Here is a 115,343-nt window from a genome sequence, read left to right as displayed (position 1 = left end):
CAAGATGAAATAAAGGTGTGGGTACGGTACGACCGTAGTAATCGCGAATCGATAAATAACTTAGATGATATGCGCATTGTAACACCATCGGGCGAACGTGTTGCCTTGCGGGATATCGCAACATATACTATTGCTCGCGGTGATGTGGCAATAAACCATTTGGATGGTCAACGGGAAATTCAAGTTTCAGCAGATCTTAAGGATAGAAATACCAGTGCAACAGATATATTAGATGATATCAAAACCAATGTAGTTCCTAGAATTCAATCGCAATACCCTACTATTTCAGCATCGTTTGAAGGGCAAAACCGCGAAGCAGCTAAGCTGTCCAGATCATTACAGCGCACTGGAATAATTATACTATTGCTTATATATATTACCATTGCTTTTACATTTAGAAGCTACAGTCAGCCTGTTTTATTATTGTTGTTAGTACCTTTTAGTTTAACGGCGGTTGCTTGGGGACATTGGTTGCTTGGTTTCTCTGTTAATGTTTTATCGCTTTTGGGTATCATAGCTTTAATAGGTATTATGGTTAACGATGGTTTGGTGTTGATAGGTAAATTCAATTCCAACCTTAAAGAAGGGATGTCTTTTGACCATGCTTTGTTTAATGCAGGGAAGTCACGTTTTAGAGCTATCTTTTTAACATCCCTAACAACAATAGCAGGATTAGCACCACTGTTGTTGGAAAAGAGTAGGCAAGCACAGTTTTTAAAGCCTATGGCGATTTCTATTTCCTTTGGTATAGGTTATGCTACCATACTAACGCTGTTGGTATTGCCATTGTTTTTGGCTTTTAGTAATGGGATTAAGAAAAATGTTAAATGGCTCGTAACAGGGAACCACGTTACAAAGGAAGAGGTTGAACGCGCTATAAAAGAATTAAATGAAGAACATGAATATTAGGTACATTGCTATAGGGCTTCTTATGCTGACTGGAATGGTCAAGATAACAGCACAGCAAAATTTGCAAGTAATAACACCAGACCAAGCCGTTGCCCTTGCATTAGAAAATAATTATGGAGTAAAATTAGCGAATAATTATGTTGCTATAGCCGAGAACGAGGCAAGCGTATTAAATTCAGGGCATTTGCCAACAGTTACGGGGAACGCTGGAGCGGTTTACAATCTGGATAATACTGAAGCTGAATTTTCCAATGGGGAAAGTACAAAATTAAATGGTGCTGAAAGTTCTAGGTATAATGCTTCAGTAAATTTAAACTACACTTTATTTGATGGTTTGGGGAGAGCTTATAACTATAAGCAGCTTAAACAACGTTATCAGTTATCTGAATTGGAAGCTAGGGAAACTATTGAAAATACCATATTACAACTCTTTACAGTATATTATAATGTTGCCCAATTAACCGAGAATACCTCGGCTATTCGGCAAACACTAACCATTTCAAAAGATAGGCTAGCCAGAGCTAACTATCAGTTTGATTATGGGCAAAGTACAAAACTGGGTGTGTTAAATGCCGAAGTAGATATTAATAACGATAGTATCAATTACATTAATACATACCAGCAGTTAAAAAATGTTAAGCGTGATTTGAATGTGGTTACAGGTAATATGTTACCCCAGGATTTTGAAGTTGATACCAAGGTAAACTTTTTATTGCAACTAAGCAGGGAAGCGTTGTTAGAAAAGACATTATCTAACAATATTGCAGTTTTACAGGTTAACAAAGGTATTACAATTACCGAACTGGATGTAAGGAAGGGGCGGTCAGCCTATTTACCAAGTGTTGGATTGACCGGAACATATGGATGGAGTAAAAATAATAACAATGCTGCATCTTTTCTAGCAGTCTCTACAAATACAGGTTTATCTGGAGGTGTGAATTTACGTTGGAGTCTGTTCGATGGAGGAACTACTATAACCAGGGTCAAAAATGCTGAGATAGCATTGGAAAATCAGAAACTAATGAAGAAACAATTAGTTATGAATATTACTAGGGATTTCAACAATGCATGGGATGATTATCAAAATAAACTGGATATTTACAGGATACAGGAAGCGAATATTGTTACCTCTCAGAACAATTTTAATCGTACCCAGGAAAAGTTTAAGTTAGGTCAGGTGAACTCCATCGAATTTAGACAAGCGCAGTTAAATCTTTTAAACGCCGAGCTAAATAGGAATCAGGCAAAATACCAAGCAAAATTAGCCGAATTACAAGTGCTGCAATTAAGCGGAGAACTTTTAAATATTGATTTTTAGGTACTCTAATCTAAATTAAAGAAGGAAGAAGCTTAACCTAAAAGAGTGGCTTGTTTTATCTATATACCGATGATCGGTTGTTAAATGTTAAAATTTTATGCATTTCGTCGAATAAAATAGTTTTTAGTCTATATATGGGGTAATTTCGTAAGAGAATTAATCCCCAATTTATCAATTATGAAGACTTTAAAACTTATTGTTATATGCCTTTTTGTTTCAGTACATGCATTTGCAGGTATTTCGTTAACAGAAAAAGAAGCATTGTTAGCGTTGTATAAATCTACTAATGGTGCTGAATGGAATGCAACTTGGGATTTAAATGCCTCAATCGATTCGTGGTTTGGCGTAAAAGTACAAGACGATAAAGTTGTTGAAATTAACTTGCCTTTTAATAATTTACAAGGTGCATTGCCTCAGGAAATAGGAAGCTTAGTTCATTTGAAAAAAGTGAATTTAGGATTCAATAAATTAACAGGAACACTGCCATCTTCTCTAAAAAACTTAAAAGAGCTAACGTCTTTAGAATTGTTTATGAACGGATTGGAAGGTGATATTCCGTCTGAGTTAGGAGAATTAAAGAACCTAAAATCCTTGAAACTTTACAGTAATAAATTTACGGGAACCATTCCACAGTCTTTAATGGGTTTAACAAATTTAGAAGAGTTGTTGTTGGGAAGTAACTATCTTACTGGAACTATACCTACAGAGATATATGCCCTAACAAAATTAAAGAAGTTGAGTTTAATGGATAATAAATTACATGGTGAGATTCCTTCAGAAATAGCTCAATTAAGAGATCTAGAAGAATTAATATTGTCAAGTAATCAACTTACAGGTGAATTGCCTATGGAATTTATGAACCTAACAAAGTTGAATACCATGATGGTAAGTGATAACAACTTAAACAAAGAATATATTACAGTGTCTGGACGTAATCGTCCGCCAGGAATGATGTATCTGGAGCTTCAAAATGCAACAGCAACAATGGATATTGAAAAAGAATAATTTCGAGTAAATTTTTCATAAATTTTAGTTGGTTGGTTTAAATCGACAATATCAAAAAAGATGTTGTCGATTTTTATTTATTAACTTTAGGATTATGATAGAACATTACTTTACATGTCCTTACTGTTGGCAGAGCATTTCGATGATGATTGATAATTCCGTAAGTAGTCAAACATATATCGAGGATTGTGAAGTTTGTTGTAATCCAATTCAGGTGTCCATAAAAATAATTAATTCAGAATTGTCGGACTTTCAGTCAGATAGCATATAACAATAATTTTTTTTGTTTTTATGCTTGCATTACATAAAAAGGATTGTATATTTGCAGTCCAATATCGCGGGATAGAGCAGTAGGTAGCTCGTCGGGCTCATAACCCGAAGGTCACTGGTTCGAGTCCAGTTCCCGCTACTAGATAAACAAAGGCTTTCAAGAAATTGAGAGCCTTTTTATTTTTCTGTTGTAAAAACAATGTAAAAACAAATGTTAGTTTTGAAACTTAGATATTACCTCAATTTCCTTCTTCTAAATTAATATAATAACGCGTACTTTTTAGCTCTCCTGTTTTAAACAGAAGATTTTTATCTACTAAATCTTTTAAATCCCTAGTTGCTGTTGAAGCAGAAGTTTTTGCAATGCGCGTATAGTTTTCTGCACTTAAACCACCTTTAAAGCCATGATGTCCCTCTCTAAATATACGACGTAAAACAGTCGTTTGACGCTCATTTATCAGGGTAGCAAAACGATCAAAGAATTTTGCTTTTTGAATTAAACACTCAATAATCTGCAAGGTATTATTTTGAGCATCAATAACTGTCTGACCAAAACACAATAACCACTCTGTAAGATCTAACTTCATATTATGCTCGCCCAAAGATTCATAATAAGCTTTCTTGTTGGATTGAATCATTTGAGATAATGAAATCAGGGCAGGGCGACCCAAACTTATAGAAAGGGACTTTTCTAAAGTTGCCCGAGCTATCCTTCCATTTCCATCCTCAAAAGGGTGAATGGCTAAAAAATAAAAGTGAGCAATTCCTGATTTTGCCAATAACGAACTAGTGCTCATTCCATTTGCGTGTTGCTGATTAAACCAATCGTTAAAAGCTTTCATTTCATGTGTCATACTGTTGGAGGGAGGGGCTTCATAATGTACCGTTTTCTTATCCATCCTTGTGCCAGAAACAATTTGTATAGGGTCTTCATGCGTTCGGTAGCGACCAATATCAACCAAATCCCTTCTGCCATTGGTAAGCATTCTATGCCATTCAAATAAATATTCGTTTGTTAATGGTTCATCATTAGGTCTGATATAGATTGACCATCATTTCAGAAATTCCAAACTCAGCAGCAGGTAATTTTCTGTTTTCAACGGCTAATCCTAAATTTTTCTTGATGGACTCTTGAATGCTATCACGATTTAGATACTCACCTTCTATTTCTGCGGTTTTTATCGCTTCATCAGATAATACTTCCGCAATTAACAGATCTTTCTTATCGTTAGATACATGCTTTAAAGCACCCAATGCCATTGCGCTAAACTGAATAAACGCAAGTTCTAACCCTAGCAAAGTCTCCTCATCAAAGGTGAAGTTAGGCCATTTATCTTGTTGCCAATTCCATTTAAAAGCTGTCATGAGCTATAAATAAAGGTTTTTAGCTCAATTTAAATATGCCCTCTGATTTTTAAGGATGTGAGTGTTCAATTGTAAACCATGGAGTGCAGGAAGGTTGGGCAAGGAGTTAATAAATGTTGTCAGGGTTTTCGTGGGTCTGAATGGCTTTTGGGAAACATTTTTTGGTAATCATCTTCATGGAGCTAGCCATATCCAGGGTAATTTCCTTGACCTTGTTTCTTTTGGTTTTGGGTATTTTAAGGAGCTGTTCTATAATGGGCTCCCCTTTGGGTTTTTTACGGTCAACTTTGTAAGAATGCTCAGGTTGTTCTTAATAACTTCAATTTTAGCGGGATTACTTTAAAAATCAATTAAAATATTATATATTTGCAGCGTTGAAAAGGAAAATTAAGAAATGAGGGGACGGAAAGTCCCCTCTTTTTATACTGAAAATGTTTAAAAATACTGTTAAAGATTTATTGGATGCGGCGCTTAAAGAGCGATTGGATTTGTTTCTTATCGATTTTTCCATCCAAGGTGATAACCAAATAAGAATAATAATCGATGGCGATAATGGTGTTTTGGTTGAAGATTGTATGTTTGTAAGCAGAGCCATTGAGCATAATTTGGATAGGGAAGAACAAGATTTTTCCTTAGAGGTGATGTCGGCTGGAGCAACAGCTCCTTTGGTTTCCCCGCGACAGTACAAGAAGCATGTAAACAGGCAGCTAAAGGTTAAAACAGCATCCGAAAATATAGAAGGTGTGCTTACAGAAGCTACCGGTGCCAATATTACATTAGAGTGGAAGGTTAGAGAACCAAAACCGGTAGGTAAAGGTAAAATAACTGTAAATAAAAAAGCGCAAGTCGCTTATGAGGACATTGTAGAAGCAAAAGTTATGATTAAATTTTAATTTAAAAGAGTTATGGAGAATATCGCGTTAATTGAATCTTTTTCAGAATTCAAAGACGATAAGTTAATTGATCGTGTAACGTTAATGGCAATTTTAGAGGATGTATTTAGAAGTGCCCTGAAAAAGAAATATGGCGATGACGATAATTTTGATATTATTGTTAACCCAGATAAAGGGGATTTGGAGATATGGAGAAATAGAATTGTAGTAGCAGACGGTGAAGTAGAAGATCCAAATCAGGAAATATCTTTAAGTGAAGCGCGTAAAATCGAGCCCGATTTTGAAGTAGGTGAAGATGTGTCAGAAGAAGTTAAGTTGGTTGATTTGGGAAGAAGAGCTATTTTAGCATTGCGTCAAAACTTGATTTCAAAGATTCATGAGCACGATAATACTATCATCTATAAACAATTTAAAGACTTAGTAGGCGATATATACACCGCAGAAGTACATCACATTCGACATAGAGCGGTTATTTTATTGGATGATGAAGGAAATGAAATAGTATTGCCAAAAGATAGGCAAATACCTTCCGACTTTTTTAGAAAAGGAGATAATGTAAGAGGTGTTATTGATAGCGTTGAACTTAAAGGTAATAAACCAACGATTATCATGTCCAGAACATCGCCAGTATTTTTGGAAAAGCTGTTTGAGCAAGAAATTCCAGAAGTTTTTGATGGTTTAATAACCATTAAAAATGTAGTTAGAATTCCTGGTGAAAAGGCAAAAGTGGCGGTAGATTCTTATGATGACAGGATCGATCCCGTAGGTGCATGTGTGGGTATGAAGGGATCAAGGATTCACGGTATTGTTCGCGAATTGGGTAATGAAAACATAGATGTTATTAACTATACAAATAACTTACAATTATTTATTACCAGAGCATTAAGCCCCGCTCGCGTAACGTCAATAAAAATAGATGAAGAGGCTAAAAGGGCTGAGGTTATTTTAAAACCAGAAGAAGTTAGTAAAGCCATTGGTAGAGGAGGACATAACATTCGATTGGCAGGGCAATTGACTGGTTATGAAATTGATGTGTTTAGAGAAGGTGCTGAGGAAGATGTTGAGTTGACAGAGTTCTCAGATGAAATTGAAAGCTGGATTATTGACGAATTTAGTAAAGTTGGACTCGATACAGCGAAAAGTGTATTGGAGCTTGATGTAACTGATTTAGTGAAAAGAACAGACTTAGAAGAAGAAACAATTAATGACGTTATTAGAATTTTAAGGGAAGAATTCGAAGAATAACATATATTTGAGTATTTTAAAGGCAATTTATGGCTGAAACAATTAGATTAAATAAAGTATTACGCGAACTTAATATTTCTTTAGACCGTGCCGTGGAGTTTTTGGATTCCAAAGGTATCGAAATAGATAAGCGACCTACTACGAAAATTTCGGAAGATGTTTATAACATTCTTTCCAATGAGTTTGAAACAGATGCTAGTAAAAAAGTGGCATCCAAAGAGGTTAGTGAAGCTAAACTTAAGGAAAAAGAAGTATTGCGTGAACAACGTGAGCGTGAACTTGAAGAAAAACAAAAAGAATTAGCTAAAAAAGAAGAGGTTATAAAAGCTTCTAAAGTACTCTCTGGTCCTAAGCAAGTTGGAAAAATAGATTTAGACCCTAAGAAAAAAGAAGAAAAACCAATTCCGGAAAAGAAAGAAGAAGCTCCCGTAAAGGAGGAGGTAGAAGTTGCTAAGGTTGAAAAAGTCGAACCTAAGGTTGTTAAGGAACCAGTTGTTAAAGAAGAACCCTCTAAAACAGCACAAGAGACCGCACAACCTAAAGGGCAGGAAAAACCGGTAGAGAAGAAGCCGGAGGCAAAAACATCAGAGTCCCCTAAAAAAGAGGTTGTTTCAGAAACAGATGGAATAATTAAGGAGGAGCGTGTAGAAACAAAGTACCAAAAGCTTACTGGTCCAAAAATAGCAGGAGATAAAATTGATTTATCGCAGTTTAATAAGCCTAAAAAGAAGAAGGAAGATAAAAAAGCCGATCAGAAGTCTGGAGCTGATGCTAAAAACAAGAAAAAACGCCGCCGTATTAGTAAAGTAGGAGGAGCCCAACCAGGAGGAGGTGCTCAAGGTAAAGGCGGTAATAGAGGCGGTAACGATCGCTTTAAAGGAAATAAAGCAGGTGGTAGGAGACCTGTTATAAAAGAGGAGCCTAGCGAAGAAGATGTTAAAAAACAAGTAAGGGAGACTCTTGAAAAACTACAGGGTAAATCCAATAAAGGTAAAGGAGCTAAGTACCGTAGAGATAAACGTGAACATCATAGAGATCAAACCGAAAAGAGCTTACAGCAAGAAGCTGCGGAAAGTAAGATTCTTAAAGTAACCGAGTTTGTAACGGCAAGTGAAGTTGCTACTATGATGGATGTTCAGGTTACACAGATTATATCTGCCTGTATGTCGTTAGGTATGATGGTTACAATGAACCAGCGATTGGATGCAGAAACTTTATCGATCGTTGCAGAAGAATTTGGATACCAAGTAGAATTTGTGACAGCAGATATTGAAGAAGCTATCGAGGAAGTTAAAGATAAGCCAGAAGACCTAATAGCGCGAGCGCCTATCGTAACTGTAATGGGGCATGTAGATCATGGTAAAACATCATTACTCGATTACATACGTGAAGAGAATGTAATTGCAGGTGAGTCTGGAGGTATTACACAACATATTGGAGCTTACGGTGTGGAATTGGAGAATGGTCAAAAAATAGCATTTTTGGATACTCCAGGCCACGAAGCCTTTACGGCGATGCGTGCACGTGGTGCGCAGGTAACCGATTTGGCTATTATTGTGGTGGCTGCCGATGACGATATCATGCCGCAAACAAAAGAGGCAATTTCGCATGCACAAGCTGCAGGCGTGCCAATTGTGTTTGCCATCAATAAAATTGATAAACCAGATGCTAATCCAGATAGAATAAAAGAAGGTTTAGCCAATATGAATTTATTGGTAGAAGATTGGGGTGGAAAAATACAATCGCACGATATCTCGGCTAAAGTGGGAACTGGTGTAAAAGAACTTTTAGAAAAAGTATTGCTTGAGGCTGAATTGTTAGAATTAAAAGCTAATCCTAATAAACCAGCAACTGGAACTGTGGTCGAGGCTTATTTAGATAAAGGACGCGGTTATGTGTCTACCATTTTAGTGCAGGCAGGAACTTTACGTATTGGAGATTATGTATTAGCCGGTCAACATAGTGGTAAGGTAAAAGCGATGCATGACGAACGTGGTAACAATGTGCATGCAGCCGGTCCATCAACACCCGTATCAATTTTAGGGTTAGATGGTGCGCCACAGGCTGGTGATAAGTTTAATGTGTTTGAAGACGAACGTGAGGCAAAGCAAATAGCCGCCAAACGTGCTCAGCTACAACGAGAGCAATCTGTTCGTACACAACGTCACATCACATTAGATGAAATTGGTCGTCGTATCGCATTAGGAGACTTCCAGGAGCTAAACATTATACTTAAAGGAGACGTAGACGGTTCGGTTGAAGCATTAACAGACTCATTCCAAAAACTATCTACCGAAGAAATACAAGTAAATATCTTACATAAAGGTGTAGGAGCTATAACCGAAAGTGATGTGTTATTAGCTTCTGCTTCCGATGCTATTATAGTAGGATTTAATGTAAGACCTGTTGGAAATGCTAGAATGATTGCTGATAATGAAGAGATCGATATCAGAACATACTCTATTATCTATGACGCCATTAACGATCTGAAAGATGCAATGGAAGGTATGTTGTCGCCAGAGGTTAAAGAAGAAATGACTGGTACAGCAGAAATAAGAGAAGTGTTTAAGGTGTCTAAAATCGGTAGCATTGCCGGTTGTATGGTAACTAATGGCAAAATACTTCGTAATTCAGGTATCCGTTTAATACGTGACGGTGTGGTTGTGTATACAGGAGAGCTTGCGTCTTTAAAACGATTCAAGGATGATGTGAAGGAAGTGACAAAAGGTTACGATTGTGGTATGCAAATTAAAAACTATAACGACATTAAAGAGGGCGATATCATAGAAGCTTTCCATGAAGTAGAAGTTAAAAAGAAGCTTAAGTAGTTTTTAACTGTTAATCTTCCAAAGATAATATTGGCCTCATCATAAATTATGATGGGGCTTTTTTATTAAAGTTTGTTTAAGGTTTTCTATTTGTAGAATTCCAAGCTATAGCATTAATAAATAGATGATATGTTCATCCAAATTTTAGTTAATTTTAAAATAATTCTTGGAAAGCTCACGTGTGCTTTTTATATTTGTTTTGCAATTATGAGTGAAAATATAAAACCTGTCACGATTAAAGATGTGGCAAAAGAACTTGGGATCCATCATGTAACTGTTTCCAGAGCCTTAAGAAATACAGGCTCATTAAAGGCAGAGACAAGGGAATTAATAAAAAAAACAGCAAATGAGTTGGGGTATAAACCGAATCGTTTAGCTCGAAATTTTAGAAATAAGAAAAGCGATGTGCTGGCGGTTGTCGTTCCGGATTTGCGTCCCTATTTTTTCTCTAAATATATTTCGGATTTTATTGAAGTTGCCCAAAAAGAAGGGTATTCGGTGATGATATTCCAATCCAGTGAAAAGGCCGATTTAGAAAAAGAAATTATAGATTCCTTGATTGGATATCGGGTAATGGGAGTAGTGGCATCGGTGGCTAAGGATACAGTACATGAAAATCACTTTGATGTATTAAAGCAAGAACAGATTCCGTATGTGTTTTTTGATCGGGCTCCAGAGCAGACCAAAGCATCTCAAATATTGGTCAACAATTTTCAAGGAGCTTATGATGCAGTTACTGCAATGCTGAAATCAGGAAAAAAAAGGATAGCCTATATCTCTACCAATTATGAGCATAAAATATTTCAAGATCGATTGCTTGGGTATAAGCAGGCATTAAAAGATAATGGCTTGCCTTATCTGGAAGAATTGGTTGTAAAAGGAGGGTTTTTTATGAAAGATGGATTTGATGTAACGAAAACATTAATGGCGTTAAAAGAAAAACCAGATGGAATCCTGGCAGTAAGGGACGAAATAGGTATAGGAGCTATTAAATATTTGAAGGAAAATGGAATAAGGATTCCAGAGGATGTGGCTGTTATAGGATTTGATAATGATCCTATGGGTGTGGCTTGTGAACCAGAGTTAACCACGGTTGATCAATCTGTGCCTTCAATGGTAGAAGGTACTTTTGATTTATTATTAAGACAAATAAAAAATAACAGTCTAAATTTTGAAAAGAAATTAATAGAGCCTAAAATTATTTTTAGAGGATCAGTTTAGTTTTTAATATAATATATACTAAGGTTTTATAATTTAATGGAGAAGTTCACATTTATGGTTGTTGGTAGAGTATATAAAAATATGGGATCGTTAGTGGTGTTCAGTTTGATGTTGCTATCATGTAATAACGCTCATGAAGCCTATAAACCCCTTCCAAAAAAAGTAGATTTTAATTTTGATGTTCGTCCAATTTTAGTTCAAAATTGCTATTTATGTCATGGGCCGGATCCCAGCAGCAGAAAAGCTGATCTTAGATTAGATACTTATGAAGGAGCGACTGCAGCTTTAAAGGAAGGAGGGCATGCTATTGTACCCGGAAAACCGAAAAAAAGTGAATTAATGTATCGGATTACTCATGAGGATGACGATAAAATTATGCCTCCTCCTGAGATGAACAGTAAACTTAGCCAAAGAGATATAGATATTTTAGAAAAATGGATTGAGCAAGGCGCAAAATGGAAGCCACATTGGTCATTTATTAAGCCTAATCCGGAAGCAGCAAATAACAATATCGACTATTTCGTTAATAATTACTTAGACCAAAAAGCCTTATCCCAAGCCCCAATTGCGAATCAAAATACGCTTATTAGGAGGGTGTCTTATTTGTTGACGGGCTTACCCCCGCTTCCCGATGATGTGGAAAATTTTATTGCCGATTCCTCTGATGATGCTTATGAAAAGATGGTTGATAAATATTTGAATTCGACGGCTTATGGCGAACGATGGACCAGGCATTGGATGGATTTGGTGAGATATGCAGAAACCAAGGGTCATGAATTTGATTACACGATCACAGGTGCTTGGAAATATAGAGATTATTTAATTAGAGCATTTAATGATGATGTCCCATATGATCAGTTGTTAAAAGAACATTTAGCCGGCGATTTATTGCTAGAAAAGAGATATAATAAAGAAACAGAGTTATTAGAATCTCATATTGCTACTGCTTTTTATGCTATGGGAGAAGGGACGCATAGTCCAGTAGATGTTCGTCAGGATGAAGCCAATCGTATTGATAACATGATTGATGTTACTTCAAAAACATTTCAAGGGCTTACAGTATCATGTGCCAAATGCCACGATCACAAATTCGATCCAATTACCGCGGCAGATTATTACGCTTTTTATGGTATCATGGAAAGTACACGCTTTACTCCGCTAGATTCAGAAATATCTAAAGAAAAAGAAACAACCGCAAAAGAACTGCAAGAAATTCAAGATTATTTAAAAACCATAGTGGCTAAAGAAACTGATTCTCGAATTTCGATCAATGAGTTTGCAAGTAATAATGAGGATGATAAGAAATCTGCAAACTATAAAATTCTAGGAGATTTTAGAGGCCTTGATTTTGGTAAGTGGGAAACAAGTGGGATGGCGTTTGGAGATAAAACCACATTAGGACATCCAATAATTGATATGTCTTCTGGAAAATTAAAGGCTTTGGAGGAAGGGAAGGCTTCAAGTAGAAGTTTTGGAACAGGCATTTTAGGAACGTTAAGATCTCCAGATTTTGTTTTGGATTCAGATTATATTGGTGTACGTGCAAAGGGGGAAAGTAGTACAATTAGAATTATAATAGATAATTTTCAACTTATACGAGATCCTATTTATGGGGATTTGACAAAAAGTGCAAATGCTTCAGAGTGGACCAACTACACCTTTAATGTTGGTGCATGGAAAGGCCATAAGGCTTACATTGAAATTCTTACTGGCGAATATGAAGAACATGATTTTAGATTATCCGAAAAAGCATTTATTGAAGCGCAATACGCCATTTCCTATGATGATAAGTGGCCTTCAAGGGTTAAAAGCGAAAGCAACGAACCTGCTGTAAAGAAAATAGAAACGATTAATAAAAAAATTAGGAAGGGAACATTACAGGCATACTTACCTAAATTGGCCGCTAAAATTGATAGCTGTCAAAAGCTTGCGGAAAAGTTAAAGGGTAAATCGTTTTTTTATGGGGTTTCTGATGGCTTTGCAATTAATAGCCCGGTATTTATTAGAGGAAGATATCAGGATCTTTCTGAAGAGAACGTTCCGAGAAGATTTTTATCAGCATTACCTTTAGGTGATACACCATTTAAATCCAAAGGTAGTGGGCGGTTGGAATTGGCTGATGCTATGCTCAATAAAGAAAACCCCTTAACGGCCAGGGTAATGGTGAACCGTATTTGGCATCATCTGTTTGGAAGAGGAATTGTTGAAACAGTTGATAATTTTGGGCTTCAGGGAAAGTTACCTTCACATCCGGAACTTTTGGATCATTTGGCTATCAAATTTCAAGAAAATGGTTGGTCCATAAAAAAAATGATAAAATATATAGTGACTTCAGAAACATTTAAAAGAAGCACTATTGTAAACCAAGCCGTTTTAGAAAAAGACCCTAACAATATCTACCTAGCATCGTTTCCTGTGAGACGATTGGAATCTGAGGCTATTAGAGATGGAATCTTGTTGGCATCTGAAAGTTTGGATTCTACAATTTATGGACCTCCTGTACCTACATACTTAACAAAGTTTATGCAGGGAAGGGGAAGACCCGAAAAATCTGGTCCGTTAAATGGCAATGGAAGACGAAGCATCTATCAGGAAGTTAGACGAAATTTTCTAGAACCAATGATGACAACTTTTGACCGTCCGATACCATTTACCACTTTCGGTAAGCGTGATGTCACGAATGTACCCTCACAATCTTTAATTTTAATGAATGATCCTTTTGTGATCAGCCAGGCCGAAATCATGGCAAAAAAATTATTAAGTGAGAATGGACTATCATTTGAAGAAAGAATAGCGTGGATTTATATGCGTACATTTTCCAGAGAACCTTCTGAAGAAGAAGTTGCGCATGCATCTGAATTTATAAAGCAGTTGGCAGCTATGAAAAAGATAGATTACAATGCAACCGATATGGATGTAGAACTATGGAAAGAGTATTGTCATAGTGTATTTAACCTAAAAGAATTTTTATACTTAATATAATGAGCAAGTATCATAATTTTATGCAGAAACCGCTTTCGCGACGGGAAATGTTGAGTATTTGTAAAGGAGGATTCGGGTCCCTTGCATTTATGAGTTTGTTTGGGACATTACCATTGTCCTGTGGGCAATCTGAAAGGGCCATTTTAGATGCTGGTTCAAACCTTAACTTAGGGCCACACTATTTGCCAAAGGCCAAAAGCATCATATTTCTTTATATGGATGGAGGGGTGTCACAAGTAGATTCTTTTGATCCTAAACCAAGGCTAACTAAAGAGAACGGGCAAGACCCAAGAAAGAAGTTTAAAGTCGATGCCACACAATTTGATAATGTTGGAAAAATACTCAAAAGCCCGTGGGAGTTTAAACAATATGGTGAATGTGGAATGCCTGTAAGTGAGCTTTTTCCACATATTGCGACCTGTGTGGATGATATAGCACTAATTAGATCAATGACATCCCAATTTCCAGAACATACCAATGCAAATTATTTTTTACATACAGGTAGTGGGCTTCAAGGACGGCCAAGTATGGGATCATGGATAACTTATGGTTTAGGTAGTGAAAACAAGAATATTCCGGGTTATGTAGTGCTGGATGGCGGACTTATACCTCCTGGCGGACTTGATAATTTTAAAAATGGCTTTTTGCCGGCCTCCTATCAGGCTTCTATTTTAAGAGCCGGGCCACAGCCTGTTGCTAATATTAGGCCTCAAGAAAGTATTCCAAACTTACAGGAACAGAAGTTAGACTTTATAAAACAATTGGATAAAAAACAGCTTAATGAAATAGGGGAAGTAGATGCAGTTGAATCGGCAATTTCTAATTATGAGTTAGCCTATAAAATGCAATCTTCAATTCCGGAGTTAACGGAGTTTAAAGAGGAAACCAAGGCTACGAAAGAGTTATATGGTTTCAACTCAGATGATCCACACACAAGGGGATATGCAGCACAGTGCTTGTTGGCGCGTAGACTTGTTGAAAGAGGGGTGCGTTTTATTGAATTGACTTGTCCAAAAGTAAGCGCAGATCGTTGGGATCAGCATGGGAATTTAAAGGATGGCCATGAGAAAAACGCCCATGCCGTAGACCAACCCATTGCAGGATTGTTAAAAGACTTAAAGTCCAGAGGCTTACTGGAAGAAACCCTAGTTGTGTGGACAGGTGAGTTTGGAAGAACACCGTTCGCCCAAGGTACTAACGGTCGAGACCACAATCCGTCAGCTGGTAGTATGTGGATGGCGGGAGCAGGGATAAAAGGAGGTACTATTTATGGGCTAACAGATGAGTATGGCTATAGGGTCATAGAAAATGAAGTAACCGTTCATGACATTCATGCTACAATGCTGCATTTAATGGGAATTAATCATGAACATCTTACATTTAGATTTGGAGGACGGGATATACGACTTACGGATGTACATGGACATGTTATAAAGGGAATCTTAAGTTAAGTTAAAGTATAAAGGAAAATTAAAACTGAATGAAAATTAAAACTGTTTTTAAATTTATAATAGTTATAAGTTTAAGTATGCCCTCCGCTTTATGGGCGCAAAAAGGAACTCCAGAAATAGCACATTCATTTTTTATAGCCGGACCTCAATTTACAGGTATTATTGGTGAGTCCGGAGATATTGTTTGGGATTCCAAAAAAACTGGAGCAAGGGATGGTTATGTTTTAAAAAATGGACATGTTTTAATATGTTGGAGTGATGAGGTAAGGGAATATAATAAGAATAAAGAGATTATTTTTAGTTATAAAAAATCAGAACCTTCAATGGAGTTAGGAACGGCTTTGCGATTGCCAAATGGAAATACTATGATTACAGAGTCTGGTACAAAACCGCGTATTGTTGAAGTTGATAGAAAAGGAAAAGTAATAAAAAGCATTGCTTTGCAGCCTGAAACCGATAATATTCATATGCAGACCAGAATGGCCAGAAAACTGAAAAATGGCAATTACCTTGTTCCGCATTTGTTGGCATTCGCCGTTAAAGAGTATCAACCCGACGGTACCATAGTAAACACTTTTAGTACAGATTTTGAAGCGTTTGGTGGAAGAAAAGCAGAGACTTGGCCGTTTACGGCTATTCGATCTAAGAATGGAAACACATTGGTTACCCTTACCCATGGAAATAGTGTTGTGGAGTTAGATTCACAAGGAAACATAATTTGGGAAATAAATAATGCGTTGTATGATGAGAATCCTTTGGTAGATCCTTGTGGTGCTCAGCGATTGCCTAATGGCAATACGGTTATTGCAAGTTATGGAGCACAAGAAGGGATTAAAATTTTTGAAGTAGACCAGGATAAGAATATCGTATGGACCTATAATGGGTATAGAGCACACCACTTCCAAATATTAACAACAAACGGCAAACCAATAAAAGGAAAACCGCTCAAATAAGATTGATGGAATTATATAATTTAATAATCGGAAGTGTAGCAGAAGATCCTTCAGACATTTTAATCTTTTTTGGTAGAATCCATCCCTTGGTAGTCCATTTTCCAATCGGGTTTTTATTGCTTGCAGCATTAGTTGAACTATCTCTAAAAAAGCAACACTTTCAAATATTAAAGAATTATACGCATTACTTATGGGGATTAGGGGCACTAAGTAGCCTCGTCGCTATTTTGTTTGGTTATTTTCTTTCGCTTTCAGGAGATTATAATGAGAATACAGTTTTTTTACATAAATGGAGTGGAATAGCATTGTTTGTATTTTCAGCAATCTGTTATTATGCTTCCAAAAAGCAAGTACGACTCCCGTTTTATGGTAAAAAAGTACTCATAGCTGTTATTGTGTTAACCGTTTTTTACACAGGCCATTTAGGTGGCAACCTTACCCATGGGGCCACTTACTTATTGGAATATGCGCCCAATGCTATTCGGTCTCTCGCCGGGATGCCCAAGAAAGCAATTCCCAGAAAAAAAGTAACGGTTTTAGATTCAGCAGATGTGTATTTAGATCTAGTTTCACCTATTATGGTCAATAAATGTGTGAGCTGTCATAATAACGACAAGAAAAAAGGCGCTTTAGATTTAACGACTTTTGAAAAATTAATGCAGGGAGGTGAAAATGGTGATGTTATTGTGCCGGGAGATGTTGAAGCTAGTGATTTTTACAGAAGAATTACATTGTCCGAATCTCATGATGATTTTATGCCTGCGGAAGGGAAGCGTCCGTTGACCGAAAATGAAATTGCACTTATTGGTTGGTGGATAGAAAATAATGTACCTTCAAAAGGGTATTTTACACAAATGACCCCAGACGATGATATAGTTGGTAGGGCAAAGGCATATCTTGGGTTGGATGTTAACCTCCTTTTTAAGGAAAAAGTGAATCCTCCTAAGAAAAAAGTTATAGACTCCTTAAGCAATCAGGGTTTTGTTTTGACCAAGCTTATGAAGGATAACTATTATTTAGAAGCCAATTTTAGTTTAAGTGAAAAACCTATTTCCGAGGCAAGCCTTGAGACATTAATACAGTTGAAGGAGCAATTGATATGGCTAAATATGAGTCATTCGGGTATAAAAGATGAGCATCTTGAAAAAATAGGACAGTTGCATAAATTGATAAAACTAAACCTAAGTAGAAACCATATTACAGATCAGGGTCTAGTACAATTATCTAACTTACAAAATTTAGAGTCTCTTAATTTATATGCCACCAAGGTTTCTGATAGTTTACTTGTAGTTATCCCTAAATTTACAAAGCTCAATAGACTATATCTTTCAAGCTCTAATGCTAATAGCAAAATTATAGAACAGCTCCAAAAAGGAAATGAAAGCCTCACTATAGTATTTGATTAAAGAATTATTAAATCAGCAGTTTTATATGATTAAAATTGGAATTATTGGAATAGGCAGAATGGGTAAGATTCATCTAGAAAATCTATCCAGGAAGATAGAAGGTGTGAATCTAATAGCGGCAGTTAATCCAGGTGAGGATGGACAGAAATTTGCGTTACAGCATGGTGTTAAAAATGTCTCCAAAGATGTTGATAGTATTATTAATCACCCGGAGATTGATGCCGTAGTGATAAGTTCTCCTAGTAGTACCCATGCCGAATATGCGGTAAAGGCAGCTCGAAAAGGGAAAGCTGTATTTTGTGAAAAACCCATTGATGGATCTCTTGAAAAGGCTCATGAAACTATAGCCGAGATTTCAGCCCTAAACGTTCCATTTATGATTGGTTTTAACCAAAGATTTGATGTGAATTTCTCAAGAGTGAAAATGGCACTTTCTAATGGGGAAATAGGGCGTTTACGTAATTTACATATCATTAGTAGAGACCCGCAACCACCCCCTATCTCCTATATCAGAACATCGGGAGGTTTATTTCGTGACATGACTATTCATGATTTTGATATGGCAAGGTTCATCATGGGATGCGAGGTTGTTGAAGTTTTTGCATATGGTAATTGTTTGATCGATCCTGCCATTGGAGATGCGGGAGATATTGATAGTGCCACTGTTCTGTTGAAATTTGAGAATGGAGCTATGGCAACTATAGAAAACAGTAGAGAGGCTGTTTACGGATACGACCAGCGGTTAGAAGTGTTTGGGTCTAAAGGTGTAATAAAAGTAGATAACCCATTAAAGAGTCATATGAAAATAGTAGCAGATACAGGAACGTTATCGGACCGTCATTTGAATTTTTTTATGGACCGGTATCAATTGTCATATCTCGAAGAAATGAAGGCGTTTATTACTGCCCTTAATCAGAAAACACCAATGCCTGTTTCGGGAGAAGATGGCCTGAAAGCCATGATATTGGCAGAAGCAGCAAACAGGTCGCTTGTAGAAAATCGACCTGTACAAATAAACAGTATTAATTAAACTCCTAATCATGATGTTATTAAAAGGCACTTTTAGTATATGTTTTACAGTTATATGTCTTATTTCTTGTGTAGAACAGCAAAAGACGAGGTCAAAAACAAGGATGTTTCCAACAGTTGGAAAGATTGAAAGACTTGATGATGCGTTAGATAATGTTATTTCCTCCAAAGCTGTGATAGAAGTGTTATCTACTAATCATGGGTGGTCTGAGGGACCCATATGGTTAAAGGAGGAGCAAAAGTTGGTGTATACAGATGTGAAACATCAAAAATTGTATCAGTGGACAGAAAAAGATAGCGTCACACTGTACCTTGATATGAAAGATACAGATTCAAACAAACCTGGTCCAAGCGCCCTCTTAATTGATGATAATGACAATCTGGTTATTTTGAGATATGGTCATGGTCAAGTAGTGAAAATGAAAAGCCCTATTAGTAAGCCTACAGCTAACTTTAGTGTATTTGTTAATCAATATAATGGGAAGCAGTTTAATAATACCAATGATGCGGTATTTCACTCTAATGGGAATATGATTATGTCCGATCCGCCACCGGTTGTAGCTGATGGTTTAAAAGCAGCAGTATACAGTATAAAACCTGATGGGGCTATAGAGCTGGTTACCGATACACTTTCAAGTCCTAACGGTATTGCCTTTTCTCCAGATGAGAAAACGGTCTATATAGCCAATGCTGATTGGAAAAATGCTATTTGGGTCGCAGCCGATGTAGATGAAAATGGCCATATTTCTAATGGGAGAACGTTTTTTGATGCTACCGGAAATGCTCCAAAAGAAAAAGGACATCCAGACGGATTAAAGGTTAACAAAGAAGGCATTATTTTTGCAACTGGCCCAGGAGGTGTTTATATCTTAGATCCAAATGGGAAGCATTTAGGAACTATTTTAAATGATGAGTTTAACACCAATTGCGTGTTAGATGATAAGGAAGAAATCTTATATATAACATCTGGGCCTAAATTAATGCGAGTGATATTAAAACCTTAAAATAAGATATGTTAAACTTCTAAGGGTGTTGATTAGGTGAAAGCGAGTATGTAATCTAAAACTAATTAGAAAAATAGAAATCTAATTGTTTTTCTCCTTTCTAGGCTTAAAAATAAAAGCACTCGAAAATTTTTGTTTAATTTTTTTTAGAGCCCTGTCTGCCTCTAAACGTGTTCTAAAACTGCCAACCCAAATTTTGAAATTGACAGGTTTTTCAAAAATGTCACTTGCTTTCCAATCGGAAAAAGACTCTTCAAATTCCTTTTTAACCCTTAGGGCTTCTTCCCGGTTACCCGAATAAATTTGGATTTTATAGCGATCAACATCACTTTTGTTTATCTCTTTTTTTAAGTTTAGCAACCCAGGAATATGTCTGTCCTGATTTATACTAACAGTGCCTTGTTGAGAAAAGCCATAATGGCAGATAAGAGCAAAACAAAAAAAGCTAAACAATCGTGGTCGTAAATTTAATGCCTTCATTTATATTGTGTTTTATAGGTTAAGGGCTAACATCCATAAAATCATCAAAATACAATAAACGATTTGCTAAAGGGATGTTTTGTTTTTTTAATATATATGCAAATGTATATGTTATAAACTTAAATGTGGCACAATTTATTATTTAGAATCTCTCTAAATTAACAATTAACACTTCGCTAACATTTCTAAAATCGACTTTAAGTATTACTTTTGCGTGAGTTTTATAACCGTGTTTTTTTATACCGTTAAATGAAAAAATCGTACCAAAGTTTAGAAGTTAATTCAACCAATAATATGAAACAGGTGATTCACCGAAAATTAAGTAACAGTATTCTTCGTTTAGGCTTAATTATTTTATTAGTATTTAGTGCTTCTCTTTCGGCTCAAGAAGGAGACCCAGCAAAAGGAAAGACGTTGTTTAATGCAAATTGTGCAGCTTGTCATCAATTAGATAAGAAAATGACAGGTCCATCTTTGCGTCATGTAGAGCAGCGTTTAGCAGATGAGCAAGGTTTAGATAGAGACTGGATTTTTGCTTGGATTCGAAACAGTCCAGCTGTTATTAAGTCTGGCGATGCTTATGCTAATAAAATTTACAATGAGTATGGTGGAGCAGCCATGACACCATTTCCTCAGCTAACAGATGAGGATTTAAATAATATTCTGGCTTATACTGCTCAAGAAAAAGCAGCTCCTGCTCAAACTTCTGGGGGAGGTGAGGCCACTTCGCAGGTGCCAGCACAAACAGATGGTGTTTCAAATGAAATTATTCTTGGAGCTCTTGCCATATTATTTATATTGTTGGCAGCAGGTTTATTCTTAGTGAATAAGACGTTGCGTCGTTTTGCGGAAGCTCAGAATATTGAGTTGCCCGAAGCGTCTAAAAGAATGCCTTTATGGAAGGCTTTTGCTCAAAACCAGTTCTTGGTATTGGTTACGGCTATTTTCTTATTGTTGGCTAGTGGTTATTTCGTGTATGGTTACATGATGCAAATAGGTGTGGATCAAGGATATCAGCCTGTGCAGCCAATTCATTTTTCTCATAAAATCCATGCAGGTGACAATGGTATAGATTGTAAATATTGTCACTCTTCTGCCCGTGTTAGTAAAACATCAGGAATTCCGTCATTAAATGTTTGTATGAATTGCCATAAGTCGATTTATGAATACAACGGAGAAACCTCTGCAGAGTATACTAAAGAGTTTTACGATGGTGAGATTCAAAAATTATACAAAGCAGCTGGGTGGAGTGATGCCGATCAAAAATATACAGGAGAATCACAACCTGTAAAGTGGGTGCGTATCCATAACTTGCCTGATTTTGTTTATTTCAACCATTCACAGCACGTATCTGTAGCTGGTGTTGAATGTCAAACGTGTCACGGACCAATCGAAACTATGGAGATAGTGGAGCAACATGCGCCTTTAACAATGGGTTGGTGTATAGATTGTCATAGAAAGACCAATGTGAAAGTAGAAGATAATGCTTACTACGCTAAGATACATAAAGAGTTGTCTAAAAAATACGGTGTAGAGAAGTTAACTGCAGCTCAAATGGGCGGGTTAGAATGTGGTAAGTGTCACTATTAGAATAAGTATTAATATTAAATAGATTAATTTTTTAGAATTACGATTGACGAATTACAGTTGGAGAAATTTTGAAAATCTGTAAATAAGTTGACATCGTAAATCAAAAATCAAAAATCGTAAATCAATAATATGTCATCAAACAAGAAATACTGGAAAAGTGTTGAAGAGCTAAACGAGACTAGCTCTATTGTTGAGACGCTAAAACAAAACGAGTTTGTAGAGCAAATTCCAACAGATGCGTTTTTAGGAGATAAAGATGCGTTAGAGGCTAGTTCTACATCCCGTCGCGATTTCTTAAAATACGTAGGTTTTAGTACAGCAGCAGCTTCATTGGCTGCTTGTGAGGGGCCGGTTGTTAAATCGATTCCTTACGTTGTGCAACCTCAAGAAATTATTCCAGGTGTCGCCAATTATTATGCAACGACTATAGCTGATGGATTTGATTTTGCAAGTGTTTTAGTTAAAACTAGAGAAGGTCGTCCAATCAAAATTGAAAACAACACACTTGCGGCTACCAATGGTAGTGCCAATGCAAGAGTCAATGCTTCTGTTTTAGGATTGTATGATAGTTTAAGAGTGCAAGGTCCTAGAAAAGATGGTGAATCAATTTCTTGGAGTGATTTTAATACTGAAACCACAGCGAAATTAGAAGCTCTTAAAGGATCTGGAAAAGATATTGTGTTGTTAACACAAACATTTGCTAGTCCATCTACAACTAAGCTGGTTGCCGAATTTAAGGAAAAGTATGGCAACGTACGTCATGTAGTTTATGATGCCGTTTCAGAATCTGTTGCGTTAGATGCATACCAAGCTAAATATGGTGAACGCGGATTGGCAAATTATGATTTTGCAAAAGCGATGACAATCGTTTCTGTTGGAGCCGATTTCTTGGGTGATTGGCAAGGTGGTGGATTTGATACTGGATATTCTAAAAACAGAGTGCCAAATCATGGGAAGATGTCACGCCACATTCAGTTTGAATCAAACATGTCACTTTCTGGAGCCAATGCCGATAAACGAGTGCCTTTAACACCAAGCGAACAAAAATTAGCTTTAGCTAAATTATATGCTTATGTTGTTGGCGGATCCGTTTCAGGGAACTTGCCAGAAGCAGTTGAGGCAGCTGTGAAAAGTGCTGCAGATCAGCTTAAAAAAGCTGGGAATAAAGGAGTGGTTGTTACGGGTATTCAAGATGTGAATGCACAAACCGTAGCATTTGAAATCAATGAGTATTTAGGAAGTCAGGCTTTTGATCCTAAAACCCCTATAAAAACAAGACAAGGTAATGATAAGGCTGTAGCTAAGCTAATTAGCGATATGAAAGCTGGTACTGTTGGTGCCATCATCATGAGTGGTGTGAATCCTATGTATACATTACCAAATGCAGCAGACTTTGCTGAAGGTCTGGAGAAAACAGAATTATCTGTTGCTTTCTCGATGAAAGAAGACGAAACGTCATCCTTAACACAATATATAGCCGCCGCACCACACTATCTAGAATCTTGGGGTGATGTAGAGCTTAAAAAAGGACATTACGGGCTAACACAGCCAACTATCCGTCCGTTGTTTGATACAAGGCAATTACAAGATGTTTTATTAAAGTGGACAGGAAATGATAGTTCTTACCACGACTATATTAAAGAAACTTGGGGAACAACTATTTTAGGTGGAAGTTCTTTCAATAAGGCATTGCACGATGGAATGTTTGTTGGTACCCTTGCTACAGAAGAAGAAACAACTTCAACTTCAACAGAAGAGGAAATAGCCGACACACCTTCAGGAAATGCAGCCAAAGCACTAGCTGCTTCCGCTAAATCAAGTGGAGGATTAGAATTAACACTATATACCAAAACAGGTATGGGTGATGGTCAACAAGCCAATAACCCATGGTTACAAGAATTCCCAGACCCTATTACCAGAACATCTTGGGATAACTATTTAACCATTTCCAAAGCAGATGCAGAGGCATTGGGCTTAATGAACAAGCATGTAGCCAATGGGGCATTAAATGGTAGCTATGCAAATGTTACGGTAAATGGAGTTACTATAACTGCACCGGTAATGATCCAGCCAGGTCAAGCAAAAGGTTCTGTGGGATTGTCATTTGGTTATGGAAAGACAAAAGGCTTAAAGTCTGAAATGCAAACAGGTGTTAATGCCTATCCTTTATACCATAATTTTAGCAATGTACAAACAGTTACTGTTGAGGCAGTTGCAGGGGAACATGAATTTGCATCAGTACAGTTGCACAATACCCTAATGGGACGAGGAGATATCATTAAGGAAACAACCTTAGAGATATTCAATACGAAAGATAAAAAGCATTGGAACGCTGTTCCCGTGGTATCTTTAAACCATCAGGAAACACCAGTTACATCACCAGATGTAGATCTTTGGGATGAGTTTGATCGTTCTATTGGACATCATTTTAATTTATCGATCGATCTAAATGCTTGTACAGGTTGTGGTGCATGTGTTATTGCATGTCATTCAGAAAACAACGTACCTGTTGTAGGAAAGACTGAAGTAAGACGTAGCCGTGATATGCATTGGTTACGAATAGATAGATATTATTCATCCGAAGAATCTTTTGAAGGAGATGATGCCAAGAAAGATAATATTTCTGGTTTAGGTAGCTCATTAAGTGAGTTTGGTGAAATGGAAAAAGCTTCGGCTAATCCACAAGTAGCTTTCCAACCAGTAATGTGTCAGCACTGTAACCATGCTCCTTGTGAAACAGTTTGCCCAGTAGCGGCAACATCGCATGGTCGTCAAGGTCAAAACCATATGGCATACAACCGTTGTGTAGGTACAAGATACTGTGCTAACAACTGTCCGTATAAAGTACGTCGTTTCAACTGGTTCTTGTACAATGGTAATGATGAGTTCGATTACCATATGAACGACGATTTAGGTCGTATGGTATTGAATCCAGATGTTGTAGTACGTTCTCGTGGGGTTATGGAAAAATGTTCTATGTGTATTCAAATGACACAAAAGACAATCCTTGATGCGAAGCGTGACGGACGTGAGATTAAGGATGGTGAATTCCAAACAGCTTGTTCTGCTGCATGTAGCAATGGCGCAATGGTATTTGGAGATATCAACGATAAGCACAGTAAAGTTGCAGAACTTAAAGAAGATAAACGTATGTATCACTTGTTAGAACATGTTGGGACAAAGCCTAATGTGATGTATCAAACAAAAGTGAGAAATACAACCGAAGCATAATTAAGAAAAAAGTTAGAAGTTAAAAGTATAGCAACTTTAAAACTTTAAACAATAAACAATTAAACAATAAAATATGGCGTCTCATTACGAAGCACCTATTAGAAGACCTTTAGTTGCAGGTGAAAAATCATACCACGACGTTACTGTGGATGTAGCAAGACCTGTAGAAGGGAAAGCCAACAAAGCGTGGTGGATAGTATTCTCTATCTCTCTTGTCGCTTTTCTTTGGGGAATTGGATGTATAATTTATACCATATCCACAGGTATAGGAACTTGGGGTTTGAACAAAACCGTAGGTTGGGCCTGGGACATTACTAACTTCGTTTGGTGGGTAGGTATTGGTCACGCAGGAACACTTATTTCTGCCGTACTTTTGCTGTTCCGTCAAAAATGGAGAATGGCCATTAACCGTTCTGCCGAAGCAATGACGATATTCTCCGTTGTGCAAGCCGGATTGTTCCCTATTATACACATGGGACGTCCTTGGTTAGGTTATTGGGTATTGCCAATACCAAACCAGTTTGGATCATTATGGGTAAACTTTAATTCGCCATTACTTTGGGACGTATTTGCAATTTCAACCTATCTATCGGTATCATTAGTATTCTGGTGGACTGGGTTATTACCCGATTTTGCAATGCTTAGAGACCGTGCTATCAAACCGTTTCAAAAGAAAATATATGCTCTATTGAGTTTTGGTTGGTCTGGTCGCGCTAAGGACTGGCAACGATTTGAAGAAGTGTCATTGGTATTGGCAGGTTTGGCAACACCATTAGTACTTTCTGTACACACTATTGTATCGTTTGACTTTGCAACGTCGGTAATTCCAGGATGGCATACCACTATTTTCCCTCCTTACTTCGTTGCTGGTGCGGTATTCTCTGGATTTGCAATGGTAAACACCTTGCTTATCATTATGAGAAAGGTATGTAACTTAGAAGCTTATATTACAGTACAGCACATCGAATTAATGAACATTATCATTATGATTACAGGTTCTATTGTAGGTGTGGCTTATATAACAGAGCTGTTTATTGCATGGTATTCTGGTGTAGAATACGAACAATATGCATTCTTAAACAGAGCAACAGGACCTTACTGGTGGGCATATTGGGCGATGATGACTTGTAACGTATTTTCTCCACAGTTTATGTGGTTCAAAAAGTTACGTACAAGTATCATGTTCTCGTTCTTTATCTCTATTGTTGTAAACATAGGAATGTGGTTCGAACGTTTTGTAATCATTGTTACCTCATTGCACAGAGATTACCTGCCATCGTCTTGGACAATGTTCTCTCCAACCTTTGTAGATATAGGAATCTTTATTGGAACAATCGGATTCTTCTTTGTACTATTCTTATTATACTCACGAACATTCCCTGTAATAGCACAGGCAGAGGTAAAAACTATTTTGAAGTCTTCTGGTGAGAGCTATAAGAAAATAAGAGAAGCAGGAAACAGTTTGGTAGGAACTGGAGCAGATCCAAGAACCTCTGGAGATAATAATAAAGAAACAAAAAACTAAAAGTAGCATATGGAAGCTTCAAAAGTAATTCACGCTATTTATACAGATGATGATATTTTAATGTCGGCTGTTAAGAAAGTAAAAGCCGAAAGATATCATATAGAAGAGATATATACACCTTTTCCGGTTCATGGATTAGATAAAGCTATGGGCTTGGCCCCAACACGTATTGCAATTACAGCCTTTATCTATGGTTTAATTGGTTTAACAGTTGCCATCGTTATGATGAACTTTATCATGATTGAAGATTGGCCGCAAAACATAGGTGGTAAACCTAGTTTTAGCTATTTAGAGAATATGCCGGCCTTCGTGCCTATTATGTTCGAGTTAACCGTGTTTTTTGCAGCACACTTAATGGTTATTACATTTTACTTACGTAGTAGAATGTGGCCTTTTAAAAATGCTGAAAACCCAGATCCAAGAACAACGGACGATCATTTCTTAATGGAGATAGCCGTTAATGATAATGAAGACGCATTACAAGGTTTACTTAAAGAAACAGGAGCCGTAGAAATTAATTTAGTTGATAAAGCCCATTAATAACAGATATGAAAAGCTTAATTAAAACATTAGTATTAGCAGTCGTTTTAGTATCTGTATCATGTAAAAAAGATACAGCTCCTAACTACCAGTTTATGCCTAATATGTATGAGTCTGCAGGTTACGAAACTTACGGCGAAGCTGCTTTCCCAAATGGCGTAGAAGCACAATTACCGGCCGAAGGTACGGTGGCAAGGGGATTTATTCCTTTCGATATACCAAACACAACAGAAGGGTTTATGTTGGCTAAAGAGTCATTAAAATCACCTTTAGACGCTACACAAGTAGATCTAGTAAGAGGTAAAGAGTTATATGACATTTATTGTGGTATTTGTCATGGTAATAAAGGTAACGGTCAGGGAAATTTGGTAAAACGTGAAAAGATATTGGGTATCCCAAGTTATGATGATGCGGGTAGAGCTATTACAGAAGGAAGTACTTACCACACCATTTATTATGGAAAAAACGCGATGGGTTCTTATGCCAACCAGTTACAAGAAGAAGAGCGTTGGCAAGTGGTAGCATACGTGTTAAAGTTGAAAGCAGATTTAGAAAAGTAAGATAGATAAGATTATTATAGATATGTACACATTTTCAAGTAAGTTAAAGACATTTTCTATCATTCTAATGGTTTTAGGATTGTTAGGTGTTGGATATGGTTTTATGACATCTCAAAAATCTTTAGAAGAAGTTAAAACGATGCTTTCTGAAGAAGCTTCCCATCACGGTGGAGGTCATGGAGAAGCAACACATGCTACTTCAGGACATGATACACATGGAGCTGCAGATGCACATGTAGCAGATGAAGCACACCATGGTGATGAACATGCAGAACACGTGATGCACCAAATTCATAACAGGCCTTATGCTGCATTATACGTAGCGGCATTTTTCTTTATGATGATTGCTTTAGGTGTTTTGGCTTTTTACGCTATACAGTTTGCATCACAAGCTGGTTGGTCTCCCGTACTATTTAGGGTTATGGAAGGTATTACAGCTTATTTATTGCCAGGAGCATTAATCGTATTGGCGATAGCCATTGTAGCTGGCGACCATTTATTTGTTTGGATGAACCCAGATATGGTAAATCCAGAAAGTGAGCACTTCGATGCATTAGTAGCAGGAAAATCAGGTTGGTTAAACAAAACAGGTTTTATTATCAGAGCAATTATTTTTATAGCTGGATGGAGTTTATACCGTCATTTCGCTCGTAAATTTTCAATTGCACAAGATAATGCAGAAGATAATAGCAACTACAAAAAGTCATTCCGTATTGCGGCAGCCTTTTTAGTGTTCTTTATTTATACAGAATCAATGATGTCTTGGGATTGGATTATGAGTGTAGACCCTCACTGGTTCTCTACTTTGTTTGGATGGTACGTATTTGCTAGTATGTTCGTAAGTGGTATTACCGTTTTAGCACTTGTTACACTATACTTAAAATCTAAAGGACATTTAGAGTTTGTTAATGAAAACCACTTGCATGATGTTGCTAAGTTTATGTTTGCATTTAGTATTTTTTGGACCTATTTATGGTTCTCTCAATTCATGCTTATATGGTACTCAAATATACCAGAAGAGGTAACGTATTTTGTAACGCGCTTCCAAGATTATAAGTTACCGTTCTTAGGTATGGTTGCTATGAATTTTGTGTTCCCTATATTATTATTAATGAATGCAGATTATAAGCGTGTACCATGGTTTGTTGTTCTATCTGGTATAGTAATATTAGTAGGACATTATATTGATATCTTCAATATGATAATGCCAGCCACTGTAGGAGACAGATGGTTTATAGGCGTGCCAGAAATAGGAGCTGTTTTACTTTTTGCTGGGTTATTTATATTTGTTGTATTTACTGCGCTAACAAAAGCTCCGTTATTAGCAAAAGGTAACCCATTATTAAAAGAGAGTAAAGAATTTCATTATTAATTTAAGATATAAAGACGAACGATACCAATGACTGCTTTATTAACAATTATAGTTTTAGTATTTATTTTAGTTGCCATTTGGCAAATGGTAAAGATTTTCGATCTGGCTCAAGCCAGAAATGAAAATACACAGGTAGCCAATGACAAAGACAATACATTAAATGGATACTTAATGATAGGCTTTTTGGCTTTCATTTATATTATTACCATTGTATGCTTTGTTAAATGGGGTGATTTACCATTATTGTCGAACTCTGCTTCAGAGCATGGGCCAACAATAGATAACTTAATGATTATCTCATTGGTAATTATTTTTATAGTACAAACTATTACACAATTCCTATTACATTATTTTGCTTTTAAATACAAGGGTGAAAAAGGTAAAAAGGCGTTGTTTTTTGCAGATAATAACAAACTAGAGGCTATTTGGACTATTATCCCGGTAATTGTTTTGGCTGGTTTAATTATTTACGGATTGAATACATGGGTCAACATTATGGGAGTAGATGAAAGCGAAGACCCGTTAGTTGTAGAATTGTACGCCCAGCAGTTTAACTGGAAGGCCAGATATGCTGGATCCGATAACACATTAGGTAAAGCAAATGTACGTTTAATAGATATAGATCGTGCCAATATATTAGGTCTAGATGAATCCGATCCTAATGCTCAAGACGATATCATTACAACCGAATTGCATTTACCAGTAGGGAAACCAGTATTGTTTAAAATGCGTTCCCAAGACGTATTGCACTCAGCATATATGCCACACTTTAGAGCGCAAATGAACTGTGTGCCAGGTATGATTACACAATTTGGATTTACGCCTACAGTAACGACTTCCGAAATGCGTCAAAATCCTGATATTGTTGAAAAAGTAGCTAACATTAATAGAATAAGAGTTGAAAATAGTAAACCCCTTGTTGCTAAAGGTGAAGAACCCTTAGAACGTTATGAGTTCGATTATTTGTTAATATGTAATAAAATTTGTGGTAAATCCCACTACAACATGCAAATGAAGATAGTCGTTGAAACTCAAGAAGAATACGACGCTTGGATTAAGCAACAAAAGGAATTCAAAAACTCTTTAATTAACTAAAAAAGATAAAAACGATATAAGATTATGTCAGCACACGCAGATACTCACGCTCACGACGACCACGGACATCATCATAAAGAAACGTTTGTAACTAAATATATATTTAGTCAGGACCACAAAATGATTGCAAAGCAGTACCTTATAACAGGTACGATTATGGGAGTTATTGGTGTATTAATGTCAATGATGTTCCGTATGCAAATTGCTTGGCCGGAGGAACCTAATGTTTTATTTGAAGCTTTATTGGGCAAATGGGCGCCAGATGGAGTAATGGATGCCGATATTTATTTGGCATTGGTAACAATCCATGGTACCATTATGGTATTCTTTGTATTAACAGCGGGCTTAAGTGGTACATTTAGTAACCTGTTGATTCCATTACAAATTGGAGCAAGGGATATGGCATCTGGATTCTTAAATATGATATCTTATTGGTTATTCTTTTTATCAAGTGTAATCATGGTTATATCGTTGTTCGTTGAAGCTGGACCAGCGGCAGCTGGATGGACAATCTATCCACCTTTAAGTGCCTTGCCAATGGCTCAAGGAGGATCTGGAATGGGTATGACCCTATGGTTGGTATCTATGGCTATATTTATCGCATCGTCATTACTTGGTTCACTTAACTATATAGTAACTGTACTTAATTTACGTACTAAAGGAATGTCTATGACAAGGTTACCATTAACCATATGGGCTTTCTTTATAACAGCAGTAATTGGTGTAGTATCTTTCCCTGTATTGTTGTCTGCTGCATTGCTACTAATAATGGATAGAAGCTTTGGAACTTCATTCTTCCTATCAGATATCTTTATCCAAGGTGAAGTGTTGCACTACCAAGGAGGATCACCAGTATTGTTTGAGCACTTGTTCTGGTTCTTAGGACATCCAGAAGTATATATTGTAATCTTACCAGCAATGGGATTGGTTTCAGAAATTATGGCGTCAAACTCACGTAAACCGATATTTGGTTACCGTGCGATGATTGCTTCTATTTTAGCTATTGCTTTCTTATCGACAATTGTTTGGGGACACCATATGTTTGTATCTGGAATGAATCCGTTCCTTGGGTCTGTATTTACCTTTACAACCTTATTGATTGCAATACCATCAGCAGTAAAAGCATTTAACTGGATTACCACCATTTGGAAAGGAAACTTACAAATGAATCCAGCCATGTTATTCTCAATCGGATTTGTTTCTACCTTTATTACAGGTGGTTTAACAGGGATTATTCTTGGAGATTCTGCTTTAGATATCAACGTTCACGATACGTATTTTGTAGTAGCGCATTTCCACTTGGTAATGGGAATATCTGCACTATATGGAATGTTTGCAGGAATCTACCATTGGTACCCTAAGATGTTTGGACGCATGCTAAATAAGAATTTAGGATATATCCACTTTTGGATAACAGCTGTATGTGCATACGGTGTATTTTTCCCAATGCACTTCATCGGAATGGCAGGTTTACCTCGTCGTTATTATACCAATAGTAACTTCCCTTTATTTGATGATTTAGCAAACGTAAACGTAATCATTACAATATTTGCCTTGGTAGGAGGTGTAGTGCAAATTGTTTACTTATATAACTTCTTTATTAGCATTTTCTACGGAAAGAAAGCTACGCAAAACCCTTGGAGATCTACAACTTTAGAGTGGACAACACCTGTAGAGCATATCCACGGTAACTGGCCAGGTGAAATACCTCACGTACACCGTTGGGCTTACGATTATAGCAAGCCAGGACACGATGTCGATTTCGTACCGCAAACTGTGCCTTTAAAAGAAGGAGAAGAAGAATTACAGCATTAATTCTTAAGAATACAATCTCATCATAGAGAATCGATAACATAATTAAAAGCCTTTCCATTTCGGAAAGGCTTTTTGTTATAGTGCTGTTAATTTGTCTAAGAAATTAACCTCGTCTTGATTTTTGTAGTATTTTCGCATCAAACACCTAAATCTTAAAACTATGAAAAAAATTACTTTACTACTTTTCTTCTCTTTGTTTAACTTTTTTTATATAACAGTAGTTAAAGCACAAATTGTACTTGAAAGTTTTGAAACAGAAACTGTTACTTCAAGTTTATTTACTTCTGGTTCAAAAAGCTTTAATATAGAGAACGGGCAAGTATCAACATTTGCAAACAGTGGTGTTGGGGATTCGCAGAAATACCTTGACAATATAGGCTCTTGTGGATCACAAACAAGTGTGGGTTTTAAAACTACTGATGGGTCAGATATCTATATTCATTCATTATTTGTTTATTCAAGTACTGATTGTTCTGGTGTGCCAGTAAATACAAGTCAAGCGGCTACATTAAAGGCGTATAAGGACAATGCTGAAGTTTTTTCTCTAACAATAGATGATACGGGAGGCGATGTAACCTGGACAAATCAAGAGACCAATGGTTTTACTTTTATCGACTTAGTGAGTTTAGGGTATGGTGATACATTAGTAGATGAAGTTAGTTTGGATTTTTCTGGAGGAACACTTATTTATGCTGCAATCGATGAGATTATTTGGTCACAATCTCCAGTTGGAAACTATAACTTTGAAAACTTTGAAACAGCTTCAGATAATTCAACAACTTTTATTAGTAACAGTCAGTCTTTTACACTTAACAATTCTTTACAAGTCCATACAGATGGAACAAGTATTGGAGCAAGTGAAAGTTTATATTACTTAGATAATTTAGATTCGTCACCTTCGATAATAGCAGATGGAGGAACGCCCTATTCAGCGTCGATTGAAACAACGGACGGGAACGATATTTTTTTAAAAGGGTTTTATCTATATATGAGTAACAATGGTTCTTATAATGACTTGCATTCGGTTGGTGTAACTATAAAAGGCTATAAAGATGGCTCTGGAACACCGGTATTCACCCAGACTTTTTCACCGACTTTTGACGATGATAATAAGGGATTTAATTTTTTAGGTCTTTCCAATATTAATCAAAGTATTCTAATCGATAAATTTGAAGTGGTACCTTTAAATAATACGGTTGGAGGAGCGAACGAAGTACATTATTTAGCAATAGATAATTTATATTTCGAAATCCCTACAGCTCCTACTGTAACTACAACATCTATCTCAATTTTTGATGCCACTTCAGCAACTATGGGAGGTAATGTAACAGCAGATGGAGGAACAACGGTAACAGAAAGAGGTGTTGTTTATGCGATAACGTCTGAAAATGCCAATCCGCAAATAGGAGGTGCTAATGTTATTAAAGATGATAATAGCTCTGGTACAGGAATGTTTAGCGAATCTATTACAGGGTTGACAGCAAATACCCAATATTCGTATGCAGCCTATGCTATTAATAATAAAGGAACAAGTTATGGAGTTGTAAAAACATTTGTTACAGGAACTTTAGGGCTGGAGCAGGATCTGTTAAAAGATTCTGTAAGTATATTTCCAAATCCAATAGGAGAAGCATTATTTGTTAAAACAAAAAGCAATGTGCAAATTGAAAGCATAGAAGTGTATGATTTAACAGGAAAGAAATTGAAAGTCTTTAAGCAGATAACAGAAAAACTAGATTTTTCAGACTTGAGCATAGGATTATATATTATCAATATACACTCAAATAAAGGCACGATATCAAAATCCATTATTAAGGAGTAATAGAAACAATGTATAATTAAAGGACTTTCCATTTCGGAAAGGCTTTTTGTTTATATTTGCTTATGTTGTTTTTTGTTACTATTGATCAGAAAAAATTAAATTGAAACGAATGTCACCCTGAGCGAAGTCGAAGGGGCTTTAATATGAACGAGAACCTAGATCCATCAAGCGAACATTTTTCACCAGAAGAGTTGGATGTTGAAAGAAAGTTAAGACCCTTGTCGTTTAGTGACTTTACAGGGCAAGATCAGGTGCTGGAAAATCTTCAGATATTTGTTAAAGCTGCAAATTTAAGAACAGAAGCCCTCGATCATACACTCTTTCATGGACCTCCGGGGCTTGGGAAAACGACCTTGGCGCATATTTTAGCTAACGAATTAGACGTAGGGATAAAGGTGACTTCAGGGCCTGTATTGGATAAACCAGGTGACTTGGCTGGCTTACTTACCAATTTAGAAGAACGCGATGTGCTGTTTATAGATGAGATCCACCGGTTAAGCCCTGTTGTCGAAGAGTATTTATACTCGGCTATGGAAGATTATAAGATTGACATTATGATCGAGTCGGGGCCTAACGCACGATCGGTACAAATAAACTTAAATCCGTTTACTCTAATAGGTGCGACAACACGATCTGGGTTATTAACATCTCCCATGCGTGCGCGTTTCGGTATTCAAAGCAGACTACAGTACTACAAAACAGATTTGTTAACTACCATTGTACAACGTAGTGCCAGTATTTTAAGAGCACCTATTACTATGGAGGCAGCCATAGAAATAGCTGGACGAAGTAGGGGAACGCCCAGAATTGCGAATGCTTTGCTTAGGCGGGTGCGGGATTTTGCACAAATAAAGGGCAATGGTACTATAGATATTACCATAGCTAAATTTGCGCTCGAAGCATTAAATGTTGATGCCCACGGTTTGGACGAAATGGATAATAAAATTCTATCAACCATTATAGATAAGTTTAAAGGTGGTCCTGTGGGGATTTCAACCATAGCAACAGCCGTTAGCGAAAGTCCGGAAACTATTGAAGAAGTTTACGAACCATTCTTAATACAACAAGGGTTTATAATGCGAACACCCCGTGGTCGTGAAGTTACAGAGCAAGCCTATAAACATTTAGGGCGTGTAAAAGGAGGTATTCAAGGAGGATTGTTTTAATGCGTTGTTCTGAAATGATTTTCGGATGACCTAATGGATTTAAAAAATAAACATACCCAACTCATAAAAACCGAAGCCAAACGCCTCGGTTTTTTATCTTGTGGCATAAGTAAAGCAGCCTTTTTAGAAGAAGAAGCACCTCGGTTGGAAAGTTGGCTTAAGAAGCATAGGAATGGCCAAATGCAATATATGGAGAACCATTTCGATAAGCGTTTGGATCCTACCAAACTTGTCGACGGATCAAAATCGGTTGTTTCACTATTATTAAACTATTATCCAGACCAGAAGCAAACAGAAGACACCCATAAACTTTCAAAGTATGCCTATGGCACCGATTACCATTTTGTTATAAAGGACAAACTAAAGTCGTTACTGCAATTTATTCAGGATAATATAGGAGAAGTTCATGGAAGGGCTTTTGTGGATTCAGCTCCGGTCTTAGATAAAGCTTGGGCCGCCAAAAGTGGTTTGGGCTGGATAGGTAAGCATAGTAATCTGTTGACCCAACAAGTAGGATCGTTTTATTTTATAGCAGAATTGATTATTGATTTAGAGTTAGAATACGATTTGCCAACAACCGATCACTGTGGTACCTGTACAGCCTGTATCGACGCTTGTCCTACACAAGCGATAATTGAACCTTATGTGGTTGATGGTAGTAAGTGTATATCCTATTTAACTATAGAACTAAAAGACAACATACCGTCAGAATTTAAAGGCAAAATGGACGATTGGATGTTTGGCTGTGATGTATGCCAGGATGTCTGTCCTTGGAATCGTTTTTCTAAGCCCCACAATGAGCCTCTTTTTAATCCCCATCCCGAGTTGTTGTCCATGACAAAAAAGGACTGGGAAGAGATTACCGATGACACCTTTAAGAAACTATTTAAAAAATCGGCAGTTAAGCGAACCAAGTTTTCTGGGTTGAAGCGGAATATTGATTTTTTAAAGGATTAGAAGTCTCTTTTATTTTATTAACTTACCGGCTTTCTAACTTTATTAAAAACAAGCAATGCGAAAATCATCGTTGATATTTATACTTGCTATACTCGTTTTTCAAAGCCTTTTAGGGCAAGAAACTAAGGAACGCCTAAAAGAGATGTCATTTATTGCCAAACATTTGGAATGGAAAGGTGTAGCCGTTCAAGATAATGATTACACAATATGGGGTTGTGCCCCAATACAAGATGATAAAGGAAAAACACATTTGTTTGTAGCTAGGTGGCCCGAAAAAAACGTAGATCCAGCCTGGCGTAAATCGTCAGAGATTGCACATTATGTGGCAGATACTCCTGAAGGGCCTTTTAAATTCTCAGATATAGCCATTGCAGGGACTGGAAAAAATACTTGGGACAAGTATGCGCCCCACAATCCAGAAATAAAAAGAGTAGGTGATACCTATGTGCTATTGTATATAGGAAACACCAATTACAAACAGCCGCCACACCCCAGTAACCAAAGTATAGGAATGGCAATTTCGAAGTCACCTTATGGGCCATGGAAAAAAGTAGGTGTTGATGGTAAGATTTTAGATGCTAACAATCCGAATAAGTGGAATTATAAATCACGAAATGGTGTAGCAAACCCAGCATTTTTAGCTTTTAATGGAAAGTATTATTTATACTTTAAATCAGTTGGAAAACAAGGACTGCAATATGGGTTGGCCATTGCCGATCGTTTGGAGGGACCTTACACTATAACCGATACGCCAGTAACTTCCAATAAGGGAACCTTAGAGGATGGTACCGTTTTTCTATATCAAGATGCAGTATATCTGCTAACAACAGATAACCATGGCAACAACACAGGCATTGTTGGTGGCGGAACTTTATGGAAATCTAAAGATGGTAAAACTTTTAAGATAGAAGAAGCTACAATAGGTTACAATAGGTTGCCTGAATATTACAAAGATTATGATGAGAAGAAGCTCGTTAAAATTTATGGTTCTGACCCTAAATTGGAACGCCCCAAAATATTGATGATAAATAATAAACCAGCCTATCTCTACGGTCCCAGCGGTTGGAATATTTTTGGAGGAGATCGTTGCGTAGGTCACGTTCTAAAAATAAATTTAAATTAGTATTAGGTTGGTATGAAGTATTTTAAATTAATGGCTGTTTTTATTGTTATTTGGAGTAGTCATGTTTTTGGACAATTAAAACCTATAGATGTGATCCTAATTGGAGGGCAATCCAATGCTACTGGTCAGGGCTATATGAAAAATATCCCTAAAGATTTTAAAATAGATTCTAAGGTTTTGTTTTACTATTCAAAGTGGTTAGGAGGAGGAGGGCTCCCTATGACATGGCAACCTTTATGTCAGGCATCAGAGACACCAGATAAATTTGGGGTGGAATTGAGTTTGGGGACAGAACTTCAGTACTTATACCCAGATAAGAAGTTTGCTGTCATCAAGCATGCGTTGTCCGGATCAAATCTTTACGAACAATGGAATCCAGGGAAGAATAATAGAGATACGGTACATTTTGGAAGTGAATATAAAAAGTTTATCAACACAGTTACAAGTGGACTCGAAACTTTGAGAAATATGGGCTACAAGCCAACCATTAGAGCTATGGTTTGGCAACAAGGTGAGGCAGATGCGCGAGATATCGCTGGTATGGAGAACTCAGTAAACTATGGGATACGTTTGAATACGTTTATTAAGAGGATTAGAAGACAATTACACGCCAATAACATGTTGTTTATTTATGGATATGTAATTCCTAAGCCATTACCACGATTTACTGGTCGTGAACAAGTAAGGGATGCTCAAAGAAGGGTCGCGCAAGATTCAGAAGATCAACTTTCAGTAAAAAAGGCATTCGTAATCGATACAGATGATTTGTCTTTAAGAAGTGATGAACCAAACTCCCCCTATCCCAATGATGTAGTTCATTTTAATACCCTAGGTATTCTGGAGTTGGGAAAACGGTTTGCAAAAAAATACCATCAAGAAATTAACAAAAAATAGACCACGATGATAAGTAAAATTTATGTTGCTTTAATCACATCACTATTGCTTTACTGTTGTGAGAAACCAAGCAAGGATAAGTCCCATACAAAAACGCCTAATATTGTGTTCTTTTTTGTTGACGATATGGGGTGGCAAGATACATCATTGCCATTTTATAAAGATACTACGCAGCTAAATAAACAATATTACACACCTAATATGGTGCAATTAGCCAAAGATGGCGTAAAGTTTACCCAGGCTTATGCAACTGCTGTTTGCTCTCCTTCCCGTATTAGTTTAATGACAGGAATGAATGCTGCCAGACATCGGGTTACCACTTGGACTTTAAGAAAAGATAAATCACCAGAACCACCCCATTCTAGTTTAACCCCACCCCAATGGAATGTTAACGGACTTAGTGCAGAACCAGATCAAGAGAAAGCTGTTTATGCAGAAACCTTACCTGGGTTGTTACAAAAAGCGGGGTATAGAACCATTCACGTTGGAAAAGCACATTTTGGAGCTAAAGACACTTCTGGGGAAGATCCTACCAATCTGGGGTTTGATGTAAATATAGCTGGTCATGCAGCCGGAGGCCCGGGAAGTTATTTGGCAAAAAACAATTTTAGTGCCCACTGGCGGTCACCAGGAAATCACATTTGGGATGTCCCAGGATTGGAAAAGTATCATGGGACAGATATTTATCTTACCGAAGCCTTAACAGAGGAAGCAAATAATGCTATTAATAAAGCAGTAGAGCAAGGAAAACCTTTTTATTTGTATATGTCCCATTATGCAATCCACGCCCCTTGGGAGAAAGACGATCGTTTTTATCAAAAGTATAAAGAGCGTGGATTAAGCGAATTTGATGCAGTCTATGCTTCAATGTTAGAAGGTATGGATAAGTCCTTGGGAGATATAAGAGCAAATCTAAAACGATTGGGAGTGGATAAGAATACAATTATTGTGTTTATGTCAGATAACGGAGCTCCTAAACAGGCAGCTAGAAACTTACCGCTTCGAGGACATAAATTGACCCCTTACGAAGGTGGAATACGGGTTCCCATGATTGTAAATTGGCCGGACGTTACAAAAGCAGGCTCTGTAAGCGATCAATATATAATAATCGAAGATATATTTCCTACTTTTTTGGAGATGGCTAATATGCCAGAAGCCGCTCAAACCAGTAAGGATGGTGTTAGTTTTGTGCCATTGTTAAAAAAAGAAGACACTTATGAAAAAGCCCGACCCATTTATTGGCATTACCCTAATACCTACGATCAACCACCATACAGTGCAATTCGAAAAGGTGATTGGAAATTAATTTACCACCATGTTAATAGAAAAATTGAGCTATTTAATCTTAAGGAAGATATTAGCGAGCAAAATGACTTGGTACATGAAGAAACAGAAAAAGCCAAAGCCTTGGCAGATTTGCTTTCCAAGTATTTAAAAGAAACAAAAGCGCAAATGCCAATTGATAAAAGTACAGGAAAAGAAGTGGCTTATCCTATAGATACTATGTAATCAAATCTACATGCTTTATTTGCTTTTGCAGGCGTCAAATTCTTAAAAGAATAGTAGTTTACTTAATAGGATTATTATATTTGTCAGTTAAAGAACCCCTTGTTAAGTAGACATGTAGGGTTTCAGTTATTTGTTATTATTTAATGAAGTATTCATGACTATATCCCTAGTTGCACAAAGGCGTGATATTAAATGTGTTACATATGTGTGCCGAAGGCAATCTAATTAAGGTCATTGAAAATAATTAAAAAAGTAGACAAAAGTAAACTAACTATTTTTAGATATGAGTGAAGAAAGTAAACGTAGAGAGGCCCTTATATATCACGCTAAACCTACACCAGGGAAAATAAAAGTGGTGCCAACTAAAAAATATGCAACACAAAGAGATTTATCTTTGGCATATTCTCCGGGAGTAGCAGAACCTTGCTTAGAAATAGAAAAAGACAAAGACAAAGCCTACAAGTATACCGCTAAAGGGAATTTAGTGGCCGTTATATCTAATGGAACAGCCGTTTTGGGCTTAGGGAATATTGGTCCTGAAGCATCAAAGCCTGTTATGGAAGGTAAAGGTTTATTATTTAAAATTTTTGCTGACATTGATGTTTTTGATATCGAAGTCGATACCGAAAATGTCGATGAATTTATAGAAACTGTTAAAAAGATAGCCCCTACGTTTGGAGGTATCAATCTAGAGGACATCAAAGCACCAGGCGCTTTTGAAATTGAAAGGCGTTTAAAGGAAGAACTGGATATCCCTGTAATGCATGACGATCAACATGGTACGGCCATTATATCGGCAGCGGCTCTTTTAAATGCGTTAGAACTTACCGAAAAGAAAATAGATGAAGTAAAGATTGTTATAAGTGGAGCAGGCGCAGCAGCCATATCATGTTCGCGTTTATATCAAGCATTTGGGGCAAAGCGGGAAAATATGGTTATGTTGGACAGCAAAGGCGTTATTCGCGATGACAGACCAGATTTATCAAGAGAAAAAGCCGAATTTGCAACACACAGAAAAATAGATACACTTGAAGAGGCTATGAAAGATTCCGATGTCTTTATAGGGCTTTCTATGGCAAACGTGTTATCACCAGAAATGCTATTGTCTATGGCAAAAGATCCCATTGTATTTGCCATGGCCAATCCCGATCCGGAAATAAAATACGATCTGGCTATAAAAACCCGCAAAGATATCATTATGGCAACAGGCCGTAGCGATCACCCAAACCAAGTAAATAATGTCCTTGGTTTCCCGTTTATCTTTAGAGGGGCTCTTGATGTGCGCGCTACGAAAATTAATGAAGCCATGAAAATGGCTGCCGTAGAAGCTTTGGCCAGATTGGCAAAAGAACCTGTGCCAGAACAAGTGAATATTGCTTATGGTGAAACACGCTTGGCTTTTGGACGTGACTACATCATCCCAAAACCTTTCGATCCGCGATTAATAGCAGAAGTACCTCCCGCTGTAGCAAAAGCTGCAATGGATAGTGGTATTGCTAAAAAGCCTATTACCGATTGGGAGAAGTATAGAGATAGTCTGTTAGAGCGCCTAGGATCGGATAATAAACTTGTAAGGTTGTTGCTTAATAGGGCAAAATTAGATCCTAAACGTGTAGTATTTGCCGAGGCAGATCAGTTAGATGTCTTAAAAGCAGCACAAATAGTATATGAGGAAGGTATTGCCTATCCTATTTTATTAGGAAGAAAAGACGACATAGAACGCCTTAAGGCCGAAATTGAATTTGATGCCGATGTTCCCATTATAGATCCTAAATCGGATGAAGAAGAAGCCCGTAAAAATGAATACGCCAAGGTGTATTGGCAACAACGCAAACGACGCGGTGTAACCTATTACTCAGCACAAAAGTTAATGCGCGAGCGTAATTACTTTGCTGCCATGATGGTTAACGAAGGCGATGCCGATGCCTTAATTTCGGGATATTCCCGCAGTTATCCATCAGTAGTAAAACCAATGCTTGAACTTATTGGAATGGCTAAAGGGTCAACACGAGTGGCTACTACAAACTTAATGATGACCAAAAGAGGTCCCTTGTTCTTAAGTGACACCTCTATTAACATAGATCCCAATGCGAAAGATCTTGCTAAGATAACACAAATGACATCTAAGGTCATTAAAATGTTTGGATTGGATCCTGTGCTAGCAATGGTTTCCTATTCAAATTTTGGGTCTTCAGAAAATGAAAGAGCATCAAAAGTTAGGGAAGCCGTTTCGTATTTGCACCGCCATTATCCAGATATGCATGTAGACGGAGAGTTGCAAACCGATTTTGCGTTAAACGATGAAATGCTTCGTGAGAAATTCCCATTTTCTAAGTTAGTTGGTAAAAAAGTAAATGCATTGATTTTTCCTAACTTAGATTCAGCTAACATTACCTATAAATTATTAAAAGAGTTGCACGAAGCAGATTCTATTGGGCCTATTATGATGGGTATGCGTAAACCAGTTCATATCCTTCAATTAGGTGCGAGTGTTGATGAAATTGTAAACATGACTGCTATTTCTGTAATCGATGCACAGCAAAAGGGAAAGTGGGATATAGAAAATAAGACAAGTAAGTAAAAAGTGAAATTAAATTTCTTACATTTGATAGGTTAACAAATTGCTATAAATGATAACACATATTCAAGGAAGACTTGTTGAAAAAAATCCAACAAATGTTGTTATTGATTGTAATGGAGTGGGGTACATGTTGCACATCTCATTACACACCTTCTCTCAAATCCCAGATGGTGAACACTTAAAATTATACACACATCTTCAGGTAAAAGAAGATGCGCATACACTTTATGGATTTGCCTCATCGGCAGAACGGGAGATTTTTAGGTTGCTAATATCCGTAAGTGGTATTGGGGCAGGCATTGCCCGTACTATGCTATCGTCCTTAACACCAAAACAAATCCGGGAAGGGATAGCTAGTAATGATGTTGCTTTAATTCAATCTGTTAAAGGTATAGGTGCAAAAACGGCACAACGGGTCATTTTAGACCTCAAAGATAAAATCTTAAAGATTTACGATCTAGACGAAGTTTCCGCACCTCAAGGCAATACCAATAAAAATGAAGCGTTATCAGCTTTAGAAGTTCTCGGTTTTGTTAAAAAACAGGCCGAGCGCGTTGTAGATAAAATTATTGTAGCACAGCCTGATGCTAGTGTTGAAACCATTATAAAACAGGCTTTAAAAAACTTATAATAAATTTTGAAGATAACAAACCATAATCTATATAAGTCAAGTAAACACTACTTTTTTATAGCTATAGTACTGTTATTTACAGCCAATGTATGGTCCCAGCAAAATCCGCAGGATAGTGTTAAGACTGGTTTTAATTTGGGAACTATCAAGTTGCCAAACCCCAAAAGTATAGAATCTAAATATACTTACGACCCTGTTACGAACAGATATATATACACAGAGAAAATAGGTAGTTATAACATTAAATACCCACTAATTTTAACGCCTAAGGAGTACTATCAATTAGTCGCTAAAGAGACTTTAAGTTCGTACTATAAACAAAAGATAGATGCTTTAGATGGTAAAAAGGAAGGTTCAGAAGATGCCCAAAAAAATTTGTTGCCTGAATTTTATGTAGATTCAGACTTTTTTGAATCGGTTTTTGGAGGTAACACCATTGAAGTTGTGCCGCAAGGTTCGGTAGAGATGGATTTAGGAATTCTTTTTTCTAAACAAGATAATCCCGCATTTTCACCTAAAAACAGAAGTAATTTTACATTCGATTTCGATCAGCGTATAAGTTTAAGTTTGTTGGGTAAGGTAGGCGAACGCCTCCAGGTAAACGCTAATTACGATACCCAGTCTACTTTTGATTTTCAAAATGTTATAAAGCTGGAGTATACACCTACCGAAGACGATATCATTCAGAAGATTGAAGTTGGTAATGTAAGTATGCCCCTAAACAGTTCCTTAATTACGGGAGCACAAAGCTTATTTGGTGTAAAGGCCCAATTACAATTTGGAAGAACAACAGTTACAGGGGTGTTTTCCGAACAAAAATCGCAAGCCAACAGAGTAGTCGCACAAGGCGGCGGGACACTGGAAGAATTCGAGAGGTTTATTAGGGACTATGACGAAAACCGTCACTTCTTTTTAGCACAGTATTTTAGGGATACCTATGATAAAGCATTAGAAAACTATCCGTTTATAGATACCAAAGGTTTACAAATAACACGATTAGAGGTCTGGGTAACCAATAGAAGTAATAGAACCGATAACGTTAGGAATATTGTAGCATTTCAGGATTTGGGAGAATCAGATGTCATCGGTTTACAAACACCTCCTAGTGGTTTCGTTAATGTAGGATTTAATGCCATTCCCGATAATGGAAATAACGATTTCGATCCTACTAATATTGGAGGGACAGGGTCACAAATTACAGAGGCCATTCGGGATGTAGCCACAGTACGGTCCGGTATATTGGTGCCTAATGTCAACGAAGGTTTTGATTATGTGAAATTAGAAAATGCCAGAAAGTTGATTCATGATGAGACAAAACAAATATTTGAATATACTTATAATTCCCAATTAGGATATATTTCTTTGAACCAACGTTTAAATAATGACGAAGTTTTGGCTGTTGCTTTTCAGTTTACCATTGGAGGGCAGGTGTATCAGGTAGGGGAGTTTGCAAATGATGGTGTTAACGCAACCGAAGTCACTACAAATGGTTCTGGACAAGTAACATCGGTAGTTAACTCTAATCTGGTTTTAAAGATGATAAAGAGTAGTGTTACCAGTGTAGATCAGCCCGTTTGGGACTTGATGATGAAAAACATCTACGATACCGAAGCTTATGATTTGAGTCAGGACGATTTTAAGTTGAACATTTTTTACAATGAAGCATCCCCCTTAAACTTTATCAGCCCAGTTGGATCAACAGCATTTCCAGCACCCGGTAATAATGAAGATCCTTTAGAAGAAACACCTTTGTTAAGGGTTTTTAACTTGGATAGATTAAACTTTAACAACGACCCGCAAGGTAACGGAGACGGTTTTTTTGATTTTGTCCCGGGTATTACCGTATTACCCCAAAATGGTAAAATTATATTTCCAAGTGTCGAGCCTTTTGGATCCTACCTGTTTAGAAAGTTGTCACTTAGTCCAAGTGAAAATTACGATGATACCACGACCTACAACGAAAACCAAAAGAAGTATGTCTATAATGTGCTTTATAGCAGCACAAAAACAGCCGCTTTACAAGCTGTAGAAAAAAATAAGTTCAAACTTAAAGGGCGTTATAAATCCACAGGAAGCGATGGAGGTATCCCCTTAAATTCGTTCAATGTGCCCAGAGGGTCGGTAAAAGTAACGGCAGGAGGTCGTGTTTTAGTGGAAGGTATCGATTATACAGTAAATTACCAGTTGGGACGTGTACAAATATTGGATGAAGCTTTAAAAGCATCGAATACACCTATAGAGGTCTCTACAGAAAACAATGCCGTATTTGGGCAACAGACCAAACGTTTTACAGGAATTAACATAGAACATAAGTTCAATGATAATTTTGTTTTAGGTGGAACCCTGTTGAATTTAAATGAAAGACCCATTACCCAAAAAGCCAATTATGGTTCAGAACCTATTAACAATACTATTTTTGGTATTAATGGTAATTATGCGACCAAAGTGCCGTTTTTAACACGTTTGGTAAATAAATTACCAAACATAGATACCGATGTAGAATCTAACTTGTCGTTAAGAGGAGAGTTCGCTTATTTAGCACCGGGAGCGCCTAAAGGCACCAATCTTAATGGAGAAGCAACCTCTTATATAGATGATTTTGAAGGAACGCAGAACGCTATCGATCTAAAATCGCAGCAGTCTTGGTTTTTATCGAGTAGGCCTTTAGGTTTAAATGTTTCCAGTAACCCGAATGAAGATGAAAACGGTATCCAGAACGGTTACCAACGGGCCATGTTAAATTGGTACACGATTGACCCCATATTTTATAGTGGCCAACGTCCTGGGGATGTGTCAGATGATGATGTGTCGGATTTGTATGCAAGTCGTGTTTTTATTAATGAATTGTTTCCAGACAGGGATTTGGTACAAGGACAAACATCCGTCCTTAATACATTAGATTTAGCTTATTATCCATCCGAACGAGGTCCTTATAATTTTGAGTCATCTGCTGCCGATGGTATTATTGATAACCCAATAGATAGTTGGGGCGGTATAACACGTCAGTTAACATCTACCGATCTAGAACAGGCCAATGTAGAGTATATTGAATTTTGGTTACAAGATCCCTTTCAGGATAACCCAAATAATCCAGGAGGGAAGTTAGTATTTAATTTGGGTAATATTTCAGAAGACATTATCAAAGATGGTCGTAAACTGTATGAAAATGGATTGCCAGAAGATGGAAATATCGATTTATTACCAGTTACATCATGGGGGACTGTCGTGCCACAAAACCAGTCCTTAATTTATGCATTCGATACACTAGGAGAGGAGCGTGATAATCAAGATGTAGGATACGATGGCTATGATGATGCAGAAGAAGCCGCTAATTTTGGATCAAACTTTGGAGCCGACCCGGCTAACGATAACTACACCTATTTCCTAAATGCCGAAGGTAATATTTTTGAGCGCTATAAACGCTACAATGGCGTAGAAGGTAATACCCCAGATACATTTACTAACAGGGATCGGGGAGCCAATACTCAACCCGATGTTGAAGATATTAATCGCGACAATACCATGAACACGATTGATAGCTATTTTGAATATGAATTGGAAATTACCAGACAAAACTTGCCGACATCTCAGGCAGATTTCGAAAATATTCCCAACAGCAACCCATTAAAAGAATTTTTAAGGGATTATAAAGACAGACCCCGTGTGTTGCCCAATGGTGATACCCGAAATGTGCGCTGGTATCAGTTTAGAATTCCAGTCCAAGGAAGTCATGTAAAAGCCATTGGAGGAATTAGCGATTTACGTTCGGTACGTTTTACACGATTGTATCTTAAAGAGTTTACGCAAAGTACCGTATTTCGTTTTGGGACCTTAGAGTTGGTTAGAAGTGATTGGCGCCGTTATACCTTAGCTTTAGATAAAAACGATCCGTCACCGGATGACCCCCAAACAGATTTCTCTGTGGGCGTAATAGGAACCATTGAAAATGAAGGTAGTTATAAAAGGCCTCCAGGTATCGAACCCGAAGAGTTATTTAATAACAATACTGTTATAGAGCAGAACGAACAATCCCTTGTAGTTAATGTGTGTGATTTGGAATCTGAAGATTCCAGAGCGGTCTATAAGAATATAAATATAGATATGCGCCAGTATAAACGTTTACGAATGTTTATACATGCCGAAGATGACGAAGCTGGTACACTTACCGATAATGAGTTGGTCGGATTTATTCGTATGGGGAACGACCTTAATGAAAACTATTACCAAATAGAGATTCCGTTACAAGTATCTACAGGCGTTTCAAGAGAAGAGCTATGGCCAGATGCTAATGAAATTAATTTACCTATAAGTATATTAGGAGCTATAAAATCGATTGGAATTTCAGAAGGCACATTGGCAAATGAAGACCCGACGTTTTATGATGTGGTGAATGGAGAAGCGGTGCCTGTAGCCGATCCTTTTGAAGGTTATGTTTCTGGGCAGCACCGTATAGCCATTAAAGGTAATCCGAATTTTGGAGATATAAGAACCCTTATGGTTGGGGTAAAGAATAGAACCATTCGAAATAATTTATGTGCAGAAGTTTGGTTTAACGAATTGCGATTGTCCGATTTAGATAACGAAGGCGGTTGGGCTGCTGTAGTAAGTATGGATACCAACTTAGCAGATTTTGCCAATATTAGTGCAACAGGAAGACAGAGTACTTCGGGCTTTGGTGCGATAGAACAAGGACCAAGCCAACGTAGTTTAGAAGATGTTAAGCAATACGATGTTGTAACCAATATAAATGTAGGACAGTTGTTGCCAAAAAAATGGGGTGTACAATTACCTTTTAATTATGGCCAGAGTGAAGAACTAATCACGCCAAAATACGATCAGTTTTATAAGGATTTAACCTTGGAGTCCCGATTGGATGCCGCTGAAACCAATGCCGATAGGGAACGTATTAAACAAGAGTCTGAAGACTATACAAAAAGGACGAGCATTAACTTTATAGGCGTTAGAAAAATAAGAACCTCTGAAGAAGCCCAACCGCGCTTTTACGATGTAGAAAATTTTACCTTAAATTATTCTTATAACAAAGTAGAACATCGTGATTTTGAGATCGAAAATTCAATAAATAAAAACCTGCGAGCCGGTGCTAATTATGCTTTTAATTTCGAGCCCATTAGTATCGAACCTTTTAAAAAGAACGATTCGTTGTTTACAGGGAAATACTGGAAAATATTAAAAGATTTCAATTTTAATTTATTGCCGGCCAGTTTTACTGTTAATACCGATATTAATAGACAGTATAACAGACAGAAGTTTAGGGAAATCGATCTAGGAGACAAAGATATTGGTATTGAAGAGTTATTTAGAAGAAACTATACCTTCGATTTTCAATATACCATTAATTACAACTTGACCAGTTCGCTACAATTTAATTTTACAGCAGCAAATAACAATATTGTACGTAATTATTTTAAGGATAATATAGCCAGTGAATTTAGGGAGCAAGATCCGACGTTGGATATTTGGGATGGTATTCTTGACTTTGGAGACCCTAACAGACAATCACAAAATTTGGGCGTAACCTACGAGTTGCCTATTAATAAAATACCAACCTTTAGTTTTATAAATGCCACCTATCAGTATAGTGGTGATTTTCTATGGCAAAAAGGTTCAGACCTGTTTGGTAATTTGGAATTAGACGGACAGACTTATGATCTTGGTAATACCATTCAGAATTCCAATCTTCACAATATTAATGGGTCACTAGACATGGATAAGCTTTATAAGTACATTGGTTTGGTAAAGAAACCAGTAAGGACGGTTAGAGCCAGAACAAGTTCAAGAAGCAACCCGCCGGGAGCCAATTCAAACCAAGCAAAGACCCCGAAAAGTAAAAATAAATCCGTTACCAAGCTACTGAATGCAGGTGTAGATATACTAACCAGTGTAAAGAGAATACAAATTAATTACTCCGAAAATAGTGGTACTTTCTTGCCAGGATATATACGAACGCCAGGCTTTATAGGTACCTTAAAACCAACAGTAGGCTTTACGTTTGGTAGTCAAAGTGATATCAGATATCTAGCGGCACGACGAGGTTGGCTAACTGTATTTCCAGAGTTCAATCAACAATATACAACTACCCATACCAAACAATTAGATGTGTCGGCGAGCTTGGAACCAGTAAAAGACTTAAAGATCGATATTGTTGGAAATCGTGCCTATTATGAAAATTATACCGAAAATTATAGGGTAAATGATGCTGGAGGCGGCAACTTGGAATATGAACCGTTAACGCCTAATACTTTCGGTAATTTTAATATATCTACAGTATTAATAAAAACGGCATTTAGTAAAAGTAATGAGACTATTTCTGAAGCTTTTAATGATTTTAGAGCAAATAGACTGGTGGTGGCTAAAAGATTAGCTGAGCAGTTTTACGGGAATACGACGTATCCTACCGATGCAGAAGGTTATCCAGTAGGTTTTGGGAAAAATAACCAAGCGGTTTTATTACCAGCATTTTTTGCTGCTTATTCAGGGCAAGATGCCGGGAAAGTGAAGACCAGTGCTTTTAGAGACGTACCTATTCCTAACTGGGATCTAAAGTATACAGGATTCATGAAATTTAATTGGTTTAAAAAACGTTTTAAGCGTTTTTCGTTAACACATGGGTACCGTTCCAATTATACTATCAACCAGTTCCAATCCAATTTGGACTACGACTCAGATAACGACCCCGATACGTTTGAATTTGACCAAGGTGGTAATTTTAAAAACAAAACATTGTATAGCAATGTTAATTTAACCGAAATGTTTAGTCCGTTGGTTCGATTGGATTTTGAGATGAAAAATTCTGTAAAGATTTTGGCAGAGATTAAAAAAGACAGGTTGTTGTCCCTTAGTTTTGATAATAATTTAATGACCGAAATAAAGGGTAACGAGTTTATTTTAGGTTTGGGGTATCGTATAAAAGACTTGCGTATTCGATCTAATTTGGCAGGGCCAAGTAAACGTATTGTAAGCGATTTAAATATGAAGGCCGATGTATCTGTTAGGGATAATAAAACAATTATTAGATATCTGGATTTAGAAAACAATCAGGTAACATCCGGTCAAACTATTTGGGGCTTAAAATATTCGGCAGACTATGCCTTTAGTAAGAGTTTAACAGGTATATTTTATTTCGATTATTCGTTTTCAGAATATGCCATTTCAACAGCTTTCCCACAAACTACCATTCGATCTGGAATTACTATCCGATATAATTTTGGAAATTAATCAACAACTGTTTGAATTTAAAGTTTGAATAAATACATTTGTCAAAAATATTAGTAGACCATTTAATTTTCTAAGACTAAATTTAATATAATGAACATACCATCAGAATTAAAGTATACTAAAGACCACGAATGGGTTAAAGTAGAAGGTGATATTGCTACTATTGGTATCACGGATTTTGCTCAAAGTGAGTTGGGCGATATTGTATATGTTGAAGTAGAAACAGTGGATGAAACGCTAGACGCTGAAGAAATTTTTGGAACAGTTGAAGCAGTTAAAACCGTTTCAGATTTATTTTTGCCTGTTTCCGGAGAAGTTGTGGCATTTAATGAAATATTGGAAGACGAACCAGAAAAGGTTAATAGTGATCCTTATGGTGATGGTTGGATGATAAAAGTTAAGTGTTCCGATTTGGCGCAACTAGATGAACTAATGTCTGCAGACGATTATAAAGCACTTGTAGGTGCTTAAAAAGTACGCACTAACAATACTTATATTGTATTCGGTAGCTTTAACCGTTGTAAGTTTGGTTAAAATAAATAAGCTGCCAGATGTTGGCATATCCTTTGGCGATAAGATATTTCACTTTTTGACATATAGCGTGTTAACTTATTTATGGGTTAATGCGCTTTTTTATGCATTTAAGCTAACCAAAACAAAGGCAATAATTGTTGCTGCTATCATTTCAATAGGGTTTGGTATACTTATTGAGGTATTACAGGGAACCATGACCGCTTCCAGAGCGTCAGACTTGTATGACGTAGCTGCAAATACTTTTGGGGTGTTGCTTGCTGCGTTAGTGTTGTCTCAAAAAAGTATTGGGATTAAAAACTTATAATCGTTTGCTTTTTTGGTAAAAAAAAAGTTATTTTAGCAATCTGAGTAAAACAGTAAAATAAATTATGGAACCTAAAAAAAATCCTGAAGCAAATGTTGGGCGTAACAGTTCGCTTTATTTCGCAATTGGTTTAGCGTTAATGCTGTTCTTAACAAATTACGCGATCAATTACAAAACATACGATAAGTCTGATATCGATATCGGACAGTTGAATCTAGATGAAGAGTTAGAAGAAGAAATTCCAATCACAGAACAATTAAAAACGCCGCCACCACCGCCACCACCGCCACCAGCAGCTCCAGAAATCATTGAAGTTGTAGAAGATGAAGTGGAAGTAGAGGAAACAGTAATAGAGTCATCTGAAACCGATCAAGAAGAAGAAATTGTAGAAGTAGAAGAAGTAGAAGTAGTAGAAGTAGATGAAGATATTGAAGTTCCTTTTGCGGTTATCGAGAATGTACCGGTTTTCCCAGGTTGTGAAAAAGGAGATAACAATGCCAAGAAAGCATGTATGTCCAAAAAAATACAAGATTTTGTAAACAAGAAGTTTAATACAGATCTAGCTGGAGATTTAGGATTGTCAGGAAGACAGCGTATTAATGTAATCTTTAAGATAGACAAATCGGGTAAAGTTGTAGGTGTGAGAGCCAGAGCGCCACACCCAGGTTTAGAAAAAGAAGCAGCACGTGTAATTAATCTGTTACCTCAAATGAAACCAGGTAAACAGCGTGGTAAACCTGTAACAGTTCCATATTCGTTACCTATTATCTTTCAAGTTCAAGATTAGTTTATATTCAGGACTAACCTAAAAAATATAAAATCCCGTTACATGTTTGTAACGGGATTTTTTTTTGGTATGCTTATTGTGATTTTACCATAATATTAACAATTAAACAATAATTATTATGAGTATTTCAAAGAAAACTCACAAACTCATTCGGCAAAATGAGAAAACTGTGAGTAAATCACAAAAGCACGATGCAAATTTACAAAAAAACTCAACCCTATATTTTCAGGTTGGGTTAATTGTTTGTTTGCTGTTTAGCTATGGCCTGCTTGAAATGAAATTTGAAACAGTAGTCCCTAAGGATTTAGGAGAAATCCTTCCACCCGATGATCCTTTTGAAATGGTTGTCCCTAAATTTAAAATTTATGAAGAACCTAAAACCGAGGTTAAAATACCAGAAAAGAAAGTGGTTTTAACACTTCCCCCAGAGATTATTGATAACTCTGATAATGATAAGAAGGAAACACTTAAAGTCATTACAGAAGAGCAAAATACCACAACAGATCCTGCTTTAAATCCAGGAGATATAACTGTTGTTGACCTGCCAGATGAAACAGATGTGGATTTTGTGCTGGTAGAACAAGTGCCCATCTATCCGGGATGCGAAAAAGAAAAGAACAATGAAGGACGACGTAAATGCATGTCAGATAAAATTACCAAATTGGTTAAAAGAAAGTTTGATACAGATCTAGCATCCGATTTAGGTCTAACAGGTATGCAGGTTATTTATACACAGTTTAAGATTGATAAGAACGGACATGTTACGGACATTAAAACCCGTGCTCCCCATACAGAGCTCGGTAATGAAGCAGAACGTGTTATTAATAACATTCCAGATATGCAACCTGGCAAACAGCGAGATAGAGCAGTTGGGGTTGTTTATACTTTACCAATAAAATTTAAGGTGCAAGATTAATTAATAATGTGGGGCTACTAAGAATAAGTCTAACTCTTCGGGTGAATTTCTTAAAGAATTTTGTGTTGAGACATGTTTTCGAGCTACAAAATAAAAGGCTAGGCATACTTATTAGTAAAAGCTCACTATCCAAGACTCACATTTTATTGGGCTTACCAAGTCGTTGTCATTTTTTTGACAACGACTTTTTATGTTTGGATGATTTCATTAAGTTTTTATTAGGGCATTTACAAATGCCAAATGCCATAAATATAGTATCTTTCAGCACTGAATCAATTTTCAAAAATGATTATGAAGCGAATTATTGCTCTACTCCTACTTATAGTTCAATTCAATGCCTTTTCACAAGATCAGTATTTTAACGAGAAACATCCGGTTTTTCCCGATTGTGAAAGTGTTTCAATAGATTCGATGCAAACCTGCTTTAACTCAAAGGTTATTGATTTTATTTTCGAAAATTTTACAATGCCGCAGGAACTTGAAGATGATGACTTTAAAGGAGAAGTATCGGTGCTTTTTGAAGTAGATAGCCTAGGACAATTTAATGTGATTTATATTGAAGCTCTATACGAAGAATTAAAGGAGGAACTAAGGCGCGTATTTGCTATTTTTCCTAAAGTAAAACCCGCTACATATAACGGGCTACCAACCTTTAAGCAATATTCGGTATCGTTGTCGATTCCATTGAGTAGAAAATCAGATGCAATATCGGACCGATCAGAAGTCAAGAGCTTTTCAGAGTTGGAACTGAAGGCAAAGTCAGAATTTGATAATTTACAAAATAGTTTGCAGCCCTATAATAATAGAGCCTATGCTAGTCAGTTAAATATACCGTTTATCCATAGTGAATATGCTAGGTTTGACAGGGGCATGAATATTATAGGGAGTAATAGCCATACGGCGTCCAAGCCATTTATGTACAATGAGGTGTCAAACTATTACGATTTTAAAGCAGAGAAGGAAAAGTTGTTGAAGAATACTAACACTTGGGCTGGTAAAAAACTATGGAATGAGCACTTAGTACAATTGCAATCCGATGATTATTGGTTTACCATCGATCCTATTTTTGATCTACAGGTTGGGAAGGATACCGATGCCGATTTTGGATCTACCTATAATAATACACGTGGATTTTTGGTTCAAGGAGGTTTAGGTAATAAGTTTAATTTTTACGCATCTGTTTTTGAGAGCCAGGGGCGCTTCGCACAATATGTCAATCAATATTCAGAAAGTTTAAAGGCATTTGGTCCAGACCCAGCCATAATACCCGGAAGGGGCATCGCAAAGCGTTTTAAGAGTAATTCATACGATTATCCTGTAGCTGAAGCATATCTATCTTATACCCCCGTTAAATTTATTAATATACAGTTTGGACATGGGAAAAACTTCATAGGTGATGGCTACCGTTCGTTATTGTTGAGCGATGTGGCCAGTCCGAGTCCATTCTTAAAATTAAACACTAAATTTTGGAAGATTAAATATACCAATAATTGGATGTGGTTAAAGGATGTAAGACCAGAAGTTACTGAAGACGGTGCTTTTTTAACCAAATATATGGCAAATCATTATTTAAGTTGGAATGTGTCCAAACGCTTAAATATCGGTTTGTTCGAGTCGGTACTGTGGACAGATACCAATAACAGGGGTTTTGATGTTAATTACTTAAACCCAATTATATTTTACAGAGCAATTGAGTTTGAAACGGGACAAGGCGCCGGAAATGCAATTGTAGGTGCAACGGCAAAATATAAATGGAGCGATGCGGTTAATACCTATGGACAATTTATTCTCGATGAATTTTCGTTAAACGATATTAAAGCAGGAAATAAGAGTTGGAAAAATAAGTTTGGTTATCAGTTAGGAATTAAATATTACAATGCTTTCAAGGTAGATAACTTGCTTTTGCAATTAGAATACAATCGCGTACGTCCCTATACCTATTCACACAATACTATTGTATTAAATTATGGACATAATAACCAGTCTATGGCACATTTGTGGGGTGCTAATTTTAGTGAAGCAATACTAATTGGACGGTATTATTATAATCGCTGGTTTGCTGATGCTAAGCTTGTGGTTGGAAAGCGTGGTTTTGATTTTAATAATGAAACAGACAACTTTAGTTATGGAGGGGATATTTTTAGAAACTATAACGAACGACCATATGACGCTGGTGTTAAAGTAGGGCAAGGAATTAAAACAAAAACGTTTTATGCTAATTTACAGGCTGGGTATGTTGTTAACCCAGCTTCTAATCTGAAGCTTTTCGCCGATATTTCTTTTAGGGATTTTAATCCGCAAGCAGAAACTACAAGTACTTTTAAAAACAATACACTTTGGTTTAATATTGGTTTAAGAACCGATCTCTTTAATTGGTATTTTGATTTTTAAATTTTTAGAAGGGAGAAGATAGGGTTGATATGCATAAAAAACAAAACCCCTTACTATTGGTTTAGTAAGGGGTTTTTAATTATTTAATTTGATTACCATTTTTATCAAAAAAATGATACTCTAGATATGTGTAAGCATCTCTTGGTAAAATTTTAACCCATTTTTTGTGTTCAAAAAACCATTTTGAACGTATAGATGGAAAACCTTTTGTTAAAAAGGCTGCTATAAAAGGATGTGTGTTTAAAGTCAGCTTTGTATAGTCTTTTTTTAATAGTTGTTCAAGATCATGTGTTATTTTTTGCACCAAACCTATAGGCGCTTCAACCTCAGAACCATTAACGCCATTAGGGTTTTCCTCGCGGGTTTTAATGTTCATTTCGGGTCTAACACGTTGTCTTGTTATCTGTATCAATCCAAATTTGCTAGGAGGCAATATCTTATGTTTTGCTCGATCGTCTTTCATCTCGTCGCGAAAGTGATTAAACAGTTTTTGCCTGTTTTCGGCGTTGGTCATGTCAATAAAATCGACTACAATAATACCGCCCATATCACGCAAGCGTAATTGTCGGGCTATCTCTGTAGCGGCAATCAAATTGACTTCTAGAGCCGTATCCTCTTGGTTGCTGGCTTTGTTTGACCGGTTTCCACTGTTTACATCTATTACATGCAAAGCTTCGGTGTGTTCTATTACCAAATAGGCACCTTTTGCCATAGAAACCGTTTTGCCAAATGAGGTTTTTATTTGTCTTTCAATTCCATATTTTTCAAAAATTGGAACCTTAGATTGATACAGTTTAACTATTGATTCTTTTTTTGGTGCAATCTCTTGCACGTAATCTTTAATTTGAAAGTAAAGCTCTTCATCATCAACGTAAATACTAGTAAAGGTATCGTTGAATATATCTCGCAAAATAGACGAGGCCTTATTCATTTCTCCTAATACTTTACTTGGGTGATGGGCTTTATGTAGCTTTTTACACATTGCAGTCCAACGACTAAGCAAATTCTGTAAGTCTCTATCTAGCTCAGCTACTTTTTTGCCTTGTGCTACAGTACGAACAATAATTCCGAACCCTTGCGGGGTAATACTTTTTACTAACCGCTTTAAGCGTTCCTTTTCTTCTTTGTCTTCAATTTTCTGAGAAATAGAAATACGACTTGAAAAAGGAACTAAAACGATATATCTACCAGCTATAGAGAGCTCAGAACTTATTCTGGGACCCTTAGTGGATATCGGTTCTTTTACTATTTGTACTAATAGCGATTGATTTGATTTTAAGACATCGGCAATTTTGCCGTCTTTATCAATATCTTTTTCAAATGGGAAATTCTTTAAAGAATAATCGTTTAATTTACCTGTGCTTACACGTTTTGTGAATTTTAAAAGCGAAGGGAGTTTTGGGCCTAGATCATGATAATGCAAAAAAGCATCTTTATCGTAACCAACATTTACAAATGCGGCATTTAAGCCTGGAACAGCTTTTCTTATTTTGGCTATAAACACATCACCAACAGAAAAGTTGTTACCTCCTTCATCCTTTTGTAATTCAATAAGTTTTCCATCTTTTAATAAGGCAAAATCAACTTCCTCGGAACTAGATCTAATGATCAATTCTTTTTCCATTTAGTTAATTTTTATCCATACCCTCTAGTTTACAGTCTCAGTATACAGTTAGTAGTGTTTTTTACTGCTTACTGTTACTGAATACTGTCAACTGAATTGTACAGATGGATTATACATTATTTTGTCTCGTTACCTGTATCTTGGTTATGAGACAGAAAGCCTTAACTAAAAAATGAGTCGACTCAGTTCTTTTATTTAAGGCATTTCACAGGATTTTTAAATCCGTGGAGTTTATAACAACAATTTGTTGCATAAACTCATTTCAAAGAGCGTCTTTGTTTTAAAATCAAAAAAAAGTAGCTGCTCTAACTACTTTTTTGATTTATTTTTTCTTTTTGTGACGGTTAGCACGTCTACGTTTTTTACGCTTATGCGTTGCTACCTTATGTCTTTTACGTTTTTTACCACTTGGCATAAATAGTGTATTTTTAGATTAATGATTTATTTTAATATCTTATTTAACGTCTACATTCGACTTAACGCCTTCAACAAAAACTTTTGCAGGTTTAAATGCAGGGATGTTGTGGGCAGGTATCTTTATAGTTGTGTTTTTTGAAATATTTCTACCTGTTTTTTCAGCTCTAGTTTTAATGATAAAGCTACCAAAACCTCTTAAGTATACGTTATCTCCACTTTCTAAAGAAGTCTTTACTTCTTCCATAAATGTTTCAACAGTTGCTTGAACATCTCCTTTTTCAATTCCTAATTTCTCAGAAATTTTTGCTACTAAATCAGCCTTCGTCATTTTTAATATTTATTTTTTAAAAGTTACTATTAAGTTTTAAAAGGGATGCAAATATAGGAATTAAATATTCAATATTTCAAACCTAATTCATTAAAATTTAAGATTATAAACGTTTATTTTTACCGCTTAAATAAAATCCATTAATGATATTTTCTGAAATTTTAATTAACTGGTACTCAATCAATAAGAGGGATATGCCGTGGCGACTTACTAAAGACCCCTATCGTATTTGGTTATCCGAAATTATTTTACAGCAAACACAAATTAAGCAAGGACTGCCATATTACAATGCTTTTTTAAATGCATTTCCGTCTGTTTTTGAACTTGCAGAAGCAACAGAGAGCGAAGTGTTAAAGTTATGGCAAGGGCTTGGCTATTACTCGAGAGCAAGAAATTTACATGCTACGGCAAAATATATTGCAAATGATTTGGAAGGTGTTTTTCCTAATACGTATAAAGATTTGTTGAAATTAAAAGGAGTAGGAGATTATACAGCAAGTGCTATTGCTTCTATTTGTTTTAATGAAGCAACAGCAGTAGTAGATGGTAACGTATATCGTGTTTTAGCACGCTATTTTGGAATAACTACTCCCATTAACACCTCTAAGGGAAACAAGGAATTTAAGGCCTTAGCCCAAGAATTGATAGATGTTAAAAGACCAGATGAGTTTAATCAAGCTATTATGGAGTTTGGAGCTGTACAGTGTAAGCCGCAAAGCCCTAATTGTAATATGTGCCCTTTACAAGATGGATGTGTAGCATTTAATGCAGCTACAGTAAACAAATTGCCAGTAAAAAATAAAACATTGAAGATAAAGAAGCGTTATTTCAATTTTTTAGTGATTATATCTAATGAAGGTAAGACCATCATAGAAAAGCGTGAGCAAAAAGGAATCTGGCAGAACTTGTACCAATTCCCTTTAATTGAAACCAATAAAAATACAGATATAGTAGTTTTTAAAGAGTTGCTTAACAAACATAGTTTGTTAAAAAATAGAGCTTTCGAGTTTACGTTATATAATGAAGGTCCTATTGTTCACAAGTTGTCACACCAACATTTGCACACTAGATTTTGGATTGTAACCATCAAAGAACTTCCTGTTGGAGGTATTCCTGTTGCACAAATACATGATTATGCTGTACCTATTTTAATAGGTAAGTTTATTGAAACATTTAATTTTTAAGAAGCGAGCCGTTACAATAATATTTTTTATTAATTTTAAAAAAGAAAGCAATTCTGTAATTTTGCTTTTTAAACAAACAAAAGATAGTATGTCGGGAACATTAAATAAAGTGATGCTTATAGGGCATTTGGGAGATGAAGTGAAAATGCATTATTTTGAAGGAGGAGGTTGCATTGGGCGGTTCCCTTTGGCAACTAACGAGACCTATATGAGTAAGCAGACCAACGAGCGTATTACAAATACCGAATGGCATAATATTGTTGTGAGAAACAAAGGAGCTGAGATCTGTGAGAAGTATTTGAGTAAAGGCGATAAGGTATATGTTGAAGGCCGTTTGAAAACAAGAAAGTGGCAAGATGAAAGTGGAAATGACAGGTATTCAACAGAAATTCAATGTACCGATTTTACCTTCTTGTCAACTAAGAAAGAAAGTGAAAATAATGCATCTGCTGCACAAGTGGCTCAAAATCCAACAGCAAACCCATCACAAGCCGCAAACCCCGAAATGTTAGCTAACGATGACGATGATGATTTACCATTTTAATATTAAAAGGTTCTTGGTATCGTGCCAGGACACTATGTTTAACTAAAGCGATAGTATTTGGACCCTGACCCCGCGAGTTTTAAAGCCTTGTTGTTGACAATTGACTATTCAATTGTTTTTGGTTTTGCATTATTGTTTTTGCTCTTAACATGCTCGGCACTTATATCTGGTGCCGAAGTAGCTTTGTTTTCACTATCAAGAGCCGATATCGATACTGGCTTGGAAAAAAAATCCAAGCGCATTCAAATTGTTTCTGGTCTTTTAGAACGCCCTAAGAAATTATTAGCAACCATTTTAGTCGCTAATAATTTTATAAACATAGGCATAGTAATACTATTTGCTTATTTGGGCAACTCTTTATTTCAGGGGATTACATCCTATATATTAAGGTTTTTAATAGAAGTTATTATCGTAACCTTTTTAATATTATTATTTGGGGAAATATTGCCTAAAATATATGCTAGTAGGAATCGGTTGAAGTTTGCTTCGTTTATGGCTTATCCTTTAAAAATATTAGATGTTGTGTTATCTCCGGTAAGTTTGCCGATGCGGAGTTTTACTATTGCTATTCATAGTAAATTGGGAAAACAAAAATCGAACTTAAGTGTCGATCAATTATCGCAGGCTTTGGAGCTTACAAGTGAAGAAGACACAACTAAGGAAGAACAAAAGATATTACAGGGTATTGTGTCATTTGGCAATACCGATACAAAGCATGTTATGCGTCCGCGCATTGATATTTTTGCCCTTAATGTAGACCAAAAGTATGCCGATATAATACCAGAAATAATTGCTAACGGATATTCACGAATACCAGTTTATAAGGATAGTATCGATACTATTCAAGGCATTCTTTATGTAAAAGATTTGTTGCCGTATATAGATAGGAAACAATTTGATTGGACAAGTTTGCTTAGAGAGCCGTTCTTTGTGCCAGAAAACAAAAAATTGGATGACCTTATGGTAGAGTTTCAAGAGAAAAAAGTGCATTTGGCTGTTGTGGTAGATGAGTACGGAGGTACATCGGGGCTTATTTCTTTAGAAGATATTATTGAAGAAATTGTAGGAGATATTAGTGATGAGTTTGACGATGAAGATTTAACCTATTCAAAATTAGACGATAAAAACTATGTGTTTGAAGGTAAAACGGCCTTAAAGGATTTTTATAAAATTATAAGAATAGAAGACGATAGTGTTTTTGAAGCGCATAAAGGAGATGCCGAAACTATTGCTGGTTTTGTTCTTGAAACCTCGGGAAGTTTCCCAAAACTAAATAGTAAAATAAATTTTGAAAATTACGTTTTTACTATTGAAGCTATGGACAAAAAACGCATTAAATTGATAAAATTTACCATCATTTAAATGAAGTGTAACATAATATTATTATTGGTCATTACAATATGTGTTGTATCTTGTGGTGATGATCCAGTGCCAAAGCCAAAAGGCTATTTGCGTTTGGAATACCCAAAGGCTAATTATGTCCCGGTTAAAACGGATTTGCCTTTTTCGTTTGAAAAAAATAGACTGGCAACAAATATTTCTACTAGGAATATTGCGGGTACTACTTCAAGCTATGGGGTTAATATAGAATACCCAACCTTAAAAGGAACTATATACTTAACCTATAAAGCGGTTGAAGGGAGTAGGGATAATTTAATAGACTTTTTAAGGGATGCCCAAAACTTTACACAGAAACACACTGTTAAAGCAGATGAAATTTTGCCTACAGAGTATGTAAATGAACAACATAAGGTTTTTGGGATGTTTTATAAAGTTGGAGGAAATGCTGCATCGCAATCTCAATTTTATGTTACAGACAGTATAAAACATTTTTTAACGGGGTCTCTTTATTTTTACGCAAAACCTAATTACGATTCAATCCTTCCTGCAGCAAGCTATTTGGAAAAGGATGTACGGCATATTATGGAAACAATTAAATGGAAGTGACCAGAAATGCCCTTTTATGGCTATTCCTTTAAGCTATTATAAAAGATACGCCTAATACGTTCGCTATTAATAAAGCCACTACCATAATTTAAATCATCGTAAACTTTGGTGATAGAAGAGTCGCCAACTACTTCAGCTTCTGTTTTTCCTTGGCTTATTGCTTTCAGAACGTTTTCTTTTAAACTTGTTAACATGTTCAAGAAGGCTTTATATTCAGTTTTGTTAGATAGTTTGCCGTGACCAGGAATAATTTTTGTGTCGTCGTCAATAAGAATTAATGTCTTTTTTACAGCTTCAATATAGCCGTTTACACTACCTCCAGAATTTAGGTCAATAAATGGGTATCTACCATTAAAATACGTGTCACCTGTATGGAGGACATTGCTTTTTGTGAAGTAAAGTAAGGCATCACCATCTGTATGAGCATTGCTTGTATGGAAAATAGCAACCTGTTCGTCGTTAATATATAGGTTTAATTTGTCGTTAAATGTAATCACGGGTAAGCCGTCTTTGTTACTATCTTTTTCGAGACGTTGTCTTACATTGTTGTGAGCGATAATTACAGCTCCTAGATTTTGCATGTTTTTATTGCCTCCTGTGTGGTCGCCATGGTGATGTGTGTTTGCTAAAAATCGGATGGGCTGGTCATTTATTGCTTTAATAGCGGTAACTATTTTTGTTGTAAGTGGTGCAAATTGATCGTCAATAACAAAAACGCCGTCATCCCCTGCCGATACACCTATGTTGCCTCCAGCACCTATTAACATGTATATATTGTTGCTTAGTTTTATGGTTTCAATCGTTACATTATCAAAGTTTCGTTGAGCAGAAATAGTAATGCCTATAAGCAATGTAAATGTGATAATGAAAATTCTTGCTAGCTTCATAATTATGGTTTTTTTTAGTTTTTGTAGAAACAATATGTTAAAATCAGACTAACTTAACTGTTGTACAAGTGAAATTTTTAGCTATACTGTCACAATTTTCTACTGTAATTTTACCTTTTGTTGGGATCATGTTTTGCCAGACCCAGTTATAGTGTTCAATTATTTTTTCAGCTTTTAAGTGAGGTCTGTCGGCTGTTGTGTGTCCATCGGCAACCACGGTTATATCGTAATCCTTGGTTAAAGCAGATTGGATCGTAGATGCTACGCAAAAGTCTGTTGCGCATCCAGTAATTACCAACTCTTGGACGTTTAATTCCGCTAGTTTGGTTTCCAGCTTTGAGCGATAAAAAATATCGTTCACATATTTGTCGATTAAAAGATCCGTTGAATGTACTTTTAACGTGTCTAACAATTGCCATTCCGGGGAGCCTTTTTCAAATTCACCCGACCCATTTCCGTCGTGTTGAATAAACAGCACCGGAAAATCCTTCTGGCGGAATAGATCGGCCAGTACATTTATTCTGTTTACCACACCAGTCGAATCAAATCGGGGTGTTTTGTGTGTAAAAGAACCTTTTTGCATATCAATAACCAAAAGAGCCTTTTTGTTTTCCATCATTTTTAGCGTAGTTCCTAACTATTAAATATATAGAAACTATTTTAAAAATAATAATGTTGGCTTACAATTGCTCAAATTGCTTTTATAAAGTATATTTGCACTCGCAAAACAAAAGCGCTTAAGAAACTATAACATTGGGGTATTCAAAATCTTCATCAGCAACACATTCTGTGATTTCAGATTTTAAGGAAATAACTAAAATGCGATTGGCGTTAAGTGTTGTTTTTTCTTCACTTGCTGGTTATTTGTTAGGTGTCGACATAGTCGATTTAAAGACCTTGGTATTATTAGCCTTAGGCGGGTACTTTATGGTTGGGGCTTCCAATGCATTTAACCAGATTATAGAAAAGGATTTGGACGCTTTAATGGAACGTACCAAAAACAGGCCAATTCCGTCGGGACGTATGACGGTTACAACGGCTTTTGTAATTGCATCTGTCTTTACACTTCTGGGAATTATTATATTGTATAGTATCAACAAGCAAACGGCTATGTTTGGTGCAATTTCAATTTTTTTATATACCTGTGTGTATACACCTTTAAAAACAAAAACACCTTTGGCTGTTTTTGTAGGAGCTATACCGGGAGCCATTCCATTTATGTTGGGTTGGGTAGCCGCTACCGACGATTTTGGTATAGAGCCAGGGACTTTGTTTGCATTGCAGTTTTTTTGGCAGTTCCCTCATTTTTGGGCTATAGGTTGGTTTTTGTTCGAGGATTACAAAAAAGGTGGTTTTTATATGTTGCCAACAGGTAGGCAAGATAGGGGCACAGCTGTACAGACTATAATGTATACCATATGGACATTGTTGGTTTCTATAATTCCAGTATTTGGGTTTACGGGGACATTAAGTTTGTCTATAGTGGCAGCTTGTGTTGTATTTGTTTTGGGCTTGGGTATGTTGTATTATGCCATTCAGCTGTTTAAAAAAATGACAGAATTAGCGGCAAAGCAATTAATGTTAGCCAGTGTGTCTTATATTACATTGGTGCAAATAGTATATGTTGTCGATAAATTTATAAGATAAGAATGGATTTAACAGAAGGTACTTTTGAAGAGAAACAAGGGCGTGCAAAAAAGATGATGCTTTGGTTCGGTATTATTTCACTAATCATGTCTTTTGCGGGGTGGACTAGTGCATTTGTTGTAAGTAGCTCACGACCCGATTGGTTAAAGGATTTTCAGTTGCCCAATGCTTTTATTATAAGTACAATCATTATTTTATTGAGCAGTATAACGTTTATTTTAGCCAAACAATCTTTAAAAAAAGATAATAGACAACAAACGAGCATATGGTTAGTTGCTACTTTTGTGTTGGGAATTGTATTTATAGTGTATCAGTTTTTGGGCTTTCAACAAATTATTGATCTAGGCTATAATTTTACGGGGCCAACAAGTAATGTAACGATGTCTTACATTTATTTAATAGCAGTAGTGCATATTTTGCATGTTGTAGCTGGGTTGATTTGTTTATTGGTAGTGATTTACAATCATTTAAAACATAAATATAGTCCAGTAAAAATGTTAGGTATTGAGTTGGCAGCAACCTTTTGGCACTTTATAGATGTGTTATGGGTTTACCTCTTTTTGTTTTTATATTTTATAGGATAATTTAACGCTTTTTAAAATTATAAGAAAACATCTCGCAAGTGTCTTTATTTAGAGTCTTTAAAATTTAGTAAGGGATGTTTCATTAGATGAATAAATTGATTATTTTTGTGCAACTTTTTAAAAAATAACCATTACATATGAGTACTACAGTTGTGAATACTGGAACAGAGGGTAAAACCTGGGGAGGGGCGAACGAGCCTCTTAAAGCAAGTTATGGTAAAATGATGATGTGGTTTTTCATCGTTTCAGATGCATTGACATTCTCTGGCTTTTTAGCTGCCTACGGATTTTCGAGATTTAAGTTTATTGATGCATGGCCAATAGCCGATGAGGTGTTTACACACGTACCGTTCTTGCATGGTCAAGAATTGCCAATGATTTATGTGGCGTTCATGACATTTGTCTTGATTATGTCGTCGGTTACTATGGTACTTGCGGTTGATGCTGGGCACCACTTAAATAAAGCTAAAGTGACGTTATATATGTTCTTAACTATTATAGGAGGACTTATTTTCGTGGGATCTCAAGCTTGGGAATGGGCAACTTTTATTAAAGGTGATTATGGTGCTGTTCAAACCAAAGGAGGTAATATTTTACAGTTTGTTGATACCGAAGGACATCGTGTAGCTCTTAGAGATTTTGTTACTGCAGGAGCTAAAGAGAGAACAGAGCATGAACGAAAGAGTGGTTTGTGGTTTGTGAGTGAAGGAACTTTGCCAACATATACGGTAGAAGAGGTTATAGCTGGATTGGAGTCGCATGATAATGTTTTGGTGAGAACACAAATTATTAATGAGCATGGTGAGAAAACAGTGCTTTCCAGAGGGGAGTCTCTAAAAGTTTTAAAAGATAATGGTAAAGCGGTTGTTGAAGGCGCTAACTTACATGTAAACGAGTACGGTTCGCCTTTATTTGCCGATTTCTTCTTTTTTATTACTGGTTTTCACGGTTTTCACGTGTTTTCTGGTGTTGTTATTAATATTATCATTTTCTTTAACGTGGTATTGGGAACATACGAAAGACGTAAAAGCTACGAAATGGTAGAAAAGGTTGGTTTGTACTGGCACTTTGTAGACTTAGTTTGGGTATTTGTATTTACGTTCTTCTACCTAGTTTAATTTTTTATAAAACAATTTAAAAATGGCACACGCACATAAGTTAGAAATATTAAGAGGTTTAATTAAATTTAAATCGAATACTCAAAAAATCTGGGGAGTTTTAATTTTACTTTCTATTGTTACAGCAGTTGAGGTTGGTTTAGGTATTGTAAAACCAGAATGGTCAATGATAAAGGTTTTGGGAATGAAACTTTTAAACTGGATTTTCATTATTTTAACCGTTGTAAAGGCATATTATATTACTTGGGACTTTATGCACATGCGAGACGAAACAAAAGGCTTAAGGAGAGCAGTTGTATGGACGTCTATATTTTTAATATTATATTTAATATTTATCCTATTGCAAGAAGGCGGTTATGTTTTTAATGTTTATGATGATGGGTTTATAAAAAGAGACTTTTAAATAACACGATAAAGTAGTGTTAAAAAGATATATTTAAGGTGGTTTTAATAACCACCTTTTTTATTTTTGCAACGTATAATTACTATTCTAAATACATTTGTTTTAATGAATTACAAAAAGGCAGGTCGGTATGTGGTTTTGGGAATTTTGTTTTTTCTTCCTGTTACCTTTTTATTGTTCTTATACCCGGCAACCCATAATTATACACCTTTGGATGTTGTCAATGAAACTGTCTACGATTTAGAGCCGTTTTCTTCTGATTCTGAAAATGATGTGATCCTAAAGGATCATATTACTGTGTTGGGTTTTTTTGGGGAAAAACCTATGGACAAGGTTATAGCGGCTTCAAATCTAAAAGAATTGGTTTATGATAAGTTTAAGGGGTTTAAACGTTTTCAAGTGGTCATTGTAATGCCAGATGGAACACAAGAAGCTGTTGGTAAACTAAAGCAAGAGATTGCTTCGTACGAAGACATAAGGTTTTGGCATTTTGTGTTTGGTAATCCGCAAGATATCAATAAGCTATTTAATGGCTTAAGAAGTCATGCACAACTTGATGCCAGAATGGGTACAGATCAAGTGTTTATAATAGATAAAGATCTAAATCAAAGAGGTAGGCTTGATGATAGAAACGATAATGAATTGGCGAAAGATAAACCTGTTTATGGGATGTATGCCTATAACTGCATTGAAGTAGCAGAAATTAAGAATAAGATGAGTGAAGATATGCGTATTTTATTTACAGAATATAGACAAAAACGAAAAGGAAATTTCGATTCTTCCACAAGAAGAGCAGATGATTTAAATAAAAGCAATGAAGAAAACTAGCTATTCATATATAGGGATTGCCTTTGTTATTTTGGTATTCGGGATCCTTTTTATCCCTAAGATTATAGATAGAATTACTAATAACGATGTTATAAGAAAAGAGAGTAGAAGTAATTTTAAAGATGATAAAAAAACAAAAGCGAATGATTTAGCATTTATCGAAATTAACGGAGAACGTAAAAAAGTACCTGCGTTTTCTTTTATAAATCAAGATGGAAAGCTTGTAAGTAATAAAGATTATGAAGGCAAAGTGTATGTAATTGAGTTTTTCTTTACAACATGTCCAACTATTTGCCCGAAGATGAATGCTAACCTTGTTCAAATTCAAAATGAGTTTAAAACGTTCAAAGATTTTGGTGTAGCATCCTTTACTATCAATCCAGATCACGATACGCAAGCTGTTCTTAAGGATTATGCAGAACAGTATAAGGTTACCAATCCAAATTGGCATTTAATGACAGGCGATAAAGATGCCATATACAAGTTGGCAAATGAAGGCTTCAATTTGTATGCCGCAGAAGAAGAGGATGCTGCTGGTGGATTTGAGCACTCTGGAAACTTTGCCTTGATTGATAAGAACGGATACCTGCGTTCTAGAAAAGATAATTTTGGTAACCCCATAATATATTACAGAGGAATCATTTCAGAAGAAGAACAGGTAGATGATGAAGGTGTAGAGGAGGAGATTAGCGCATTAAAAGAAGATATTAAAAAATTACTTGATGAATAACGTACAGAATGCTAAAGACGAAAAAAAGTATAACAAATGGATTGTTATATTATCAATACTTATCCCGGTAGTCGTTGCAATCTTGTTTGGGGTAAAAATTCCAAATGTAGAACCCTTAACATTTTTGCCGCCTATTTATGCATCTATAAATGCACTAACAGCAATTGTGTTGGTTGTAGCATTTATGGCTATTAAAAATAAAAAAGTTGTTTTGCATAAACGCTTAATGATCTTTGCTATCGTACTTTCTGTGTGTTTTCTTGTTATGTACGTTGCTTATCATATGACCAGTGATTCTACGAAATATGGAGGTGAAGGGCTTATTAAATATGTGTATTATTTTGTGTTGTTAACACACATATTGTTGTCAATTGCTGTTATTCCTTTTGTGTTAATTACCTATGTTAGGGCAATTACAAATAATATTGAAAAGCATAAAAAAATTGCAAAAATTACATTTCCGTTATGGTTATATGTTGCTATTACAGGGGTAGTTGTTTATATTATGATTTCGCCATATTATGTTTAAATTTAAAACGACCATAGTATTATTGTTGCTATTAATGTTAGCTGTGCCCACAGATGCACAATGCGCTATGTGTCGTGCTGTTTTAGAAAGTGAACAGGGACAAGCTACAGCAGAGGGAATCAATGATGGGATTGTGTACTTAATGGCTATTCCTTATATACTAATTGGGGGTATTGGATATTTAATTTATAGGAAATTCAATACGTTAAAAATGTAATAAAAAGTTTTCGGAACAATTTTTGTAACATTTCTTTGTTTTATCAGTCTAATCGTTAAGTCTTAGGACTTACATAAATCAATCAAAAAATGTTAGAAATTCATCAATTGCACAAATCGTATCCCATTGGCGATTCCAGTTTACATGTTTTAAAAGGTATAGATCTTACAGTCGAACCAGGAGAAATGGTAGCGATTATGGGGTCTTCCGGTTCTGGGAAATCAACTTTACTTAATATAATTGGGATGTTGGATGAAGCCGATTCTGGCGAATACATCCTGGACGGATTACCAATTAAAGACCTTACAGAGAAAAAAGCAGCAGTATACAGAAATAAGTTCTTGGGGTTTATTTTTCAGTCGTTTAATCTCATAAACTATAAAAATGCCCTTGAGAATGTTGCACTTCCCTTGTATTATCAAGGAATGAAGCGTAAAGAACGTCAAGAATTGGCCATGTTTCATCTTGAAAAAGTAGGTTTGGCCGATTGGGCGCAACACTTACCAAAAGAACTTTCAGGAGGGCAAAACCAACGTGTGGCCATAGCAAGAGCCTTGGCAGCTAACCCTAAGCTTTTATTGGCCGATGAGCCCACAGGTGCTTTAGATACCAAAACGTCTTATGAAATTATGGAGTTTATCCAACAATTAAATGACGAAGGAAAAACGATTTTAATGGTAACGCACGAAGAGGATATCGCAAATATGTGCAAACGTATTGTTAGATTGCGGGATGGCGTTATAATGGAAGATAAAAAAGTTGAGCAAGTAAGAGTCTCTGCATATGTTTGACCTTGATCTTTGGCGGGAGATTTTTCAAAGTATTAATAAGAATAGAACCAGAAGCTTATTATCGGGTTTTACAGTGGCATTCGCCATACTATTATTTGCTGTTCTGTTTGGTATTGCCAATGGTTTAAAAAACACTTTTAAGGAAAGGTTTGGCAACAGGACAACCAATGCCATATACCTGTATGCAGGGAAAACGTCTATGGCGTACCAAGGACTTCAAGCGGGTAGGCGTATTCAATTTAAAAATTCAGATACAGAGTATTTAAGCCAAACTTATAGCGATAAATTAGAATATGTGCTTCCTGTCGTCAGGAAAGGCGTAACAGGCTTTTTTGCTGGTAATAAGAATAATTACACATTATCGGGGGTTAATCCAGACAATCAGTTTTTTGAAAACACCAAAATTATATCGGGTAGGTATATCAATGCAATAGATTTACAAAACAAAAAAAAGGTTATTGTAATCGGAAAGCTTGTAAAGGACGATTTATTTTTAAACAAAGAAGCTTTAGGGAAATATATTACCCTAGGAGGTATCCAGTACAAGGTAGTTGGTGTATGTGAAAACGAAAACGATTATTTAAACAGGGCTATTTACACGCCAATTACAACAGTACAGCAAGTATACGGGAATACGAATTATGTAGACCAGATAAACTTGACATACGATCCCAAAATGAGTTATGATGAAGCGATAGCTTTAATTAATACCATTAGGAAAAAATTAAAAGAAAGATTTTTAATAGCCCCAAATGACCAAAGGGGGATTTATGTGTCCAGTCTTGCAGATGATTTTAAAGAAGTGGGCAAGATGAATTTAGTACTTAGTATCGTTATATTGATTATAGGTCTAGGAACTTTAATAGCAGGTGTCGTAGGTATTAGTAATATCATGATTTTTGTGGTAAAGGAACGTACCAAGGAAATAGGTATCCGCAAAGCATTAGGCGCTTCGCCAAGATCTATTGTTTCCATTATTTTAATAGAATCCATTCTTGTAACTACCATAGCTGGTTATATGGGGTTGTTAATAGGAATGGGAATTCTGGAATCTGCTAAATCGAGTCTTGAGGCATATTTTATAAAAGATCCGGCAGTCAGCACCAGTTTAGTGATAACGGCAACCATCACTTTAATAATTGCAGGTGCGATAGCGGGTTATTTCCCAGCAAGAAAAGCTTCAAGAATTAAACCCATAGTAGCCTTAAGAAATGATTAATTATGTTTAGATTTTTGTTCGATAGAGATACTTGGCAAGAGGTTTACGACAGTTTCAGTAAAAACAAACTACGGTCTATCCTAACTATGGTTGGAGTTTGGTGGGGTATTTTGTTGTTAATAGCCCTTTTAGGTTCGGCTAAAGGTATGGAAAATTCATTCAACAGATTTTTTTCCGATTTTGCAACCAATAGTATATTTATTCGAGGATCCTATACAAGTAAGCCCTTTAAAGGATTTCAAGAAGGCAGGCAGATAAAGTTAAAGCTATCCGATACGAAAAAAATAAGTGATAATGTCGAAGGAATTGAGTTTGTTGTTCCCAGAAATGAAAACCAAGCACAAGTAACCAGAAATTTTTTAACGAGTCGTTTCTCTATTAATGGAGATTATCCGCTTTTAAATGAGGTTCAAAAAGTAAATCTTATTAGTGGCCGGTTTATTAATCATAATGATATTGAACATAAAAAAAAGATTGCCATTATATCCGATCGGGTTAATGCAGAGCTCTTTAGAGATAATGAAGATGCGATAGGAAAAATGATTTTAGTAGGTGATATTAATTTTCAAGTAGTCGGTATTTTTAAAAAAGACAACATGGGAGGGCCTCAAACAGATATTCATATTCCTTTTACGACATTTCAACAGATATACAATAAAGGTGAAAATTTTGCTTGGATGATGGTTACGGCAAAGCAGGATTATGATATCGTTCAAGTAGAAGCCGATGTTAAATTAATGCTTAAAAACTTACATCAAGTCCACCCAGACGATCCTCGTGCTTTTAATAGTTTTAATTTAGGAGAAAAAGTAAACAAAGCAACAGAGTTCCTGATCGGGATGCAATTTTTAACTTGGTTTGTTGGTATTGCCACCCTTATAGCAGGTGTATTTGCCATAGGCAATATATTATTGATTACGGTTAAGGAACGTACCAAGGAAATAGGAGTGCGACGTGCTTTAGGGGCTACACCGTTCGAAATAAAACGGCAGATTGTGTTAGAAGCTGTCTTTTTAACTTTGGTAGCTGGTTTGGTAGGTATTATTAGTGGCGGATGGATTTTAATAACGCTCGATCATTTTTTTGGACAAGGAACAGAAGCTGTAATCGTTAATGCTTCCGTTTCCATAGCTATAGTGTTTGTAGCTTTGATAATATTAGTTGTTTTAGGAACATTAATCGGACTTATACCAGCCTTTAAGGCAACCAGCGTTAAACCCATACAAGCATTAAGAGAAGAATAAATAAATCAAGATATGAAGAAAACAATAAAAATTATTTTACTAATCGTAGCAGCTGGTTTGCTGCTGTATGTATTAAAATACTTTAAAGATTCCAATGCTAAGGAAGTTGTAGATTTTAAAGTAGCCGAGCCCTATTACACGTCTATAAAAACCAAAATAGCGGCAACGGGAACTTTAAATCCCGAAGAAGAAATTGAATTAAAACCACAGATTTCTGGTATAGTAGACAAGATTTTGGTTGAAGAAGGAGATGTAGTGAAAAAAGGGGAACTAATAGCTAAAATTAGAGTAGTGCCTAAGGAGCAAAGCTTAGTAAGTGCAAAAAACAGGATAGCATCTTCCCAATTATCTTTTAACAATGCCAAAACATTGTACAATAGAAATAAGGTTTTATTTGAAAAAGGCGTGATTTCCCAGCAAGATTTTGAGGCTAGCGAACTGTCTTTTAACCAAGCAAAACAGTCTCTATTACAAGCACAAAATGATTATCAAATTATAAAAAAAGGATCTTTGTCCAATAGAGGATCGGTTAATACAAATATTGTTGCTCAAATTTCGGGAACTATATTGGAGATTCCGGTTCGGGAGGGCGATCAAGTAATAGAAAGTAATACGTTTAATTCAGGAACAACCATAGCAACCATTGCAGATATGCGCGCTATGATTTTTGAAGGTAAAGTTGACGAAACAGAGGTAGGTAAGTTGGTAGAAGGCAGTGATATTAAAGTTGTTTTAGGAGCCCTTGATGAAAAAGAGTTTCCTGCAAAATTATCGTTTATAGCACCAAAGGGGAAAACTGAAAACGGTGTTGTGCAATTTACTATTAAGGCAGATGTAGAAGTAGGTACTTACGAGAATATAAAAGCGGGATACAGTGCCAATGCCGAAATGGAAATGCAAAGTAAAGATAGTCTCTTCTGTATTAAAGAGGCCTTGCTCCAATTCGATAGAAGAACCAATAAGCCTTTTGTTGAGGTGCAGACCGGGGACAATATATATGAAAAAAGGAACGTTAAAACCGGGCTTTCAGATGGAATAAATATTGAAATTTTAGAAGGGGTAACCAAAGAAGATAAAATAAAAGTGTGGAATAAGACTTCTAAAGAAGATGGAGAAGCACAAGATAGAAGCAAAAACTAATAAATTAGACTAAATACAATGGTGCAATTAAAAAAGGAAATCTTAATAGTTTTTTGCTTAATAAGTATAACTGTGTTCTCTCAGGAAAGAAAGTGGTCATTACAAGATTGCGTTACCCATGCTTTAAATAACAATATAACCGTAAAGCGTACGGAAAATCAGTTGCTAATAGACGAGCAAGATGTTGTAGCGGCAAAAGGACGGTTTTTGCCATCATTAAGTGCTAGTGCTTCGCATGGAATAAGTTTAGGGCAAACCGAATTGTTTACTGGTAGTTTTGTTAACAGAACTAGTCATTCTACAAGTTTTGGTGTTGGTTCTTCCGCAACTGTTTTTAATGGTTTACGAATAAAAAACTCATATGAATTATCTAAACTCAATTTAGAAACCACAAATATCGAGTTAAGTAAAATAAAGGATGATATATCCTTAAATGTTGTTGATGCCTATTTAAGGGTTTTGTTTAACAAAGAAAATTTAGAAATAGCCCAAGTACAATATGAATTTAGTCTTAAACAATTGGATCAGGTCAAAGGGCTTGTAGATGCTGGAGTACAACCGCGGGCTAATATTTATGATGCCGAAGCCACCTTAAGTCGGGACTCCCAAAATGTCACGGTAGCAGAAAACAATTATAATTTGGCATTATTGTCCCTATCACAATTATTGCAAGTACCATTTGAAGGATTTAACGTTGAAACAATTGCTGTTGATACACCGTCTGAAGCCCTTTTGTATAAAACCGTAACCCCCGTGTTAAACCATGCATTGGGTAATAGGCAGGAAATAACCTTGGCAGAGCGAAATATTGAAAAAGCATCCTTAAATACTGAGATTTCAAAAAGTGGTTATTACCCTTCCGTAAGTTTAAGCTATGGGTTTGGGACAAGTGCTTTTTATTCTAATTTAACCGATAACGAACCTGAATTTTTAAGTCAGTTGAATGATAACAAAGGACATCGTTTTTCTTTAAGTTTAAATATCCCTGTTTTTTCAAAATTTCAAAATAAAACAGCGGTAGCTAAAGCTAAGATTCAGGAAAAGAACCGACAGTTAGATTTAGAACAGGCTAAATTAACTGTAGAGTCCAATATCCAACGGGCTTTTACCGATGCCCAGGCAGCATTTAAGACCTTTGAGGCAGCAAAAAAATCGTTGGTTTCACAAGAATTGGCTTTTAATAACTCAAAAGAACGATATAATATAGGAAGTATGACTGCTTATGAATTAGAGCAAGCGAGAGTCGCTTTAATAAATGCGCAGTCCTCCCTAATTAATGCGAAGTACGATTTTGTGTTTAAAACTAAAGTACTGGATTTTTATATGGGAAAAACCCTTACTCCTCGTTAGTATTTGTAGTCTAGATCAATTATTTATAAGTGACAAAAGAATAAGCGTGTAAATATGCGAACAAAATGATAGTTTTGCAGTTACTAATAATAAGTCGAAATGAGTCCGGTAATACTTAGCATAGAAACAGCAACAACAAATTGTTCGGTATCTTTGTCCAAAGGAGGAAAGACCTTGGTTTTAAAAGAAGATTACGATACTAGTTATTCGCATGCAGAACGATTGCATGTTTATATAGATACTGTGTTAAAAGAAGCTGAGGTCTCACTAGATACTATTGATGCTATTGCCATAAGCAAGGGACCTGGTTCTTATACAGGGCTGCGTATTGGGGTGTCGGCAGCAAAGGGTTTGTGTTTTGCATTGAACAAGCCCTTAATCTCTATAGCTACGTTAGAAGCATTGGCGCATCAGGTGAAGAGCGATAGCGGTGTTATTGTTCCTATGTTGGATGCAAGGCGTATGGAAGTGTATTCGGCTGTTTTTGATGCTAACTACAATCAAATCAGGGCTACCGAAGCCCAGGTATTAGATGAAACTGCTTTTAGCAGTTATTTAGAAAAAGGGAAGGTTTATTTTATTGGTAATGGCGTAGAGAAAACAAAAGCTTTGATATCACATCCCAATGCTGTATTTGTTGAAAACAAATTGCCGTCGGCGAATGAAATGGGGCTATTGGCTTTTAATAAGTATAAAATAAGCGACACCGAAGATGTCGCTTACTTTGAACCTTATTATTTAAAAGATTTTGTGGCAATAAAGCCTAATAAAAATTAGCCTTGTTTTTGTATCTCAACTTGATGTGGATAAGGGATTTCTATTCCAGCAGCATCAAGTGCTTCTTTTGTGTTCTCTGTAATTCCAAAATAAACAGCCCAATAATCTTCGGTATTACACCAAGGTCTTACAGCAAAGTTGATTGAACTATCGGCTAATTCCAATACATTTACAGTGGGCTCGGGAGTTTGTAATACTTTTGGGTGGTCTTTTAGGACTTGCATCAATACGTCTTTTGTCTTTTTTATATCGGAGTCGTAACCAACACCAAAAACCAAATCAACACGACGTGTGCCCTCGGTAGTATAATTGATAATGTTTCCATTAGATAAAGAACCATTTGGAATAATGATCTCTCTATTGGAAAGCCCAGTTAGCTTAGTAGTGAAAATTTCAATTTCTTTAACGACACCCGTTTCTCCTTGAGCTTCGATGAGGTCACCAATTTTAAAAGGTTTAAAGATCATAATCAAAACACCGCCTGCAAAATTTCCTAAAGACCCTTGTAAAGCCATTCCAACAGCTAAACCTGCAGCAGCTAAAATGGCAGCAAAAGATGTGGTAGGTACACCCAATGTACCCAAGAGGGTAATGATAAGTAGGATCTTTAGACCCCAGCTTATAAGATTAAGCAAGAACTTTTGAAGGCTTTCATCGTAGTTGCTTTTATACATTACTTTTTTGGTGGCTTTAAGGATTTTTTTTATGACCCATGAACCAATAATCCATATGGCAATGGCTCCTATAACCTTTAACCCATATTCGGTTGCAAATTCAATTACGATGGTTGTCCATTCTTTTATTTCTGTGACTTTCATAGTTTATTTGATTATATATTGTTTAAAAATAAGAACTGTGGTTATATATGAATTCTATTTACAGGTAAAAAAATAGTTAAATTTCTTTTGATCCATTATTAAGTACGACCCAAAAATATTGGATATAGTCACTTAAAAATGAATTTCAAACGGTCTTTTATATTTGAAAAAAACGTTTATTCCTTTAAAAACTTTAAAGCGCGATCGACTTCCTGTACAGGGATTTTACAAGCCTTATTTACACAAACATAAATTAAGGTTGCTTGCGGATTGTATCGGTTTGCTAACAACGGTAAGTTGTTGTCCTTAAGGCTTCCAGCTATTAATTTATTGGGAACATAATTGCTATTAAGCTCAGCGATTTTTTGTTTTGCATCTTCACCTACAATGGCAACTTCATAATAAGGAGCTGCATAGTTTAGCATTAAATCAAACCAATTAGAGTATCCCGAAGGGTATTCTTGCATTTCGGGTTTAACATTGTTGAGCATGGTCATGGCTGTTTTGCTAAAATGGGCATTGTCGAAATAATGTGCTAACTTAAATAGGTTTTCGGCCATGATCGAATTACTTGCCGGAATAACATTATCGCGGTATTCTATACTTCTTGAAACTAAGGAAGCATCACTGTTCGAGGTAAAAAAGAACATTTTGCTATTATCGTCATAAAAATGATCAAAAGCATAGTTGGCCAAGTCCCTTGCAGTGGTTAACCAAGTTTCATCTAAAGTGTTTTCGTAAAGGGCGATAAAGGCATCAATTGTTGTGGCATAGTCTTCAAGATAGCCATTAATTGTGCTCTTGCCATCTTTATAGCTATGGTTTAGGCCGCCATCTTCACGTAATTGGTTATTGACTATAAAATTTGCACTTTGTTCTGCAGCTTGTAAATAATCGGTTGTTTTAAAAACGCGGTAGGCATCTATATACCCCTTGAGCATAATGGCATTCCATGAAGTCAATGTTTTGTCGTCCAATCTAGGACGATCCCTTTTATTACGTTCTTTAGAAAGAATGGCTTTCCATGTATTAATTTTTTCTCTTAAAGATTCAATTGTAACATTGTGTTTTTTTGCAAAGGAAGCATTGTCTTCTTTTCTAATGAGCACATAATTTTCGTGTTCCCAAAGACCATATGGATTAATATTGTAATAATCTGAGAACATATCAAAATCGTCCTTGAGAAGCATTTTTAGTTCTTCTTTTTGCCAAACATAAAAGGCACCTTCTTCCAATTCTCCTTCAGCATTATGACTGTCGGCATCCAATGATGAGTAGAATGCTCCATTTTTGGTGGTCATCTCTTCTTTTACATAGTCTAAAGTTTGAGCCACAATATCTTTATAGAGCTCATTTTTAGTAATAAGGTAAGCATCGGCATATAAGCTTACCAACTGACCGTTGTCGTACAGCATTTTTTCAAAATGGGGTACATGCCAAATACGATCCACAGAATATCTTGAAAACCCACCGCCAACATGATCGAAAACACCACCATAAGCCATTTTGGTGAGCGTGATATTTACATAGTCTAGCAAAGCCTTATCGTTGTTTTGAAAGGCATAGCGTAAAAGAAAATGGTAATTATTAGGCATCATAAACTTAGGAGCTCTATTCAAACCACCATCATTATGGTCGAATTGTTTACTCCAATTGTCTATGGCATCGGCAATAAATTGTGTTTCAAAAACAGGTTCGTCGGTATTCAGGGTTACCATATCCAACGCTTTAATGCCTTGTTCTAGTTTGTCTGCGTATTCTAGGAGTTTTTCAGGTTTTTCTGAGTAGAGTTTAGAAATTTGATTCAGGGCGTCCATCCATTGTTCCTTTTTAAAATAGGTGCCTCCCCAAACAGGTCTGCCATCGGGTAAAGCAACAACGTTCATGGGCCAGCCTCCACTCCCCGTCATAAGTTGTACGGCGTTCATATACACCTGGTCTACATCTGGTCGTTCCTCTCTATCAACTTTAATGTTTACAAAATTCTTATTCATTACCTGCGCCACGAGGCTATCCTCAAAACTTTCATGCTCCATAACATGACACCAATGACAAGCTGCATAGCCAACACTTATTAGTATGAGTTTGTTTTCTTCTTTGGCTTTGTTTAAGGTGTTTTCGTTCCACGGGTGCCAGTCTACGGGATTATGGGCGTGTTGCAATAAATAAGGACTGGTTTCATTTATTAAAGCATTGGTGTATTTATATTTCATTTCTTTAGACGTTTGACTTTTGCAGTTGAAAAGTGCGATTAAAAAAAATAATAAAATAAAGGACTGTCTTTGCATGTTTTTGGTGTTTATAAAATGAAATATAAATTGCTGAAAGATTTAGCCGTTAATAGCCTCTACCATAGTTACTTTCCCTGGGAGCATTTCTTTTAGCATATTTTCAATACCACTTTTTAATGTGTATGTTGAAGAGGGGCAACCGCTACAAGCTCCTTGCAGTAAAACACTAACATTTTTGCTTTCTGCGTCGTAGGAAATAAATTGAATATTCCCACCGTCACTAGCTACTGCAGGTTTTACATATTCTTCAAGAATGTTTATGATTTCTTTGGAGGTATCGTCTAAATTTTCAAATTGGTTGTCCAGTTGCGTGGGCGTTTGTTCTAATGTTTCAGCAGCATTTGGTAAAACAACCTCTTTACCATTTTCAATGTAACTTCTTATAAATTCGCGAAGTTCTATGGTAATGTCTTGCCATTCAGCGATATCGTACTTAGTGATCGATACATAATTTTCATCGATAAAAATGCTTTTTACAAATGGAAAATGAAACAGTTCTGTTGCAAGAGGAGAGAGTTTGGCTTCATCGATAGAAGTGAATTCAAATAACGAGGTAACGATCCTTTTGTTGGCAACAAATTTCATGACGGCAGGATTAGGGGTGCTTTCAGCATACACGGTTACTGGTACCTTCTTTGCCGTATTAGCAGAGGCTTCAATTACAACACCTCCATCGTTTAAATAAGCTTCAATTTGCTCGGCCATTTCATCTTTAACATCTGTCCATTCTACTATATTATAGCGTTCAACAGCAATAAAGTTGCTTGAAATATATACCTTCTTTACAAAGGGTAAGTAAAATAACTGTTGCGCCAAAGGGGATGGCTTTGCTTCATCTATATTATTGAATTCAAAACTTTCATGCTTTGTTATGAATTGATTTAACTCAAATTTTATTATGGCATTGTTAGATGTTTCCTGTATAGAAACCTTAAAAGTATTCATTTTTAATTTTTTTGTAAAAATACTAAAAGAAAACTATAGATATCCATATATTTGAGTTTTGTTGTACTTAACTATAGCATTAAATAAGCATAAGTTTTTTGAAAAAATAGCAAGTTTAAATTTATGTAAATCAGTAATTTATGTTTAAAGGGTAAAGTCCTGAACCAAACTATATGAAACTAAAACCTCTTTTTGTATTAACAATCCTTTTATTGTTTTGCCATAAAGCAAAATCGCAGGAAGGCCTTCCGGTTTACACCGATTATCTTACAGACAATTATTATTTGATTCACCCGTCTATGGCTGGCGTAGCAAACTGTTCTAAAGTTAGGTTAACTGCTAGGCAACAGTGGTTTGGTCACGAAGATGCGCCCAAGCTTTTAACTTTAAGTATTAATGGACGGGTAGGAGATTCGCAGTCGGCATTGGGAGGAATTTTATATTCCGATAAAAACGGTTATCACTCACAAACAGGAGCCTATGCTACTTATGCACATCATTTAATGTTTTCAAGGAGTGAATTGGATCTTAACATGCTGTCATTTGGTTTGAGTGTTGGGTTTATACAATATAAGTTGGATGAAACAACGTTTCTTGCAGATGGTTTTGATCCTCGGGTTTCTGGGATTGTATTAAGTGAAACCAATTTAAATATTGATTTTGGATTTTCCTACCATTATTTAGATTTTTACGCACATGCTACGATTAAGAATTTGCTTAATAATTCTGGGATTAATAACGATATTGAAATTACCAGTAATTTAAGGCGTTATTTGGTGTCGGCCGGATATGTATTTAGTAAATATGGAAGCGAATGGAGTTATGAGCCTTCACTGATGTTTCAATACAAGGATGGCACTAAAGAGGCTTCCATCGATATTAATGCAAAAGTATATAAAACCATGGATTTTGGTAAAATATGGGGAGGGCTGTCTTACCGAAGAAGTTTTGATGGTGCTGAGTACTTGAACGGCTCTGGGGTAAGCAGTCAAAAACTACAATTGTTTTCTCCTATTTTGGGCGTTAATATAGATCAGTTTATGTTTGCGTATAACTATACATACCAATCTAATTCAATTGTATTTAGTAATGGTGGCTTTCACCAACTTACTTTAGGTTACAATTTTGATTGTAAGCGAGAACGTTTTGAATGTAATTGTCCTGCGGTAAACTAACAGTTATGCCAGTTATTAAAGAGGTAAACGGGAAAAGTCCACAAATACCAGAAGATTGTTATGTGGCCGAAAACGCTACTATTGTCGGTGAAGTTAGTATGGGGAGTCAATGCAGTGTTTGGTTTAATGCCGTAATTAGAGGCGATGTTCATTTTATAAAAATGGGTAATAAGGTAAATGTTCAAGATGGAGCGGTTATCCATGCTACTTACCAAAAGTCGCCCACTACCATTGGAAATAATGTTTCCATAGGTCATAATGCTATTGTGCATGGCTGTACGGTTCATGATAATGTTTTAATTGGTATGGGCAGTATCGTTATGGACGATTGTGTTATTGAGAGTAATAGTATTATTGCTGCGGGCGCTGTAGTAACCCAAAACACCAAGGTAGAGGCAGGTAGTATTTATGCAGGTGTGCCTGCAAAAAAAGTTAAAGATGTTAGTGAGGCATTAATTTCTGGTGAAATTGATCGTATTGCTAATAATTATATTAAATATTCTAGCTGGTTTAAAGAAGGCTAAAATTACTCCAAGGCCTATTATCTTCGTTTAAAAGTTTAAGTATTCTGCGGAATAGGTTGTGCTTAAAAGGGAACTTATTATTGCTGGATCGCCGTTCGTGTAAAAAAGGTTTTCAGAAAGATTTATTTCCGTATTTAATAAATTGTTTTGCTCTAAAACCGCTTTGGTTTGCCTGGCAACTGCTTTGCCCGAATCGATGATTTTAACATGTTTAGGGAGCATTTCCTTAAGAATTGGTATTATGTAAGGGTAATGGGTGCATCCAAGTACGAGATGGTCTATATTGGCTTCTATCATAGGTTGTAAGTAGATGTTTAGAAGGAGCCTCATTTCATTTGAATGCAATGCTCCTTTTTCTACAAGTTCTACAAGGCCTTCGCCAACGCGTTCAACTACCTTGATGTTTGATGTGAATAATTCAGACGTTTTATAAAAAAGTTCACTGCTTAAAGTGCCCTTTGTTGCCAATATGCCTATGGCATTTGTTTTAGTTTGTAAAGCAGCAGGTTTAATAGCGGGTTCAATACCTATAAAAGGGACTTTATAGGTTGCCCTTAATTCTTTTATGGCATTGGTAGTGGCTGTGTTGCAGGCTACTACAATTAGTTTACAACCATTTTTAAGCAGTAGTTCGGTGTTTTTGATACTTAATTGAATAATGGCATCTTTGCCTTTGGGTCCATAGGGGGCATTGGCACTGTCGGCTAAATAAATGGTGTTTTCGTTAGGTAAGAGTTTATGAATCTCTTGCCATATAGAGGTGCCTCCTACACCCGAATCGAAAATGCCAATAGGTTGTCTGTTCATGTAGTAGCAAAAATAAAAAAGCTACTTGATTAAGTAGCTTTTTTAATTGAGATTTTAAAGGGGTATATTAAATACCTAATTCTTTTTTAACATCGTCTAACAAATTTTTACCGTCGGCTAAAATTGTTACACCCAAAGAAGAATCTAGAACGTAATCGAAACCTTGTGCTCTTGCAACTTTTAAGATAGCTTGGCGGGCTTTTTCTGTGATAGGTTTTAACAATTCCTCTTGTTTACTCTGCATATCTTGTTGAGCATCCATTCTGTATTTTTGAATACGTTGCTCTTTTTCTTGTAATTCAAGAGCTCTCTTTTGGTTTTCTTCTTCTGTTTTTGTGGCTTGTTCTGCTTCGTATTGTTTAGCCGTGTTTTGGAATTCGGTAATGGAAGCTTGAATATCTGTTTGGTACGTTTTTCCTAAAGTTTCTATTTGCGTTTGGGCAGCTTTCATCTCCGGCATTGCCTGAATTAATTCCTGAGTATTTATATGAGCAACTTTACTCTGAGCTTGTGTAAAGCTTACGGTTCCAATACATAATGCAGTTGCTAATAAAAGTGTTTTTAATTGTTTCATTTTTAAAATAGTATTAATGTGTTATAAATTATTAATTATTGTTTATACTGTCTTTTGCTTTTTGTCTGTCTTCTAAAATTTTCTTTCTTTTTTCTTCTAACTCTTTTTTTCGAGCTTCTCGTTCCTTTAATTTTTGTTGTCTGCGTTCTTCTAAGAGTTGTTCTCTGGTTTTTGTTTCTCCCACTTCTTCTGTTTTTGCATCTTCAGCGGCTTTGGTTTCGGTTTGTTTATCTGTTGCTTCCGTTTCCAATTGGTTTCTGGCATCTAATTTTGCTTGTCTTGCTTTTTCACGCTCATCCAATATTTTCTGGCGTCTTTCTTCTGCTTCTTTTTTCTTGGCCTCACGTGCGGCTAAAATTTCTTGTCGACGTTTTTCAATGGCACTTTCCCTCTCTTCTTGTTTATCTTTTAACGCTTTTTCACGAGCTTCCAGCTCTTCGTTTATTTCAGGAACCAATTCCTCTTCTTCTGCGGCTTTACGTTCCGCTTTAGACTGCACTTGTTTACGTTTGGAAGCTCTTGTGATACTTCTTAAAATTTGTTCACTTAAATCAAATTGTTTTGCAGAATACAGCATAACAACATCCGCCGATTTGTCAAAAATGAAATCATATTTCCTACTTGCAGCAATATCTTGAACGGCCGCAAAAATTTGATCTTGTATGGGTTGCATTAACTGCTTTTTTTGAAGCATTAAATCACCATTGGGCCCAAATCGCTTTTGTTGGTAGTCCAGAATTTCTTTTTCTTCAAAATAAATGTCTTCCTCGCGTTCTTCGATAAGCTCTTTAGTTAAAAGCGCCTTTTCATTACTAAGGGCTTTTCGTTTTTGCTCGACTTCAGCTAATTTGGTCTCAATTTCGTTTTTCCATTTTTGGGCTTTATCGTTGAGTTGTCCGGTTGCTTCTTGGTATTCGGAAACGTTTTCAAGAATGTATTCGGTATCTATGTAACCTATCCTAACGCCTCTTTGAGCATGCAAAGAATAGCTTGAAATAAAAAGGGTTATCAGTAAAAAAAGAACGTTATGTTTCATGTGGTTGTACGCATTTGGCTGTTTGGTCACATGTAACTCACATATATTATTTCGTTGGATTTGAAATTTTTTTAATGCACGTTTCATCTGTTAGATATTTTTATTATTTATTGGTTTATAAATTCTAAAAACGACAGATGATTTATTAGCTAGGTACTGTCACTTTTTGAATTACTCATTTCAAAATTAACGTTTTTTAATCTTAAAAATTTTAATTCTTCTTTCAAATCATCAAACAAATATTAGAAAATATCATGCCAAATTAAATTTTTCTAGTTTTCCAATTGGCAAAACAGACCGTAGTAATCATAAAATATTCTCTAAAATTCCATGTTTTGTTGTTATACTTTTTCCTTTTAAATTGTTAAACATAGGGCGGCACATTAAAATTGTTGTCCAATTATAAAGTGGGTTTCCCAACCATTCTTTTGAGTTTCTCCTGGTAGAGCATCGAAACCATGTCCGAAGTCGATACCCAACAAGCCAAAAGCAGGCATGAAAATGCGAATACCCAATCCAGCAGAACGTTTAAGGCTAAAGGGGTTGTAATCCCTAAAGCTATTATACGATGCACCGCCTTCAATAAAGGTTAATGCATATATTTTAGCAGAAGCCTTTAGGGTAATTGGATAACGTAATTCCAATGAAAATTTATTATAGATAGTCCCTCCATCTCTATCAGACAGTGATTGGTTAGGGTACCCACGTAAAGCAATGGCTTCCCTGCCATCTAAACTGTAAGTTCCTAGTCCATCACCTCCTAGAAAGAAGCGTTCAAAAGGTATAATTCCCCTGTCGTTATTATAGGCTCCAAGGAAACCAAATTCTACGCTAGGTTTTAATACCAGGTCTTTTACAATTTGAGCGTACCAATCGCCTTTAAAGTTTATTTTGTAGAACTCTAACCATTTATAACGTTCCTGGTCAATTCTTGGAAGATCTTCTTGAGCCTGATTGTAGGCGCTGGTTTGTTCTGGTGTAGGGTTAGAAAGAGAACCGAAGTTTTGAATAATATCAAAGGCTTCATCCCGATCTTGTTTAAGTGTGGTATAATCTACACCATTAAATAAAGAATAAGGCACTGTTAACTTAGCTGTAACACCAAAATTGGATCCGCCAGTTGGATAAATAGGATCTATTTGGGTATTGTTTCTACTTAAGCCCACCGTATAGGATAAGTTGTTAGAGTAACCATCTCCAAAGGTAAACAGACCAGTGTTGTAATTGTTAAGGTCGTAGCGTTGGTAGCTAATGGCTTGCGATAATGTGAAATAATCATCAGGTACTGTCAATCGTTTTGCTAAACCAAAGGTAATCCCCGTAATATTAAAGCTTCTGCTTTTATCGGCGTTACGGGTTACGTAGTCATATAAGAATTGCTTGGTGTGTGATATGGATGTCGAAAACTGGACAGGTCGTTTACCGCCTAACCAGGGTTCAGAAAAAGAGAAACTATAAGTTTGGTAAAAACGACTGGCTTGTAAACGTAGCGCCAATTTTTGGCCATCTCCCATAGGGATAGGTTTGTAAGCGTCCTTTTTAAAGATATCCTTAATAGCAAAGTTGTTAAAGGATAATCCTAATGTTCCTATAAAACCACCACCACCATAGCCACCTTGTAGCTCTATTTGGCTAGATCCTGTTTCTTTAACAGCATATTCCATATCTATGGTGCCTTCTACTGGATTTGGGTTGTTAAAGTTAGGTGATATTTCCTGAGCATCGAAAAAGCCCAACTGTCCCAGTTCCCTAACAGTACGAACAACATTGGCCTTACTGTATAACTGCCCCGGTCTGGTACGTATTTCCCGGTATATAACGTGATCGTTTGTTTTGTCGTTGCCAACAACCGATACGCTGTTAAAGTAGGCTGGTTTTCCTTCGGTTATACGTATTTCCATATCGATAACATTATCGTTGGCACTAACTTCTACTGGGTTTATTTGTGAAAATAGGTAACCGTTATTTTGGTATTGGTTTGTAATATCAAAGGCATCCGGTTTGCTAGGATCTGCGATACGCTTTTCCAGTAAAACACCATTGTAGATGTCTCCCTTTTTGATACGCAATAATCTATTTAATTGCTCATCTGTATATACGGTGTTTCCAATAAAGTTAATGTCTCCAAAGGTGTATAGATTACCTTCTTCTAAATCAATTTTAAGGGAAATAGTTTTATTGTCGTTTACTATTAAACTGTCAGATACAATGCGTGCATCCCGATACCCATTTTCTTTATATTTTTCAATAACTTTCGATAAATCTGCCTGATAGGCTGAATCTATAAATTTAGAACGTTTTAGTAAGCGCAGGCGGTTTATTTTTTTGGTGCTTTTCATGCTTTTTCTAAGCTTTTTGTCACTTAAAACCGAATTGCCTTCAAATGTAATGTCTTTTATTTTTACCTTTTCACCCTTATCAATATTAAGTACCATATTGACTCTGGAAGTTTCTATAGAGTCTTTAACGTCTATAGTGTTGATGTGTACTTTGGTGTTTAAAAAGCCTTGTTTTTTGTATTTGGTTTCAAGGAAGTTTTTTGTAGTGGTCCTTAGGTTTTCAGTTACTTTAACGCCTTTCTTTAGCTTATTTTCTTCAATAATACTTTCTTTTTTACTGTTTTTTACACCATTAATTTTTAGTTCATTAAGCTGGGGTAAATCGGAAAGTTTAATTTCCAAGGAGGCGACATTGCCTTCAATTTTAGCAATATAAATTTCTATGTCACCAAACAGTTTTGAATCCCAAAGCTTTTTTATGGCTTTGCTTATGTCCTTGCCGGGAATCATGATTTCTTTCCCTTTTCTTAAACCAGAGTAGCTAATAATGGTTTGCTCACCAAACTTGGTGTTTCCCGAAACGGAAATGTCTCCTAAAATGTATTTTTTTCCACTGGAAAAAGCTTGTTCTTGTGCTTGAAGATGAAAGCAGCTTATAAATAGTAGTAAGGTAATACTGTACTTTAAATATGTTGTCAAAGGTAAAATTTTAGCTAAGTTGTTCACTTGTTTTCCCAAATCGTCGTTCTCTTTTTTGATATTCAATAATAGCTTCATGTAAATGTTGCTTTTTAAAATCAGGCCAAAGTATACTGGTAAAGTACAATTCGGCATAAGCAATTTGCCAAAGTAGAAAGTTGCTTATACGTTGTTCCCCACTGGTTCTTATAAGCAAGTCTACATCTGGTAAATTGTGCGTATAAAGATGCTCATTTATAATTGATTCATCAATATTTCCCGGCGAAATTATATTATTTTTAACTTTAATGCTAATTTCTTTAACAGTGTTTAGCAATTCTTCTCTAGAACCATAACTTAAAGCCAGTGTTAAAGTCATTCTATTATGGTGTTTAGTAGTATCTATTACATCTTCCAGTTCACTTAGCACTTTTTTGGGAAGTGTGGTTAAATTGCCTATAGCACAAAGTTTTATGTCGTTTTCCTTAAGCGTTTTGATTTCTTTTTTTAATGAAGCAACTAATAGTTTCATTAAGGTTTGTACCTCTAATTTCGGACGGTTCCAGTTTTCGGTAGAAAAAGCGTAAAGGGTTAAATTTTCAATGCCAAGTTCGGCGCATGCTTCAACAGCTTGTCTCACGGCTTTGGTGCCGTTTTCATGACCAAAAGCACGTAACATGCCTCTTTGTTTGGCCCAACGCCCATTGCCATCCATTATAATGGCGACATGTTTAGGTAGTTTGTCAAGTGCTATTTCTTGTTTTAAATTCATTTAATTGGGGCAATAACAAGGGTTTATTCCAAAAGTATACGTTAGGGTAAGACCTGAGAATACATACCAATCATAATTGTTTATGTTACCAAACCGTAAGTGTTTAAGATCTGGATCCTTTGGTGTGCTACCATCAATTTCGTCTGTAAAGGTAAAGCGTGCACCTATTTCAGCACTCAAATTAAGGTGTCCGATAAATGTTGTTTTAAAACCCAAAGCCATTGGAATACCCAAAGCCCAGCTAGAGCCTCCGCCATCTACCTTAACACCATTGGCAAAATAGAAATTATCGTGATGGGCTGCGCTAATTCCTGAATATAAATAGGGTGTTGCTATTTTTTTGCCAGTATGCAAATCGTAATCAAAAAAAGTAAACTCCATACCAGCAGATAGTTCTATAACGGGATTGGTAAATTCGTAACCGCGTTGTATGCGTCGTGGATCATCAGAGTCTATATCTTCAGCTTTTAAATCGGTAAAGATCAATGAGAAACGGTAAGAGTGCCTCGGACTTCTATTCCATTTATAAACACCGCCAAAAGCTAATTGGTTTGGTGATATATAATTGGTGGCACCTACATCGCCTATAAAATTGCTGCCTCCTAAATACACACCTATTTCGTGAATTTGTGAGTGGCTTAAATGTACGCTTAAAATGCTTAATATTAATACGGTAAAATGCCTCATAAATATTCAAAAGTTTGCAAATATAATAAATAAGATTAGCCTATTACAATTTGTAGTGAATTGTATGAGTTTAAAACAGTATTTCTATTAATTTATTGTTTAGTTGCGTTTGTCCTCGCCCCAAAGCAACTTTTTGCGTAGTGTTACCAAGAAACTTTCGTTTAAAAGATCTATCATCTTAATTTTAAACGGTGCCTTTTTTATTTTTATAACAGTTCCGTTATCTAAAGTAGCAATTCTGGAGTCCAATGATACTAGGTGTTGCTCTTCTCGTCCGTCAACTTTCAGTTGGATTTCGGTTGAATCAGGAATGACTAGTGGTCTGGCGCTTAAATTGTGTGGTGCTATAGGGGTTAATACCAAGCTGTTGGCTCCTGGTGTTATTACGGGGCCGCCACAGCTAAGAGAATACCCGGTAGACCCTGTTGGGGTCGATACAATTAATCCGTCGCTCCAGTACGATGTAAGGTATTCGCCATCTAAATGGGTCTCTACCGTAATCATGGAGGTAGTGTTTTTTCTGCTAACGGCTACTTCGTTAAGGGCGAAGTTTAGTGACTTGAGATTGTCATTTTCTGGAATGGTTTCAACTGCAAGTAAACTGCGTTCCGATATTCTATAGTTGCCATCTATAATATCTTGGATGGCGTTTTCTATTTCGTTTACCTGAATGGTTGCCAAAAAACCTAAACGTCCAGTATTGATACCAATAATCGGGATATTTATGTCTTTAACAAAAGTAGAGGCTCTTAAAATAGTGCCGTCGCCTCCTACGCTAATGAATAAATCAAACGAATCATCCAAGGTGTCGAATGTTTTAAATGATTCAAAATCTTTAATTATTGTGGAGTTGTTTTTTATAAGATTATAGAATTCAGTTTCAATGTAGGCGTCAATACTTTTTTTTAGTAAATAATTAAAGAGTGTCAATACCGAAGCACTGGTTGTTTTATTGTAAAATCGACCAAAAACAGCAACCTTCATAGATTATATGTTTAAATATTTTTTTAGATAGTCGGATCGTTCTTTTAAGATTTCATTATAGCTGTCGTCTTCATGACCGGAAACGATATTGTAGCTATAGCGTCTAAAAGTCTGTATAATTTCATTAAGGTTAACATTTGCTATTTTCAGGGTGATTTGTGCGATATCGTTTTTTATTTTTGAAATAAAAGCACCTAGAAGCCTACCATTATTCGATTCTACTATTTGGCTTATTTCACTAAAGGAATAATCGTTAATGCCCTTTTCTACGACCAAAATACCACCAGCTTCAGAAAAAAACGGGGATTCTGCAAATAGACTTATAATGTCGTTTAATTCATAATAGCCCAGATATTTATTGTCGCTATCTAAAACGGGCATAATGTTGGTGCCCTTTTGGGCAAATACCTCCAATACATCCAGCCAAAGGGTTGTATCCCGAACATAAAAGTCTTCGAGAGCGTATTTATAATCATTTAACAGCTTGTCGCCTTCAAAACAATGAGCATCTGTTTCAAAAAAACAGCCTAGAAACACATGGTTGTCGTCTTCAACAGGAATATGGGAATAAGTAAGTTGGTTAAACAACTGTTGTAGTTCACTTATATTGCTATTAACGTTTAGCGGTTTTATATCATTTATTATATATTGCGAAAGCTTCATTGTTAAATTTGTATTATTCGGATAGAGGCTAAGAAACTTCAAAATGAATTTAATCAGTCTCTAATACACATTTACTTCTTTTTGTGTTAACTTTTTCATATTGTGAATGCCATTGCTATGTAACTGGATTGCCCGTGCAAATTAATCAAAAAAATAGTACTTAAGCTTGTTCTACTTTGTATTTTTGTCATTTAAAATAGTGATTCATGACAAAGTTAAGCGTTAATATTAATAAGATAGCTACTTTACGGAACTCTAGGGGAGGCGATATGCCCAATGTAGTGCAGTTTGCCAAGGATGTACAACGTTTTGGAGCAGAGGGTGTAACGATACATCCAAGACCCGATGAGCGTCATATACGTTATCAAGATGCACGCGATTTAAAACCAGAAGTATATACCGAATACAATATAGAAGGAAATCCGATAACATCTTTTGTGGATTTGGTTTTGAGTGTTAAGCCTACCCAGGTTACTTTGGTGCCAGATGCGGTAGATGCAATAACTTCTAATGCAGGGTGGGATACCATTAAACATAAAGGGTTTTTAATTGATGTTATTCAGGAATTTAAGCGAAATGGTATTCGAACATCTATTTTTGTCGATCCTGTTTTGAAACAGATAGAAGGAGCGAAAGCGACGGGAACCGATAGGATAGAGTTGTATACCGAAGCCTATGCCCATAAATATGGTTTAGGGAATATGCAAGGGGTTAAGCCTTATGTAGAATGTGCAGAGTTGGCTATCGATTTGGGGCTAGGGATTAATGCGGGACACGATTTATCGTTGGACAATATTGCTTTTTTTAAAGAAAACGTTCCTGGAGTTCAGGAAGTTTCCATTGGACATGCCTTGATTTCCGAAAGTTTGTACTTGGGGGTGGAGAATGTGATTCAAATGTATCTTAATAAGTTAAAAGTTAAAAGTTAGTGTACGTTGTTCTTTGAAGACAAAACTTAGGGTGAAAGGCAAACTTTTAAAGCGCATGTTTAACAATATTAATTTTCTATGGCAGTAGAACAAATTTTACATTCAAATATCATAGGAGAGGGTAGTCCATTTATTATCCTACATGGATTTTTAGGAATGAGCGATAATTGGAAAACACTTGGAAAACAGTTTAGTGACCAAGGCTTTCAAGTACATTTGGTAGACCAAAGAAATCATGGTAGGAGTTTTTGGGACGATAATTTTAGTTACGAGGTTTTGGTAGAGGATTTAAAGCGTTACTGTGAAGCACATCAGTTGTCTAACATTGTTTTGCTTGGGCACTCCATGGGAGGGAAAACAGCCATGTTGTTTGCTACAGAATATCCCGATTTGGTTTCTAAGCTAATTGTAGCCGATATTTCACCGCGTTTTTACCCAGTACACCATGATGCTATTTTAAATGGACTTAGTGCGATCGTTTTTAATGTAGTTAAAAGTAGAGGAGAGATAGATGCTCAGTTGAGTGGTTACGTTAAGGACTTAGGAACGCGACAATTTTTACTTAAAAATTTATATTGGAAAGAAAAAGGTGTGTTAGCTTTAAGAATGAACCTTGAAGTTTTAAAGGCCGAGGTTGGCGAAGTAGGTGAGTCTTTGCCTAGTTACGCTGGGTTTAATAAAGATACGTTGTTTTTAAGAGGGGATCGTTCCGAATATATAGGGGTAGGCGACGAAGCTCTTATTTTCAATCACTTTGCCAATGCAGAAATTGTTACTATTGCTAATGCAGGACATTGGTTGCATGCAGAGAACCCTAAAGACTTTTTCGAAGCCGTTGTAAGATTTATTTCATGATTTTTTGTAGATTTAAGAACTAAATGTAAAATTATGAGTTTAATTGTCAGGCTATTGCTAAATGCTTTGGCTGTTATAGTGCTGTCTAAAGTTTTAAACGGTGTGTATGTAGATAGCTATATTACGGCTGTTATTGTTGCTGTGGTTTTATCCCTCTTGAATTTATTTGTAAAGCCAGTTTTGGTGATTTTTACCCTACCAATAACCATCGTTACTTTAGGCTTGTTTTTATTGATTATTAATGCCTTGATTATCTTATTGGCCGATAATTTGATTGATGGGTTTTCGGTTAGTAGTATTTGGACAGCTATTTTATTTAGTGTACTACTTTCCATACTCCAATCTATTTTGCATTCCCTTTTAAAAGAAGATAAGAGGTAGCTTAGTGTTTTTCATGATGAGAACTAAGGGAATAAGGAGGCAAACTTTCCATATTTGTAAAAACTAAAACTTTAAAAGAATGAAAAATAGTTTGCTGATTTTTATTCTGTTGATCTTTTCTTGTCAAAAGGAGAGCGAAACTAATGGTTATTTGGTGAGTGGCGTAATTAAAGCCATGCCAGACAGTACAAAAGTTAAAATGTACTTTGATAAAGACTCAATAATAGGTGAGACAAACATAATTAATGAAAGGTTTCAATTTAAAGGAAGTATAAAGCGGCCAAGGCGTGTCTTGTTAAGAATAGAAAGCACAAGAGATCAAAAGATGTTTTGGTTGGAGAACCATAGGATTAATATCGAGGGAGAAAAAGGGGACTTTGTTAATAGCAAGGTGTCTGGTTCTAAAACGCAAAAAGAAGCAGACATTCTAAAGGAGCGCAAAGATTCTATACATAAGGAAATGAGCAAGCTAAACAGTATGGTAACCGATAACAATAGGGATTCTCTGTTTGTTATTTATAACCGAATGATAGATGAAGAAGTGGCTATTAATAAAAAGTTCATTCACGATTACCCTGATTCCTACGAAAGCCTTACCGTTTTAAATGTTGGGACTAAAGAAAAGTTAGGGGCAGCAGAAACAAATAAATTGTTTCATATGTTGAGTAAAACGTTACAAGAGACAGAAGAAGGTAAGTCAATCAAGGATTTCGTGGCAATAAATAAGAATCCAATAGTCGGAGAAGAATTCATAGACTTTAAGCAAATGAACGATAAAGGAGAATGGATTCAGCTATCAGAAATAAAAGGAAAATATACCTTGCTTGAATTTTGGGCTTCTTGGTGTGGGCCATGTAGGGCGTTTAATCCAGAGTTGGTTGAATTGTACCAAATGTATAAAGATAAAGGGTTTGTGATTTTAAGTGTTTCTTTAGATACAAATAAAAATAAATGGATTCAGGCTATTAAAGACGATGGTTTGGTTTGGGATAATGTAAGCGATTTGAATGGTGGGGATAATAAAGCAGCAAAGATTTATGGAGTTAGGGATATTCCAGATAACTTTTTAATGGACGAAAATGGAGTAGTCATAGCTAGGTATTTAAGAGGGGACGATTTAAAACAGAAACTTAAATCGTTGTTTGAATGAAAAATAAGACTAAAAAAGTAACAGATTTTGGAAATAATCTTATTTGCAGGTTTGTATAGAAATGATAATAAAAAATAGCTTAAAATCAAGCGGTTAAAAACTTTGTTGGGATGCTAAAATGTTATATTTTTGCATCCCAATTTTAGATACATAAATTTTTTAGGTTTTTATAAAAGCCTTTTTGTTAAATACCCATAAGGGATTTATATCATTATAAAATGAATATTACAAGAGAAAACGTTGATGCATTAAATGCTGTAGTAAAAGTTGATATTGCTAAAGAAGATTATAGCGATAAAGTAGAAAAGATCCTAACAGATTATCGCAAAACAGCTAACATTCCTGGTTTTAGAAAAGGTCACGTGCCAATGGGGATGGTGAAAAAGCAATACGGTAAAGCCGTTTTGGTAGACGAAGTTAACAAGTTGCTACAAGATGCTTTAAACAAATATCTTACAGAAGAAAAACTAGACGTTTTAGGACAACCGTTACCAAAGCCACAAGACAATATCGATTGGGATGCTGAAGGCTTTACTTTTGAATTCGAATTGGGCTTAGCGCCAGAATTTGAAGTTGAGCTTAATGGAAAGAAAGCTATAACACGCTACAATATTGTTGCAGACGACAAGATGATCGATGAGCAAATAGAACGTATCCAAAAGCAATATGGAAAGTTAGTATCTCAAGATGTGGTTGAAAATAATAGTGAGATCACAGGAACATATAAAAACGAAGAAAAGGAAATTGATAATACAGTAACTTTAACTTTAGATAAATTTAAAGGAAAAGCGACTGCTAAGCAATTTGTAGGAGCTAAAGTTGGAGATGTTATCGTTTTAAATACAAAGGGCTTGTATAAAGATGACCATGAGTTAATGCATGCATTAAAAGTTGGTCATGATGAGGCACACGGATTGGATATTGAAGTAACATTTGCTATTACGGAAATAAATAAACGTGAGCTGGCAGATTTAGATCAAGAATTATTTGATAAGCTTTTTGGTAAAGATATCGTTAAGTCGGTTACCGAACTAAAAGCTAAAATAAAAGAAGACGCCGAAAAACAATTTGTCCAGCAAGCAGACCAAAAGTTGTTAAACGATGTGACCGAGTACTTGGTTGAAAACACCAAGTTTGATTTACCAGTAGAGTTTTTACAAAAATGGTTGCAAACAGCAGGAGAACAACCATTAGATAGTGACCAAGCTAAAGAAGAATTTGAGAAATCTGAAAAAAGCTTACGTTATCAATTGATCGAAGGTAAATTAATTACCGATAATGATATTCAGGTGACGATAGACGATATTAAAGGGCATGCCAGAGAAATGATTAAGGCGCAAATGGCACAGTTTGGTCAATTAGATCCTTCAGATAAGGAATTGGACGACATTGCTGCAAGAGTATTGTCCAATCAAGATGAAGCACGTCGTATATCAGAGCAGCTTATCAGCCAGAAATTATTGGAGCTTTATAAAGAAAAAGCTAATATTAAAGTTAAAGAGTTGAGCTACGAAGACTTTGTAAAAGAAGTTTATGGCGATAAATAATCAAGGCTTTTTATAAAATAATAATTACGTATATTTAGGCGCTATAACGAATAAGTTGTAGCGCCTAATTTATTAATGAATTCAGGCCTTTTGAACACTAAATATTTAAGTTTAACGTTAATTAAAAGATCTGTTTTTCGGCTAACAACTTAACTAATAGAGTATTATGGATTACGCTAAAGAATTTGAAAAATTCGCTATAAAAGACCAAGGCATTAGCAGTACATATTATAATAAAATTATGAGCAGTATGTACCCTACCAGTCTTACGCCAAATATTATTGAAGAACGTCAATTAAATGTTGCTATTTTTGATGTATTCTCTCGTTTAATGATGGATCGTATTATTTTTATGGGAACGGCCATTAACGATCAAGTGGCAAATATCATCCAAGCACAGTTATTGTTTTTAGAGAGCACCGACTCGTCTAAAGACATTCAAATTTATATTAATTCACCAGGTGGTAGTGTATATGCCGGATTGGGTATTTATGATACCATGCAGTTTATAAAGCCAGACGTGGCAACTATATGTACAGGAATGGCGGCATCTATGGGAGCTGTACTGTTGTGTGCTGGAGCTAAAGGGAAACGTAGTGGTTTAACACATTCTCGTGTTATGATACATCAGCCTCTTGGAGGAGCTCAGGGACAGGCTAGTGACATAGAGATTACTGCTAGGGAAATTTTGATTTTAAAAGAAGAGCTTTATAAAATTATAAGCAACCATACTGGACAGGATTACGATAAAATATATCAAGATAGTGATCGTGATTACTGGATGAAGGCTGATAAAGCAAAGGAATATGGTATGATTGATGAGATTTTAACCCGCAATTAAAATTAAAAATTGTAAATTTAGTAAATTGTTATAGAGGGATTTATGATGATTTATTTTTTTAGAAAAATAAATAATTAATGGCAAAGGAAGAATTAGAATGCTCGTTCTGTGGTAGAAAAAAACCAGAAACGAACTTATTGATAGCTGGATTGGATGCACATATATGCGATAGGTGTATTGAACAAGCACATGGTATTGTTATCGAAGAGTCAAAACAAAGTGACACTCATGATCTGTCAGCAGAACTCAAACTTCGAAAACCAATTCAAATCAAGGAATTTCTTGACGAGTACATTATCGGACAGGATATGACCAAGAAGGTTATGTCGGTTGCAGTTTATAATCATTATAAAAGGTTATTACAGCCTGCTTCAAACGACGATATTGATATACAGAAGAGTAATATCATTATGGTTGGACAAACAGGAACAGGTAAAACCTTAATGGCCAAAACCATTGCGAGAATGCTTAATGTGCCTTTGGCTATTGTAGATGCAACCGTATTGACCGAAGCTGGTTATGTTGGTGAAGATGTAGAAAGTATTTTAACACGCTTGTTGCAAGCAGCGGACTATAATTTAAATAAAGCTGAAAAGGGTATTGTATTTATTGATGAAATAGATAAAATAGCCCGTAAAAGTGATAATCCATCCATTACACGCGATGTATCTGGAGAAGGTGTGCAGCAAGCTTTATTAAAACTATTGGAAGGGACCGTAGTAAATGTACCGCCTAAAGGAGGGCGTAAACATCCCGATCAAAAGTTTATAGAAGTGAACACAGAGAATATTTTGTTTATAGCCGGTGGAGCTTTTGATGGGATAGAACGTGTTATATCCAAACGCTTAAATATGCAGGCAGTTGGTTATAGTGCTTCCATTTCAGATGAGGTAGTAGATCAAGAAAATTTATTACAATACATCATACCAAAGGATCTAAAGGATTTTGGTTTGATTCCTGAGATTATAGGACGATTACCCGTACTAACCTATATGGATCCATTAGATGCCGATACGTTAAGAGCTATTTTAACAGAGCCTAAAAATGCTATCATTAAACAATATAAAAAGTTGTTTGCAATGGACGAAATAGACTTTGCTATCACTGACGGTGCTTTAGGATTTATTGTAGATAAGGCAATTGAGTATAAACTAGGCGCTAGAGGCTTACGCTCTTTATGTGAAGAGATTTTAACCGATGCTATGTTCGAGTTGCCAAGTAGCGAAGACAAGAAATTGAATGTAACCAAGGCCTATGCAGAGGAGAAGTTAACAAAAACAACCTTAAAGAAACTTAAAGCAGTATCTTAAAAGATTGTTTTGTGATATAAAAAAACCACGCAATTGCGTGGTTTTTTTGTTCTATGGATATGTTAATTAATAATAGGCATTATGGATATTTTATCTTTTAATGCTGTTCTAAATCTTTATCAATTTGTTTTATAAATAAACTTTGAGAGTATGACTATTTATAAGTCAAGTTGGCTTTAGAACTTGATCAAAAATAGACTTAATTAAAGACTGTGCAAAGTATAAATTGGGCTTTTAGATAATAGCCCAATAAACTCGTTTAAAAACGAAGCCCACTACATTTTGTCGATAATATTGGTGCTTTTAGTAATTTAAACGAAGCAAGTCATTTATATAGTCGCGCGTGTTGGAAAGTCTTGGTATTTTGTGTTGTCCCCCAAGCTTGTTGTTTGCTTTTAACCAGTCGTAAAACAAGTGTTTGCGTGCCATATGGATCTTGGGCTTGTTGAGTGTTAGGTTGTTATAGCGTTTAGCTTCATAATCGGAGTTTAACGCTTTTAATGCATTATCGAATAATTCATTGAAGTAATCTATGTCTTTAGGAGGTGTTTTGAACTCAATAAGCCATTCGTGGGCGCCTTTTTCTTTACCATCCATAAAGATGGGGGCAGCTGTATAGTCTACTATTTCCGATTTGGTGCGCTTGCAAACTTTTTTCAAGGCTTCTTCGGCATTTTCAATAATGAGCTCCTCTCCGAATACATTAATATGATGCTTGGTACGTCCAGAAACTTTTATGCGGTATGGGTTGGTTGAGGTGAATCGAACAGTATCTCCAATTTTATAGCGCCAAAGTCCTGCATTGGTTGTGATGACCATAGCATAGTTTTTATTGATCTTAACCTCGCTAAGAGGGATAATTTTTTCCTCTGGAGTGCCGTAATTGTCCATAGGAATAAATTCATAAAAAATACCATAATCCAACATGAGTAAGAGTTCACCGGAATTGTTCCTGTCCTGAATGGCAAAAAAACCTTCCGAGGCATTGTAAATCTCGTAGTACCTAAAATCTGGTTTGGGAAGTATTTTTTTATATTGATCCTTATATGGGGTAAAGCTCACTCCACCATGAAAATAGACCTCTAGGTTGGGCCACACATCAAATAGACTTTGTTTACCAGTAGTCTCTAATACCTGATTAAGCAAGACCAGCATCCACGAAGGAACGCCGGCCAAACTCGTTACATTTTCTTTAATGGTTTCATCTACAATCGCTTGCATTTTGTGTTCCCAATCGCTCATTAAAGAAACTTTGTTGCTAGGTGTGCTGCTAAACTCGGCCCAAAAAGGCATGTTGTCTATTAAAATAGCCGATAGGTCGCCAAACACGGTGCCGTTTTCCCTGTAAAGCTCTTTGCTGCCTCCTAATCTTAAACTTTTGCCCGTAAATAGCTGTGAATCCTCATTGTTGTTTAAGTACATACACAATAAATCCTTACTGGCAGCATAATGGCAATCCTCTAACGATTCGATACTAACGGGTATGAATTTACTTTTCGCATTTGTAGTGCCACTGGATTTGGCAAACCATTTTATGGGACTGGGCCAAAAAATATTGTTTTCACCTAATCGGGAGCGCTCAATAAGACTTTGGTAGCCCTCGTAATTTGTAACGGGAATACGTTCGGCGAATGTCCTGTAGTTGGTTATTGAAGCAAAATCGTATTGTTTCCCAATATGGGTGTCTTTAGCAATGTCAATGAGGTTTAGCAGGAGTTCATTCTGTACTTCATTGGGGTATTTTAAAAACAAATCGATTTGATGAAAGCGTTTTTTTAGAAACCAAGAAGCAACAGAATTTACTAAGGTAATTGGCATATTTGTATTATCTTTAATTTTTTAAAAATAATACTTTTTTTTATGACCTACCAAGGTGTTTTAACAAAAATGGAAAGCGAATTTTCGCAGCCAATTCAATATTATTTAGTGTTCGAAAATGACTTTTTAAATATGAATCAGTTGCTAGGTAAAAACATTAGCATTCAATTTGTTAAATACCAATGCTTAAACTGCGAATTGGATAAGCCTATTTATAGGCAGGGGTTTTGTAAAAGCTGTTTTTATGATGTGCCCCAAGCAGCCGATTGGGTAATGCGTCCCGAATTAAGCACGGCGCATTTGGATAAGGAAGATCGCGATCTGGCTTTTGAAAAGCAGGTGCAGCTACAGCCTCATATTGTCTATTTGGCTAATTCCAGTAATGTAAAGGTGGGGGTAACGCGTAAAAGCCAAGTGCCAACACGTTGGATCGACCAAGGTGCACACGAAGCCATAGAAATTGTTGAGGTGCCCAATCGTTATTTGGCGGGTATTACCGAAGTAGCCTTAAAGGATCATGTGTCTGATAAAACCAATTGGCGTAAAATGCTTAAAAATGATATTGAAGATGAGGATCTTGTGGTGTGGCGTGAACGCTTAAAAGCATATTTGCCAGATGAGGTAACCGACTATTTTATAGAAAACAATATGGAAACAAATTTAGAGTTTCCCGTTCAGCAGTACCCGTTAAAACCAAAAAGTCTTAATATAGAGAAAGAGCAAAGTTATACAGGAACTCTCGTTGGTGTTAAGGGGCAATACTTGATATTTGAGGATAATACTGTTTTTAACATTCGTGCTAATGAAGGCTTGGTTGTTGCCATTTCTATAAATTAACCCCCACTCACAACATCTTGTAAGTAGGGGATTTTATATTATATGTCTTCTTGATCTCTTAGGCTTTGAATGTACGATGCTTTTTGGATTTCACGACGTCTTTTAACAGAAGGTTTAGTAAAGAACTGTCCGTCCCTTAAGTTTTGCATGACTTTAATGTTTCTGTGTTTTCTTTTGTAACGTTTTAAGGCACGTTCAATATTTTCGCCTTCTTTTACAATAATTTTTAACATAAATAATTTAAATTAATTAATTGGTGTTGTGGGATTATCCCAAACACATAGTACATAGTTTAGAGTTATATTCAAACAGTAATCACTTTACGTTGAGTTGTCATCGTGTTCGTAAATAGATAAAAGCGATGACAGTATCCTTAATAAGAAGCAGTTAGCTAAGAGGCTTTGCTTTAAGGAGACGTTTCTCGAAATTTTAATGACCGTAAGTTATATTTATATAAGTAGTACTTTTTACAAGATAAGCTTTTTTATTAATAATAACTAGAAAAACCCCGGGACTTTATTTTTAGGATGTGACTACGTTAGTTGACTGTGTCCTTTGTTTTTTTTGTTTTGCCCAATAATCCACCAAGTACATTTTTAACAGTTTCTTTTGTTTGATCGGATTTGGTGTTCGTAGAGTCTGTTTTTGGCGTATTAACACTAATGGAATCTGTCTTTGTTTGGGTTGATCCAAAAATACCGGATACGATGTCTTTTACATTGGTGTTTTGTTGCTTTTTAAGTGAATCCGATTTCGATTGGTTGCTGCCTATAAGATCACCGAGCATGTTTTTTACTTTATCCTTGCCTTGGTTAAGGAGTTTTTGCTTTTGAATTTCAACCAGTTGTTTGGTTAGGTTGGAAACGCTGTTTGTCAGGTCTGTTTTAACATTGGGGGTCGTTAACGAACCACTAATGTTGGCGGTTATAGGTATGCTTATTTTATTTGTTTCTTCGCTGTCTATTTTAGCAATTAATTGATTTACTTCATTGCCAAGGTATTTGGCAGGTACGTTAAAAACGGCATTGTAATTTAATTTTTTGTCAAATCCGTGAGAGCCCGAAATGTCAATTGTGATATCTTGATATTTTACTTGAAACGGCTTTACGCTTACCTGTCCATTATTAAACTCGAATTTGGTTTTTAAATCTTTGAGGTCTAATTTGTTGAAATCGACAAAGTTTAATGCGCCTTCTAGTTTCGAAAATAATGCGGTTTGGTCTGGGCTAATTTTTGTAGCCAGTAATTCGGCAATTGCGTTACCAGAAAGGGAGTTGAGCTGGGGTGTAAATTCATTATCCAGATTGCCGGATAACCCGATGTTTGTGTTTAGTTTGCCTTGTAGTAATTTGGCAATGGGTGCTAGATTTTGAAGTAGTGCCATTCCTGTAAAGGATTCGGAGATATCAAAACCATCAGCTCCCAGGTTCATTTGAAAACTGGGTGTTTCGGTTTGTGTGGAAACAATACCATTAACGGCCAGTTTTCCGTTAAATATACTTGACGACATGTCTTTTAATGTAGCTTGTTGGTCTTTTAAAATAAGTGTGCCTTTTACGTCTTTTAGGTTTAAGTTGTCGTAAACAACGGTTTGGGCACTTGCATTTATGGTGCAATCAAGAAATTTCGGGATTTTTAAGGCTTCGGTAGTAGCCGTTTTATCGTTCGCGGAAGTTTCCGATTCGGTCATAAAATCACTTACCTTAAACAAGTTTGATGAGAGCGTAAAGTTACCTTGTAAGGTGTTGTCGCTTAACAGGAACCCTAATAGATTCTGGATCGTTCCAGTAGCGTTTAAATCACTGTCCCCTGTTTTAGCCTTGAAATTATTTAGGTTTATTGTTCCGGGGTTAAAGGTCATATTTGCTTGTGAAATATGGATGGGATTTACAATGTCTTCTGAAGAGAATATAAAATTGCTGATGTCTAGAGAACCATTGTTCTTTATGCGAGCGTAGGTGTTGGTCTCAATAGCATTCATGTCGAAAGCTGTATTGAGTTTGGCTTTTAAAATGCCACTTAAAGGGGTGTCTAACTCAATAGGGTATACTTTGGCAATATTCTCCAGGTTTAGAATACCGTCAATATTTGCATTGACCAACATGTTCTTGGTTAGGTTACTTAAAGTGGCAGAAGCCTTGAAAACGTCTTCATCTATTTTAAAGTTTAAGGTTTTTAGGTCTATATAGGTGTCATCTGGTTTGCCAGAGGTGTTTTTTATCTGGGTATTGATTACGATATTGTCGACACGTTTGGGGAGTTTGGGGTATTTAAATGATGCATTGTTTGATGAAATTGCGATATCTATAGTAGGAATGGTTTTTTCTGTTACCATGCCTTTAACGATGCCTTTTACTTTAAAGTCGCCAGTAGTTTCTACATCTTCAATATTTTTAGAGTAGTTTTCCGGGATGAGGGCTAAAAAGTTTTTAAAGTCAGATTCGGGGTTTTCGAAAGTAATGTCAATATTTTGTCCGTTATCCAGTGATTGTACATAGCCTGAAAATTCGATGGGTAATTGATTGACAAAACCTTTGTTGTCTTTAAAGGTGTATTTGTTGTTGTTTAAGTCGAGTCCTATGACTGCGTCTAGTTTAATACTGTTGTTGTTAAGGTAATTGGTGCTGTCCATGCTAAAGCTTACCAGTGCTTCGGTACTCGTATCCAATTCTGAGATGTCGGCAGAAAAGGTGCCTTTGCCTTGATGGTTTAAATTTGAGATGTACATGTTCATCTTGGAACTAGCATCATTATAGCTTAGGCTGCTATTGATTATTTTGTAATCTTGAATGTCGAATGAAAAACTGTTTTCGTTGGTTTTGGAAGGGGTGTCTTCGGAAGGTTTGGCGATGTCGTAATTAACATTTCCGTTCTTGTCGGTTTTTAAGTTTAAAATAGCTTCATTTACATAAATGGCATTAACGGTTAATGGCCCTTCGTTTGCTGTTTTAAATAATTCTTTAACAGACATGGTAAAAGCTATGTTCTTAACAGAGGTAAGGATTTCGTCTTTAAAGGGTTCAAAATTGGTTATTACGAGATCATTAACACCAATATGTGCTTGGGGGAAGTTCTTTATAAAGCTAAGGCTTACATCACTAAATTCTACATGTGCATTAAGGTTGTCGTTTATAAAGCGCTTAACCATATCCTTAATTTGTGACTTAAAGGCTAGTGGGAGGGCGATTAAAAGAGCGATAATTATTAGTAGTGTAATACCTGTAATTTTTAAAGCTTTTTTCATGATTTGGTTTTATTACATATATACGCAAAAATGATGCTAAAAGATGAAATGTTATCTGTCTTTATTGTTAAGATTTATTAAAATTAAGTGATTAGGTTGATTTCTTCATTTCGTTTTAGCTTGAAACGCTTTTTAAAAAGAAAGACGCCTAAATATAAAAAAGGCGTGTCGCATAAGGCTACCAATACTTTAAAGATGAAGCCGCTAAGCAAAAGCCCTTTAAAGCTGCTCCAGGGAAGTACTTCGAATGCGCATAGTAGAAATACAACAGAAAACGTGTCGACAAATTGCGAAAGCCAAGTGGAGAAATTGTTGCGTAGCCATAAGTGTTTGCCTTGGGTTAAATGTTTCCAGAAATGATAAATACGAATGTCTATAAACTGTGCAAATAAATAAGCTGTCATACTCGCGCCTACAGCTAAAATGGTACGTCCAAAAACGTTTGTAAAAGTGGTGTCGTTTATAGGCGAATCGGGGAAGGCAGGTACAATATCGGCTACATATACGATCAATACAGAGAAAAGGGAGGCAAAAATACCTGTGACAACAATATCGTTAGCCCGCTTTTTTCCATAAATTTCACTAATGAGGTCGGTAATTAGGAAAGTAATAGGGTAAGGGAGTATGCCAACCGAAACAACAAAGAGTTTGCTCCCAAAAACCGATACGTCAATAGGATACCAAAAGAAGAATTTTTGAAAGATGAGGTTGGATACCACAAGCGATGTAATAAACAAGGCTCCTAAAAGGATATAGATACGTTGGGCGGCTAGTTTGTCTTTTGAAGTCATATGGTCTTGTTGTTTAAATATATTAAATGTTTTGGTTGGGTAGTGAATAAGGAAGCTGTAATTGTTTTACTTGATAATTGAGATTTAAATGCTCTAAGATTTGCCTCGAAATCAAGAAATAAATTTCTTTAGGTACTTCGTGCGCTAGCCCCACAGTATTTTACTTTCATTAGAATCTCGATACATTTTTTCTTTGTGCCACAGAAAAAACACTCGATTTGACATTGGCTTATTTCATTTGGTTTTATGTCTAGCGGGGGTGGTAGTGCGAGCATGGTTTTGAAGATTTCATTGTTTGTTTAATTTAAATATTTGTACTCAAAGAGTTTGAACCGCATCATTCAATTTGTTAAAAAATACGCCTAGTAAATATAAAGGAAACCATTTACTTTTCGGTAATTTGCTTTTTCTTATGAAGCGATCAAGAACATATTATATTGCCCTGGGGAGTAATAAGGGGGATAAATTGCAAAACCTCCAAAAAGCGGTTGAGGCGATGCATTTTAAAATAGGAACGGTTAAGGCCATTTCGAAAGTTTATGCATCACCAGCATTTGGTTTTGATGGTGATGATTTCCTGAATGCTTGTTTGGTTTTGAACAGTGATTTGGAGCCTGAAGCAGTATTGCACGCACTTTTAGCCATTGAAGTTTCCTTGGGGCGTGTGCGTGCAGAAGGTGTAGAGGGGTATCAGGCCCGTACTGTCGATTTGGATATTATATTTTCTGAAGAGGATATTATTTCGACCGATACCCTTGAGGTGCCACATCCCGAAATGAGCAAACGTCAATTTGTGTTGTTGCCATTGCACGACATAGTTCCTAATATGGTACATCCCATATTGCATAAAACAGTTAGTGAATTATTGGCAAGTTGTGGGGATACATCTGTTTTGGAGCCCATTTCCCAGAACCTTAATAGTCCAAGGGGTCGTTATAATCTGTCTAAGTATAAATATATTGCTGTTGAAGGGAATATAGGAGCGGGAAAAACGAGTTTGGCAACGAAAATGGCTAATGATTTTAGTGCGACATTGATTTTGGAACGTTTTGCCGACAATCCTTTCTTGCCAAAATTCTATGAAGATATGCAGCGCTATGCGTTTCCTTTGGAAATGTCTTTTTTGGCCGATCGTTATCAGCAGATACATGAGGATTTGTTACAGCTTGATATGTTTAAGGATTTTATTATTAGTGATTACGATGTGTTTAAGTCCCTAATTTTTTCTAAGGTTACGTTGTCTGAGGATGAGTTTAATTTGTATGGAAAGCTTTTTGATCTAATGCATAGAAACCTTATAAAACCGGATTTGTACGTATTCTTATATCAAAGTACTGCGCGTTTACAGGCAAACATAAAAGCCCGGGGGCGTCATTACGAACAAGATATTGCCAATGACTATCTTGAAAAGATCAATGCTGGATATCTCGAGTTTTTAAAAAATCAGGCAGATGTTGAGGTGAAGATCATCGATATTACTGATAGGGATTTTGTTAAAAATCGTGAAGACTATTTGTGGGTATTGGGGGAGGTCTTTGGTTAAGGGGAGTAACAAAATTCGGGTAAACTCTAAAAGGAATAGTTTGCTGTTTTTATATTTTTGTTAAGTTATTAATAGTTGTAGAATAGTTTTTCCCACTAATTATTTTTGTATTATAAACATCGTCCATGAGTAAAATGTATTTGCCTATCGCGTATTTTTTTATCTCTACAATTTTATTTGTGTTAATGATGTAAGACCGTTGTACCCTTATAAAGTGTTCAGGTAATTTTTGTTCCAATATGATCAAACTTTGGTCAAGAATATAGGACTTACCCATTAAGTTGTGTATTTCTACATATTTGTCTTTTGCTTTAAAAAAAGCTATTTCATCAATTTTAATAAAAACAATTCTGTCTCCTATTCTAACGGGCAATGAAGTAGGTGGATTTGAAGTTTGCTTTGAAATATAGGTTTGAATTAGTTTTTTTATTTTATTATGTTCTTTTGGATTGTTTAAGTTTTTTAACTTTTTTATCGCGTTTTTAAAGCGTATTGGGTTTATTGGTTTTACAAGATAATCAATGCTGTTGGTTTCAAACGCTTGTAAAGCATAGTTGTCGAATGCAGTGCAGAAAATAACCATGGGAATATTGTCTAAAGACTGTAAAACTTCAAAACCATTTTTACCAGACATTTGTATGTCAAGAAAAATTACATCAGGATTAAGAGCTTTGATTAGTTGGATAGCTTCAATGCCATTTGTGGCTTCTCCAATTATTTGAAAGTCATTTGAATAAGCTTGTAATAATTCTTTAATAAATTCTCTGGCAGGATGTTCGTCATCAATTATTAGTGTTCTGTATTTTATTTCTTCCATGTTTATGTTTAACTGTTTGTAATGGGAATCCATACGCTAACTTTTTTAATTGGAGCGTTTGTCCAGTTTATTTTAGCTTTAGTGCCGTATAAGATTTCTAATTTATCATAAATACTTTGTAATCCATATCCGCAAATAGGAGTTTCTGGGAAATCGGAACCATCGTCTATTACATCAATTAAAATCCCATTATTCTCTATTTCAACAATTAATTGCACATTACATGTATTAGATGTTTTGTTAAAACCGTACTTAATAGCATTTTCTATTAAAGGTTGAATTATAAATTTGGGAATTGACTTCTTTTTAGCGTCTTCATTTATTTTTAATGAAAAATTCAATCTATTTTCAAATCTAATTTTTTCAATTTCAAGGTAAGAGCCTACCATTTTAATTTCATCTTCGATTAAGATGTTGTGTTCATTGTTTTTATTTATTGCAAATCGACAAAATTCTGATAAAGATAGAGCCATTGTTCTTGTTTTGTTAGGGTTGTTAATGGCCAATGAAGCAATTGAATTTAGTGAATTATATAAAAAATGAGGGTTTATTCTAGATTGTATGGCTTGGAGTTCTGCTTTAGTTTTAAGTGCTTCCATTTTGGTTAGTTGTAGCTCCTTTTCTTTTAGTTTTTTGTTAGATCTGTTGGTTATGAAATTAATGCTAACCTCAATTGTAGCTAATAGAAAAATATAAATAATTAAAAGGTTTCTATAATTAACGGAAATTTGAAGTGACGCCTTCAGTAAATAGATACCAATTAAACCACTTATAAATATTGATAAAAATTGAAAGACATAAGTAGATTTTATTTCATTTTTTTTAAAAGATATAATCTTTGTCATCAAGAAATAAATGCTTGCAGAGAAAATTCCGCATAAGCTGATGTACAGAAATAAGAAGATTGATAATGCGGATGGAGCTATAAGCTCTTTGTATTTGCTTATGTATATGAGTTCGTCTATTGAGAGGATAAATAAAGTAACCGATAGCACAATGCCATTCAAGCATATTTTAAGCCAATTAAAGTGTTCTTTTTTAAAATTATAGAGCGCCATCATTAATGTGGTGTAAACGATTAATGCAATTGAGCCAAGGTTGGTTGGTAGGTTGCTTGGGGTTATTGCACCCTGTGCACTTTTTAATAAGGTTCTTTGCGCATATTTAAATAGCATAATGGGGTTTTCCTTATAGAAATTAAAATAGAAGTTTTTGGAGTAAACGGTTTTTATAATGTTTTTGTCAAAGCTATTAAAGTGGGAGTCTTTGTAATTTGAATGTGAAAATATACCGTCGGAATTTATATTGTTCTTTGGGTACTCACTTCTTTTTTTAGGACTATCAATAGCGTCAAAATACAGTTTGGTTATTGGTATTAGTTGTCTAACTATGTGAAATTGTATCGCTTTATTTCTTATGTGTTGAGGGATAGTGTCTTTAAAATTTAGTTTAACTCTTAATTCACCTATTTTACCATTAAAATGATCCATGCTAAAACCTCCACCTCGTTTAATTCCTTGATCGAAAAGTCTCATTCTTTTGTCATCGCCATTAATCGTTAATGAAAAATTTTGGTTGTTTGAAACAAGATTGATATCTGTCGATTGGATTATTATTTTTAAATCATTTACGAGCTGGTCTACAAAAACGGAGTCTTGTTTTGTATAGTTACCTGAAAGCCCAATTTTAATGTCATCACTAAATTTGCTTACGGTATAGTAGTCATTAACTAAGAATTTCTCAATGAAGTTCCAAGTGTGGATGGAGTTTTTGGCGTTTTGAGCTAAACAAAAATGAACTTTAACTAAAAGAAAGATGCATGTTAGGGTAAAAAATGTTTTTTTCATGGCTTTTGTATTGATTCAGTTAGCCAATTTAAAATGACAACTTTCTTTTTCTATAGGTTTTCTGACAAACAGTTAATATATTCTGATAAAATAGCGAAAATTTAAAGTTAGAAGTTTGACGTTAAAAAAAGAAATTTTGGTTGCTAGACTTTAAAATAATCTATAAAGTATTGTTGTGATTCGTCCTTTGCTGTCTTCAAGAAACATTTCGTCTAGCGTTTTTTCTTCTTTAATTTTAAGATTAAAAGGGGCTTCTAAAATATTAACACCACTGTTTTGTTTTATTCTAATGCCTTGACCAGAAATAATATCCTTGTTAGGGATAAAGTCGTTTATAGGTATATGTTCTGTTAGAATAATGTATTTATAAGTAGCTATTTTTTTAATTATCTCCTGTATTTCAGTGTTGGATAAGTGTTGTAATACTTGCCTAAGTATAATGCAATCTGCTGAAGGCAGTTTGTCTTTCGAAATATCGAGACAGTGGAATTCCAAGTTAGGCGCTGTGTATCGTTCTTTATTTCTGTCGATTAACTTTTCAACAATGTCAACAGCAATATATTGTTTTGTATAGGGCACTAAATGTTTGCCAATATTAAAATCGCCACAGCCTAGATCGCAAACTGTTATGGGTTCGTCAAAAGACTTTAAAAATAACGTGACTTGTTCTAAATAAGGGCTTATAATTTCTGGGTTATGTGAGCCTTCTCCCGAATAAAAATCGAAATTGTTGCCGCCCCAGAGTTTTATATCATAAATCTGGGTCATGGCATCTTTGGTGGGCCAAGGTTTCTTTACTTTTTTTGCCACCTATTTTTTATGAGCTTTTAACTTACTGAATACATCCCATATCACTACGCCAGCACTTACCGAAATGTTTAGTGAGTGTTTGGTGCCGTACTGCGGAATTTCTATTACTGTATCGCTGCTGCTAACAACTTCTTGGGCGACTCCTTTTACTTCGTTGCCAAATACCAGTGCGTATTTTGTGTTGGGGGCTGGGGCAAAGTCGTTGAGCATCGTAGCGTTTTCGGCTTGCTCGATGGCGCAAACTTTTATGTCTTGGGCTTTTAATTTTTCAACTAGCGACAAGGTGTCCTTTACATACTCCCAGGCAACGGTTTCGGTACTGCCCAAAGCGGTTTTGTGAATGTCTTTGTGTGGTGGGGTAGCGGTGATACCGCACAAATAGATCTTTTCGATTAAAAAGGCATCACTGGTTCTAAAAACGGAACCAATGTTGTTGAGGCTGCGTATATTGTCTAGGACAATAATTAAAGGGGTCTTATTTGTGCTTTTAAAGTCTTCGATGCTTAATCGGTCTAATTCGCTGTTCTTTAGTTTACGCATGTGTATTTTGTTAAAAATCTACTTGTAATTGTAGATAACTTCTATGTGGGCTATTTCAAAAAGGGTCAAAATAATGGTATTTTAGCAACCCTTGCTAATAGTTGCAAAAATAACATAAAAATTTCTTGACCCTTGGCTAAAAAAACGAAAAAGGAAACGCCTTTAATGAAGCAGTATAATACGATTAAAGCAAAATACCCTGATGCCTTATTGTTATTTCGTGTGGGCGATTTTTATGAGACCTTTGGAGAGGATGCTGTAAAAGCGGCAGGTATTTTGGGGATTATCTTAACCAAGCGTGGCTCAGGTAGTGAAAGTGAAACGGCCTTGGCCGGCTTCCCACATCACTCATTAAATACCTATTTGCCTAAGTTGGTAAAGGCGGGCGAGCGTGTGGCTATTTGTGACCAGTTGGAGGATCCTAAGCTAACGAAAAAGATCGTAAAACGGGGGGTAACCGAATTGGTAACTCCGGGAGTCGCTTTAAACGATGAGGTATTGGTCTCGAAGTCCAATAATTTTTTATGTTCGGTTTATTTTGATAAAAAGCATATTGGGATTTCATTTTTAGACATTTCAACGGGAGAGTTTTTAACGTCGCAAGGGAATGCCGAGTATATTGATAAGTTGTTGCAGAATTTTAGTCCGAGTGAGGTATTGGTGTCCAAACAAAAGCGTACGGTTTTTAACGATACGTTTGGGGATGGTTATCATACTTTTTATCTGGAGGATTGGGTATATCAAACCGATTATGCTTACGAAACACTGCTAAAGCATTTTGATACTAAAACGCTTAAGGGTTTTGGGGTTGAGCATTTGTATGAAGGTATTATTGCTTCGGGGTCTATTTTACATTATTTGTCGGAAACACAGCATCATAAGCTACAGCACATTACGTCTATATCCAGAATTGCTGAGGATGATTATGTGTGGATGGATAAGTTTACGATTCGCAATCTTGAACTGTACAATTCAACCAACCATAATGCAGTAACGCTGTTACAGGTTATCGACAAGACTATTTCTCCTATGGGGGGACGCTTGTTAAAGCGGTGGTTGGCCCTGCCCCTAAAGAATTTGGATAAAATAAAACAGCGCCATGAGGTGGTTGATTTTTTAACAAAGGATATAACCACGCATCAAAAGATACAAAACCATGTGACGCATATAGGTGATCTGGAACGGTTAATTTCTAAGGTTGCTACGGGAAAGGTAAGTCCGCGCGAGGTTATTCAACTTAAAAATTCATTGGAGGCTATCGTGCCTATTAAGGCCTTGGCTTCTAATTGTGATAATGCTTCTTTAAGAGCTATTGGCGATAATTTGCAAAGTTGCGAGACTCTTCGGGAGAAAGTAAAACAGATGCTTAATGAGGATGCTCCGGTAAATGTGTTGAAGGGGAATAGTATAGCGCCTGGTTTTTCTTCGGAATTGGATGAGCTTCGAGGGCTTTCAAAATCTGGGAAAGATTATTTGGATGCGATGTTGGAGCGCGAAAGTGAGCGTACGGGTATTACGTCCCTTAAGATAGCATCTAATAATGTGTTTGGGTATTATATCGAGGTGCGTAATACGCATAAGGACAAAGTGCCAGCCGAGTGGATACGTAAGCAAACATTGGTGAGTGCCGAACGCTATATTACGGAAGAGCTTAAAGAGTATGAGGCAAAAATACTGGGAGCTGAGGATCGTATTTTGGAGATAGAGCAACAATTGTTTGCCGATTTGGTGGTTTGGCTTAATCAATACATTAAACCGGTACAAAAGAATGCGCATTTAATAGGGCAGTTGGATTGCTTGTGCGGTTTTGCGCAATTGGCCAATGATAATAATTACGTGTATCCAACTATAGATGATTCGTACGACTTGGATATTAAAGAAGGTCGTCATCCGGTTATTGAAAAGCAATTGCCATTGGGTGAGGCTTATATTACCAACAACGTGTTTTTAGATAGAACGACCCAGCAAATCATCATGATTACGGGACCTAATATGTCTGGTAAATCGGCCATCTTGCGTCAAACAGCTCTTATTGTATTGTTAGCGCAAATAGGGAGTTTTGTGCCTGCCCAGGAGGCGCGTATTGGTTTGGTTGATAAAATATTTACACGAGTAGGGGCTAGTGACAATATTTCTATGGGCGAATCGACTTTTATGGTAGAGATGAACGAGACGGCTTCTATTTTAAATAATATTTCGGACAGAAGCTTGGTTTTATTGGATGAGATTGGTCGTGGCACGAGTACGTATGATGGTATTTCCATAGCTTGGGCCATTAGCGAATACTTGCATGAACACCCGTCTAAACCTAAAACCTTATTTGCCACGCATTATCATGAGCTTAATGAAATGACCGAAACTTTTGGGCGTATTAAAAACTTTAATGTTTCGGTAAAGGAATTAAAGGATAATGTGTTGTTTTTAAGAAAGCTGGTTGAAGGGGGTAGTGAGCATAGTTTTGGAATCCATGTAGCAAAAATGGCTGGTATGCCACAGCAGGTTTTGCATCGGGCAAACAAAATTTTAAAGAAATTGGAACGTTCGCATTCTAGTGAAGAGCTTACGGATAGTGTTAAGTCGATAAAAGATGAAATGCAGTTGAGCTTTTTTAATCTTGACGATCCGTTGTTGGAAAACATCAAGGAGGAAATATTAGATATTGAAATAGATACACTTACACCGGTAGAGGCCTTGATGAAATTAAATGAGATTAAGCGCATGCTTGTTAAGAAAAAACAGGCTTAAAAATAAATTCAATTATTTTTTTAAAAAGGCTTTGGAATTCGAAGATTTATACTAAATTTGCAACCGCAATAACAGATTGCAGGCCGCTTTAAGCGGTTAGGTTCTTAACAATACTGCGAAAGTAGCTCAGGGGTAGAGCATCACCTTGCCAAGGTGAGGGTCGCGGGTTCAAATCCCGTCTTTCGCTCTGAAACTTTCTAAAATATACCAAGTCGATGTGCTGAGCGCAATCGAAGTATGCTGAAGTGGTGGAATTGGTAGACACGTTGGACTTAAAATCCAATGGCCATTATGGCCGTGCGGGTTCAAGTCCCGCCTTCAGTACAAAAGCCTTTATCTTTTTAAGATAGAGGCTTTTTTTGTGGCCTAAAGCAGGGAGGTGTTTTGGAAAGTAAAGGGGGGCTTGTTTTGGGTTTAGGAGGTGTTTTAAGTTTTTATTTGTTCTTGTAGTGTTCGTCTATGGGGTGACTTATGGTGCATTACCATGCCTTTAATATGGAGTAAAGGTGAAGGAGATATGAAGGAAAGGTGAAGGAAAGGTGGAGGAATCCCGAACCAAGCCGTTTTAAGGCTCGGTATTGGGGGTAAAGTGCTGTTGTGCACTAAGCCTTTTTAAATGCCATCTTCCGATTTTGCTCGTTTTGTTTTAATTAGCTCAACGCATCGCATTTTTACCTTTTGGTTAAAAAATGATCCCGAAAGCTTCCGAGACTGTTATTAATTTTTTGGTTTTATAGGTCTCAATTTTAGCTAAAACTACAAATCTTAAAATTTTAAGGGCTTATAGCTACATATTTGAATTAATTCACTTACTTTTATTCAGGAAAGAGGCTTTTTGCGAGGTCTCCCGTTGTAAAACATTTGACTAATGAAAGTTCAATTTAAAGAATTAAGAAGGACATATATAGAAATTAAAGATTACCTTGAAAATGCTTCTGGGGAAAATGTAAACGGATTAAATACTAAAATTGCGGAAGATTTAGGACTTTGGGGAGATGATAATTATTTCCTGCTAGAAGAGTTTGTTAAAAAACACAATCTGAATTTCGAGAAATTTGATTATAGTGAATATTTTGAAAGTGAAGTAGAACTTTTTAATGGAAGTGATGCCTTAATTGGACTTCTGACTTTACCCTTTTGGATTGTCGCTCGAATAATCAAATGGATTTTCCCAAAAGTTAAAACACCATTTGAGAACTCATTCCTCCCAACGAAAAATGAAAGAACGGATTTGACATTTGGGGATTTAATAATATGTAAATTAAAAGGTGAATTTTGTTTGCGAAAGAACACGTTGGTTGAAATATGAAATTAGATGAAAGGGCATTTAAGACATTAATACAATATCTTGAAAGAATTCCATCAATGATAAAACCGATTTCATTCGGCTCTGATGATACAGGGTTTTGGTGGGTTAAGTTTCAACTTGACATAACAAATGAATTAGCTTGGAATGTAGTTCAAGAATTAGGATGTATAGTAAATTATCTTTCTATAAATGAAAGATTACCAACTGCTTTTTATCCTGTGTCACCTGCACCTTATATGAATGGCGGACCAGAAGATTACTTATCTTGGGTAATTGAGACAAAAGATAAGGAATTTAAACCTGGAACGTTAATGAAATGGTTAGATGGTAGATTACCAAATCCTGTAGATGACTTGGAACAATGGAAAAATGAATAAAAACTTTGTAAAATAACTAAGTGTTCGTATGGTCGGTACGGCCAAATATGAACACCGAGCCTGTCCTAAGTGCAATCGAAGGGTTGTCTTGTTTTGTGCAATGGTTTTTTCGGGACTCCCTGGATGTGGTGTGTTGCCGGGATAGACTACATGTTTTAGCCGCCTTTTCGAAGTATACCGTACTTAGTTAAAACTACAAATCTTAAAACTTTAAGCGCTTATAAGTTATATGATTGAATTAATTCTCTTATTTTTATTCAGGTAAGAGGCTTTTTGCGAGGTCTTCCGTTGCCAAATATTTGACAAGAATTGAACGCTAGAACAAAATACATAATTCTGATTTTAGGAATTTTAATAATGCTGATTAGTTGTAAATCAACTAAAGTCGGACAAGAATCGGAATTTAAAATAGGTCATGATTCTGTAAATCTTTATGCTTTTATCGGAGAAAAAATATCTGTAATTGAAATCGACCCAAATGAAAATAATACTCGAATTGAAATCAACTCAATAACTGGAGATACAATTCGGAGAATGAGCTACGTTATGGATAATGGATTCAAAAACAAATATAAGGTTGTGAAAAATGTTTTTAACGACTTGAAAACAGACACAATTGAATTTGTTGCTTATGACCATTATGGGCGACCAGGGTTTGAAAACTATAAAAACGTGATTTTATACATTTCTTTAAACAAAGAAAAAGGTTATTTCTATCATCAGAAATATCAATATGACCCAATAGAAAAAACAAAAAACGGAACTTGGAAAGGACTGAATGGAGAAAGTATAGAAAAGTTATTTAACGAAAAGAAAAAAGGGGTATTTACTGCTCGTGGACTGTTTGATGAATAAAAAATATTTTACAACAAAGATGTGTATAGTGCATAGCCACCCTTCGTGATGGCTACGACATTTTATACAGAACGTTCAGCACAATATGAGAAAATCACTAACCATAATATTAATCGGATTCTATCAATGGGATTATTTAGTTTTTTAAAAAAGGAGAAAAAGACTGAATCTAACACGAATTCAGCAATTTTAGGAATGATTCTTTTAGAAGACCCAAATTCATTTGACTTAAAAGGGACTGTAAATGAGTTAAAAACAAAATGGAAACTAAAAGTGAATGATAATGACGCTGATGACAAAGCTGCTGTATTAGTAATTGGAGATTACAATGTTGCCATAGCTAATATTCCAGCTGCAATTCCAGAAGGAGAAGTTGAAAGAACAGCTGAATACAATTATTTCTGGAAAAATGGAATTGAAGAAACATCTAAACATAAAGGACACATTGTCTTATCAATTATGAATGCTGGAAAAAATCCAGTTCAAGAAAACTTGTTATATAGTAAAATTGCTTCTGCAGTTATGAATAATAGTAAAGCAATTGGAATTTACATTGGAGGTAGGACTTTAGTTCTAAAAAAGGACTTTTATCAAGCGAATGTGGAAATGATGAGCGAAGAAGATCTTCCTTTATACAATTGGATTTATTTTGGTTTAAGAAAAGAAAACGGAAAACAATCTGTATATACATACGGACTTGCTGACTTTGGTAAAATGGAAATGGAAATTGTTGATTCAGAAAACTCAATCGAAGAATTGAATGAAATGATGTTTAATTTAGCTCATTATGTTATAGCTTATAATGTTACGTTAAAAGATGGTGAAACGATTGGGGTTTCGGCTGAACAAAAACTAAAAATTTCCGAATCAAAAGGAAAGTTTTTGGAAGGAAAAACATTAAAAATTGAATATTAAAAATACTGTGCACAATAACTAAACGTTCATGGGGTCGGTTCGCCAACTATGGGGTGTCTTGTTTTATGCAATGGTTTTTTCGGGACTCCCTGATCACATGGTGTGTTGCCAGGATAGGCAGCATGTTTTAACCTCCTTTTCGGAATATACCGTACTTAGTTAAAACTACAAATCATAAAATTTTTAAGGGCTGCAGCCTATATAATTGAATTAATTCACTTACTTTTATTCAGGAAAGAGGCTTTTGCGAGGTCTCCCGTTGTAAAACATTTGGCTAATGAAAGTTCAATTTAAAGAATTAAGAAGGGCATATAGAGTAATTAAAAGAATATTGAAATCCGAAAAAGATTAAACGTCTTTTTTAAATTTCATTCAGAAGACATAATCTAAATAATCCTTAATTTCATAGGTGATTTTCGAGTTTTTTAATAAGTGGTTTTCACTTTTTAATTCGAATGTTATTTCTTGATTTCCATGATATTTTTTACCGAAATCTATATTGCAACTATATTTAATTAGATATTTATTCAACAATAAATCTATTTTATTTTTCTTCTCTTTAAAGTTTTTTGTTTTTTTAATGAATTGGTGCAAAGTTTTATATCCAAAGCTACTTAAAGCAAAACCTATTACTATAATCGCTAATTTAATTTTGAATTCGTAAACACTAGGCTTATGGGTAATCTCCATTAATGAATTCGCTCCGAACATTAACCCGCACCCTAAAACCATAAAGAAACATGACTTAATGTAGATTAACCTTTTTCTTTTTTTAAGTCTTTCTATTTCAATGTGAATTAACCCTAATTTTTTTTCAAATTCTTTATTAAATCTAATGTCTGGGCATGTTTCATCAAATGAAGGTTTTTGGGTAGTTAAGCCACAAGTTATTCCATCCTGTAAATTCGTTTTTGAATTTATACATATATTGCAATGTTCATAAAAATTCATTCGTTTATAATTGATAACAATTTTTATTAAAAGTAATCTAATAACTTCAAAAACACTTTTTTAAAGTAGTTTTTTGTTTGTTTTTAATTTAATAATTAGTCAAGTTATTAACAAATTACACCCAAACCCAAACGCATAAATAATCCATTCCATATCACACAGCCAATAGCATGATATGGTGGTGGCTAATTCAGTTCGATTTGTGCCACCGATTTCGGAGTCATTGTGCCATTGATTTCGGTTTAAACCGTG

At 35.9% G+C, this 115,343-nt stretch carries 98 protein-coding genes and 3 tRNA genes (1 of these 101 running past the window's edge); 73 read left to right on the top strand and 28 right to left on the bottom strand.

The window, feature by feature from the left end:
- The 5 genes from ABD792_RS02815 to ABD792_RS02795 form a co-directional block, all read left to right on the top strand.
- Positions 1-909: the end of an efflux RND transporter permease subunit gene (locus ABD792_RS02815; protein ID WP_345004248.1), read on the top strand. The gene continues 2,289 nt to the left of window position 1, outside the view; 909 of the gene's 3,198 nt are visible here — the last part of the coding sequence; its start codon lies beyond the left edge, outside the window; its stop codon occupies positions 907-909.
- Positions 899-2,227: a TolC family protein gene (locus tag ABD792_RS02810; protein ID WP_345004247.1), complete on the top strand. Its 1,329-nt coding sequence runs from the start codon at positions 899-901 to the stop codon at positions 2,225-2,227. Before ABD792_RS02815 ends, ABD792_RS02810 begins: the two co-directional genes overlap by 11 nt.
- Positions 2,228-2,404: 177 nt before the next feature.
- Positions 2,405-3,232, top strand: coding sequence for a Two component regulator three Y domain protein (locus tag ABD792_RS02805; RefSeq protein ID WP_345004246.1), 828 nt, complete (start codon positions 2,405-2,407; stop codon positions 3,230-3,232).
- Positions 3,233-3,326: 94 nt separating this feature from the next.
- Entirely contained in the window at positions 3,327-3,503 is a 177-nt protein-coding gene (locus ABD792_RS02800) for a zinc ribbon domain-containing protein (RefSeq protein ID WP_345004245.1), read from the top strand.
- A gap of 65 nt (positions 3,504-3,568) precedes the next feature.
- Positions 3,569-3,641: transfer RNA gene (locus tag ABD792_RS02795), tRNA-Met, on the top strand.
- 100 nt (positions 3,642-3,741) lie between these two features.
- Here the strand turns inward: ABD792_RS02795 and ABD792_RS02790 are convergent.
- From ABD792_RS02790 to ABD792_RS02780, 3 genes are all read right to left on the bottom strand, one after another.
- A complete protein-coding gene (locus tag ABD792_RS02790) occupies positions 3,742-4,542 on the bottom strand; it encodes a Fic family protein (protein ID WP_345004324.1) in 801 nt (266 codons plus the stop codon).
- Complete coding sequence (locus ABD792_RS02785) at positions 4,532-4,867, bottom strand: DUF4172 domain-containing protein (protein WP_345004244.1); 336 nt, start codon at positions 4,865-4,867, stop codon at positions 4,532-4,534. The genes ABD792_RS02790 and ABD792_RS02785 overlap by 11 nt, the downstream gene beginning before the upstream one ends.
- A 106-nt stretch (positions 4,868-4,973) precedes the next feature.
- Positions 4,974-5,123 (bottom strand): transposase, encoded by a 150-nt coding sequence (locus ABD792_RS02780; protein WP_345004323.1) that lies wholly within the window; start codon positions 5,121-5,123, stop codon positions 4,974-4,976.
- 175 nt (positions 5,124-5,298) lie between these two features.
- Between ABD792_RS02780 and rimP the strand changes: the two genes are divergently transcribed.
- The 10 genes from rimP to ABD792_RS02730 all read left to right on the top strand — a co-directional run bounded on the left by rimP (position 5,299) and on the right by ABD792_RS02730 (position 19,879).
- The gene (gene rimP, locus ABD792_RS02775; RefSeq protein WP_345004243.1) at positions 5,299-5,760 is read left to right on the top strand and encodes a ribosome assembly cofactor RimP; all 462 of its coding nucleotides are present in this window, start codon (positions 5,299-5,301) and stop codon (positions 5,758-5,760) included.
- Positions 5,761-5,772: 12 nt separating this feature from the next.
- Positions 5,773-7,005 (top strand): transcription termination factor NusA, encoded by a 1,233-nt coding sequence (nusA, locus tag ABD792_RS02770; RefSeq protein ID WP_345004241.1) that lies wholly within the window; start codon positions 5,773-5,775, stop codon positions 7,003-7,005.
- Between the two features lie 29 nt (positions 7,006-7,034).
- Positions 7,035-9,833, top strand: coding sequence for a translation initiation factor IF-2 (gene infB, locus ABD792_RS02765; protein WP_345004240.1), 2,799 nt, complete (start codon positions 7,035-7,037; stop codon positions 9,831-9,833).
- A 207-nt stretch (positions 9,834-10,040) separates the two neighbouring features.
- Entirely contained in the window at positions 10,041-11,054 is a 1,014-nt protein-coding gene (locus tag ABD792_RS02760; protein WP_345004239.1) for a LacI family DNA-binding transcriptional regulator, read from the top strand.
- Between the two features lie 36 nt (positions 11,055-11,090).
- On the top strand, positions 11,091-14,036 hold the full coding sequence (locus tag ABD792_RS02755) for a PSD1 and planctomycete cytochrome C domain-containing protein (RefSeq protein WP_345004238.1): 2,946 nt from the start codon (positions 11,091-11,093) through the stop codon (positions 14,034-14,036).
- Positions 14,036-15,487 carry a DUF1501 domain-containing protein gene (locus ABD792_RS02750; RefSeq protein ID WP_345004237.1) on the top strand — a complete coding sequence of 484 codons (1,452 nt, stop codon included), beginning with the start codon at positions 14,036-14,038 and terminating at the stop codon, positions 15,485-15,487. The genes ABD792_RS02755 and ABD792_RS02750 overlap by 1 nt, the downstream gene beginning before the upstream one ends.
- Positions 15,488-15,516: 29 nt before the next feature.
- Positions 15,517-16,440, top strand: coding sequence for a beta-propeller domain-containing protein (locus tag ABD792_RS02745; RefSeq protein WP_345004236.1), 924 nt, complete (start codon positions 15,517-15,519; stop codon positions 16,438-16,440).
- Between the two features lie 5 nt (positions 16,441-16,445).
- Positions 16,446-17,846 (top strand): c-type cytochrome domain-containing protein, encoded by a 1,401-nt coding sequence (locus tag ABD792_RS02740; RefSeq protein WP_345004235.1) that lies wholly within the window; start codon positions 16,446-16,448, stop codon positions 17,844-17,846.
- Between the two features lie 25 nt (positions 17,847-17,871).
- The gene (iolG, locus tag ABD792_RS02735; protein WP_345004234.1) at positions 17,872-18,876 is read left to right on the top strand and encodes an inositol 2-dehydrogenase; all 1,005 of its coding nucleotides are present in this window, start codon (positions 17,872-17,874) and stop codon (positions 18,874-18,876) included.
- A 10-nt stretch (positions 18,877-18,886) separates the two neighbouring features.
- Positions 18,887-19,879 carry an SMP-30/gluconolactonase/LRE family protein gene (locus ABD792_RS02730; RefSeq protein ID WP_345004233.1) on the top strand — a complete coding sequence of 331 codons (993 nt, stop codon included), beginning with the start codon at positions 18,887-18,889 and terminating at the stop codon, positions 19,877-19,879.
- Between the two features lie 81 nt (positions 19,880-19,960).
- On the opposite strand, the gene ABD792_RS02725 is transcribed toward ABD792_RS02730, so the two are convergent.
- Positions 19,961-20,359 carry an SPOR domain-containing protein gene (locus ABD792_RS02725; RefSeq protein ID WP_345004232.1) on the bottom strand — a complete coding sequence of 133 codons (399 nt, stop codon included), beginning with the start codon at positions 20,357-20,359 and terminating at the stop codon, positions 19,961-19,963.
- A gap of 294 nt (positions 20,360-20,653) precedes the next feature.
- Between ABD792_RS02725 and ABD792_RS02720 the strand changes: the two genes are divergently transcribed.
- The 22 genes from ABD792_RS02720 (at position 20,654) to ABD792_RS02615 (ending at position 54,938) form a co-directional block, all read left to right on the top strand.
- The gene (locus ABD792_RS02720) at positions 20,654-21,949 is read left to right on the top strand and encodes a cytochrome c3 family protein (RefSeq protein ID WP_345004322.1); all 1,296 of its coding nucleotides are present in this window, start codon (positions 20,654-20,656) and stop codon (positions 21,947-21,949) included.
- Positions 21,950-22,078: 129 nt separating this feature from the next.
- Positions 22,079-25,180: a TAT-variant-translocated molybdopterin oxidoreductase gene (locus tag ABD792_RS02715; protein WP_345004231.1), complete on the top strand. Its 3,102-nt coding sequence runs from the start codon at positions 22,079-22,081 to the stop codon at positions 25,178-25,180.
- Between the two features lie 73 nt (positions 25,181-25,253).
- The gene (gene nrfD, locus ABD792_RS02710) at positions 25,254-26,705 is read left to right on the top strand and encodes an NrfD/PsrC family molybdoenzyme membrane anchor subunit (RefSeq protein ID WP_345004230.1); all 1,452 of its coding nucleotides are present in this window, start codon (positions 25,254-25,256) and stop codon (positions 26,703-26,705) included.
- Positions 26,706-26,714: 9 nt separating this feature from the next.
- A complete protein-coding gene (locus ABD792_RS02705; RefSeq protein WP_345004228.1) occupies positions 26,715-27,245 on the top strand; it encodes a DUF3341 domain-containing protein in 531 nt (176 codons plus the stop codon).
- A gap of 8 nt (positions 27,246-27,253) precedes the next feature.
- A complete protein-coding gene (locus tag ABD792_RS02700; RefSeq protein WP_345004227.1) occupies positions 27,254-27,805 on the top strand; it encodes a c-type cytochrome in 552 nt (183 codons plus the stop codon).
- Positions 27,806-27,827: 22 nt separating this feature from the next.
- A complete protein-coding gene (locus ABD792_RS02695; RefSeq protein WP_345004226.1) occupies positions 27,828-29,177 on the top strand; it encodes a quinol:cytochrome C oxidoreductase in 1,350 nt (449 codons plus the stop codon).
- A gap of 27 nt (positions 29,178-29,204) precedes the next feature.
- Positions 29,205-30,272: a cytochrome c oxidase subunit II gene (locus ABD792_RS02690; RefSeq protein ID WP_345004225.1), complete on the top strand. Its 1,068-nt coding sequence runs from the start codon at positions 29,205-29,207 to the stop codon at positions 30,270-30,272.
- A 24-nt stretch (positions 30,273-30,296) separates the two neighbouring features.
- On the top strand, positions 30,297-32,087 hold the full coding sequence (locus tag ABD792_RS02685; RefSeq protein ID WP_345004224.1) for a cytochrome c oxidase subunit I: 1,791 nt from the start codon (positions 30,297-30,299) through the stop codon (positions 32,085-32,087).
- Between the two features lie 160 nt (positions 32,088-32,247).
- On the top strand, positions 32,248-33,909 hold the full coding sequence (locus ABD792_RS02680; protein WP_345004223.1) for a T9SS type A sorting domain-containing protein: 1,662 nt from the start codon (positions 32,248-32,250) through the stop codon (positions 33,907-33,909).
- Positions 33,910-34,052: 143 nt separating this feature from the next.
- Positions 34,053-35,075: a Holliday junction branch migration DNA helicase RuvB gene (gene ruvB / locus ABD792_RS02675; protein ID WP_345004222.1), complete on the top strand. Its 1,023-nt coding sequence runs from the start codon at positions 34,053-34,055 to the stop codon at positions 35,073-35,075.
- A gap of 33 nt (positions 35,076-35,108) precedes the next feature.
- Positions 35,109-36,032, top strand: coding sequence for a tRNA epoxyqueuosine(34) reductase QueG (queG, locus tag ABD792_RS02670; protein ID WP_345004220.1), 924 nt, complete (start codon positions 35,109-35,111; stop codon positions 36,030-36,032).
- Between the two features lie 55 nt (positions 36,033-36,087).
- On the top strand, positions 36,088-37,155 hold the full coding sequence (locus ABD792_RS02665; protein ID WP_345004219.1) for a glycoside hydrolase family protein: 1,068 nt from the start codon (positions 36,088-36,090) through the stop codon (positions 37,153-37,155).
- Between the two features lie 12 nt (positions 37,156-37,167).
- Positions 37,168-38,049: a sialate O-acetylesterase gene (locus ABD792_RS02660; RefSeq protein WP_345004218.1), complete on the top strand. Its 882-nt coding sequence runs from the start codon at positions 37,168-37,170 to the stop codon at positions 38,047-38,049.
- Between the two features lie 6 nt (positions 38,050-38,055).
- Positions 38,056-39,558, top strand: a complete 1,503-nt coding sequence (locus tag ABD792_RS02655; RefSeq protein ID WP_345004217.1) for a sulfatase — start codon at positions 38,056-38,058, stop codon at positions 39,556-39,558.
- A gap of 283 nt (positions 39,559-39,841) precedes the next feature.
- Positions 39,842-42,139 carry an NADP-dependent malic enzyme gene (locus tag ABD792_RS02650; protein WP_345004216.1) on the top strand — a complete coding sequence of 766 codons (2,298 nt, stop codon included), beginning with the start codon at positions 39,842-39,844 and terminating at the stop codon, positions 42,137-42,139.
- A gap of 49 nt (positions 42,140-42,188) precedes the next feature.
- On the top strand, positions 42,189-42,770 hold the full coding sequence (gene ruvA / locus ABD792_RS02645) for a Holliday junction branch migration protein RuvA (protein WP_345004215.1): 582 nt from the start codon (positions 42,189-42,191) through the stop codon (positions 42,768-42,770).
- Between the two features lie 6 nt (positions 42,771-42,776).
- Complete coding sequence (sov, locus tag ABD792_RS02640; protein ID WP_345004214.1) at positions 42,777-50,006, top strand: T9SS outer membrane translocon Sov/SprA; 7,230 nt, start codon at positions 42,777-42,779, stop codon at positions 50,004-50,006.
- Positions 50,007-50,096: 90 nt separating this feature from the next.
- Positions 50,097-50,477: a glycine cleavage system protein GcvH gene (gene gcvH / locus ABD792_RS02635; RefSeq protein ID WP_345004213.1), complete on the top strand. Its 381-nt coding sequence runs from the start codon at positions 50,097-50,099 to the stop codon at positions 50,475-50,477.
- On the top strand, positions 50,470-50,844 hold the full coding sequence (locus ABD792_RS02630; RefSeq protein WP_345004212.1) for a VanZ family protein: 375 nt from the start codon (positions 50,470-50,472) through the stop codon (positions 50,842-50,844). The genes gcvH and ABD792_RS02630 overlap by 8 nt, the downstream gene beginning before the upstream one ends.
- Before the next feature lie 64 nt (positions 50,845-50,908).
- On the top strand, positions 50,909-51,631 hold the full coding sequence (locus tag ABD792_RS02625) for an energy transducer TonB (RefSeq protein ID WP_345004211.1): 723 nt from the start codon (positions 50,909-50,911) through the stop codon (positions 51,629-51,631).
- A 169-nt stretch (positions 51,632-51,800) separates the two neighbouring features.
- Positions 51,801-52,547, top strand: coding sequence for an energy transducer TonB (locus ABD792_RS02620; protein WP_345004210.1), 747 nt, complete (start codon positions 51,801-51,803; stop codon positions 52,545-52,547).
- Between the two features lie 291 nt (positions 52,548-52,838).
- On the top strand, positions 52,839-54,938 hold the full coding sequence (locus ABD792_RS02615; protein WP_345004209.1) for a gliding motility protein RemB: 2,100 nt from the start codon (positions 52,839-52,841) through the stop codon (positions 54,936-54,938).
- A gap of 79 nt (positions 54,939-55,017) precedes the next feature.
- On the opposite strand, the gene ABD792_RS02610 is transcribed toward ABD792_RS02615, so the two are convergent.
- Positions 55,018-56,562 carry an Rne/Rng family ribonuclease gene (locus ABD792_RS02610; RefSeq protein ID WP_345004208.1) on the bottom strand — a complete coding sequence of 515 codons (1,545 nt, stop codon included), beginning with the start codon at positions 56,560-56,562 and terminating at the stop codon, positions 55,018-55,020.
- Between the two features lie 454 nt (positions 56,563-57,016).
- Positions 57,017-57,307 carry an HU family DNA-binding protein gene (locus ABD792_RS02605; protein ID WP_199114774.1) on the bottom strand — a complete coding sequence of 97 codons (291 nt, stop codon included), beginning with the start codon at positions 57,305-57,307 and terminating at the stop codon, positions 57,017-57,019.
- A 143-nt stretch (positions 57,308-57,450) separates the two neighbouring features.
- Between ABD792_RS02605 and mutY the strand changes: the two genes are divergently transcribed.
- The 4 genes from mutY (at position 57,451) to gldD (ending at position 60,982) form a co-directional block, all read left to right on the top strand.
- Positions 57,451-58,491 carry an A/G-specific adenine glycosylase gene (gene mutY / locus ABD792_RS02600; protein WP_345004207.1) on the top strand — a complete coding sequence of 347 codons (1,041 nt, stop codon included), beginning with the start codon at positions 57,451-57,453 and terminating at the stop codon, positions 58,489-58,491.
- Between the two features lie 88 nt (positions 58,492-58,579).
- A complete protein-coding gene (locus ABD792_RS02595) occupies positions 58,580-59,035 on the top strand; it encodes a single-stranded DNA-binding protein (RefSeq protein WP_345004206.1) in 456 nt (151 codons plus the stop codon).
- 57 nt (positions 59,036-59,092) lie between these two features.
- Positions 59,093-60,397 carry a gliding motility-associated protein GldE gene (locus tag ABD792_RS02590; RefSeq protein WP_345004205.1) on the top strand — a complete coding sequence of 435 codons (1,305 nt, stop codon included), beginning with the start codon at positions 59,093-59,095 and terminating at the stop codon, positions 60,395-60,397.
- Positions 60,398-60,982 carry a gliding motility lipoprotein GldD gene (gene gldD, locus ABD792_RS02585; protein ID WP_345004204.1) on the top strand — a complete coding sequence of 195 codons (585 nt, stop codon included), beginning with the start codon at positions 60,398-60,400 and terminating at the stop codon, positions 60,980-60,982.
- 20 nt (positions 60,983-61,002) lie between these two features.
- On the opposite strand, the gene ABD792_RS02580 is transcribed toward gldD, so the two are convergent.
- Positions 61,003-61,869: an MBL fold metallo-hydrolase gene (locus ABD792_RS02580; RefSeq protein WP_345004203.1), complete on the bottom strand. Its 867-nt coding sequence runs from the start codon at positions 61,867-61,869 to the stop codon at positions 61,003-61,005.
- 43 nt (positions 61,870-61,912) lie between these two features.
- The gene (locus ABD792_RS02575; protein WP_345004201.1) at positions 61,913-62,488 is read right to left on the bottom strand and encodes an isochorismatase family protein; all 576 of its coding nucleotides are present in this window, start codon (positions 62,486-62,488) and stop codon (positions 61,913-61,915) included.
- 134 nt (positions 62,489-62,622) lie between these two features.
- Between ABD792_RS02575 and cyoE the strand changes: the two genes are divergently transcribed.
- The 14 genes from cyoE (at position 62,623) to tsaB (ending at position 74,446) form a co-directional block, all read left to right on the top strand.
- Entirely contained in the window at positions 62,623-63,516 is an 894-nt protein-coding gene (gene cyoE, locus ABD792_RS02570; protein ID WP_345004200.1) for a heme o synthase, read from the top strand.
- Positions 63,517-63,518: 2 nt separating this feature from the next.
- Complete coding sequence (locus tag ABD792_RS02565; RefSeq protein WP_345004198.1) at positions 63,519-64,100, top strand: cytochrome c oxidase subunit 3; 582 nt, start codon at positions 63,519-63,521, stop codon at positions 64,098-64,100.
- A gap of 137 nt (positions 64,101-64,237) precedes the next feature.
- Complete coding sequence (locus tag ABD792_RS02560) at positions 64,238-65,218, top strand: cytochrome c oxidase subunit 3 (protein WP_345004197.1); 981 nt, start codon at positions 64,238-64,240, stop codon at positions 65,216-65,218.
- Between the two features lie 22 nt (positions 65,219-65,240).
- Entirely contained in the window at positions 65,241-65,621 is a 381-nt protein-coding gene (locus ABD792_RS02555; protein WP_345004196.1) for a cytochrome C oxidase subunit IV family protein, read from the top strand.
- A 105-nt stretch (positions 65,622-65,726) separates the two neighbouring features.
- Positions 65,727-66,449 carry a hypothetical protein gene (locus ABD792_RS02550; RefSeq protein WP_345004195.1) on the top strand — a complete coding sequence of 241 codons (723 nt, stop codon included), beginning with the start codon at positions 65,727-65,729 and terminating at the stop codon, positions 66,447-66,449.
- Positions 66,436-67,179 carry an SCO family protein gene (locus tag ABD792_RS02545; RefSeq protein ID WP_345004194.1) on the top strand — a complete coding sequence of 248 codons (744 nt, stop codon included), beginning with the start codon at positions 66,436-66,438 and terminating at the stop codon, positions 67,177-67,179. Before ABD792_RS02550 ends, ABD792_RS02545 begins: the two co-directional genes overlap by 14 nt.
- Positions 67,172-67,708: a DUF420 domain-containing protein gene (locus ABD792_RS02540; protein WP_345004193.1), complete on the top strand. Its 537-nt coding sequence runs from the start codon at positions 67,172-67,174 to the stop codon at positions 67,706-67,708. Before ABD792_RS02545 ends, ABD792_RS02540 begins: the two co-directional genes overlap by 8 nt.
- Entirely contained in the window at positions 67,701-67,925 is a 225-nt protein-coding gene (locus ABD792_RS02535) for a hypothetical protein (protein ID WP_345004191.1), read from the top strand. The genes ABD792_RS02540 and ABD792_RS02535 overlap by 8 nt, the downstream gene beginning before the upstream one ends.
- A gap of 89 nt (positions 67,926-68,014) precedes the next feature.
- Complete coding sequence (locus ABD792_RS02530) at positions 68,015-68,716, top strand: ABC transporter ATP-binding protein (RefSeq protein ID WP_345004190.1); 702 nt, start codon at positions 68,015-68,017, stop codon at positions 68,714-68,716.
- Positions 68,709-69,935, top strand: coding sequence for an ABC transporter permease (locus tag ABD792_RS02525; RefSeq protein WP_345004188.1), 1,227 nt, complete (start codon positions 68,709-68,711; stop codon positions 69,933-69,935). The genes ABD792_RS02530 and ABD792_RS02525 overlap by 8 nt, the downstream gene beginning before the upstream one ends.
- Before the next feature lie 2 nt (positions 69,936-69,937).
- Positions 69,938-71,179, top strand: coding sequence for an ABC transporter permease (locus tag ABD792_RS02520; protein ID WP_345004187.1), 1,242 nt, complete (start codon positions 69,938-69,940; stop codon positions 71,177-71,179).
- Between the two features lie 12 nt (positions 71,180-71,191).
- The gene (locus ABD792_RS02515; RefSeq protein ID WP_345004186.1) at positions 71,192-72,319 is read left to right on the top strand and encodes an efflux RND transporter periplasmic adaptor subunit; all 1,128 of its coding nucleotides are present in this window, start codon (positions 71,192-71,194) and stop codon (positions 72,317-72,319) included.
- A 72-nt stretch (positions 72,320-72,391) separates the two neighbouring features.
- A complete protein-coding gene (locus ABD792_RS02510) occupies positions 72,392-73,669 on the top strand; it encodes a TolC family protein (protein ID WP_345004185.1) in 1,278 nt (425 codons plus the stop codon).
- Between the two features lie 99 nt (positions 73,670-73,768).
- The gene (tsaB, locus tag ABD792_RS02505; protein WP_345004184.1) at positions 73,769-74,446 is read left to right on the top strand and encodes a tRNA (adenosine(37)-N6)-threonylcarbamoyltransferase complex dimerization subunit type 1 TsaB; all 678 of its coding nucleotides are present in this window, start codon (positions 73,769-73,771) and stop codon (positions 74,444-74,446) included.
- Here the strand turns inward: tsaB and ABD792_RS02500 are convergent.
- The 3 genes from ABD792_RS02500 to ABD792_RS02490 form a co-directional block, all read right to left on the bottom strand.
- Entirely contained in the window at positions 74,443-75,264 is an 822-nt protein-coding gene (locus ABD792_RS02500; protein WP_345004182.1) for a mechanosensitive ion channel family protein, read from the bottom strand. The genes tsaB and ABD792_RS02500 overlap by 4 nt on opposite strands.
- Before the next feature lie 176 nt (positions 75,265-75,440).
- Positions 75,441-77,477, bottom strand: a complete 2,037-nt coding sequence (locus tag ABD792_RS02495; RefSeq protein WP_345004181.1) for a thioredoxin domain-containing protein — start codon at positions 77,475-77,477, stop codon at positions 75,441-75,443.
- 117 nt (positions 77,478-77,594) lie between these two features.
- Positions 77,595-78,500, bottom strand: a complete 906-nt coding sequence (locus tag ABD792_RS02490) for a NifU family protein (RefSeq protein WP_345004180.1) — start codon at positions 78,498-78,500, stop codon at positions 77,595-77,597.
- 173 nt (positions 78,501-78,673) lie between these two features.
- Between ABD792_RS02490 and ABD792_RS02485 the strand changes: the two genes are divergently transcribed.
- Both ABD792_RS02485 and ABD792_RS02480 read left to right on the top strand, forming a co-directional pair.
- Entirely contained in the window at positions 78,674-79,675 is a 1,002-nt protein-coding gene (locus ABD792_RS02485; RefSeq protein WP_345004179.1) for a PorP/SprF family type IX secretion system membrane protein, read from the top strand.
- A 5-nt stretch (positions 79,676-79,680) separates the two neighbouring features.
- Complete coding sequence (locus ABD792_RS02480) at positions 79,681-80,199, top strand: gamma carbonic anhydrase family protein (protein WP_345004178.1); 519 nt, start codon at positions 79,681-79,683, stop codon at positions 80,197-80,199.
- 27 nt (positions 80,200-80,226) lie between these two features.
- Here the strand turns inward: ABD792_RS02480 and murI are convergent, their stop codons facing one another.
- From murI to ABD792_RS02440, 8 genes are all read right to left on the bottom strand, one after another.
- Positions 80,227-81,006, bottom strand: a complete 780-nt coding sequence (murI, locus tag ABD792_RS02475) for a glutamate racemase (protein ID WP_345004177.1) — start codon at positions 81,004-81,006, stop codon at positions 80,227-80,229.
- A 67-nt stretch (positions 81,007-81,073) separates the two neighbouring features.
- Positions 81,074-81,580 (bottom strand): OmpH/Skp family outer membrane protein, encoded by a 507-nt coding sequence (locus ABD792_RS02470; RefSeq protein ID WP_345004176.1) that lies wholly within the window; start codon positions 81,578-81,580, stop codon positions 81,074-81,076.
- Between the two features lie 31 nt (positions 81,581-81,611).
- Positions 81,612-82,703 carry an OmpH family outer membrane protein gene (locus ABD792_RS02465; RefSeq protein ID WP_345004175.1) on the bottom strand — a complete coding sequence of 364 codons (1,092 nt, stop codon included), beginning with the start codon at positions 82,701-82,703 and terminating at the stop codon, positions 81,612-81,614.
- Positions 82,704-82,999: 296 nt separating this feature from the next.
- Complete coding sequence (locus tag ABD792_RS02460; RefSeq protein ID WP_345004174.1) at positions 83,000-85,672, bottom strand: BamA/OMP85 family outer membrane protein; 2,673 nt, start codon at positions 85,670-85,672, stop codon at positions 83,000-83,002.
- Entirely contained in the window at positions 85,605-86,345 is a 741-nt protein-coding gene (gene uppS / locus ABD792_RS02455; protein ID WP_345004173.1) for an undecaprenyl pyrophosphate synthase, read from the bottom strand. The genes ABD792_RS02460 and uppS overlap by 68 nt, the downstream gene beginning before the upstream one ends.
- On the bottom strand, positions 86,346-87,032 hold the full coding sequence (gene porG, locus ABD792_RS02450) for a type IX secretion system protein PorG (RefSeq protein WP_345004172.1): 687 nt from the start codon (positions 87,030-87,032) through the stop codon (positions 86,346-86,348). It lies immediately after the preceding gene.
- Positions 87,033-87,131: 99 nt separating this feature from the next.
- Positions 87,132-88,016 (bottom strand): NAD kinase, encoded by an 885-nt coding sequence (locus ABD792_RS02445; RefSeq protein ID WP_345004171.1) that lies wholly within the window; start codon positions 88,014-88,016, stop codon positions 87,132-87,134.
- A gap of 3 nt (positions 88,017-88,019) precedes the next feature.
- The gene (locus ABD792_RS02440; protein ID WP_345004170.1) at positions 88,020-88,679 is read right to left on the bottom strand and encodes a CBS domain-containing protein; all 660 of its coding nucleotides are present in this window, start codon (positions 88,677-88,679) and stop codon (positions 88,020-88,022) included.
- 206 nt (positions 88,680-88,885) lie between these two features.
- On the opposite strand from ABD792_RS02440, the gene ABD792_RS02435 reads away from it, so the two are divergent.
- From ABD792_RS02435 to clpX, 7 genes are all read left to right on the top strand, one after another.
- Positions 88,886-89,608, top strand: coding sequence for a pyridoxine 5'-phosphate synthase (locus tag ABD792_RS02435; RefSeq protein ID WP_345004168.1), 723 nt, complete (start codon positions 88,886-88,888; stop codon positions 89,606-89,608).
- 78 nt (positions 89,609-89,686) lie between these two features.
- A complete protein-coding gene (locus ABD792_RS02430; RefSeq protein ID WP_345004167.1) occupies positions 89,687-90,463 on the top strand; it encodes an alpha/beta fold hydrolase in 777 nt (258 codons plus the stop codon).
- A gap of 33 nt (positions 90,464-90,496) precedes the next feature.
- Positions 90,497-90,844 (top strand): phage holin family protein, encoded by a 348-nt coding sequence (locus tag ABD792_RS02425; RefSeq protein WP_345004166.1) that lies wholly within the window; start codon positions 90,497-90,499, stop codon positions 90,842-90,844.
- Between the two features lie 79 nt (positions 90,845-90,923).
- Positions 90,924-91,994 carry a redoxin domain-containing protein gene (locus tag ABD792_RS02420; RefSeq protein ID WP_345004165.1) on the top strand — a complete coding sequence of 357 codons (1,071 nt, stop codon included), beginning with the start codon at positions 90,924-90,926 and terminating at the stop codon, positions 91,992-91,994.
- Positions 91,995-92,212: 218 nt separating this feature from the next.
- Positions 92,213-93,541 (top strand): trigger factor, encoded by a 1,329-nt coding sequence (gene tig, locus ABD792_RS02415; protein WP_345004164.1) that lies wholly within the window; start codon positions 92,213-92,215, stop codon positions 93,539-93,541.
- 166 nt (positions 93,542-93,707) lie between these two features.
- Positions 93,708-94,382, top strand: coding sequence for an ATP-dependent Clp endopeptidase proteolytic subunit ClpP (gene clpP, locus ABD792_RS02410; RefSeq protein WP_345004163.1), 675 nt, complete (start codon positions 93,708-93,710; stop codon positions 94,380-94,382).
- Between the two features lie 77 nt (positions 94,383-94,459).
- Positions 94,460-95,692, top strand: a complete 1,233-nt coding sequence (clpX, locus tag ABD792_RS02405; RefSeq protein WP_345004161.1) for an ATP-dependent Clp protease ATP-binding subunit ClpX — start codon at positions 94,460-94,462, stop codon at positions 95,690-95,692.
- A gap of 303 nt (positions 95,693-95,995) precedes the next feature.
- Here the strand turns inward: clpX and ABD792_RS02400 are convergent, their stop codons facing one another.
- A complete protein-coding gene (locus tag ABD792_RS02400) occupies positions 95,996-97,510 on the bottom strand; it encodes a GH3 auxin-responsive promoter family protein (protein ID WP_345004160.1) in 1,515 nt (504 codons plus the stop codon).
- 42 nt (positions 97,511-97,552) lie between these two features.
- On the opposite strand from ABD792_RS02400, the gene ABD792_RS02395 reads away from it, so the two are divergent.
- Positions 97,553-98,347, top strand: a complete 795-nt coding sequence (locus ABD792_RS02395) for a DUF2797 domain-containing protein (protein ID WP_345004159.1) — start codon at positions 97,553-97,555, stop codon at positions 98,345-98,347.
- Between the two features lie 38 nt (positions 98,348-98,385).
- Here ABD792_RS02395 and rpsU read toward each other — a convergent pair whose 3' ends face one another.
- The 3 genes from rpsU to ABD792_RS02380 all read right to left on the bottom strand — a co-directional run bounded on the left by rpsU (position 98,386) and on the right by ABD792_RS02380 (position 102,382).
- Positions 98,386-98,580, bottom strand: coding sequence for a 30S ribosomal protein S21 (gene rpsU / locus ABD792_RS02390; RefSeq protein ID WP_345004158.1), 195 nt, complete (start codon positions 98,578-98,580; stop codon positions 98,386-98,388).
- Positions 98,581-98,885: 305 nt separating this feature from the next.
- On the bottom strand, positions 98,886-101,591 hold the full coding sequence (locus tag ABD792_RS02385; RefSeq protein WP_345004156.1) for an AsmA-like C-terminal region-containing protein: 2,706 nt from the start codon (positions 101,589-101,591) through the stop codon (positions 98,886-98,888).
- Between the two features lie 83 nt (positions 101,592-101,674).
- On the bottom strand, positions 101,675-102,382 hold the full coding sequence (locus tag ABD792_RS02380; RefSeq protein WP_345004155.1) for a queuosine precursor transporter: 708 nt from the start codon (positions 102,380-102,382) through the stop codon (positions 101,675-101,677).
- 412 nt (positions 102,383-102,794) lie between these two features.
- Here ABD792_RS02380 and folK point away from each other — a divergent pair, with 412 nt between their 5' ends.
- The gene (gene folK, locus ABD792_RS02375; RefSeq protein WP_345004154.1) at positions 102,795-103,925 is read left to right on the top strand and encodes a 2-amino-4-hydroxy-6-hydroxymethyldihydropteridine diphosphokinase; all 1,131 of its coding nucleotides are present in this window, start codon (positions 102,795-102,797) and stop codon (positions 103,923-103,925) included.
- 49 nt (positions 103,926-103,974) lie between these two features.
- On the opposite strand, the gene ABD792_RS02370 is transcribed toward folK, so the two are convergent.
- From ABD792_RS02370 to ABD792_RS02355, 4 genes are all read right to left on the bottom strand, one after another.
- Complete coding sequence (locus ABD792_RS02370) at positions 103,975-104,775, bottom strand: LytR/AlgR family response regulator transcription factor (protein ID WP_345004153.1); 801 nt, start codon at positions 104,773-104,775, stop codon at positions 103,975-103,977.
- Positions 104,751-106,589 carry a sensor histidine kinase gene (locus ABD792_RS02365; RefSeq protein ID WP_345004152.1) on the bottom strand — a complete coding sequence of 613 codons (1,839 nt, stop codon included), beginning with the start codon at positions 106,587-106,589 and terminating at the stop codon, positions 104,751-104,753. The genes ABD792_RS02370 and ABD792_RS02365 overlap by 25 nt, the downstream gene beginning before the upstream one ends.
- Positions 106,590-106,739: 150 nt before the next feature.
- Positions 106,740-107,399, bottom strand: coding sequence for a class I SAM-dependent methyltransferase (locus ABD792_RS02360; protein ID WP_345004151.1), 660 nt, complete (start codon positions 107,397-107,399; stop codon positions 106,740-106,742).
- On the bottom strand, positions 107,400-107,939 hold the full coding sequence (locus ABD792_RS02355) for an RNA methyltransferase (protein WP_345004150.1): 540 nt from the start codon (positions 107,937-107,939) through the stop codon (positions 107,400-107,402).
- Positions 107,940-108,071: 132 nt separating this feature from the next.
- Between ABD792_RS02355 and mutS the strand changes: the two genes are divergently transcribed.
- The 7 genes from mutS (at position 108,072) to ABD792_RS02320 (ending at position 114,140) form a co-directional block, all read left to right on the top strand.
- Positions 108,072-110,684 carry a DNA mismatch repair protein MutS gene (gene mutS, locus ABD792_RS02350; RefSeq protein WP_345004149.1) on the top strand — a complete coding sequence of 871 codons (2,613 nt, stop codon included), beginning with the start codon at positions 108,072-108,074 and terminating at the stop codon, positions 110,682-110,684.
- Between the two features lie 115 nt (positions 110,685-110,799).
- Positions 110,800-110,871, top strand: a tRNA-Gly gene (locus ABD792_RS02345).
- A 52-nt stretch (positions 110,872-110,923) separates the two neighbouring features.
- Positions 110,924-111,008, top strand: a tRNA-Leu gene (locus tag ABD792_RS02340).
- 544 nt (positions 111,009-111,552) lie between these two features.
- The gene (locus ABD792_RS02335; protein ID WP_345004148.1) at positions 111,553-111,993 is read left to right on the top strand and encodes a DUF1493 family protein; all 441 of its coding nucleotides are present in this window, start codon (positions 111,553-111,555) and stop codon (positions 111,991-111,993) included.
- Positions 111,990-112,370, top strand: a complete 381-nt coding sequence (locus ABD792_RS02330) for a hypothetical protein (protein ID WP_345004147.1) — start codon at positions 111,990-111,992, stop codon at positions 112,368-112,370. The genes ABD792_RS02335 and ABD792_RS02330 overlap by 4 nt, the downstream gene beginning before the upstream one ends.
- A gap of 309 nt (positions 112,371-112,679) precedes the next feature.
- The gene (locus ABD792_RS02325; RefSeq protein ID WP_345004146.1) at positions 112,680-113,225 is read left to right on the top strand and encodes a hypothetical protein; all 546 of its coding nucleotides are present in this window, start codon (positions 112,680-112,682) and stop codon (positions 113,223-113,225) included.
- A 48-nt stretch (positions 113,226-113,273) separates the two neighbouring features.
- On the top strand, positions 113,274-114,140 hold the full coding sequence (locus ABD792_RS02320; RefSeq protein ID WP_345004145.1) for a DUF4261 domain-containing protein: 867 nt from the start codon (positions 113,274-113,276) through the stop codon (positions 114,138-114,140).
- A gap of 372 nt (positions 114,141-114,512) precedes the next feature.
- On the opposite strand, the gene ABD792_RS02315 is transcribed toward ABD792_RS02320, so the two are convergent.
- Positions 114,513-115,091: a hypothetical protein gene (locus ABD792_RS02315; RefSeq protein WP_345004144.1), complete on the bottom strand. Its 579-nt coding sequence runs from the start codon at positions 115,089-115,091 to the stop codon at positions 114,513-114,515.
- Between the last annotated feature and the right edge of the window lie 252 nt (positions 115,092-115,343).

The sequence above is a fragment of the Snuella lapsa genome, from assembly GCF_039539345.1.
GTDB lineage: Bacteria > Bacteroidota > Bacteroidia > Flavobacteriales > Flavobacteriaceae > Snuella > Snuella lapsa.
Note: the sequence above shows the minus strand (reverse complement) of the source record. Positions and strands in the feature narration are given on the sequence as shown.

What these genes read in the sequence shown, in the direction of transcription:
- ABD792_RS02425 (WP_345004166.1), top strand. Translation starts at nt 90,497, where the DNA reads ATGAGTTTAATTGTCAGGCTATTGCTAAATGCTTTGGCTGTTATAGTG.
- ABD792_RS02810 (WP_345004247.1), top strand. Translation starts at nt 899, where the DNA reads ATGAATATTAGGTACATTGCTATAGGGCTTCTTATGCTGACTGGAATG.
- ABD792_RS02330 (WP_345004147.1), top strand. Translation starts at nt 111,990, where the DNA reads ATGAAATTAGATGAAAGGGCATTTAAGACATTAATACAATATCTTGAA.
- ABD792_RS02695 (WP_345004226.1), top strand. Translation starts at nt 27,828, where the DNA reads ATGTACACATTTTCAAGTAAGTTAAAGACATTTTCTATCATTCTAATG.
- ABD792_RS02605 (WP_199114774.1), bottom strand. Translation starts at nt 57,307, where the DNA reads ATGACGAAGGCTGATTTAGTAGCAAAAATTTCTGAGAAATTAGGAATT.
- ABD792_RS02565 (WP_345004198.1), top strand. Translation starts at nt 63,519, where the DNA reads ATGGATTTAACAGAAGGTACTTTTGAAGAGAAACAAGGGCGTGCAAAA.
- rpsU (WP_345004158.1), bottom strand. Translation starts at nt 98,580, where the DNA reads ATGTTAAAAATTATTGTAAAAGAAGGCGAAAATATTGAACGTGCCTTA.
- ABD792_RS02660 (WP_345004218.1), top strand. Translation starts at nt 37,168, where the DNA reads ATGAAGTATTTTAAATTAATGGCTGTTTTTATTGTTATTTGGAGTAGT.
- ABD792_RS02800 (WP_345004245.1), top strand. Translation starts at nt 3,327, where the DNA reads ATGATAGAACATTACTTTACATGTCCTTACTGTTGGCAGAGCATTTCG.
- ABD792_RS02690 (WP_345004225.1), top strand. Translation starts at nt 29,205, where the DNA reads ATGACTGCTTTATTAACAATTATAGTTTTAGTATTTATTTTAGTTGCC.
- ABD792_RS02745 (WP_345004236.1), top strand. Translation starts at nt 15,517, where the DNA reads ATGAAAATTAAAACTGTTTTTAAATTTATAATAGTTATAAGTTTAAGT.
- ABD792_RS02725 (WP_345004232.1), bottom strand. Translation starts at nt 20,359, where the DNA reads ATGAAGGCATTAAATTTACGACCACGATTGTTTAGCTTTTTTTGTTTT.
- ABD792_RS02490 (WP_345004180.1), bottom strand. Translation starts at nt 78,500, where the DNA reads ATGAATACTTTTAAGGTTTCTATACAGGAAACATCTAACAATGCCATA.
- ABD792_RS02610 (WP_345004208.1), bottom strand. Translation starts at nt 56,562, where the DNA reads ATGGAAAAAGAATTGATCATTAGATCTAGTTCCGAGGAAGTTGATTTT.
- ABD792_RS02385 (WP_345004156.1), bottom strand. Translation starts at nt 101,591, where the DNA reads ATGAAAAAAGCTTTAAAAATTACAGGTATTACACTACTAATAATTATC.
- ruvB (WP_345004222.1), top strand. Translation starts at nt 34,053, where the DNA reads ATGAACGAGAACCTAGATCCATCAAGCGAACATTTTTCACCAGAAGAG.
- ABD792_RS02535 (WP_345004191.1), top strand. Translation starts at nt 67,701, where the DNA reads ATGTTTAAATTTAAAACGACCATAGTATTATTGTTGCTATTAATGTTA.
- ABD792_RS02555 (WP_345004196.1), top strand. Translation starts at nt 65,241, where the DNA reads ATGGCACACGCACATAAGTTAGAAATATTAAGAGGTTTAATTAAATTT.
- ABD792_RS02625 (WP_345004211.1), top strand. Translation starts at nt 50,909, where the DNA reads ATGGAACCTAAAAAAAATCCTGAAGCAAATGTTGGGCGTAACAGTTCG.
- ABD792_RS02395 (WP_345004159.1), top strand. Translation starts at nt 97,553, where the DNA reads ATGACCTACCAAGGTGTTTTAACAAAAATGGAAAGCGAATTTTCGCAG.
- ABD792_RS02530 (WP_345004190.1), top strand. Translation starts at nt 68,015, where the DNA reads ATGTTAGAAATTCATCAATTGCACAAATCGTATCCCATTGGCGATTCC.
- ABD792_RS02615 (WP_345004209.1), top strand. Translation starts at nt 52,839, where the DNA reads ATGAAGCGAATTATTGCTCTACTCCTACTTATAGTTCAATTCAATGCC.
- gldD (WP_345004204.1), top strand. Translation starts at nt 60,398, where the DNA reads ATGAAGTGTAACATAATATTATTATTGGTCATTACAATATGTGTTGTA.
- mutY (WP_345004207.1), top strand. Translation starts at nt 57,451, where the DNA reads ATGATATTTTCTGAAATTTTAATTAACTGGTACTCAATCAATAAGAGG.
- ABD792_RS02320 (WP_345004145.1), top strand. Translation starts at nt 113,274, where the DNA reads ATGGCTACGACATTTTATACAGAACGTTCAGCACAATATGAGAAAATC.
- ABD792_RS02550 (WP_345004195.1), top strand. Translation starts at nt 65,727, where the DNA reads ATGAATTACAAAAAGGCAGGTCGGTATGTGGTTTTGGGAATTTTGTTT.
- ABD792_RS02720 (WP_345004322.1), top strand. Translation starts at nt 20,654, where the DNA reads ATGAAACAGGTGATTCACCGAAAATTAAGTAACAGTATTCTTCGTTTA.
- ABD792_RS02760 (WP_345004239.1), top strand. Translation starts at nt 10,041, where the DNA reads ATGAGTGAAAATATAAAACCTGTCACGATTAAAGATGTGGCAAAAGAA.
- uppS (WP_345004173.1), bottom strand. Translation starts at nt 86,345, where the DNA reads ATGAATTTAAAACAAGAAATAGCACTTGACAAACTACCTAAACATGTC.
- ABD792_RS02335 (WP_345004148.1), top strand. Translation starts at nt 111,553, where the DNA reads ATGAAAGTTCAATTTAAAGAATTAAGAAGGACATATATAGAAATTAAA.
- ABD792_RS02480 (WP_345004178.1), top strand. Translation starts at nt 79,681, where the DNA reads ATGCCAGTTATTAAAGAGGTAAACGGGAAAAGTCCACAAATACCAGAA.
- ABD792_RS02805 (WP_345004246.1), top strand. Translation starts at nt 2,405, where the DNA reads ATGAAGACTTTAAAACTTATTGTTATATGCCTTTTTGTTTCAGTACAT.
- ruvA (WP_345004215.1), top strand. Translation starts at nt 42,189, where the DNA reads ATGATAACACATATTCAAGGAAGACTTGTTGAAAAAAATCCAACAAAT.
- ABD792_RS02445 (WP_345004171.1), bottom strand. Translation starts at nt 88,016, where the DNA reads ATGAAGGTTGCTGTTTTTGGTCGATTTTACAATAAAACAACCAGTGCT.
- ABD792_RS02575 (WP_345004201.1), bottom strand. Translation starts at nt 62,488, where the DNA reads ATGATGGAAAACAAAAAGGCTCTTTTGGTTATTGATATGCAAAAAGGT.
- ABD792_RS02500 (WP_345004182.1), bottom strand. Translation starts at nt 75,264, where the DNA reads ATGAAAGTCACAGAAATAAAAGAATGGACAACCATCGTAATTGAATTT.
- nrfD (WP_345004230.1), top strand. Translation starts at nt 25,254, where the DNA reads ATGGCGTCTCATTACGAAGCACCTATTAGAAGACCTTTAGTTGCAGGT.
- gcvH (WP_345004213.1), top strand. Translation starts at nt 50,097, where the DNA reads ATGAACATACCATCAGAATTAAAGTATACTAAAGACCACGAATGGGTT.
- murI (WP_345004177.1), bottom strand. Translation starts at nt 81,006, where the DNA reads ATGAACAGACAACCTATTGGCATTTTCGATTCGGGTGTAGGAGGCACC.
- ABD792_RS02485 (WP_345004179.1), top strand. Translation starts at nt 78,674, where the DNA reads ATGAAACTAAAACCTCTTTTTGTATTAACAATCCTTTTATTGTTTTGC.
- ABD792_RS02730 (WP_345004233.1), top strand. Translation starts at nt 18,887, where the DNA reads ATGATGTTATTAAAAGGCACTTTTAGTATATGTTTTACAGTTATATGT.
- clpP (WP_345004163.1), top strand. Translation starts at nt 93,708, where the DNA reads ATGGATTACGCTAAAGAATTTGAAAAATTCGCTATAAAAGACCAAGGC.
- ABD792_RS02470 (WP_345004176.1), bottom strand. Translation starts at nt 81,580, where the DNA reads ATGAAACAATTAAAAACACTTTTATTAGCAACTGCATTATGTATTGGA.
- ABD792_RS02465 (WP_345004175.1), bottom strand. Translation starts at nt 82,703, where the DNA reads ATGAAACGTGCATTAAAAAAATTTCAAATCCAACGAAATAATATATGT.
- tig (WP_345004164.1), top strand. Translation starts at nt 92,213, where the DNA reads ATGAATATTACAAGAGAAAACGTTGATGCATTAAATGCTGTAGTAAAA.
- ABD792_RS02365 (WP_345004152.1), bottom strand. Translation starts at nt 106,589, where the DNA reads ATGAAAAAAACATTTTTTACCCTAACATGCATCTTTCTTTTAGTTAAA.
- ABD792_RS02755 (WP_345004238.1), top strand. Translation starts at nt 11,091, where the DNA reads ATGGAGAAGTTCACATTTATGGTTGTTGGTAGAGTATATAAAAATATG.
- ABD792_RS02520 (WP_345004187.1), top strand. Translation starts at nt 69,938, where the DNA reads ATGTTTAGATTTTTGTTCGATAGAGATACTTGGCAAGAGGTTTACGAC.
- ABD792_RS02705 (WP_345004228.1), top strand. Translation starts at nt 26,715, where the DNA reads ATGGAAGCTTCAAAAGTAATTCACGCTATTTATACAGATGATGATATT.
- ABD792_RS02370 (WP_345004153.1), bottom strand. Translation starts at nt 104,775, where the DNA reads ATGGATTCCCATTACAAACAGTTAAACATAAACATGGAAGAAATAAAA.
- ABD792_RS02595 (WP_345004206.1), top strand. Translation starts at nt 58,580, where the DNA reads ATGTCGGGAACATTAAATAAAGTGATGCTTATAGGGCATTTGGGAGAT.
- ABD792_RS02740 (WP_345004235.1), top strand. Translation starts at nt 16,446, where the DNA reads ATGGAATTATATAATTTAATAATCGGAAGTGTAGCAGAAGATCCTTCA.
- ABD792_RS02400 (WP_345004160.1), bottom strand. Translation starts at nt 97,510, where the DNA reads ATGCCAATTACCTTAGTAAATTCTGTTGCTTCTTGGTTTCTAAAAAAA.
- ABD792_RS02715 (WP_345004231.1), top strand. Translation starts at nt 22,079, where the DNA reads ATGTCATCAAACAAGAAATACTGGAAAAGTGTTGAAGAGCTAAACGAG.
- iolG (WP_345004234.1), top strand. Translation starts at nt 17,872, where the DNA reads ATGATTAAAATTGGAATTATTGGAATAGGCAGAATGGGTAAGATTCAT.
- ABD792_RS02665 (WP_345004219.1), top strand. Translation starts at nt 36,088, where the DNA reads ATGCGAAAATCATCGTTGATATTTATACTTGCTATACTCGTTTTTCAA.
- ABD792_RS02440 (WP_345004170.1), bottom strand. Translation starts at nt 88,679, where the DNA reads ATGAAGCTTTCGCAATATATAATAAATGATATAAAACCGCTAAACGTT.
- ABD792_RS02650 (WP_345004216.1), top strand. Translation starts at nt 39,842, where the DNA reads ATGAGTGAAGAAAGTAAACGTAGAGAGGCCCTTATATATCACGCTAAA.
- infB (WP_345004240.1), top strand. Translation starts at nt 7,035, where the DNA reads ATGGCTGAAACAATTAGATTAAATAAAGTATTACGCGAACTTAATATT.
- ABD792_RS02380 (WP_345004155.1), bottom strand. Translation starts at nt 102,382, where the DNA reads ATGACTTCAAAAGACAAACTAGCCGCCCAACGTATCTATATCCTTTTA.
- ABD792_RS02355 (WP_345004150.1), bottom strand. Translation starts at nt 107,939, where the DNA reads ATGCGTAAACTAAAGAACAGCGAATTAGACCGATTAAGCATCGAAGAC.
- ABD792_RS02750 (WP_345004237.1), top strand. Translation starts at nt 14,036, where the DNA reads ATGAGCAAGTATCATAATTTTATGCAGAAACCGCTTTCGCGACGGGAA.
- folK (WP_345004154.1), top strand. Translation starts at nt 102,795, where the DNA reads ATGAAGCGATCAAGAACATATTATATTGCCCTGGGGAGTAATAAGGGG.
- ABD792_RS02655 (WP_345004217.1), top strand. Translation starts at nt 38,056, where the DNA reads ATGATAAGTAAAATTTATGTTGCTTTAATCACATCACTATTGCTTTAC.
- porG (WP_345004172.1), bottom strand. Translation starts at nt 87,032, where the DNA reads ATGAGGCATTTTACCGTATTAATATTAAGCATTTTAAGCGTACATTTA.
- rimP (WP_345004243.1), top strand. Translation starts at nt 5,299, where the DNA reads ATGTTTAAAAATACTGTTAAAGATTTATTGGATGCGGCGCTTAAAGAG.
- ABD792_RS02430 (WP_345004167.1), top strand. Translation starts at nt 89,687, where the DNA reads ATGGCAGTAGAACAAATTTTACATTCAAATATCATAGGAGAGGGTAGT.
- ABD792_RS02540 (WP_345004193.1), top strand. Translation starts at nt 67,172, where the DNA reads ATGAATAACGTACAGAATGCTAAAGACGAAAAAAAGTATAACAAATGG.
- ABD792_RS02515 (WP_345004186.1), top strand. Translation starts at nt 71,192, where the DNA reads ATGAAGAAAACAATAAAAATTATTTTACTAATCGTAGCAGCTGGTTTG.
- ABD792_RS02560 (WP_345004197.1), top strand. Translation starts at nt 64,238, where the DNA reads ATGAGTACTACAGTTGTGAATACTGGAACAGAGGGTAAAACCTGGGGA.
- clpX (WP_345004161.1), top strand. Translation starts at nt 94,460, where the DNA reads ATGGCAAAGGAAGAATTAGAATGCTCGTTCTGTGGTAGAAAAAAACCA.
- ABD792_RS02785 (WP_345004244.1), bottom strand. Translation starts at nt 4,867, where the DNA reads ATGACAGCTTTTAAATGGAATTGGCAACAAGATAAATGGCCTAACTTC.
- ABD792_RS02700 (WP_345004227.1), top strand. Translation starts at nt 27,254, where the DNA reads ATGAAAAGCTTAATTAAAACATTAGTATTAGCAGTCGTTTTAGTATCT.
- ABD792_RS02420 (WP_345004165.1), top strand. Translation starts at nt 90,924, where the DNA reads ATGAAAAATAGTTTGCTGATTTTTATTCTGTTGATCTTTTCTTGTCAA.
- ABD792_RS02495 (WP_345004181.1), bottom strand. Translation starts at nt 77,477, where the DNA reads ATGAAATATAAATACACCAATGCTTTAATAAATGAAACCAGTCCTTAT.
- ABD792_RS02545 (WP_345004194.1), top strand. Translation starts at nt 66,436, where the DNA reads ATGAAGAAAACTAGCTATTCATATATAGGGATTGCCTTTGTTATTTTG.
- ABD792_RS02685 (WP_345004224.1), top strand. Translation starts at nt 30,297, where the DNA reads ATGTCAGCACACGCAGATACTCACGCTCACGACGACCACGGACATCAT.
- nusA (WP_345004241.1), top strand. Translation starts at nt 5,773, where the DNA reads ATGGAGAATATCGCGTTAATTGAATCTTTTTCAGAATTCAAAGACGAT.
- queG (WP_345004220.1), top strand. Translation starts at nt 35,109, where the DNA reads ATGGATTTAAAAAATAAACATACCCAACTCATAAAAACCGAAGCCAAA.
- ABD792_RS02435 (WP_345004168.1), top strand. Translation starts at nt 88,886, where the DNA reads ATGACAAAGTTAAGCGTTAATATTAATAAGATAGCTACTTTACGGAAC.
- ABD792_RS02460 (WP_345004174.1), bottom strand. Translation starts at nt 85,672, where the DNA reads ATGAAGCTATTATTGAATATCAAAAAAGAGAACGACGATTTGGGAAAA.
- ABD792_RS02580 (WP_345004203.1), bottom strand. Translation starts at nt 61,869, where the DNA reads ATGAAGCTAGCAAGAATTTTCATTATCACATTTACATTGCTTATAGGC.
- ABD792_RS02680 (WP_345004223.1), top strand. Translation starts at nt 32,248, where the DNA reads ATGAAAAAAATTACTTTACTACTTTTCTTCTCTTTGTTTAACTTTTTT.
- ABD792_RS02315 (WP_345004144.1), bottom strand. Translation starts at nt 115,091, where the DNA reads ATGAATTTTTATGAACATTGCAATATATGTATAAATTCAAAAACGAAT.
- tsaB (WP_345004184.1), top strand. Translation starts at nt 73,769, where the DNA reads ATGAGTCCGGTAATACTTAGCATAGAAACAGCAACAACAAATTGTTCG.
- ABD792_RS02525 (WP_345004188.1), top strand. Translation starts at nt 68,709, where the DNA reads ATGTTTGACCTTGATCTTTGGCGGGAGATTTTTCAAAGTATTAATAAG.